This window comes from Actinomadura rubrobrunea NBRC 15275 (assembly GCF_001552235.1).
Classification (GTDB): Bacteria; Actinomycetota; Actinomycetes; order Streptosporangiales; family Streptosporangiaceae; genus Spirillospora; species Spirillospora viridilutea.
The window spans coordinates 1-86,681 of the sequence record NZ_BCQU01000016.1 but is presented as its reverse complement, the minus strand read 5'-3'; the positions used below and the strand labels follow the sequence as shown (position 1 = coordinate 86,681).

The 86,681-nt window shown below is 73.5% G+C and carries 86 protein-coding genes and 1 pseudogene; 52 read left to right on the top strand and 35 right to left on the bottom strand.

Annotated elements, in window-relative coordinates; all coding sequences use genetic code 11:
* Nucleotides 1-548: 548 nt before the first annotated feature.
* Both AR3_RS07415 and AR3_RS07410 read left to right on the top strand, forming a co-directional pair.
* A complete protein-coding gene (locus AR3_RS07415; protein ID WP_067910475.1) occupies nt 549-1,787 on the top strand; it encodes a MurT ligase domain-containing protein in 1,239 nt (412 codons plus the stop codon).
* On the top strand, nt 1,777-2,487 hold the full coding sequence (locus AR3_RS07410) for a type 1 glutamine amidotransferase (protein ID WP_067910472.1): 711 nt from the start codon (nt 1,777-1,779) through the stop codon (nt 2,485-2,487). Before AR3_RS07415 ends, AR3_RS07410 begins: the two co-directional genes overlap by 11 nt.
* A 229-nt stretch (nt 2,488-2,716) precedes the next feature.
* Here the strand turns inward: AR3_RS07410 and AR3_RS07405 are convergent, their stop codons facing one another.
* A complete protein-coding gene (locus AR3_RS07405; protein ID WP_067910469.1) occupies nt 2,717-3,079 on the bottom strand; it encodes a DsrE family protein in 363 nt (120 codons plus the stop codon).
* Nucleotides 3,080-3,321: 242 nt separating this feature from the next.
* On the opposite strand from AR3_RS07405, the gene AR3_RS07400 reads away from it, so the two are divergent.
* The 4 genes from AR3_RS07400 (at nt 3,322) to AR3_RS07385 (ending at nt 6,361) form a co-directional block, all read left to right on the top strand.
* Entirely contained in the window at nt 3,322-3,822 is a 501-nt protein-coding gene (locus tag AR3_RS07400; protein ID WP_067910467.1) for a heme-binding beta-barrel domain-containing protein, read from the top strand.
* A 435-nt stretch (nt 3,823-4,257) separates the two neighbouring features.
* Entirely contained in the window at nt 4,258-4,671 is a 414-nt protein-coding gene (locus tag AR3_RS07395; RefSeq protein ID WP_067910464.1) for a Fur family transcriptional regulator, read from the top strand.
* 131 nt (nt 4,672-4,802) lie between these two features.
* A complete protein-coding gene (gene ygfZ / locus AR3_RS07390; protein ID WP_067910461.1) occupies nt 4,803-5,795 on the top strand; it encodes a CAF17-like 4Fe-4S cluster assembly/insertion protein YgfZ in 993 nt (330 codons plus the stop codon).
* Between the two features lie 62 nt (nt 5,796-5,857).
* On the top strand, nt 5,858-6,361 hold the full coding sequence (locus AR3_RS07385; protein WP_067910457.1) for a hypothetical protein: 504 nt from the start codon (nt 5,858-5,860) through the stop codon (nt 6,359-6,361).
* Between the two features lie 105 nt (nt 6,362-6,466).
* On the opposite strand, the gene dtd is transcribed toward AR3_RS07385, so the two are convergent.
* Entirely contained in the window at nt 6,467-6,892 is a 426-nt protein-coding gene (dtd, locus tag AR3_RS07380) for a D-aminoacyl-tRNA deacylase (RefSeq protein WP_067910514.1), read from the bottom strand.
* Nucleotides 6,893-6,912: 20 nt separating this feature from the next.
* Between dtd and AR3_RS07375 the strand changes: the two genes are divergently transcribed.
* Both AR3_RS07375 and AR3_RS07370 read left to right on the top strand, forming a co-directional pair.
* Nucleotides 6,913-7,740: a beta-keto acid cleavage family enzyme gene (locus tag AR3_RS07375; RefSeq protein ID WP_067910454.1), complete on the top strand. Its 828-nt coding sequence runs from the start codon at nt 6,913-6,915 to the stop codon at nt 7,738-7,740.
* A 79-nt stretch (nt 7,741-7,819) separates the two neighbouring features.
* Nucleotides 7,820-8,803: an asparaginase gene (locus AR3_RS07370; protein ID WP_106258791.1), complete on the top strand. Its 984-nt coding sequence runs from the start codon at nt 7,820-7,822 to the stop codon at nt 8,801-8,803.
* 24 nt (nt 8,804-8,827) lie between these two features.
* Here AR3_RS07370 and AR3_RS07365 read toward each other — a convergent pair whose 3' ends face one another.
* From AR3_RS07365 to AR3_RS07345, 5 genes are all read right to left on the bottom strand, one after another.
* Nucleotides 8,828-9,214: a hypothetical protein gene (locus AR3_RS07365; RefSeq protein WP_067910448.1), complete on the bottom strand. Its 387-nt coding sequence runs from the start codon at nt 9,212-9,214 to the stop codon at nt 8,828-8,830.
* Nucleotides 9,215-9,300: 86 nt separating this feature from the next.
* Nucleotides 9,301-10,533 (bottom strand): MFS transporter, encoded by a 1,233-nt coding sequence (locus tag AR3_RS07360; protein ID WP_067910445.1) that lies wholly within the window; start codon nt 10,531-10,533, stop codon nt 9,301-9,303.
* The gene (locus tag AR3_RS07355; protein ID WP_217998478.1) at nt 10,530-11,255 is read right to left on the bottom strand and encodes a FadR/GntR family transcriptional regulator; all 726 of its coding nucleotides are present in this window, start codon (nt 11,253-11,255) and stop codon (nt 10,530-10,532) included. The genes AR3_RS07360 and AR3_RS07355 overlap by 4 nt, the downstream gene beginning before the upstream one ends.
* Before the next feature lie 229 nt (nt 11,256-11,484).
* A complete protein-coding gene (locus tag AR3_RS07350) occupies nt 11,485-11,730 on the bottom strand; it encodes a hypothetical protein (protein WP_067910437.1) in 246 nt (81 codons plus the stop codon).
* Nucleotides 11,731-11,804: 74 nt separating this feature from the next.
* Nucleotides 11,805-13,592 carry a DUF2207 domain-containing protein gene (locus AR3_RS07345; protein ID WP_067910435.1) on the bottom strand — a complete coding sequence of 596 codons (1,788 nt, stop codon included), beginning with the start codon at nt 13,590-13,592 and terminating at the stop codon, nt 11,805-11,807.
* Nucleotides 13,593-13,726: 134 nt separating this feature from the next.
* Between AR3_RS07345 and AR3_RS07340 the strand changes: the two genes are divergently transcribed.
* The 4 genes from AR3_RS07340 to AR3_RS07325 all read left to right on the top strand — a co-directional run bounded on the left by AR3_RS07340 (nt 13,727) and on the right by AR3_RS07325 (nt 16,240).
* A complete protein-coding gene (locus AR3_RS07340; RefSeq protein ID WP_083951042.1) occupies nt 13,727-14,692 on the top strand; it encodes a neutral zinc metallopeptidase in 966 nt (321 codons plus the stop codon).
* A 129-nt stretch (nt 14,693-14,821) separates the two neighbouring features.
* The gene (locus AR3_RS07335) at nt 14,822-15,217 is read left to right on the top strand and encodes a helix-turn-helix domain-containing protein (RefSeq protein ID WP_067910431.1); all 396 of its coding nucleotides are present in this window, start codon (nt 14,822-14,824) and stop codon (nt 15,215-15,217) included.
* Nucleotides 15,214-15,672 carry a hypothetical protein gene (locus AR3_RS07330; RefSeq protein ID WP_067910428.1) on the top strand — a complete coding sequence of 153 codons (459 nt, stop codon included), beginning with the start codon at nt 15,214-15,216 and terminating at the stop codon, nt 15,670-15,672. Before AR3_RS07335 ends, AR3_RS07330 begins: the two co-directional genes overlap by 4 nt.
* Before the next feature lie 208 nt (nt 15,673-15,880).
* Nucleotides 15,881-16,240 carry a DUF2516 family protein gene (locus AR3_RS07325; protein WP_227023194.1) on the top strand — a complete coding sequence of 120 codons (360 nt, stop codon included), beginning with the start codon at nt 15,881-15,883 and terminating at the stop codon, nt 16,238-16,240.
* Here the strand turns inward: AR3_RS07325 and AR3_RS07320 are convergent.
* Nucleotides 16,185-17,018, bottom strand: a complete 834-nt coding sequence (locus AR3_RS07320; protein WP_083951041.1) for an SGNH/GDSL hydrolase family protein — start codon at nt 17,016-17,018, stop codon at nt 16,185-16,187. The genes AR3_RS07325 and AR3_RS07320 overlap by 56 nt on opposite strands.
* A gap of 94 nt (nt 17,019-17,112) precedes the next feature.
* On the opposite strand from AR3_RS07320, the gene AR3_RS32885 reads away from it, so the two are divergent.
* The gene (locus AR3_RS32885; RefSeq protein WP_390098217.1) at nt 17,113-17,376 is read left to right on the top strand and encodes a putative leader peptide; all 264 of its coding nucleotides are present in this window, start codon (nt 17,113-17,115) and stop codon (nt 17,374-17,376) included.
* Between the two features lie 352 nt (nt 17,377-17,728).
* Complete coding sequence (locus AR3_RS07315) at nt 17,729-18,238, top strand: flavin reductase family protein (RefSeq protein WP_067910506.1); 510 nt, start codon at nt 17,729-17,731, stop codon at nt 18,236-18,238.
* 22 nt (nt 18,239-18,260) lie between these two features.
* Here AR3_RS07315 and AR3_RS07310 read toward each other — a convergent pair whose 3' ends face one another.
* A complete protein-coding gene (locus tag AR3_RS07310) occupies nt 18,261-18,893 on the bottom strand; it encodes a TetR family transcriptional regulator (RefSeq protein ID WP_067910425.1) in 633 nt (210 codons plus the stop codon).
* Nucleotides 18,894-18,967: 74 nt separating this feature from the next.
* Here AR3_RS07310 and AR3_RS07305 point away from each other — a divergent pair, with 74 nt between their 5' ends.
* Nucleotides 18,968-21,415, top strand: a complete 2,448-nt coding sequence (locus tag AR3_RS07305) for an MMPL family transporter (protein ID WP_083951040.1) — start codon at nt 18,968-18,970, stop codon at nt 21,413-21,415.
* Here the strand turns inward: AR3_RS07305 and AR3_RS07300 are convergent.
* Entirely contained in the window at nt 21,376-22,296 is a 921-nt protein-coding gene (locus tag AR3_RS07300; RefSeq protein WP_067910419.1) for a cytochrome d ubiquinol oxidase subunit II, read from the bottom strand. The genes AR3_RS07305 and AR3_RS07300 overlap by 40 nt on opposite strands.
* Complete coding sequence (locus AR3_RS07295; RefSeq protein ID WP_227023195.1) at nt 22,293-23,795, bottom strand: cytochrome ubiquinol oxidase subunit I; 1,503 nt, start codon at nt 23,793-23,795, stop codon at nt 22,293-22,295. The genes AR3_RS07300 and AR3_RS07295 overlap by 4 nt, the downstream gene beginning before the upstream one ends.
* A gap of 92 nt (nt 23,796-23,887) precedes the next feature.
* Here AR3_RS07295 and AR3_RS07290 point away from each other — a divergent pair, with 92 nt between their 5' ends.
* A complete protein-coding gene (locus AR3_RS07290; protein ID WP_083951039.1) occupies nt 23,888-24,361 on the top strand; it encodes a BlaI/MecI/CopY family transcriptional regulator in 474 nt (157 codons plus the stop codon).
* Entirely contained in the window at nt 24,358-25,266 is a 909-nt protein-coding gene (locus AR3_RS07285; RefSeq protein ID WP_067910415.1) for a M56 family metallopeptidase, read from the top strand. Before AR3_RS07290 ends, AR3_RS07285 begins: the two co-directional genes overlap by 4 nt.
* 120 nt (nt 25,267-25,386) lie before the next feature.
* Here AR3_RS07285 and AR3_RS07280 read toward each other — a convergent pair whose 3' ends face one another.
* The 3 genes from AR3_RS07280 to AR3_RS07270 form a co-directional block, all read right to left on the bottom strand.
* A complete protein-coding gene (locus AR3_RS07280) occupies nt 25,387-26,862 on the bottom strand; it encodes an MFS transporter (protein ID WP_083951038.1) in 1,476 nt (491 codons plus the stop codon).
* A 118-nt stretch (nt 26,863-26,980) separates the two neighbouring features.
* Nucleotides 26,981-27,457 carry a MarR family winged helix-turn-helix transcriptional regulator gene (locus AR3_RS07275; protein ID WP_067910412.1) on the bottom strand — a complete coding sequence of 159 codons (477 nt, stop codon included), beginning with the start codon at nt 27,455-27,457 and terminating at the stop codon, nt 26,981-26,983.
* A gap of 49 nt (nt 27,458-27,506) precedes the next feature.
* On the bottom strand, nt 27,507-28,103 hold the full coding sequence (locus AR3_RS07270) for a ClpP family protease (RefSeq protein WP_067910409.1): 597 nt from the start codon (nt 28,101-28,103) through the stop codon (nt 27,507-27,509).
* 85 nt (nt 28,104-28,188) lie between these two features.
* Between AR3_RS07270 and AR3_RS07265 the strand changes: the two genes are divergently transcribed.
* From AR3_RS07265 to AR3_RS07245, 5 genes are all read left to right on the top strand, one after another.
* A complete protein-coding gene (locus AR3_RS07265; RefSeq protein WP_067910406.1) occupies nt 28,189-29,121 on the top strand; it encodes a LysR family transcriptional regulator in 933 nt (310 codons plus the stop codon).
* Between the two features lie 419 nt (nt 29,122-29,540).
* The gene (locus tag AR3_RS07260; protein WP_227023196.1) at nt 29,541-31,508 is read left to right on the top strand and encodes an ABC transporter ATP-binding protein; all 1,968 of its coding nucleotides are present in this window, start codon (nt 29,541-29,543) and stop codon (nt 31,506-31,508) included.
* Between the two features lie 141 nt (nt 31,509-31,649).
* Complete coding sequence (locus AR3_RS07255; RefSeq protein WP_067910403.1) at nt 31,650-32,528, top strand: TIGR01777 family oxidoreductase; 879 nt, start codon at nt 31,650-31,652, stop codon at nt 32,526-32,528.
* A 123-nt stretch (nt 32,529-32,651) separates the two neighbouring features.
* The gene (locus tag AR3_RS07250; RefSeq protein WP_067910400.1) at nt 32,652-33,437 is read left to right on the top strand and encodes a tetratricopeptide repeat protein; all 786 of its coding nucleotides are present in this window, start codon (nt 32,652-32,654) and stop codon (nt 33,435-33,437) included.
* A gap of 124 nt (nt 33,438-33,561) precedes the next feature.
* Nucleotides 33,562-34,215, top strand: coding sequence for a lytic polysaccharide monooxygenase auxiliary activity family 9 protein (locus tag AR3_RS07245; protein WP_067910397.1), 654 nt, complete (start codon nt 33,562-33,564; stop codon nt 34,213-34,215).
* On the opposite strand, the gene AR3_RS07240 is transcribed toward AR3_RS07245, so the two are convergent.
* Entirely contained in the window at nt 34,185-35,492 is a 1,308-nt protein-coding gene (locus AR3_RS07240) for a sensor histidine kinase (protein ID WP_083951036.1), read from the bottom strand. The genes AR3_RS07245 and AR3_RS07240 overlap by 31 nt on opposite strands.
* 149 nt (nt 35,493-35,641) lie before the next feature.
* Here AR3_RS07240 and AR3_RS07235 point away from each other — a divergent pair.
* A pseudogene (locus AR3_RS07235) lies at nt 35,642-36,909 on the top strand (RNA-guided endonuclease InsQ/TnpB family protein).
* On the opposite strand, the gene AR3_RS07230 reads toward AR3_RS07235, so the two are convergent.
* On the bottom strand, nt 36,869-37,525 hold the full coding sequence (locus AR3_RS07230; RefSeq protein ID WP_083951035.1) for a response regulator transcription factor: 657 nt from the start codon (nt 37,523-37,525) through the stop codon (nt 36,869-36,871). The pseudogene AR3_RS07235 and the gene AR3_RS07230 overlap by 41 nt on opposite strands.
* Before the next feature lie 160 nt (nt 37,526-37,685).
* Between AR3_RS07230 and AR3_RS07225 the strand changes: the two genes are divergently transcribed.
* From AR3_RS07225 to AR3_RS07205, 5 genes are read left to right on the top strand one after another with little or no spacing between them, the layout of a single operon-like run.
* A complete protein-coding gene (locus tag AR3_RS07225; protein WP_174545429.1) occupies nt 37,686-38,243 on the top strand; it encodes a hypothetical protein in 558 nt (185 codons plus the stop codon).
* Nucleotides 38,240-39,292, top strand: a complete 1,053-nt coding sequence (locus tag AR3_RS07220) for a peptidoglycan-binding protein (protein WP_067910388.1) — start codon at nt 38,240-38,242, stop codon at nt 39,290-39,292. The genes AR3_RS07225 and AR3_RS07220 overlap by 4 nt, the downstream gene beginning before the upstream one ends.
* Nucleotides 39,289-39,984 carry an ABC transporter ATP-binding protein gene (locus AR3_RS07215; protein ID WP_067910385.1) on the top strand — a complete coding sequence of 232 codons (696 nt, stop codon included), beginning with the start codon at nt 39,289-39,291 and terminating at the stop codon, nt 39,982-39,984. Before AR3_RS07220 ends, AR3_RS07215 begins: the two co-directional genes overlap by 4 nt.
* Nucleotides 39,981-41,201: an ABC transporter permease gene (locus AR3_RS07210; RefSeq protein ID WP_067910382.1), complete on the top strand. Its 1,221-nt coding sequence runs from the start codon at nt 39,981-39,983 to the stop codon at nt 41,199-41,201. Before AR3_RS07215 ends, AR3_RS07210 begins: the two co-directional genes overlap by 4 nt.
* Before the next feature lie 49 nt (nt 41,202-41,250).
* Nucleotides 41,251-41,901: a TetR/AcrR family transcriptional regulator gene (locus AR3_RS07205; RefSeq protein WP_217998476.1), complete on the top strand. Its 651-nt coding sequence runs from the start codon at nt 41,251-41,253 to the stop codon at nt 41,899-41,901.
* Here AR3_RS07205 and AR3_RS07200 read toward each other — a convergent pair.
* Nucleotides 41,898-42,431 (bottom strand): MarR family winged helix-turn-helix transcriptional regulator, encoded by a 534-nt coding sequence (locus tag AR3_RS07200; protein ID WP_106258793.1) that lies wholly within the window; start codon nt 42,429-42,431, stop codon nt 41,898-41,900. The two genes, AR3_RS07205 and AR3_RS07200, sit on opposite strands and share 4 nt — an antisense overlap.
* Before the next feature lie 122 nt (nt 42,432-42,553).
* Here AR3_RS07200 and AR3_RS07195 point away from each other — a divergent pair, with 122 nt between their 5' ends.
* Complete coding sequence (locus AR3_RS07195; protein WP_067910380.1) at nt 42,554-43,324, top strand: dioxygenase family protein; 771 nt, start codon at nt 42,554-42,556, stop codon at nt 43,322-43,324.
* Nucleotides 43,325-43,343: 19 nt separating this feature from the next.
* Here AR3_RS07195 and AR3_RS07190 read toward each other — a convergent pair whose 3' ends face one another.
* Nucleotides 43,344-44,177 carry an NAD-dependent epimerase/dehydratase family protein gene (locus AR3_RS07190; protein ID WP_067910377.1) on the bottom strand — a complete coding sequence of 278 codons (834 nt, stop codon included), beginning with the start codon at nt 44,175-44,177 and terminating at the stop codon, nt 43,344-43,346.
* A gap of 295 nt (nt 44,178-44,472) precedes the next feature.
* Here AR3_RS07190 and AR3_RS07185 point away from each other — a divergent pair, with 295 nt between their 5' ends.
* Nucleotides 44,473-44,985 (top strand): O-acetyl-ADP-ribose deacetylase, encoded by a 513-nt coding sequence (locus AR3_RS07185; RefSeq protein WP_067910374.1) that lies wholly within the window; start codon nt 44,473-44,475, stop codon nt 44,983-44,985.
* Here AR3_RS07185 and AR3_RS07180 read toward each other — a convergent pair.
* Nucleotides 44,972-46,669, bottom strand: a complete 1,698-nt coding sequence (locus AR3_RS07180) for an AMP-binding protein (RefSeq protein WP_083951033.1) — start codon at nt 46,667-46,669, stop codon at nt 44,972-44,974. The two genes, AR3_RS07185 and AR3_RS07180, sit on opposite strands and share 14 nt — an antisense overlap.
* A gap of 77 nt (nt 46,670-46,746) precedes the next feature.
* Nucleotides 46,747-48,507 (bottom strand): alkaline phosphatase D family protein, encoded by a 1,761-nt coding sequence (locus AR3_RS07175; protein ID WP_169803794.1) that lies wholly within the window; start codon nt 48,505-48,507, stop codon nt 46,747-46,749.
* Between the two features lie 130 nt (nt 48,508-48,637).
* On the opposite strand from AR3_RS07175, the gene AR3_RS07170 reads away from it, so the two are divergent.
* Entirely contained in the window at nt 48,638-49,462 is an 825-nt protein-coding gene (locus AR3_RS07170) for a class I SAM-dependent methyltransferase (protein WP_067910368.1), read from the top strand.
* A gap of 103 nt (nt 49,463-49,565) precedes the next feature.
* Here AR3_RS07170 and AR3_RS07165 read toward each other — a convergent pair whose 3' ends face one another.
* Nucleotides 49,566-50,324 carry an SDR family NAD(P)-dependent oxidoreductase gene (locus AR3_RS07165; RefSeq protein WP_067910365.1) on the bottom strand — a complete coding sequence of 253 codons (759 nt, stop codon included), beginning with the start codon at nt 50,322-50,324 and terminating at the stop codon, nt 49,566-49,568.
* A 135-nt stretch (nt 50,325-50,459) separates the two neighbouring features.
* Between AR3_RS07165 and mshA the strand changes: the two genes are divergently transcribed.
* The 3 genes from mshA to AR3_RS07150 all read left to right on the top strand — a co-directional run bounded on the left by mshA (nt 50,460) and on the right by AR3_RS07150 (nt 53,136).
* Nucleotides 50,460-51,770 carry a D-inositol-3-phosphate glycosyltransferase gene (mshA, locus tag AR3_RS07160; protein ID WP_067910362.1) on the top strand — a complete coding sequence of 437 codons (1,311 nt, stop codon included), beginning with the start codon at nt 50,460-50,462 and terminating at the stop codon, nt 51,768-51,770.
* 76 nt (nt 51,771-51,846) lie between these two features.
* Nucleotides 51,847-52,356, top strand: a complete 510-nt coding sequence (locus AR3_RS07155; protein WP_067910359.1) for a type III secretion system chaperone family protein — start codon at nt 51,847-51,849, stop codon at nt 52,354-52,356.
* Nucleotides 52,357-52,392: 36 nt separating this feature from the next.
* Nucleotides 52,393-53,136 carry a phosphoglyceromutase gene (locus tag AR3_RS07150; RefSeq protein ID WP_067910356.1) on the top strand — a complete coding sequence of 248 codons (744 nt, stop codon included), beginning with the start codon at nt 52,393-52,395 and terminating at the stop codon, nt 53,134-53,136.
* Nucleotides 53,137-53,222: 86 nt separating this feature from the next.
* Here AR3_RS07150 and phoU read toward each other — a convergent pair whose 3' ends face one another.
* Complete coding sequence (phoU, locus tag AR3_RS07145; protein WP_067910351.1) at nt 53,223-53,882, bottom strand: phosphate signaling complex protein PhoU; 660 nt, start codon at nt 53,880-53,882, stop codon at nt 53,223-53,225.
* 198 nt (nt 53,883-54,080) lie between these two features.
* Between phoU and AR3_RS07140 the strand changes: the two genes are divergently transcribed.
* Nucleotides 54,081-55,379, top strand: coding sequence for a sensor histidine kinase (locus tag AR3_RS07140; RefSeq protein ID WP_083951030.1), 1,299 nt, complete (start codon nt 54,081-54,083; stop codon nt 55,377-55,379).
* A gap of 79 nt (nt 55,380-55,458) precedes the next feature.
* The gene (locus AR3_RS07135) at nt 55,459-56,139 is read left to right on the top strand and encodes a winged helix-turn-helix domain-containing protein (RefSeq protein WP_067910348.1); all 681 of its coding nucleotides are present in this window, start codon (nt 55,459-55,461) and stop codon (nt 56,137-56,139) included.
* A 118-nt stretch (nt 56,140-56,257) separates the two neighbouring features.
* Here the strand turns inward: AR3_RS07135 and AR3_RS07130 are convergent, their stop codons facing one another.
* The gene (locus AR3_RS07130) at nt 56,258-57,235 is read right to left on the bottom strand and encodes a hypothetical protein (RefSeq protein WP_067910345.1); all 978 of its coding nucleotides are present in this window, start codon (nt 57,233-57,235) and stop codon (nt 56,258-56,260) included.
* A gap of 227 nt (nt 57,236-57,462) precedes the next feature.
* Nucleotides 57,463-58,269 (bottom strand): hypothetical protein, encoded by an 807-nt coding sequence (locus AR3_RS07125; RefSeq protein WP_067910342.1) that lies wholly within the window; start codon nt 58,267-58,269, stop codon nt 57,463-57,465.
* A gap of 389 nt (nt 58,270-58,658) precedes the next feature.
* Here AR3_RS07125 and AR3_RS07120 point away from each other — a divergent pair, with 389 nt between their 5' ends.
* Nucleotides 58,659-59,141 carry a CarD family transcriptional regulator gene (locus tag AR3_RS07120; RefSeq protein WP_067910339.1) on the top strand — a complete coding sequence of 161 codons (483 nt, stop codon included), beginning with the start codon at nt 58,659-58,661 and terminating at the stop codon, nt 59,139-59,141.
* Nucleotides 59,142-59,158: 17 nt separating this feature from the next.
* A complete protein-coding gene (gene ispF / locus AR3_RS07115; protein ID WP_067910336.1) occupies nt 59,159-59,629 on the top strand; it encodes a 2-C-methyl-D-erythritol 2,4-cyclodiphosphate synthase in 471 nt (156 codons plus the stop codon).
* Nucleotides 59,630-60,221: 592 nt separating this feature from the next.
* Here ispF and AR3_RS07110 read toward each other — a convergent pair.
* Nucleotides 60,222-61,169 carry a DUF2637 domain-containing protein gene (locus AR3_RS07110; protein WP_067910333.1) on the bottom strand — a complete coding sequence of 316 codons (948 nt, stop codon included), beginning with the start codon at nt 61,167-61,169 and terminating at the stop codon, nt 60,222-60,224.
* 293 nt (nt 61,170-61,462) lie between these two features.
* Here AR3_RS07110 and AR3_RS07105 point away from each other — a divergent pair, with 293 nt between their 5' ends.
* On the top strand, nt 61,463-62,236 hold the full coding sequence (locus AR3_RS07105; RefSeq protein WP_106258798.1) for a DUF6585 family protein: 774 nt from the start codon (nt 61,463-61,465) through the stop codon (nt 62,234-62,236).
* A gap of 16 nt (nt 62,237-62,252) precedes the next feature.
* Here the strand turns inward: AR3_RS07105 and AR3_RS07100 are convergent, their stop codons facing one another.
* Complete coding sequence (locus tag AR3_RS07100) at nt 62,253-63,902, bottom strand: LCP family protein (RefSeq protein ID WP_067910325.1); 1,650 nt, start codon at nt 63,900-63,902, stop codon at nt 62,253-62,255.
* Nucleotides 63,903-64,182: 280 nt separating this feature from the next.
* Between AR3_RS07100 and AR3_RS07095 the strand changes: the two genes are divergently transcribed.
* Nucleotides 64,183-65,328 carry a glycosyltransferase family 2 protein gene (locus AR3_RS07095; protein ID WP_083951029.1) on the top strand — a complete coding sequence of 382 codons (1,146 nt, stop codon included), beginning with the start codon at nt 64,183-64,185 and terminating at the stop codon, nt 65,326-65,328.
* 97 nt (nt 65,329-65,425) lie between these two features.
* Entirely contained in the window at nt 65,426-66,349 is a 924-nt protein-coding gene (locus AR3_RS07090; protein WP_067910323.1) for a hypothetical protein, read from the top strand.
* Between the two features lie 8 nt (nt 66,350-66,357).
* Here the strand turns inward: AR3_RS07090 and AR3_RS07085 are convergent, their stop codons facing one another.
* Nucleotides 66,358-67,152 (bottom strand): glycerophosphodiester phosphodiesterase, encoded by a 795-nt coding sequence (locus AR3_RS07085; protein ID WP_067910320.1) that lies wholly within the window; start codon nt 67,150-67,152, stop codon nt 66,358-66,360.
* A complete protein-coding gene (ispD, locus tag AR3_RS07080; RefSeq protein ID WP_067910316.1) occupies nt 67,149-67,904 on the bottom strand; it encodes a 2-C-methyl-D-erythritol 4-phosphate cytidylyltransferase in 756 nt (251 codons plus the stop codon). Before ispD ends, AR3_RS07085 begins: the two co-directional genes overlap by 4 nt.
* An 85-nt stretch (nt 67,905-67,989) precedes the next feature.
* On the opposite strand from ispD, the gene AR3_RS32560 reads away from it, so the two are divergent.
* The 6 genes from AR3_RS32560 to AR3_RS07050 all read left to right on the top strand — a co-directional run bounded on the left by AR3_RS32560 (nt 67,990) and on the right by AR3_RS07050 (nt 73,829).
* Nucleotides 67,990-69,546 (top strand): CDP-alcohol phosphatidyltransferase family protein, encoded by a 1,557-nt coding sequence (locus tag AR3_RS32560; RefSeq protein ID WP_067910313.1) that lies wholly within the window; start codon nt 67,990-67,992, stop codon nt 69,544-69,546.
* Nucleotides 69,543-70,193, top strand: a complete 651-nt coding sequence (locus AR3_RS32555) for a DUF5941 domain-containing protein (RefSeq protein WP_281179235.1) — start codon at nt 69,543-69,545, stop codon at nt 70,191-70,193. Before AR3_RS32560 ends, AR3_RS32555 begins: the two co-directional genes overlap by 4 nt.
* Nucleotides 70,190-70,921, top strand: coding sequence for a phosphocholine cytidylyltransferase family protein (locus AR3_RS07065; protein WP_067910310.1), 732 nt, complete (start codon nt 70,190-70,192; stop codon nt 70,919-70,921). Before AR3_RS32555 ends, AR3_RS07065 begins: the two co-directional genes overlap by 4 nt.
* Nucleotides 70,922-71,015: 94 nt before the next feature.
* Nucleotides 71,016-72,071, top strand: a complete 1,056-nt coding sequence (locus AR3_RS07060) for an iron-containing alcohol dehydrogenase family protein (protein ID WP_067910485.1) — start codon at nt 71,016-71,018, stop codon at nt 72,069-72,071.
* Nucleotides 72,049-72,888, top strand: coding sequence for a CDP-alcohol phosphatidyltransferase family protein (locus tag AR3_RS07055; protein WP_067910308.1), 840 nt, complete (start codon nt 72,049-72,051; stop codon nt 72,886-72,888). The genes AR3_RS07060 and AR3_RS07055 overlap by 23 nt, the downstream gene beginning before the upstream one ends.
* Before the next feature lie 86 nt (nt 72,889-72,974).
* On the top strand, nt 72,975-73,829 hold the full coding sequence (locus tag AR3_RS07050; protein ID WP_067910488.1) for a glycosyltransferase family 2 protein: 855 nt from the start codon (nt 72,975-72,977) through the stop codon (nt 73,827-73,829).
* A gap of 10 nt (nt 73,830-73,839) precedes the next feature.
* Here AR3_RS07050 and AR3_RS07045 read toward each other — a convergent pair whose 3' ends face one another.
* The gene (locus AR3_RS07045; protein ID WP_067910305.1) at nt 73,840-75,264 is read right to left on the bottom strand and encodes a cyclic nucleotide-binding domain-containing protein; all 1,425 of its coding nucleotides are present in this window, start codon (nt 75,262-75,264) and stop codon (nt 73,840-73,842) included.
* Between the two features lie 544 nt (nt 75,265-75,808).
* Here AR3_RS07045 and AR3_RS07040 point away from each other — a divergent pair.
* On the top strand, nt 75,809-76,081 hold the full coding sequence (locus AR3_RS07040; protein WP_217998482.1) for a hypothetical protein: 273 nt from the start codon (nt 75,809-75,811) through the stop codon (nt 76,079-76,081).
* A gap of 49 nt (nt 76,082-76,130) precedes the next feature.
* Here AR3_RS07040 and AR3_RS29385 read toward each other — a convergent pair whose 3' ends face one another.
* From AR3_RS29385 to AR3_RS07025, 3 genes are all read right to left on the bottom strand, one after another.
* Nucleotides 76,131-76,796: a GNAT family N-acetyltransferase gene (locus tag AR3_RS29385; RefSeq protein WP_169803793.1), complete on the bottom strand. Its 666-nt coding sequence runs from the start codon at nt 76,794-76,796 to the stop codon at nt 76,131-76,133.
* Between the two features lie 364 nt (nt 76,797-77,160).
* The gene (locus AR3_RS07030) at nt 77,161-77,574 is read right to left on the bottom strand and encodes a DUF6292 family protein (protein WP_146150294.1); all 414 of its coding nucleotides are present in this window, start codon (nt 77,572-77,574) and stop codon (nt 77,161-77,163) included.
* Between the two features lie 226 nt (nt 77,575-77,800).
* Nucleotides 77,801-78,607, bottom strand: coding sequence for a GntR family transcriptional regulator (locus AR3_RS07025; RefSeq protein WP_067910297.1), 807 nt, complete (start codon nt 78,605-78,607; stop codon nt 77,801-77,803).
* 345 nt (nt 78,608-78,952) lie between these two features.
* Between AR3_RS07025 and AR3_RS07020 the strand changes: the two genes are divergently transcribed.
* The 3 genes from AR3_RS07020 (at nt 78,953) to AR3_RS07015 (ending at nt 81,366) form a co-directional block, all read left to right on the top strand.
* Entirely contained in the window at nt 78,953-79,165 is a 213-nt protein-coding gene (locus AR3_RS07020) for a hypothetical protein (RefSeq protein WP_067910294.1), read from the top strand.
* A 109-nt stretch (nt 79,166-79,274) separates the two neighbouring features.
* On the top strand, nt 79,275-79,439 hold the full coding sequence (locus tag AR3_RS30350) for a hypothetical protein (protein ID WP_157406634.1): 165 nt from the start codon (nt 79,275-79,277) through the stop codon (nt 79,437-79,439).
* A 1,135-nt stretch (nt 79,440-80,574) separates the two neighbouring features.
* Entirely contained in the window at nt 80,575-81,366 is a 792-nt protein-coding gene (locus tag AR3_RS07015; protein ID WP_067910291.1) for a GntR family transcriptional regulator, read from the top strand.
* 55 nt (nt 81,367-81,421) lie between these two features.
* On the opposite strand, the gene AR3_RS07010 is transcribed toward AR3_RS07015, so the two are convergent.
* The 3 genes from AR3_RS07010 to AR3_RS07000 all read right to left on the bottom strand — a co-directional run bounded on the left by AR3_RS07010 (nt 81,422) and on the right by AR3_RS07000 (nt 85,264).
* On the bottom strand, nt 81,422-83,983 hold the full coding sequence (locus AR3_RS07010; protein ID WP_227023197.1) for a HelD family protein: 2,562 nt from the start codon (nt 83,981-83,983) through the stop codon (nt 81,422-81,424).
* Between the two features lie 121 nt (nt 83,984-84,104).
* On the bottom strand, nt 84,105-84,602 hold the full coding sequence (locus tag AR3_RS07005; RefSeq protein WP_067910285.1) for an SRPBCC family protein: 498 nt from the start codon (nt 84,600-84,602) through the stop codon (nt 84,105-84,107).
* Between the two features lie 62 nt (nt 84,603-84,664).
* Nucleotides 84,665-85,264 (bottom strand): HD domain-containing protein, encoded by a 600-nt coding sequence (locus tag AR3_RS07000; protein ID WP_083951025.1) that lies wholly within the window; start codon nt 85,262-85,264, stop codon nt 84,665-84,667.
* Nucleotides 85,265-85,372: 108 nt separating this feature from the next.
* Between AR3_RS07000 and AR3_RS06995 the strand changes: the two genes are divergently transcribed.
* A partial coding sequence (locus AR3_RS06995) for a BamB-related PQQ repeat family beta-propellar protein (protein ID WP_157406632.1) occupies nt 85,373-86,681 on the top strand: 1,309 nt, incomplete at its 3' end.

Here is an 86,681-nt window from a genome sequence, read left to right as displayed (position 1 = left end):
CGGCGGGCCCCGAGGGGGCCGCGGACCGGGCCCAGGCGGGCGTCGGCGGGATGAGCATCGTCTTGTCGCCGAGCGACGCGGAGGGGTCGGCGGCCACCGGTGCGCTCAGCGGAGCCTCCGCCGGGCCGCCCATCGGCGCGTGGCAGTTCGGACACGTGCCCGGCGTGCCGGGCGTGTTCGTACCGCACGTCGGACACTGCATGGCTTCAGACCTCGCGTTGTTGCCGCTATCCCCGCAAAACAGCAGGGCCCCCGACAAAGTACTAGGTGAGGGCGCTCCGAGGCGCCGAGATGGCGAGCGCGGGCCACAATCGTCGCGCGTCGGGGCTCGCACCGAACCACGACATGTCGATGTGAGTCAACAAACTTAGGCAAGGTTTACCCGATGTCGTGTGACGCTCGTCGCATTCGCCGCTCCGTCCGGCCGCGCGCGGCGGCGACGCCGGTCCCCTTGATCGCCTCGACCTGGCGACGGGACCCCCGCCGGGGCGGCTAGGCTCGGAGCGGTTTCCAGGCGCCCGGATGCACAACCAGAGAAGACGGAGCCCATGAGCGATCTACCGCTGCGTTCGCAGCTGGCCGTCGCGCTCGGTCGTACGGCCGCGAAGATGTCCCGGCTGGCGGGCCGGGGTGACGGATCGGTGATCGGGGGACGGGTCGGGCTGGCCCTCGACCCCGAACTGCTCACCAGGCTCGCCCGGGACCGCAAGCTCGTCCTCGTCAGCGCGACCAACGGCAAGACGACGACGACCCGGCTCATCACCGCCGCCATGACCCCGCTGGGGGAGGTGGCCACCAACGCCTTCGGCGCCAATATGCCGACCGGGCACGTGTCCGCGCTGGCCGCCGCACCGGACGCGCGCTACGGCGTGCTCGAGTGCGACGAGAAGTACGTGCCGATGGTGCTCGCCGAGACCGGCGCCAACGTCGTCGCGCTGATGAACCTCAGCCGCGACCAGATGGACCGCGCCGCCGAGATCTGGCTGCTGGCGGGCAAGTGGCGCAAGGCCCTGGAGACCTCCCCGCAGAGCCACGTCGTCGCCAACTGCGACGACCCGCTGGTGACCTGGGGCGCGTCCGGGGCCAAGAGCGTCACCTGGGTGGCCGCCGGACAGCACTGGCGCGAGGACTCCTGGTGCTGCCCCGAGTGCGGCGGGCCTCTGGACCGCGACGACCAGGACTGGCGCTGCCGCCAGTGCACCTTCGCGCGCCCGCGCCCCGACTGGGTCCTGCACGGCGACGTGGTGACCGCGCCGGACGGGCGCTCCTTCCCGCTGACCGGGCTGTCGCTGCCCGGCCGCGCCAACCGGTCCAACGCCGCGATCGCGCTGGCCGTCGTCGCGCAGTTCGGCGTCCAGCCCGAGCAGGCGCTGCCGCTGCTGGCCCAGGTCAAGTCGGTCGCCGGACGCTACACCACGGTCGAGCACGAGGGCCGGCGGATCCGCCTGCTGCTGTCGAAGAACCCGGCGGGCTGGCTGGAGGCGTTCGACGTGCTTCAGCCCGCGCCCGGCCCGGTCGTGCTGTCCATCAACGCGCAGGGCCCCGACGGCCGGGACACCTCCTGGCTGTGGGACGTCGACTACCGCATCCTGCGCGGCCGCCCCGTGTGGGTGACCGGGGAGCGCCGCATCGACATGGCCGTCCGCCTGGAGGCCGCCGAGGTGCCGTTCACCGTCGTGGACGACATCGAGCAGGCCGTCATGGCGGTGCCGCCCGGCCACCTGGACGTGATCGCCAACTACACCGCCTTCCAGAACATCCGAGCGAGGTACGGCCGTGTCGTCTGACCGCCTGAAGATCGTCTGGATCTACCCCGACCTGCTGAGCACCTACGGCGACCAGGGCAACACGATCGTGCTGGAGCGCCGCGCCAAGCTGCGCGGCATCCCCTACGAGACCGTGCACGTGCGCTCGGACCAGCCGGTGCCCACCGACGGCCACGTCTACCTGCTCGGCGGCGGCGAGGACCGGCCGCAGATCCTCGCCGCCCAGCGGCTGCGCGCCGACGGCGGCCTGCACCGCGCCGCCGAGCGCGGCGCCGTCGTGTTCGCCGTCTGCGCCGGATACCAGCTGCTCGGCACCCAGTTCGGCGGCGAGGAGGGCCAGCCCGTCCAGGGGCTCGGCCTGCTCGACATCACCAGCGGGCGCGGCGAGCGGCGCGCGGTCGGCGAGATCGTCGGCGACGTCGCGCCCGAGCTGAACATGCCGCGCATCACCGGGTTCGAGAACCACCAGGGCGTCACCCGCCTGGGCCCCGGCGCCCGGCCGCTGGCGCGCGTCGTGCACGGCGTCGGCAACGGCGACGGCTACGAGGGCGCCTACGCCGGACGCATCATCGGCACCTACATGCACGGCCCGGCCCTGGTCCGCAACCCCGCCCTGGCCGACCTGCTGCTGCGCTGGGCCATCGGCCAGGACCTGCCGCCGATCGACGACACGTGGGCCAACCGCCTGCGCGAGGAACGCCTCAACGCCGTCCTGTCCTGAGCACGCCGAGCGGGACCCCGGCCGGACACGAGCGGCCCTTGGGCGGGTCCCGAAGGACGGCGCGAACGCGCCGCCGCGCCCCGCGTCGCGCAGCCCGGCGCGGCGGCGCGGCCCGTTCCGGCCCGCCCGAAGCGACCGGCCGGTCGCAACCGTCCGTTGGATCGTTCCATGTCCGGGCGGGTCCCCACCGCCGTGAGCGGGCGCCGGGTCGGCGTCCGCGCCGCCGCGGTCAGTAGACGAGCGCCTGGACGCCCTCCGCCGTGATCTCCTCCACGAACGTCGGGGCGCCCGCGATGCGCACCCCCCGGATCACGTCGTCGGGGCCGATGCCGCGGCGCGCCGCGCACTGCGTGCACAGCGTCACCCGGCCGCCCGCCAGCACCGCGTCCAGCAGGTCCTCCAGCGGCGTCGCGTGCGGCAGGGAGAACTCCTTGGCGCGGCCCGGCAGCGCGAACCACGAGGACTCGCCGGTCAGCCACAGCGAGACGGGCACGCCGCTCACCACCGCGGCCGCCGCGACGTTGAACGCCTGGTTGCAGCGCTCGGGCGCGTCGGCGCCCGCCGTGGCCTTGATCACCAGAGATCTCGCCATGTCCGCAGCCTAGCCCCGGGATCGCGCGTCGGGGCGCGCGCGGGGCCCCGCCGCGGCTAGGGTTCCTGCCGTGGGCGGCATGGTGAACGCGGTGGTGCTCGTCGCGGTGCTCGGCCTGGCGGCGGTGGCGGCGGTGCTGCTGGTGGTGCGGCTGTCGCGCCTGCGGTGAGCCGGCGCGGCGGCGGACGCCGGGCGGTCGGCGATGTCCCGAGCCCTCCGCGGCGCCGCTACGCTCGGTGGCCATGGAGCCAGAGCTGCACCCCGACCTCAAGCCGCTGGAGTTCCTGCTGGGCAGGTGGGAGGGCGCCGGAGTCGGCGACTATCCCACGATCGAGGCGTTCAACTTCGGGCAGGAGGTCTCGTTCACCCACAACGGCAACCCGTTCCTGATCTACTCCAGCCGCACCTGGCTGATCGAGGCCGACGGCTCCCTGGGACGGCCCCTCGCCGTGGAGACCGGCTACTGGCGCCCGCAGCCGGACAACCAGGTCGAGGTGACCCTGGCCCACCCCACCGGCATCGTCGAGATCTACGTCGGGAACGTCGCCTTCAACCGGGTGGAGCTGCAGACCGACGTCGTGGCGCGGACCAGTTCCGCCAAGGAGGTCACCGCGGGCCGGCGGCTGTACGGGCTGATGCCGCAGAAGGACGGCAAGCGCGACCTCGGCTGGGTGTACGAGATGGCGGCCATGGGGCAGCCCCTGCAGGCGCACATGTCCGCCCAGCTCAAGAAGGTGGACTGACGGCGGCGGACGCCGGAAGGGCGCGGGGCCGGCCGGCGGCGGGGCGGATCGGGTCCGGGCGCATGAGAAGACCCCCGGACCTTCCGCTTCACGCGGGTGATGGGTGGACGGCCCATCGGTCCGGGGGCCCGGTAACTGCCTGGTATTCACCGGTCGACCGTCGCGACCGGCCTACGTCTTCTGTGGACGGCTAGCTCGTCCGCGGAATCGGTAGTGCCAAGGCGTGACGGCGACTAGTGGACAGCCACCTCGCAAGTCCTACAGTCACTCATGCCTAGGACCACCTCCTTTCCTGCGTGAGACGCAGGCTATGCCAGGCCGCCGCGACCGGCAAGGGATTTTTCGGCGCAGGTCGCCGCGGGCGGCCCCGCGCCCGGAGCCCGTCCACGGGACCGCGGCCCGCACGGGCGAGGGTCCGGCACTTAGACTCTGAACATGGCGGACACGTGGCAGGAGGAGCTTCGGGCGAAGGGCTACCGGGTCACTCCGCAGCGCCAGCTCGTGCTGGAGGCGGTGACGAAGCTGGAGCACGGGACCCCGGAGCAGATCTGCGCCGAGGTGCAGCGCACCGCCCGCGGCGTGAACATCTCCACCGTGTACCGGACGCTCGAACTGCTGGAGGAGCTCGGGCTGGTCAAGCACGCCCACCTGGGGCACGGTCCGCCCAACTACCACCTGGCGGCCGAAGCCGAGCACATCCACCTGGTCTGCCGCAAGTGCGGCGCGGTCAACGACGTCGACCCGGAGGCCGCGGCCGGGTTGGCGGCGCGCTTGGAGGAGCAGTTCGGTTTCGAGACCGACGTCCACCACCTCACCGTCTACGGCCGCTGCTCCTCCTGCCGTTCCTGACCCTGCCGTTTCTGACGCTGCCGTTTCTAACGCTGCCGTTCCTGACCCTGCCGCTCCCGTCCTCCGCCGTGCCGCCCCCGAACGGGGGTTCCCAGGAGTTCATGGAATCCGGCGGGAAATAGGCTGGAGGCATGGAGAGCCCGCTGTTGAAGCTGCCCGGGGCCGTCGCCGCCGACGCGCCCGACGAGGGGATCGCCGCGCACTACGGCGAGCCGACGCAGGAGCAACGCGCCCTGGAGGCGGGCAGGGCGTTCGTCGACCGCGGCAACCGGGGCGTCGTGCGCGTGTCCGGGCCGGACCGGCTGAGCTGGCTGCACAGCCTGACCAGCCAGCACCTGCAGGACCTCAAGCCGTTCGAGCCGACCGAGGCGCTGCTGCTGAGCCCGCAGGGCCACATCGAGCACCACATGCAGCTGGTGGACGACGGCGAGGCGGTGTGGATGCACGTCGAGCCGGGCACGGCTCCCGCGCTGGCGGAGTTCCTCGACAAGATGCGCTTCATGCTGCGCGTCGAGGTGGCCGACGTCAGCGACGCCTACGCGGTGGTCACCACCGGGCGCGAGCCCGAACCGGGGGCGCTCGCCATGCCCGACGTCGTCGGCACCGCGCAGATCGTCCCGCGGGACGCCCTGGCGGCGTTCCCCGAGTCCGAACGCCCGGCGGGCATCTGGGCGTACGAGGCGCTGCGGATCGCCGCGCACCGCCCCCGCCTGGGGCTGGACACCGACCACCGCTCCATCCCCCATGAGATGGGCTGGATCGAGGCGGCCGTGCACCTCGACAAGGGCTGCTACCGCGGTCAGGAGACCGTGGCCCGCGTGCACAACCTGGGGCGTCCGCCGCGCCGCCTGGTGTTCCTGCACCTGGACGGCAGCGTCGACCGGCTGCCCGCGCACGGCGACCCGGTGGAGATCCCCGGCGGGCGCACGGTCGGCTTCGTCGGATCGGCGGCGCGGCACCACGAGCTCGGACCGATCGCGCTGGCGCTGGTCAAGCGGAACGTCCCGGTGGACGCCGAGCTGCTCGCCGGCGGGGTGGCCGCGAGCCAGGAGGTCGTCGTGTCGCCGGACACGGGCGCGAACGCGAAGATCGATTTTCCCCGGCACGCCGCACGCCGGGCATGATCTTCCGCGCCTCCGGGCAGATTCGTCTGTCGTAGACGATCTTGTCAGGGGGGTCCCGGCCGATGGTCGTGCACCGGAACGAGCAGGGAGCGCCGCGCGTCCGCAAGGGCGCGGCCGGACGGCGGCGCCGGCGCCGGCGCGAGTCCGCGCTGGTGTGGTGGGGCGTGTTCGCCGCCCTGGCGGCGGCCGCGGCGTGGTGGCGGTCCTGGCGGCTGGCGCTGCTGGCCCTGCTGCTGTGGTGCCTGTACGAGCTGGTGCTGGTGCCCACGGTCTGCCGGGTCGCGACGCGCAAGGGGCTGTCCTGCCGTGAGCCGGCGCGCGGCCGCCTGTTCGCCTGCACGCCCCGCCACCAGGAGGTCAAGAACGACGCGCTGTGGCGCCTGGTGGGCCTGCGCAACCCCGCGCGCCGCCCGTCCGCGCCGGACCCGAACCGGGAGACCGGCGTGCTGGTGGTGTCCCCGGCCGTGCGCGGACGGCTCGGCCAGGCCGACCGCGCGCTGATCCTGCTGGCCGCCGCGGGCACCCTGGTCACGATCGCCGGGATGGTCTACGGCTTCGACCTGTGACGCCCGGCAGACCCGTGACCCTCGGCAGACCTGTGACCCCCGGTAGATCTGTGACCCCCGGCAGACCTGTGACACCCGGCCTGCGACGCCGGGAGGACGGCGGGCTCAGACCTCCAGGATCAGGGTGACCGGGCCGTCGTTGACCAGCGCCACCTTCATGTCGGCGCCGAACACCCCGGTCTCGACCTTGGCGCCGAGCGCGCGCAGCTCGGCGACGACCGCGTCCACCAGCGGCTCGGCGACCGGGCCGGGCGCGGCCGCGCTCCACGACGGGCGCCGCCCCTTGCGCGCGTCCCCGTACAGCGTGAACTGGCTGACCACCAGCAGCGGCGCGCCCACGTCGGAGCAGGACTTCTCCTCGGGCAGGATGCGCAGCCCCCACAGCTTGGCGGCCAACTTGCGGGCCTGCTCCGGCGTGTCGTCGTGCGTCACCCCGACCAGCACCAGCAGCCCCGGCCCGTCGATCGCGCCGACCACGCGGCCGTCCACCGTCACGGAGGCCTGGCTCACCCTCTGGACTACAGCCCTCATGGCCATGCATTCTGCCTGGCATGGGAGCAAAGACGCTCATCACGGTGGCGCCGACCGGGGCCGAGTCCGCCAAGGCGGACGTCCCGGCGCTGCCGGTGACCCTCGACGAACTCGTCCAGACGGCCAAGGAGTGCCAGGCCGCCGGGGCGGCGGTGATCCACGTGCACATCCGGGACGACGACGCCCGGCCCACGCTCGACCTCGCCCGGCTGCGGGACACGGTGCGGGCCCTGCGGGAGAGCACGGACCTGGTCGTCCAGCTGTCCACGGGGGGCGCGGTCACCGACTCGTACGAGGACCGGCTGCGCGTCCTGGAGGCGGAGCCGGACGCCTGCTCGCTGACCTGCGGCACGGTCAACTTCGGCGACGAGGTGTTCATGAACCCGTGGCCGTTCATGGTCGAGCTGTACCGGCGCACCCAGGAGCTGGAGATCGTGCCGGAGTTCGAGCTGTTCGACCTCGGGCACATCGCCGCGCTGCACCGGCTGCTGGACAAGCACGGCGCCCCCTACGGCGGCCACGTCCACTGCGACCTGGTGATGGGCGTGCCGGGCGGCATGCCGGGCGACGCGCGGACGCTCGTCGCGGCCGTCGAGGCGTTGCCGGAAGGTGCGACCTGGTCGGCGACCGGCGTGGGCCGCACCACGCTGCCCGTGATGTACGCGGCGCTGTCGGCGGGCGGCCACCTGCGCGTCGGCATGGAGGACACGCTGACCTTCGCCAAGGGGCGTCCGGTCGCCTCCAACGCCCAGCTCGTGGAACGCGCCGCGACCCTGGCCGACATCGCCCAGCGTCCCGCCATGTCGGCCGCGGAGGCCCGCGCCTTCCTCGGCGTCAAGGCCCGCTGACCGGCCGCCGTCCGCGCCCCCCTATCCTTGGTCCGTTTGGTCTGTTTCGTCGGGATAGTTCTGGTGTGTGGGGGGCGCGGTGGAGACCCATCCGGTGCTGGTGGAAGTGGAACGTTCCGGGTTCGTGGAGTCGCGGCACCGCGGATCGGCGGTGGGGCTGGCCGCCGACGGGGCGGTGCGGGTGCGCGCGGGCGAACCCGACGTCCCGATCTTCCCCCGGTCGGCGAACAAGCCGATGCAGGCGGCAGCCATGCTGCGCGCCGGGCTGGACCTGGACGGCGAACTGCTGGCGCTGGCCGCGGGCAGCCACTCGGGTGAGGACTTCCATGTCGAGGGCGCCCGCGCGATCCTCGCCGGGGCGGGGCTCGACGAGGAGGCGCTGCGCTGCCCGGCCTCCTGGCCGATGGAGCAGCGCGTCGCCCTGGAGGTCGCGCGGTCCGGAGGCGACCGGTCGCGGCTGCGGATGAACTGCTCCGGCAAGCACGCGGCCATGCTCGCGACGTGCGTCGCGGCGGGCTGGCCCACCGAGTCCTACCTGGACCCCGCGCATCCGCTGCAGACCGCGGTGCGCGCCGCGCTCGAGGAGCTGACCGGGGAGAAGGCCGCCGCCGTCGGCGTCGACGGGTGCGGCGCCCCGCTGTTCGCCGTGTCCGCGACCGGGGTGGCGCGGGCGTTCCGCGCGCTGGTGCTGGCCGCGCCCGGCACCCCGGAGCGGCGCGTCGCCGACGCGATGCGGGCGCACCCGCAGTGGACCTCGGGGACGCGGCGCGAGGAGCGGCGCCTCATGGAAGCGGTCCCCGGGCTGCTGGTCAAGTGCGGCGCCGAGGGCGTGGACGCGTTCGCCGCCGCGGACGGACGGGCCGGCGCCGTCAAGATCGACGACGGGGCGATGCGGGCGCGCACCCCCGTCACCGTCGCGCTGCTGCGGGCGCTGGGCGTCGACGCGTCGCCCGGCGTGGACGCGGCCGTCCTGGACGAGCTGGCGGCGGCGCCGCTGGACGGCGGGGAACGGCGCGTGGGCGACGTCCGCCCCGCCGCGGACCTGTTCGCCGCGGCGCGCTGACCCGAACCCCGGCGGGCGGCGGCGTCAGCCGGACGGCTTGTCGCCGCCGTGCCGGACCGGCTCGGCTTTCTCGGCCGTGCCCTTCCAGGCCTTCGGCCGCTCGGCCGCGCCGCCCTCGCCGGGCGGGACGGGCCGCGTCTCGGGCTTCTCCGGCGCCGGATACAGGTCCAACGGGAACTTCATGTCCCGGAGATGATGCGCGTACATCCCCGGCCAGTAGTGATAGGCGCCGCCCTCGACCGGCCCCCAGTGCGGGGACTGGTCGTGCCTGCGGTCCGGGTGGATCTTCCTGGACGAGGCGAGGATCGTCATCGTCACCCACGCGAGGATGCCGATGACCAGGACCGCCGGGCCGATCCAGAGCGCGATCTCCGAGCCGATGCGGACGGCGGCCACGGGCAGGACCACCACGTCTCTCACCTCCCGAACGCAGAACGTCCGAGAATGGGCGATACCCGCCTGAGCAGCGGATACTCCCATCGTAGGTCGCCGGCGGGTCAGTGCGTCCGCGTCGGCGCCGCGCATTCCGGCTCGGGCGGCGTCGGCGCGCCCACGGTGCGGTCGCGGCCGGCGGCCCAGCCGGGCACCGCCAGCGCGGCGGTCACCGCCAGCACCGCGGTCATCGGGACGTCCCAGCCGCCGGTGGCGTCGTGCAGCGCGCCGAGCAGCAGCGGGCCCAGCGCCGCGATCACGTATCCGACGCCCTGGGCCATGCCCGACAGCTGCGCGGCCGCCTGGGCGTCGTGCGCCCGCAGGCCGAGCAGCGCCAGCGCGGTGGCGAACAGGGCGCCCTGCGCGAGGCCGAGCACGACCGCCCACAGCCACACCGTCGCGAGCGGCGCCCAGGCGATCCCGGCGAACCCGGCCAGGCACAGCGCGACGGACACCACGACGATCGGCCGCTGGTCGGCGAAGCGGCGGGCCAGCGCGGGCACCGCCAGCGCGCCGACCGCCTGGATCATGGCGGTGAGCCCCAGCGCGTATCCGGCGGACGTCTCGGGCATGCCCCGGTCCTGGCAGATGGTCGGCAGCCAGCCGAGCACGACGTACGCCAGCAGGGACTGCAGGCCCATGAACGCCGTGACCTGCCAGGCCAGCCCCGAGCGCCACACCCGGGCGGCCATCCGGCGCGACGACCCGCCCGCGGGGACGGGCCCGCCGGGCGCGCCGCGGCGGGCGCGCGGCAGCCAGCACAGCCCGGCCAGCGCCGCCGGGACCGCCAGCAGGGCGAGCGGCAGCCGCCACGTCGCGTCCAGCGCCCGCTGGACGGGCACCACGACCCCGGACGACAGCGACGCCCCGCCGCAGATCGCCACCGTGTAGATCGCGGTGACCAGGGGGATCCGGCCGGGATGGTCGCGCTTGATGATCGCGGGCACCGCGACGTTGCCGATGCTGATGGCGATCCCGGCGACCAGCGATCCGGCGAACAGCGCCGGCGTGACCGGCACCAGCCGCAGCAGCAGGCCCGCCACCAGCAGGCCCATGGCGGCCACGAGCAGCGTCTCGCCGCGCGGGGCGCGCCGCAGGAACGCCGCGAGCAGCCCGTAGGCGCCGAAGAACGCCAGCGGCAGCGTGGTCAGCGCGCCCGCCGCGGTGCCGGACAGGCCGAGGTCGTCGCGGATCTCGGTGAGCAGCGGCCCGACCGCGGCGACGGCGGGCCGCAGGTTGAGCGCGACCAGGACGATCAGCAGGACCTGGACGGCGGCCGTCCCGCGCCGCCCGCTCACGCCCCGGCCCCCGCGGCGCTCTCGGGCCGGCCCTCCGCGGCCTCGGCCGCCAGCAGGGCCGACACCGCGGCCAGCGTCGGTTCGATCACCGCGGCGGCGGCGCGGGCGGCGGCGTCCGGGTCCCCGGCGGCGACCGCGTCCAGGACGGCCCGGTGCCGGGCGGGCCCGGCCTCGGGGATGCGGTGGTCCAAGCGGATCGCGCTCAGCGACTCGCGCAGCCGCCCGATGAAGTACCGGCACGCCTCGACGAGCACCGGGTTCCCGGAGGCCTCGGCGACGCCGAGGTGGAAGCGGGAGTCGGCGGCGCCGAACTCGTCGGCGTCCTCGGCCGCGTCCCGGGCCGCCAGCAGCTCCTCCAGCCGCGCCAGGTCCGCCTCGGTGCGGCGGAGCGCGGCCAGCCGCGCCGCCTGCACGTCGTGGGCGAGCTGCACCTCGAACACGTCGCGCAGCGCGGCGGTCTGGACGCGGCGCAGCAGCGGGCGCGGGTCGGCGCAGCTGCGCACGTACGTGCCGTCGCCGCGCCGCACCTCCAGCACGCCGACGTGCGCCAGCGCCCGGATCGCCTCGCGCACCGCCGGGCGGCTCACGCCCAGCCGCGCCGCCAGGTCCAGCTCGCCGGGGATGCGCTCGCCCACCCGCCAGGCGCCGCCGCTGACCTCGGCCTGGATCCGGTCGACCACCGCCTCCACGGTCGACCCCCGGGCCACGGGACTCAGGGCCACGGAACGCTCCTTTCGCAAGATGTCAGACATCCTACGAAAGAAGATCGCCGTCCGCCCGGCGGTGTCAGCCGGTGATGTCAGCCGGTGATGTCGGCCGGTGATGTCGGCCGTTGATCTCGTGCGTTGACGTCGTGCGGCGGCGTCGGCGGGGTCAGCTCTTGCGCTCGGCCTCGTCCCCCGGCATGGGGAACAGCGTCCAGGGCTGGGCGCTGTCGCGGCGTCGGCGGGGTCAGCTCTTGCGCTCGGCCTCGTCCCGGCGCGTCCGCTGCGCGGGACTGCCCTCGATCATGCCGCCCGTCACCGCTCCGCGGTGCGGGGCGCCGCCGCGCATGCGGTCGATGCGGACCCGCTTGCGCTGCGCGTACCACAACAGCAGCAGCCACGCGACCAGGGCCATCGCGATGAGGATCGGCCCCAACAGCTGCCAGAAGTTGTCGCCCAGCGGATAATTCCCGGCCACCACCACGACGCTCATGCCTCCTCGCCGAGCCCCTACCCGACGGGAGGATTCCAACCGCGGCGTCGCGGGCGACCGGACGAGACGGCCGCTCAGCCGCCGGAGTCCGCCATCGCCCCGCGCAGCCCCCGGGACTGCGAGATCGCCCCGGACGTCGTCAGCGTGAACAGCCGCATCGACTCGGCGAACCCGGACAGGTCCCACTCGGCCGGGCCCTCGTACCAGGAGAGGTTGTCGGCGCCCTCCCCGCGTTCCCCCGCGTCCTCGACCGTCTTGGCCCACGGGCCGACCACGTCGAACACCACCGCGTACGGCAGGAACCGGGAGAACAGCGCGATGCGTTCGCGCGACCCGAGCCGCGCCCCGGTGTCCTCGGGCAGCTCCCCGCGTTCCAGGAAGGCGCGGAACCCGATCGTGTGCGCCAGCACCGTCGCGCCGCGCGCGGTCTTGGCGGGCATGTACTGCCCGCCGTAGGCCAGCGCCGCCCCCGCGATGATCACCGCGAGCCCGGCCAGCGCGAACTCGGTGAACAGCGCCAGCGCCACGGTGCCCGCCACGCCGAGCACCGTCAGCGCCATCCCCGCGATCGTCCAGCGCGACCGCACCGCGTCCGGGCGCCGCGCGAACCAGCCCTGCTCCACCACGTCGTCGTACATCGCGCTGCGCACCCGCGCCAGGTCCCGGGCGAACGTGCCGCCGAGCTCCGTCAGCCGGACGCTGTCGCGCGCGCTCCCGTCCGGGGCGGTGAACAGCGCCTCCAGCAGGATGCGCTCGTAGCGCAGCAGGTCGTCGGACGGGGCGTCCATGCGGCGCAGCGTCCAGTCCAGGCGGCCGGTGGCCGCCCGATCCTGCTCCTCGATCAGCAGGTGGCCGCGCACCGCCAGGTCCACGATCGTCGCGGTCACGTCGATCACGTCGGCCTGCTCGTCGATGAGCGTGCCGATCTGGCCGGGCCGCACCCCGTCCGGCGGCTCGAACCGGTTGCCCGCCACCGGCGCGTGGTCGCCCTCGGCGGCCTTCTTCCCGACGACCCGCGCGTCCCGGCCGCGCAGCAGGTACAGCACGACGACGCCGCCGAGCAGCAGCACCAGCAGGCCCGCCAGGGCCGACGCGGTCACCGTGTTGACCGAGAACGCGGTCGCCACGGTGTGCCGCCGCTCGTAGAACGGGCGGCCGCCGGTGCTGCCGGGCGGGTAGCCGACCACGACGGTCAGGAACTCGCCCGGCATCATCTGCTGCTGGCTGAACACGCCCTGCGTGTGCGCGTGGTTCGTGTAGAACTGCGTGCAGCCGATCGCGGCGCCGGGCGGCCCGGCGAAGCAGTTGATGTTGCGGATCATCGCGCCGCCGTCGACGGTGGTCCGCGCGTCGTCCAGCGGCACCCGCCAGCCGCCCGCCGCCGGCCAGCGCAGCTCCTCGGCGGCGCCGATCGACGCGATCGCGCCGCGCACGTCGTACTCCAGCACCACGGTGCGCCGCCCCGTCAGCGGCGCCGCGCCGGTCACCCGGACGTCGGTGCGCGTGCCGGACGTCGACACCGACACCTGGGCGGGCCCGCCGTCGGGGCTGGACGCCCGCACGTTCTCCAGCCGCCACACCCGGTCGCGGGTGAGGCTCTCGTGCTCGCGGGTCACGAACGACCGGGTGAAGCCGCGCCGTCCGGCGAACTCGTAGACGATCGTCTCCTTGGCGTGGAGCGTCCCGTCGTCGCCGACGCGCAACGCCACGTCGTCCTTGACTACCCGCTCCGACGCGGCGGCGCCGAGGGGGACGGTTCGGACGGGCGATTCCGCCGCCTGTGCGGGGCGCCCCGGAACGGCCAGGGCGACGACTGCGGCGAGGGTGAGGGAGGCGATCACCGACCGCGAGCAACCCGACATGGGCGCCCATCGTAGCCGCCCGCGCCCGTCCGGCACCGATCCGTCGGATGAGGCCATACAGACCTGTCTCGTCCGGATACGCGGCCCGTGTGATCGGTCCGCCGCGATTTCGGGGTGTGGGATGATTTTGGCCTATGGCAGGCCAGCACCCCCCGCCGGCGCCGGCGCCGGCCCCGCCGCGCGGCCTGTCCGATCAGCGGCGCGGCACGTACCGGTACACCCGGCCCCGGGGCGGCGGCCCCCGCCGCACCACCGGCGGCAACGTCGCCGGGATCGTCGGTCTGCTGGCCGCCTGCGCGGTGCTCGCGGTGCTCGGCTTCCGGCTGTTCGGGGACGGCGACGGCGCCGTCGGCGGTCCCGGCCTGGGCCGCCAGTCCGTCAGCCGCGCGGACGCCACCGACAACCGCCTCTACAAGACAGGGCCGCTCACGCCCGTCGCCTGCCGCCTCCCGCCGATCAGCGAGGCCCCCGAGTCGATGCGCCGGTTCATGAACATGCTGAGCGACTGCCTCGACGCGTCCTGGGGGAAGCAGTTCGGCAAGGCGCACATGGGGTTCAGCCCGCCCGACAGGGTGTTCTGGGTGCGTTCCGGCCGCAGTCCCTGCGGCAGCTACCCCAACCCCGGCGCCTCGGCGTTCTACTGCCCGGCCAACCACACGATGTACGTGGGGCTGCGGCACGTCGTGGAGACGTCCGGCGGCGAGCCCCTGTCCAACTTCGCGGTGTTCGCGCGGGTGATCGCGCACGAGTACGGCCACCACGTCCAGGAGCGCGCGGGGATCCTGCGGTACGGGCACCGGCGGATGGAGGACGCGTCGTCCGTCGCCGTCCGCATGGAGACCAGCCGCCGCATCGAGCTGCAGGCGCAGTGCCTGGCCGGCGCGTTCCTGCGGGCCGAGCGCCGCACCATGGGCATCACGCGCCGCCAGTACCTGGCGATGCTGGAGGACGTGCGGGGGCGGGGCGACGAGCGGCTGCCCGCCGACCAGCGCGACCACGGCTCGTCCCGCAACTACGCGGGCTGGGTGGCGATCGGCTTCCGCGGCGGCGACCTGGCCGTCTGCAACACCTGGACCGCGTCCGCCGACGAGGTCGACTGACGCCTCGCGCGGGCCCTTTCCTGTGGGCGTTCCTGTGGGCGCTCCCGTGGGCGCTCCTGTGAGCGTTGTCACCGGCAAGTGCTAGCAACCGTGCTTGCAATTGCAAGCACCCTGACGCAGGGTGGAACCATGGCAAGTTCGAAGGTCGGCTCCATCGGGGAGTACATCCGCGACCAGCGCACGCGCGCCAAGATCTCGCTGCGCCAGCTCGCCGATGTGTCGGGCATCTCCAACCCGTACCTGAGCCAGATCGAACGCGGGCTGCGCAAGCCCAGCGCCGAGATCCTCCAGCAGATCGCCAAGGGGCTGCGGATCTCGGCCGAGGCGCTGTACGTGCAGGCGGGGATCCTGGAGGACCGCCGGTCCGACACCGACGTGCACACCGCGATCAGGGCCGACCTGCTCCTCACGGAACGGCAGAAGCAGATTCTGCTGGACGTCTACGAGTCGTTCCGCAGGGAGAACGAGGCTGCCGGCGCCACATCCGAGCAACACCAGGACACAGGAAAGGACGAGGTGGGATGACTTTGGCCACCACCCTCCGTGAGAACAAGGCCGTCTACACGGTCGCCGGTGCCGGCGACCTGGCGGTCGAGAAGATCCGCGAGGTGCCCGAGCAGGTCACCAAGGCCCGCGCGACCGCCCTGAAGTACCAGGACGACCTGCGCGAGATCATGGAGCGCTACCGCGACCAGGTCCGCGAGATCGTCGAGCGCTACCGCGGCGAGGTCCGCCAGAACGTCGACCGGCTGCAGGAGCGCGTCGAGGTCAAGGACCTGCCCGGCGCGGCCGTCGCCTACATGACGCACGGCGCCAGCCGCGCCGTGGAGTTCATCGACGAGCTCGCCGAGCGCGGCAAGCGGGTCGTGCACCGGGAGGCCGCGACCGCCGCCGCGATCGCCGAGGCCGACGCCAAGCGGCGCACCACCGCCCAGCGGCGCGCCCGGTCCACGGCGGGCACGCGGAAGAGTGGCGCCTGAACCTGCATCGGCCTGGCGGAGCCAGGCGCGCGCACGTCCGGGGCCCGGCCGGGGGAACAACCCGGCCGGGCCCCGTCGTCTTGTATGTTGACGTGCCGAGGAGGCCGGCGCGTGCCCCACAGGGCGGTGTGCCCATAGGGTGAACCGAGGAGCCCGCGGGGCGCGGCGCGGGCGTCGCGGCAGACACAGGCAGGAGCGCTGATCGCCGGTGGCCACATTCGGAATACTGGACCTGTTCTTCTGGTCGCTGCTGGTCGTCGCGTTCGCGATGGAGGCGTGGGCGCTGGTCGACGCGTTGACGGTGCCCAAGGACGCCTACACGGCGGCCAGCAAGCAGAGCAAGAAGCTGTGGACGATCCTGCTGAGCGTGGCCGCGGTCCTGGGATTGGCCCACGCCGTCCTGCCCCTGCGGGGCGCCTCGCCGATCATGCTGCTCATCGGCATCCTCCCGGTCGCCGCCTTCCTGGCCGCCGCCGTCTACCTGGCCGACGTCCGTCCCGCGGTCAAGCCGTTCAAGAAGCGCGGCGGAGGCGGCCGTAGCACCATGGGCCCCTACGGCCCCTGGTGACCGGGCCCCTGCTAACGAGGAGCGGCGTCGGCGCTCCCGCCCCGGCGGTCGGCGCGGGGGAGGGCGGGCGTCCCCGCACGGGGCGGTCCAGGCCGAGGGTCCGCAGTTCGGCGATGAGGCGGCGGGCCATGTACCGGTTGCCCTCCACGTTGGGGTGGATGCCGTCGGCGCGGACGTAGCGCACCGCGTTGCCGGTGCCCTTCTTCCGATTGCCGGTGAACCAGCGCCCCCCGATCGGGTCGATGAACGGCACCCTCGCGTCCGCCGCGGCGGCGCGGATCGTGTCGCGGACGCGGAGGGCCTTCCTGCCCACGTCGCGTCCCCAGGTCGGGCCCATGAGCACCACATGGGTGCCCGGCCACCGCATCTGGATCCGGCCCATCAGCTCCACCGCCCGTCGCCGCACCTGCCGCATGGGGGACAGCACGTCGTTGTGCCCGCCGGACACCAGCATCATGTCGGGGGCGGGCCGCCAGGCGAACTGCTCGGTGAACAGGGCGTCGAAGCGCCGTCCGGAGGGCCCGGGCCAGGCGAACCCGGAGCCGGGCCGCCCGCCGATCACCACGCGCCATCCCAGCATCCGCGCGGCCTGCCCGGCGTACGCCTGCTGGGACGTGAGCCCGCGGATCCCCGTGGTGAAGCTGTCGCCCAGCACGTACACCACCGGCTGCCGCGGGGCGGGCGCCGGGTCGGGCCACCACAGGGAGGCCGCGGCCGTACCGGCCAGACCGAGCGCCACCACCGCGGCCAGGGCCGCATGGACACGTCGGGATGCCACGGCGCTGAGCCTTCCTGTGGAACGCGAAGAGAAGGAGGACCGGCGGGGCCGTGCCACGGGTGCGTGGCCGCGCCGCCGCCGCGGCGGCTCGGTGATGTCGGTCGAGCCGGCGCGCAACGTTCGACGTCGTTCGAACGGTCCGAATCCTATCCGTGCGCCGGGCCGGAACGCGGGACTGCCGCGCGGCGTCGCGGCGGGGTGTTTCCGGACCGATGCCTTATCTCTCCCTTTCCTACTTGTTTTGTTGACTTTTTGTCGGGCGTCTGCCTACCCTCGTGGCGTGCCGCTGATGACGTGCCTGACCAGCCGGGGTCACGTGGACCTGTGCCGCGTGGCCAGCGCCCTCTGTCCGCGGTGACGCCTCCCCGCGTCGAGCCGCGGTGACGCTCTGACGTTCTGATCGCGGGCCGCCCGCGCATGCCCCGAAGGCGCGGCTTTCCAGCGGGGCCCGTGTTCCGATGCCCCCGGTGCGGTGGTCGCCGGGTGCCCCCCCTTGTCGTGGTCGAGGTGACGCGCGCCGTCGGCGCGCGCCGGTTCTCTGGAGGCGGGCCGATCATGGCCTATCCGATCCGCCTGCATGTCATCACCGCGACACCGCCGAGGAGGCGTGGGCCCACGCCGGGCGGCCTCCGGCGGGCATCCCGCCGGAGGCCGTCGAGCAGGTGCAGGCGGGCTCCCGCGAACGCCACGCCGCGCGAAAGGAGTCGGTGATGACCGAGCTGCTGCCCGACCAGATGATCGACGAGGACCGGTTCCGCCGCACTCTGGCGTTGCACGCGGCCGGGGTCGTGGTGGTCACCGCGGCCTGCGAGGGCGTCCCGGTGGGGCTGACCGCGACGTCGTTCTCCTCGGTGAGCCTGTCCCCGCCGCTGGTGTCGTTCTACGTGGACCAGGGCTCCACCACGTGGCCGTCGCTGCGGCGCGCCGAGCGCTTCGCGGTCAACATCCTGGAGGCCGGGCAGGCCGACGTCGCGGCCCGGTTCGCCCGGCGCGGCGTCGACCGGTTCGCCGCGCCGCTGCGCTGGCGCCCGCACGACGACGGCACCCCGCTGCTGGACGGCGTGTGCGCCCACCTGCTGTGCGTCCCGCACACGACGATGGACATCGGCGACCACATCCTGGTCGTCGGCCTGGTGACGTCCGCCGGCATCCACGAGTCCGACCGGCCGCTGCTCTACCACCGGGGACGGTTCGGCCGCTTCCACGCGCTGGACGGGTGACCCGCCGCCGCGGCCCGGCGGCTCAGCGGTCGGCGGGGCGGCTGAGCGCCTCCACCGAGCGCAGGCCGTGCTCGACGACGTCGAGCGCGCGGTCCAGGGCGGCCCGGGTCGCGGCCGCGTCGAGGCCGGTGCGGCGGCAGTGCATGATGACCGCCTGCATCGCGCCGACCGCGGCGCCCGCCGCGGTCACGGCGTCGACCTCGTCCAGGTCCGGGCACAGCCCGGTCAGCAGCTCCGCCAGCTCCTGCTGGGTGTCGGTGAGGCGCTGCAGGGCGCGGGCCCGCAGCCCGGGGCGCTCGAGGATGAGCCGGACCTGCACCGCGCCGTAGTCGCCGTGCTCTGCGGCCAGCGCGTCGATCACGTCCGCCGTGGCGCGGCGGACCGTCTCCAGCGGCGTCTCGCCGGGGACGCGCCGCGCCAGCCGCTCGCGCACCTCGGCCAGCCGGTCGTCGACCTCGGCGAAGACCACGTCCTCCTTGGACGGGAAGTAGCCGAAGAACGTGCGCGGGGACACGTCCGCGGCGTCCGCGATGTCGGCGATCGTCGTCTCCTCGTACCCGCGCTCGGCGAACAGCCGCAGCGCGGCGGACGCGATCGCCCGGCGCGTGCGCCGCTTCTTGCGTTCGCGCAGGCCGGGCCGTTCGGCGTGATCCATGTCACGCAAAGTATCATGACTGCAAACTTGCAGTTATTGCACGCATATGCCGGAGCGTGCTTTTCTCCACAGTCATGACGGGCAGGGCGGGCATGACGGGCATGGCGGCGGGCCTGGACCGGCTCGGCCGCTGGTGCGTCCGGCACCGGCGCGCCGTCATCGTGCTGTGGATCGCGGCGATGCTCTCCACCGCCGCGCTCGGGTTCGCCCGCGGCGGGACGTTCGTCCAGCAGAGCAGTCTGCCAGGCACCGAGACCCAGCGCGCCATCGACTCCCTGCGCGAGGACTTCCCGGCCCTGACCGGACCCACCGCCACCGTCGTGTTCCGCGGCACCCGGCACGGCAGCCCGGCCGACTGGCGGGTCGCCCTGGCCATCGGCGAGGCCATCGACCGCATCTCGCGCCTGGACCGCGTCGCGTACGCCGAGAACCCCTACGTGGCGGGCATGGGCGGCCTGCGCAGCGACGACGCCGTCGTCGTCCGCGTCAGCTTCAAGGGCACGATGGGCGACCTTTCCCCCGCCGACCTCGACATCCTGGACCGCGCCGTCGAACCGGCCCGCAAGGCGGGCGTGGAGGTCGACTTCGGCGGCATCGCCGCCATGCTCCTCAACCAGCCCAAGGGCGGCCCGCAGGAGGCCGCCGGGATCGTCATGGCGCTCGTGGTGCTGCTGCTGGCGTTCGGGTCGTTCCTGGCCGCGGGCATCCCGATCGTGGTGTCGCTGTGCGGGATGGCGGTCGCCTACTCGCTGATCCACTTCGCCGCGTCGCAGGTCGAGGTGCATCCGACCGCGCCGATGGCGGCCGCGATGCTGGGCATCGGCGCGGGCATCGACTACGCCCTGTTCATCGTCACCCGCTACCGGCAGCAGCTGGCGGCCGGGGACGACGTGGAGACCGCGGTCGGCAAGGCCATGGCGCACTCGGGGCACGCGGTGGTGTTCGCGGGCGGCACCGTCGTGTTCGCGATCTGCGGGCTGTTCCTGGCGGGCATCGCGTTCGTCGGGCGGATCGGCCTCGCCTCGGCCCTGGCGGTCGGCGTGATGGTGCTGGCCGCCCTCACCCTGCTGCCCGCCGTCCTGGGCGTCCTCGGCACGCGGATCGACCGGTGGCGGCTGCCGCGGGTGCGGCCGGACCGCAGCGCCGACCGGTGGATGCGCTGGGGCCGCCACGTCGACCGGCACGCGTGGCCGTACGCGATCGGCGCCGCGCTGGTGCTGCTGGCGATGTCGATCCCCACGCTGAGCCTGCGGTTCGGGGTGATGGCCGACAGCACCGCGGCGCCGGGGTCGGACGCGCGGCAGGCCTACGACGTCGTCGCCCGCGAGTTCGGCCCCGGCCACTACAGCCCCTTCGTGATCGTCGCCAAGGTGCCGGGCCGCCCCGGGAAGGCCGACCGGCGCCGCGAGTCGTCCCCGCCCCGCCCGTCGGATCGGCCCGGCGCGGCGGATCGGCAGGGCACGGCGGATCGGCACGGCGGGGGACGCGCGTCCGCGCCGAAGCCCGAAGGGCTCGCCGGGCTGGGCGGGTTGACGGGGCCGCCGTCCCCCAAGCCGTCGTGGACGGACAAGCCGCCGCCGGCGTCGGCGAACGTGCTGGACGCGGCCGGCGAACCCGATCCGGACGCGCTGCGGGTCGGGCAGCGGCTGCGGCAGCGGGTCGCCGAGGTGCCGAGGGTCGCGTTCGCGGCCGAGCCCGTGGTGGCCGGCAGGACGGCGATCGTGCGGGTGATCCCCGCGACCGCCCCGCACGAGACGGCGACCACCGACCTGGTGCACCGGCTGCGCGCGGCGACGGCCCGCACGCCGGGCGCCGTCGTGCACGTCGGCGGCGAGAACCCGGCGATCATCGACATCGCCGACACGGTCGGGGCGCGCATGCCCGCGGTGGTCGTCGCGGTCGTCGGCGCCTCGCTGGCGCTGCTGATGATCGCCTTCCGCGCGGTCGTCGTCCCGGTGAAGGCGGCGCTGATGAACCTGCTGTCGATCGGGGCGTCGTTCGGCGTGGTGACGGCGGTGTTCCAGTGGGGCTGGGGGGTCGGGCTGCTCGGCCTCGACCAGCCGATCCCGGTGATGTCGTTCGTCCCGCTGTTCATGTTCGCCCTGGTGTTCGGGCTGTCCATGGACTACGAGGTGTTCCTGCTGGCCCGCATCCGGGAGGAGTACCTGCGCTCCGGCGATCCGCACGACAGCGTCGCCCGCGGCATCGGCGCCACCGCCCGGCTGATCACCTCGGCCGCCCTGATCATGATCTTCGTGTTCGCCGGGTTCGTCCCGCAGCCCGACCCGACGATCAAGATGATGGCGCTGGGCATGGCGGTCGCGGTGGCGGTGGACGCCACGCTCGTGCGGATGGTGCTCGTGCCCGCGCTGATGAGCCTGCTCGGCCACGCCAACTGGTGGTGGCCGGGACGCGGGCGCGGCGCGGGACGCGGCGCGCCGGGCGAGAGGCTGCCGACCGTGATCGCCCGGCGCGCCGCGGGTCAGGAGGCGCGGGACTCCTCCACGGCCGGGGCCGTCTGAGGCGTCCCGCGCTGGAACAGCGCGAACAGCCACGCCATCGACGGGACGAGGATCAGCGCCCCCGCCCCGAGGGCGATCAGCACGACGCGCAGGACGGCGTCGTGCGCGGCGGCCGCGTCCAGGTCCAGGTCGGCCATGGCGGCCGCGCCCCACAGCACGGCCGCGACGGCCAGCGCGCCGGTCGCCCGGACCGCCAGGTAGGACCGCCGCACCAGCAGCCCCAGCGAGACCAGCCCGGCGGCCGCCGACAGCAGGATCAGCGGCTCGTGCACGCCGAACGCGGCGGCGCCCGGCAGCGCCAGCAGCCCGATCGCCGCGCCGGACACCAGCGCGAAGCCGCGGAACCGCAGCGACGCCGACCGGTCGCCGAGCCGCCGCGCGTCCCAGATCAGGTAGACGGCCGCCAGGTAGGCGCACAGCGCGGTGGTCAGCAGCCCCCCGTACAGCCCGGCCGGGCTCAGCCAGCCGGACGAGCCCGTGGCGATCGCGGCGGCCGGCGCGCCCAGGCAGAACGGGGTCAGCACCGACGACGCCCCGAAGATCCACCGGTACCAGCCCTGGTCCGGCACGGCCTTGGCGAACACGAACGTGCTGCCGCGCGCCACGATGCCGAGGGCCGCCAGCGACAGCGGCACCCAGTGCGCCGCCATGACGTCGGCGAACACCGGGGGGAACGCCGTCCAGGTCAGCACCATCACGAAGATCAGCCAGACGTGGTTGGCCTCCCACAGCGGCCCCATCGCGTGCTCGATGACCCGCTGGTCGGCGCGGCGGCGCGACACCAGGTGCCACAGGCCGGCGCCGAAGTCCGCCCCGCCGAACAGCAGGTAGGCCGACAGGCCCGCCAGGATCAGGCCGAACGCGGCGTCCGCGTAGCTCATCGTCCGCTGCTCCTTTCACCCGCGCCGACAGTCTCCCGCCGGGCCGCTCCGTCCGACGGCGCGGCCGCTCCGCGATCGGCCGCGGACGTCCCGCCGGGACCCGCGGGCGGTCCGTCGGCCGCCGCGGGGACGGGACGGCGCCGCATGCGCCGCAGCACGCTGATCGTCGCGGCGGCCAGCACCGCGTACACGACCAGCACGATGTAGAGGCCGTAGCGCAGGCCCGGGTTCGGGTTGACGGCCTCCTCGGTGCGCATCACCCCGTAGACGATCCAGGGCTGGCGCCCCACCTCGGTGGTGGTCCACCCGGCGAGCATGGCGATCGAGGCGGCCGCGCCGGACGCCGCGGCCAGCCGCAGGAACCACGGCTTCCACGGCAGCTCCGCCCGCGCCCCGCCCGACCGGCGGCGCAGCCACCAGGCCGCGGCCCACCACGCCGACAGCGCCAGCAGCGCCACGCCGATCGCGACCATGAGCTCGAAGGAGGTCCGGACGACCTCGGCGGGCGGCCGCACGTCCTCGGGGAAGGAGTCCAGCCCGCGCAGGGTGGCGTGCGCGTCGAACTTCAGCATCAGCGACAGCGCGTTCGGGATCTCCAGCACGGCGAACCGGAACGGCACCCCCGCCTCGGTGTGCTCGATGCCCTCCATCGCGGCGAACTTCACCGGCTGGTTGTCGGCGACGAACCGCGCCGCCCAGTCGCCGACCAGCACCTGCAGCGGGGCGCACACCGCTCCCAAGGTGAACGGGATGGCGAAGCCGAGCCGGTGGTAGCGGTCGACGCGGCCCGCCCGGGCGTCCCGCAGCAGCGCCACCGCGTACACCGACGCGACGATGAAGCCGCAGACCATCAGCGACGCCAGCACCAGGTGCACCGCCTGCGTCGGCAGGGCGGGGTTGAACATCGCCGCCAGCGGGTCGACGTCGGTCACCTCCTGCATCCGGCCGGTCCCCGACCCGTCCGGGGCCTCGACCAGGCGGAAGCCGCGCGGCTGGTTCATCCACGCGTTGACCGACACCACGAAGGAGGCCGACAGCAGGCCGCCGATCACCACCGGGACGCCGGTGAGGAAGTGCGCGCGCGGCGACAGCCGGTCCCATCCGTACAGGTAGACGCCCATGAAGATGGCCTCGATGAAGAAGGCGATGCCCTCCAGGGCGAACGCGGCGCCGAACACCTGCCCGTAGGCGTCCATGAAACCGGGCCACAGGGTGCCCATCTCGAACGACAGCACGGTGCCGGACACGGCGCCGACCGCGAACAGCACGCCCGCGGCCTTCATCCAGCGCCGGGCGAGCTCGGCGTAGACGGGGTCGCCGGTGCGCAGCGAGCGCCACTCGGCCAGCAGGGTGATCGCGGGCAGTCCGATGCCGATGCTGGCCAGGATGATGTGGAAGCCGAGCGTGAACGCCATCTGCTGGCGCGCGGCCATGAAGTCCGCCGGGGTGGCCGCCCCGGCGCTCGTCGCGTTCTCCGCGAGCAGCGCGAGGGAACTCATGCCACCGACTGTAGTACTACAACGTGTAGTACTACACAGCATGGTACTACCGGCTGTGGTGATGTCCCTCTCAGTCGGATACCCTGGCGGGCGTGAAGGGTCTGGGAGAGCTTGAACGCACGGTCATGGAGGTCCTCTGGGAGCGGGACGGCGCCGGCCTGCCGGCCGCGACCGCCCGCGACGTCAGCCGAGCCCTGGCGAGCGAGCGCGACCTGGCGCACACCACCGTCATGACGGTGCTGGACCGCCTGGCCAAGAAGGGCTTCCTGCACCGCGAGCGCGACGGCCGCGCCTGGCGCTACCGCCCGGTCGCCACCCGCGAGCAGTACGTCACCGAGCTGATGCTCGGCGCTCTCAACCAGACCGGCGACCGCGACGCGGCCCTGGTGCGCTTTGTCCACTCGGTGTCGCAGACCGAGGTGGACGTGATCCGCCAGGCCCTGGCCGAGCTGACCGGCGACGGGTCCGCGGACGCCCCGGACGGCACTAAGCTGTCGGGCGACGAACGCCCGAACGCCAAGCTGTCCGACCGGGACCCGACCACCGGCAAGGAGCCACCGGCATGACCGGCGCCGCCCTGCTCGCACTGATCTCCATCGGTACCGTCGGCGGGGCGCACCTGCTGGCGCGGGCCCGGTGGACGTGGCGCACCCCGCGCGTCGCGATCGCCCTCTGGCAGGCCCTCGGGCTGGGGTGGGGCGTCGCCACGATCGGCGCCCTGCTGGGCTTCGCGCTGACCCCCTACGACCGCGGCATCGCCGCCGGCCTGCCGCTGCTGCTGGACGACCGGGCCGCCCGCCTGGACGCCTGGCACGCGGCCGCGCTGCTGGCCGCCGTCACCCTGACCGCGGTGCTGCTGCTGATGCTGGCGTACGCGGTGGTCCGCGTGGTGCGGGCCCGGCGGCGCCACCGGGCGCTGCTGGCGCTGATCTCGCGCAGCGACGCCGCCGTCCCCGGCACCCTCGTGCTCGACCACCCCACCGCGACCGCGTACTGCGTGCCGGGCGTGCGCTCGTCCAAGGTCGTGGTCAGCGCCGGGACGCTGGAGCTGCTCGACGAGGCCGAGCTGGCCGCGGTGCTCGCGCACGAGCGCGCCCACGCCCGCGAGCGGCACGACCTGGTGCTGCTGCCGTTCGCGTCGCTGCGCCAGGTCTTTCCGCAGATCCGGCTGGTCGGACGGTGCCTGGACGCGGTCGAGCTGCTCATCGAGATGGCCGCCGACGACCGCGCCCGGCGGCACCGCGCGCCCAAGGAGCTGGCCACCGCGCTGCTGCGGTTCGCCGCCGCCCGCCCGGCGGCCGCCCCGTCCGGCGCCCTCGGCGTCGCGTCCGCCGACGACATGCCGGTGATGGCCCGGGTGAACCGGCTGCTGCAGCCGGTGCCGGTGAGCCGCCCCACCCGGATCGCCGCGACGCTCGCCATCCCGCTGCTCGCGCTCGGACCGCTGGCGCTCTACACCCTGCCGCACTGACCCCCGAGCGGGCCGCACCTTCGATCGTCTCGAACGTGTGCTGCCCGGCCGATGATCTCGCGGGCCGCCGTGCGGTCGGCGGGGCCCTCGCGCACGGCGCCGCGCGCGAGGCGCCGACGGTCAGCTCCGCCCCTCGGCCGGGGCGCGGCGCAGGACGAGCAGCCCCAGCACGATGGCCGCGACCAGCAGGCCGGCGCCGACGCCGAAGGCCAGCCGGAAGCCGCCGGTCAACGCCAGCGCCTCGGGCACGCCGTCGTCGCGCAGATGCGCGGTCCGGGAGGCGGCGAACGCCGCCAGGACGGCGACGCCGAGCGCGGCGCCGATCTGCTGGGTGGTGTTGAACACGCCGGACGCCGCCCCCGCGTCGTCCTGCCCCGCGCTCGACATGCCCAGGGCGGTCAGCGCGGGCAGCGCCAGGCCGAAACCGCCCAGCAGCAGTGTCACGGGCAGCACGTGGGTGGCATAGGCGGTGTCCACGGACAGGCGCGTCAGCAGCGCGTAGCCGGCGACCATGATGATCAGGCCGGACACCAGGACGGCGCGCTCGCCGAACCGGGCGATCAGGCGCCCGGACACCGTCAGCGAGACGCCCCCGATGACGACCGCCGCGGGCATCAGGGCCAGGCCGGTCTCGGTGGCGTCGTAGCCCCGCACCTGCTGCAGGTAGAGCGCCATGTGGATCTGGAAGCCGAACATCGCCGCGACCAGCAGCATCTGCACCGCGTTGGCGCCCCACACGTTGCGGACGCGCAGGATCCGCAGCGGCATCAGGGGAGCGGCGGCGGTCGCCTGACGGGCGACGAACGCGGCCAGCAGCGCCAGCGATCCGGCGGCCAGGCCGAGCGTGCGCGCGGACGCCCAGCCGTGCGCCTCGATCTGGACGATCGTGTAGACGGTGAGCATCCCCCCGGCGGTGATGAGCGCGCCGCCGGACGCGTCGGCGCCGCGTCGCAGCCCGATCCCGGGGTCGTCGGCGAGCAGCCGGACCGTCCCGACGATCGCCAGCAGCCCGATCGGGACGTTGATGAAGAACACCCATCGCCAGCCGAACGCGTCGGTGAGCAGACCGCCGAGCGCCGCTCCGAGCGCGGCGCCGGTCGCGCCGGTGAAGGCGTAGGCGCCGATGGCCCGGCCCCGCTCGCCCGGGTCGGTGAACAGCGTCACGATGATGCCGAGGGAGACGGCGGAGGCCAGCGCGCCTCCGACGCCCTGCGCGAACCGGGCGGCGACCAGCATGGCGGGCGTGGCGGCCAGGGCGCACAGCACGGAGGCGGCGGTGAACACCGCCAGCCCGGTCAGCAGCACCCGGCGGCGCCCCGCCAGATCGCCCAGCCGGCCGGCGAGCAGCAGCAGGCCGCCGAACGTGATCATGTAGGCGTTGATCGTCCAGGTCAGGCCGGACGGGCTGAACCCCAGGTCGGACTGGATGGCGGGCAGCGCCACGGTGACGATCGACCCGTCCAGGACGATCATCAGGTACGCCGTGCACAGCACGGTCAGCGCGTACCAGCGGCGCCGGGACGTCGGCGGGGCGCCGTCGCGGGACCCGGCGGCGGAGCGCGCGGCGGCCGCCGCCTCGGGGGCGGTGTCGGACATGGTCCTCTCCTGTCGGTCGTCGACCTGTCGGTTGTCGACGCGGACGTGCGATGACAGGAGAGACGGTAGCAGATCGTCCGCTAGTAGACGATCTGCTACCGAACTATTTTCTCGGCGGTCAGGCCGTGCGCTCGCGCGGGCGCCGGCAGGCGGCGGCGTCCACCGGTTCGGCCAGATGGCCGTCGGCCAGACGCCGCATGGCCCGCAGGAACGCCTCGCGCTCGTCCTCGGGCAGCGCCTCCAGCAGCGCGCCGTGCACCCGGTCGACGATCTCCTGGCCGCGCGCGGCGATCTCGGCGCCCCGCTCGGTCACCGCCACGATCCGGGCGCGCCGGTCGCGGCGGGAGGGGCGGCGCTCGGCGTAGCCGGCCTTCTCCAGCGCGTCGATCGTGGCCACCATCGTGGTCTTGTCCATGTCGGTGAGCTCGGCCAGCTGGATCTGGGTGCGCTCCTCCTCCAAGGCGCGGACGAGCACGCATTGCATGCGCGGGGTCAGTCCGATCTCGGCGAGCGCCGCCGTCACCTGGGTCTTCAGCACATGGCTGTTGTGGCTGAACAAGTAGGACAGATCGGGGGTCGCTCGCCTGAGGGTCATGCGTCCAGGGTAGTTCGCGAGCAGACGATCCGGCCGACGACCTGTTCCGTCAGGCGGCGGCGGTCACCCTGGGCGCGGTGCGGACGACCTCGTCGATGAACCCGTACTCCTTGGCCTCCTCGGCGGTGAAGAACCGGTCGCGGTCCGAGTCGGCCTCGATGCGCTCGATCGGCTGGCCGGTGTGCTGGGCGATCAGGTCCAGGACGAGGCGCTTGGTGTAGCGCATGTTCTCCGCCTGAATGCGCACGTCCGACGCGGTGCCCGCGACGCCGCCGGACGGCTGGTGCATCAGGATCCGCGCGTGCGGCAGCGCGTAGCGCTTCCCGGGCGTCCCGGCGCTCAGCAGGAACTGGCCCATGGACGCGGCGAACCCCAGCGCGACCGTCGAGACGTCGTTCGGCACGTACTGCATGACGTCGTAGATCGCCATCCCGGCGGTGATCGACCCGCCGGGGGAGTTGATGTAGAGGGTGATGTCGCGGCGCCGGTCCTCCGCCGACAGCAGCAGCATCTCGGCGCAGATCCGGTTGGCGATGGCGTCGTCCACCTGCTGTCCGAGGAAGACGATGCGCTCGCGCAGGAGCCGCTGGAACACCGGGTCGGCGCCCGGCGGCGTCTCGTCCTTCGTCGCCATGGTCACGGTCATGCCCTTCAGCAAAGCCGCGCGCGGCCCGCGGCGTCCAACAGCTTGTGCCCGCCGATTGACAACCGCCGGTGGATAGTCTGGGCGTGTGGACGTGGACCTCCGGCTCGTGCGGGCCTTCGTCGCCGCCGCGGAGGAGATGCACTTCGGGCGCGCGGCCGCCCGGCTGTTCCTCACGCAGCAGGCCCTGTCCAAGCGCATCCGCAGGCTGGAGGAGGAGCTGGCGGTGCCGCTGTTCGAGCGCACCACGCGCCGGGTCGAGCTCACCCCGGAGGGCCGCCGCTTCCTGCCGCCGGCCAGGGACGCGCTCGCCGCCTTCGACGCGGCCGTCGCGTCGGTGCGCGAAACCGCCCAGCGGCTGCGCGTCGACGTCTTCGACGAGCGGTTCACGCCGATGAGGCTGCTGCGCGACCTGGTGGAGCGCGACCCGTCGCTGCGCATCGAACCCAGCATGCGCCAGGGCTTGGCGGTGGCGCTGCCCGCTCTGCGCGCCCGCGAGATCGACGCCGCGTTCGGGCAGATCATGGACCTTCCCGGGCCGCTGCCGCCGGAGCTGGCGCACCGCCTGGTGCACCTGGAGCCGATGCACGCGTTCGTCCCGCTCGACCATCCGCTGGCGTCCCGGGACGCGATGCGCCCGTCGGAGCTGCCGGGCATCGCCATGCCCGACCCGGGCGGCGCGAGCGAGGCGCGCGCCTACCTCACCGGCCTCGCCCGCCGCTTCGGCGTGCCGATCCGCTTCTGCGAACCGGCGGTCGGCCGCCGCCACTACGTCGAGCTGGTGCGCCGCGAGAAGCGCGACGTGGCGCTCGGCGAGGCCTCGATCGAGATCCCGCCCGACTCCGGCCTGCACCGCATCCGGCTCGTCGACCCGGTGCCGCTCGCGCCGTGGTCGGTGGTGTGGCACCGCGGCAACACCGGCCCGCTGCTGCGCCGGATGCTGCGGCTGCTGCCCGCGCCGGCCCCGCCGCCGCCCGACGACCCGGACCACTGGGTTCCCGACGCCTACCGGACCGCCTAGCTGTCCGCATTCGGCCATCGCCGGGTGATCCACCGACGTGCCGTCCCACGTGGACTCCATCTGGCTGTGCGGCGGCGTCGCCCGCGAGAACTAGGCGGCGCCCGCGAGAACTAGGCGGCGCCTGCGAGAACGGCGCGGCGCCGGGCGCGACCGCCGTACCGGCCTTACCCGCGCGGAACAGGACTGTGCCGTCCGGACGGCGGCCACAGTCCGCCAACGGTCTTCCCGCTCCGCGGCCGACCATCGAAGGTGGTCAACGGGTGTCGGGACTGCGGGGAGGCCACGTCCATGGTCAAGGCCGGTGTCGGCGTTGCGCGCACATCCGGGGAGCACGCGTCCGCGGGCGGTGAGGCGGGCCGGTGAGGCGGCGGCTGCGGAGGCGGACGCGGACCGCCGGACGGAGGCGCCGCGCCGAGCCGGTGACGGACGACCTGGGCCCCAAGCTCGCCGAGCACGCCTGGTACGGCAAGACCACCGAGCTTTCGGAAACGGGCCTGGTCACCATGGCGCGGCGGCTGCCCGCGCTGATCGGCCAGGTGATGGCCCTGGCGTGGCAAGCGGCTCGGCGCGACCTGATCGCCACGGTGGCGCTCAACGTCCTCGTCGGAGTGTTCACGGCGTTCGGCCTGCTGGCGACGACGGGCGTGCTGACGGCGCTGTTCGCCGCGGGCCCCACCCCCGAGCGGGTGCGCGCGGCGGCCCCGGCGCTGCTGCTGGTCGGGGCGGCCGTCGCGGTGCGCGGGGCGTTCGCGGCGGCGGCGCAGTGGGCGCAGGCGCGGCTGCGGCCCCAGGTGGAGCAGATCGTCGAGCGGCGCCTGTACGAGGCGACGACCGCCGTCGAGCTGGCGTCCTTCGACGACGCCGACTTCCAGGACCACCTCCACCGCGCGCGGATGCGCGGCGTCGACTCGGCCCCGTCGATGGTGGACAACGCCGTCGACCTGTTCACCGCCGCGGTGGGCGTCGCGGCGGCGGCCGGCGCGCTCGGCGTGCTGCACCCGGTGCTCCTGCCGATGCTGCTGTCGACCGCCCTGCCCGAAGGATGGGCCGCGGTGCGCGCGGCCCGGCTCGGATACCTCACGCAGCTCGGCGTGGTGGAGGTCCGCCGCCGCGGCTGGATCATGACGGAGCTGATGACCGAGCGCGTCCACGCCGCGGAGGTGCGGTCGTTCACCGTCCGGGACTTCCTGCTGCGTCAGCACGGCGTCCTCGCCGACCGCCTCCGCCGCGTGATGCTGGGGCTGGCCCGCCGGCAGACCATGGCCCGCGTGTGGGGCGACGTGCTCAAGGGCGTGGCGACGGCGCTGATGTACACCGCCCTCGGCCTGCTGCTGTGGCGGGGCGTCATGCCTCTCGCGGTCGCCGGGACGGCGGTGCTGGCCATCCGCACCGGCCAGCAGTCCCTGATCAACCTGATCCACGCCCTGAACCGCTGCTACGAGGACGGCCTGTACTTCAGCGATTACGTGAGCTTCTGCCGGACGGCCGAAGCCCGCATGCGGCGTCCGCGGACCGTCCCCGACCCGCGCCGAGAGCACGGCACCGTGGAGGCGCTGCGGCGGTTCCGGGAGATCGTCGTGGAGGGGGTCACGTTCTTCTACCCGGGCAGCGACACCCCCTCCCTGCGCGACGTGTCGGTGCGGCTGCGCCGCGGCGAGATCGTCGCGCTGGTCGGGGAGAACGGCTCGGGCAAGACCACGCTCGCCAAGATCCTCGCGGGCCTGTACGAGCCGCAGCGGGGCCAGGTGCGCTGGGACGGTCTGCGGGTCGCCGACCTGGACCCCGAGGACCTGCGCCGCGCCATCGCCGTCGTCGCCCAGGACCACACCCACTGGCCGATGACCGCCGCCGACAACATCGCGATGGGCGACGACCTGACCGCCGACGGCGTCCGGGCCGCGGTGGAGCGGGCGGCCGCCGCGTCCGGCGCCGACCGGGTGATCGCGACGTTGCCGCACGGGCTCGGCACCCTGCTCGACAAGCGGTTCGCCGACGGGCGGGAGCTGTCGGGCGGGCAGTGGCAGCGGCTCGCGGCGGCGCGCGGCTTCTACCGGGACGCGCCGCTGCTGATCTGCGACGAGCCCACCGCCGCGCTGGACGCCCGCGCCGAGCACCGCCTGTTCGAGGAGATCCGCCGGCACGCCGCCGCCCGCGACCGCACCGTCCTGCTGATCACCCACCGGCTGGCCAGCGTCCGGCTCGCCGACCGCATCTACGTCCTGGCCGGCGGCCGCGTCATCGAACACGGCGACCACCGGAGCCTGATGGCCCTCGGCGGCGTGTACGCCGAGCTCTACGAGCTGCAGGCCGCCGCCTACCGCTCGCCGGACGGGGACGTCGCCCGCCCGAACGCCGGCGGCGCCCGCCGTCCCCGTGCCGAGGCATGAGAGGCAGGCCGGCGATCATGAGTTCGGCCGTGCCCACCCCTCCCGCCGCGTAGGGCGGGCCACCGGCCTCGAGACACGCGCTCCGCGCCTGCGGCTCGGTCGTGGCATCGGTGCCGCTCCCTGCTTGTTTATGGTGAATTCATGCGGGTTGCGGTCACGGGGGCGTCCGGGTTGATCGGGGCGGCGCTGACCCGGAGCCTGGAGGCCGACGGCCACGAGGTGCTGCGGCTGGTGCGCCGGGAGCCCGCGACGCCGCGGGAGGTCCGGTGGGATCCGGGCGGGGCGGTCGACGCCGAGGCGCTGGCCGGCGCGGACGCGGTCGTCCACCTGGCCGGGGCCGGGATCGGCGACCGCCGGTGGAACGCCGCCTACAAGCGGGAGATCCGCGACAGCCGGGTGCGCGGGACGCGGACGATCGCCCAGGCCGTGGCGCGGACGCGTCCGCGGGTGCTGGTGTGCGCGTCGGCGATCGGCTTCTACGGGGACACCGGCGACCGCGAGGTCGACGAGGACGCGCCCGTGGGCGGCGGGTTCCTGGCCGCCCTGGTCCGCGACTGGGAGGCCGCCGCGGCGCCGGCCCGGGAGGCGGGCGTGCGGGTCGCCCTCGCGCGCACCGGGATCGTCCTGGGCAAGGGCGGGCTGCTCGGCCGGACGCTGCCGCTGTTCCGGCTCGGACTGGGCGGCAGGCTCGGCAGCGGGCGGCAGTGGATGAGTTGGATCTCGCTCGACGACGAGGTGGCGGCGCTGCGGTTCCTCCTGGACGGCGACCTGGAGGGGCCGGTCAACCTGACGGGGCCGCGGCCGGTGACCAACGCCGAGTTCACCCGGGCGCTGGCGCGGGCGGTGCGGCGGCCCGCGGCGCTGGCGGTGCCCCGGACGGCGCTGCGCCTCGCGCTCGGCGAGTTCGCCGACGAAGGAGCGCTGATCAGCCAACGGGTGCTGCCCCGGAGGCTGCGCGAGGCGGGGTTCGCCTTCGCCCACGAGGACGTGGACGCGGCCCTCGCGGCCGCCCTCGCATAGCGGGCGCCCGGAACGCGGCGAAGGCCGCAGCGGGGGATGACGGGAACGCTTTGGAGGGAGTTGGCTCTCATCGGGACGATCTCGGGCGAGGGTCTCGGCGTCCCATTCCCCGGAGGGAAGCGCATGGTGTCGATCGTCGAGGCCGCGGTCAAGGCTCTCAAGAACGCGCAGCGGGGCCACCGGGAGGGCAGGGCGCGCCTGAAGGAATTGCGGGGTCCGCTGACCGAACTGGCCGATGAAGGGGATGTCCGGGCGCAGTACGCGCTGGGCGCCGTCGCCCTGGAACTGGACGACGCGCACACCGCGCTGCGCTACTGGACGCTGGCGGCCGAACAGGGCGACCCGGCGGCGCTGCGGGCGATCGGGCATCTGTACGCAGCCGGCCGGGGTGTTCCGCGCGACGTGGAGAAGGCGGCCGAACACTTCCGGTCCGCCGCCGCCGCGGGGGAGCACGGCGCCATGTACGACCTGGCGCTGCTCCATCTCAAGGAGGACGGGCTCGCCGGGCGCATGAGCCGGGACGAAGCGGCGTCCCTGCTGGAGACCGCCGCCGGGCACGGGCTGGCGGAGGCGGCCGTGGAGCTGGGCAATCTGCTCGCCGAGGACGGCCGGGACGACGAGGCGCTGCGGTGGTATCTGCGGGCCGCCCACGCCGGGCACGCGCGCGCCATGTTCGTGGCCGGGTGCTGGTACCGCGACGGGCACGGCACCGACCCCGATCCGGTGCAGGCCGTGCGGTGGTTCCTGGCGATGCTCGGCGCGGGGTGCGGGGACGGCGTGCACGAGGCGATCCAGCTCGCCGACTCCATGACCGACGAGGAGATCCGCCGGGCCGCCGAGCTCGCCGGGGATCCGATCTGCGGCGACGCCCTCGTCTCCACGGTGCGGGGACGCGCCCCGCTCGACTAGCGCTTTCGGCGCCGTCGTGAAAGCTTTCACGGACGGATGACGAGTCGTCGACCCCGGGTTAGCATCCGCATGGGAGCGCTCCCAATCCGGCATTCCCCCCCGCCACCGGAACGGAGAACGCGCCATGCGCTTCAAGCGAATGCTCCGCCGTGCCCTGACCGTCGCGTCCGCCGCGGCCCTCGTGCCGGTCCTGTGGGTCGACACCGCGTCCGCCCACGGCTCCGTCATCGACCCGGCGTCCCGCAACTACGGCTGCTGGCTGCGCTGGGGCAACGACCACCTGAACCCCGCGATGCGGGAGCAGGACCCGATGTGCTGGCAGGCGTTCCAGGACAACCCCAACGCCATGTGGAACTGGAACGGCCTGTACAAGAACAACGTCGGCGGCAACCACCAGGCCGCGGTGCCCGACGGCCAGCTGTGCAGCGGCGGCCTGGCCGAGGGCGGCCGGTACCGCTCGCTGGACACCCCCGGTCCGTGGACGATGACGGACGTCGGCACCACCTTCACGATCAACCTGTACGACCAGGCCAGCCACGGCGCCGACTACATCCGCGTCTACGTGACCCGCCAGGGCTACGACGCCCTGACCCAGCCGCTGCGCTGGAGCGACCTGGAGCTGGTCCGTGAGACCGGCCGGTACGCGCCCAGCAACAACTACGTGGTGCCCAACGTGAGCGCGCCCGGCCGCAGCGGCCGCCACGTCGTGTTCACCATCTGGCAGGCGTCGCACATGGACCAGACGTACTACATCTGCAGCGACGTCAACTTCCGCTGATCCGCCGAGGCGCCGTCCGGCGCCGCCCGCGTCCCGCCGGAAGCCGCGCCGCAGCCGGCGGGACGCGCCTGTTCCCGGGCAGGCAGGCGCACGGTGACGACGAGCCCGCCGCCCGCTCGGGGCTCGGCGGTGACCGTCCCTCCGTGGGCTCTGGCCGTGGCGCGGACGATCGACAGGCCCAGGCCCGAACCCCGGTCGGAGCGCACCCGGTCGGTGCCGAGGCGGCGGAACGGCTCGAAGATGGTCTCCGCCTCGTAGGGCGGGACGACCGGCCCGGTGTTGACGACCACGAGTTCGGCCCAGCCGGCGCGGCGGCGCGTGGCGACCGACAGCGACCCGTCCCGATGGTTGTGCCTGATCGCGTTCTCCACCAGGTTCTGCACGAGCCGCTCGATCAGCACGGGGTCGCCCGCCGTCGGCGCCGGCTCCAGCGCGCGGGACGCGCTGACGCCGCGGGACGACGCCTCCGCCGCGGCCTGGTCGAGGACGTGCCCGGCCACGTCGGCCAGGTCGAGGGGACTGGTGTCGGTCACCGCGTTCTCGCTGTCGGCCAGCGTGAGCAGCCCGTCGATGAGCCGTTCGTGCCGGCCGTTGACCACCAGCAGCGACTCGCCGAGCCGCTTGACGTCGTCGGAGGCGTCGGGACGGCGCAGCGCCACGTCGATGAGCGTGCGGTTGATGGCCAGCGGCGTGCGCAGCTCGTGCGAGGCGTTGGCGACGAAGCGGCGCTGCCCGTCGAACGCGCGGGCCAGCCGCTCCAGCATGGTGTCGAACGTGTCGGCCAGCTCCTTGACGTCGTCGCGCGGCCCCCGGTAGGCGATCCGCTCGGTGAGGTTGTGGCTGCGCGCCACCCGCCGCGCCGTCTCGGTGATCGCGTGCAGCGGGCGCAGCGCCCGGTCCGTGAACAGCCAGCCCAGCCCGAACGCGGCCGCGGTCACCACGCTCAGCGCGATGGCGCCCTGCGTGAGCACGGAGTCGAGGATCTCCTGCTGGGAGTCGTCCTTGACCCGAACGATGATGTGCTGCGCCTCCCGGGCGGAGATGAGGGTGTCCGGCGGCAGTTCGGTGAAGACCCCCTTCTTCACCACCAGCGACGTCCCCGAGGGGGGCGTCCCCGGGGTGCCCTGCCCCACCGGCCCCGACGGGGACAGGCTGTTCCTGACCAGGAAGTACGTCAGCGCCAGCAGCACCACCCCGCCGATGAGGAACAGACCGCCGTACAGCAGCGTGAGCCGGACCCGGATCGTGGGCCGGAGCCTGTGCAGCAGCGCTTTCATCGGAAACCTCCGAGGAGACCGCCGCCTTGAGGCGGCGGAGGAATCGAACGCCTGCGGTGCAGGACAGGGGCAGGCGATTCACCGTCGGGTGAATCGCCGTATCGAACAAACGACCGAAAATGAACTGATCTTGCCGTACCGTGTGCGCTGTGGCGCGGATCGTGAAGCGGGCGTACAAGTACCGCTTCTACCCGACTGGCGAGCAGGCCGAAGAACTGCTCAGGACGTTCGGCTGCGTCCGCCTGGTCTACAACAAGGCCCTTGAGGAGCGAACCCGCGCATACACCATGCAAGGGCGCCGCGTCTCCTACGCGGAGACCTCCGCGATGCTCACCGCATGGAAGCGCACCCAGGAGCTGGCGTTCTTGGGCGAGGTGTCCTCGGTCCCGTTGCAGCAGGCGCTGCGGCACCTGCAGGCGGCGTTTGTGCACTTCTTCGCCAAGCGGGCCGAATACCCCACGTTCAAGAGCAGGAAGAAGTCCCGTGCGTCGGCCGAGTACACCCGCTCGGCATTCCGCTGGCGGAACGGGCGCTTGTACCTGGCGAAGATGGACGGCCCGCTGAACATCGTGTGGTCTCGTCCCCTCCCAGAAGGTGCGGAGCCGTCCACGGTGACGGTGTCGCGCGACAACGCGGGACGCTGGTTCGTGTCCATCCTGGTCGAGGAGAAGATCCGCCCGCTGCCCCCGGTCGAGCCGGCTGTGGGGGTGGATGCGGGGGTCACGGCGCTGGTGACGCTGTCCACCGGGGAGAAGATCGTCAACCCTCAGTATGAGCGTCGGGAGCGGCGCAGGCTCGCCAAGGCGCAGCGTGCCCTGTCCCGCAAGGCCCCCGGGTCGAAGAACCGGGAGAAGGCCCGGCGACGAGTCGCCCGCATCCACGCCCGCATCGCCGACCGGCGCCGCGACTTTCTGCACAAGCTGTCGACTCGGCTCGTCCGTGAGAACCAAACGGTCGTGATCGAGGATTTGACCGTCCGCACCATGGTCCGCAACCGCTCGCTGGCCCGCAGCATCTCCGACGCGGCCTGGCGTGGGCTGCGGTCGATGCTGGAGTACAAGTGCGACTGGTACGGGCGGAACCTGCTGGTCGTGGACCGCTGGTTCCCTTCCTCCAAGCTGTGCTCGGCATGCGGCGCCTTGCGGGACACGATGCCGCTGAACGTCCGGAGGTGGGAATGCGCATGCGGCGCGGTCCACGACCGCGACGTCAACGCGGCCAGGAACATCCTCGCCGCCGGGCTGGCGGAGAGGCGAAACGCCTGTGGAGCCGGTGTAAGACCTCAAGAGAGTCCTCTCGGACGAGGCGACTGGCTGTGAAGCAGGAAGGCCAACCGGCGACGGTTGGAAGCCCCCGCCTTCAGGCGGGGGAGGAAGTCAAGGGATGCGGTACCCCACTCCCGGGACGGTCTCGATGAGCGGCGGGTCGCCCAGCTTGCGGCGCAGCTTCATGATCGTGACGCGGACGGTGTTGGTGAACGGGTCGGTGTGCTCGTCCCACACCTTCTCCAGGAGCCGCTCGGCCGACACCACGGCGCCGTCCGCGCGCAGCAGCTCGGCGAGCACGCCGAACTCCTTGCGCGCCAGGTGGACGTAGCGGCCGTCGCGGTAGACCTCCCGGCGGGCCGGGTCGAGCCGCACGCCCGCGCGTTCCAGCAGCGGCGGGTCGGCCGGGCGGGCGCGGCGGCCGAGCGCGTGCACGCGCGCCAGCAGCTCCTCGAACGCGAACGGCTTGACCAGGTAGTCGTCGGCGCCCAGGCGCAGCCCGGCGACGCGGGCCGGGACGTCGGAGGCGGCGGTGAGCATCAGCACCCGTACGTGCGCGCCGGAGTCCACCACCGCGCGGCACACGTCGTCGCCGTGCACGACCGGCAGGTCCCGGTCCAGGATGAGCACGTCGTAGTCGTTGACGCCCAGGCGTTCCAGCGCCGCGTCACCGTCGTACGCAACGTCCACCGCCAGGGCCTCGGCGCGCAGGCCCTCGGCGATCGAGTCGGCGAGCATCCGCTCGTCCTCTGCGATCAGTACCCGCACCGTGTTCCGTCCTCCGTCTCGGACCGTCTGGCGGAACAGCTTCGGACATGGCGCGTAACGCCGGCATAACGCGAATCGGTTACGGCCGGGTTATGCGCGCGGCGCTGGACTTCCGGGACGAGATTCGGCGCACAGGGCGCCGACGACGAGGAGTTCGACGATGCGACGACGGATGCTCGTGCCTTTGGCGCTGCTGCCGGCGCTCGCGCTGGGCCCCGCGGCCTGCCGCGGTGACGGCGGAAGCGATCCCGTGGGCAGCGCCCGGAAGGCGGCGGCCAGCGACCAGGACAAGATGCGCAAGTACGCCCAGTGCATGCGCGAGAACGGCGTCGACATGGACGACCCGGACCCGAACGGCGGCGGCATCAGGTTCCGCGTGCGTGGGAAGCCCGGCACCGCGAAGGGCGAGGAGACGATGAAGGCCGCCGAGGAGAAGTGCCGCCACCTGCGACCGGACGGCGGCAAACCGAAGAAGCCGTCGCCCGAAGAGCTGGCCAAGATGCGCGCGATGGCCAAGTGCATGCGCGAGCACGGGATCAACATGCCCGACCCCGATCCCGACGGCAGGGTCAGGCTCATCCGCAAGAAGGGCGAGCCCGGCCCCGAGCCGAGCAGCCCCGAGTGGCAGAAGGCGCAGAAGGAGTGCCAGAAGTACGCGCCGAGCCCCAAGGGCGGAGGCGGCGGCGCCGGCATGGTCGGCGGGAAGGCGCCGAAGTGAGCAGGACACGCAACGTGCTGGCGGGCGTCGTCGGGGCGGCGGTGATCGGCGGCGGCGGGCTGGCCGCGCTCGGGCTGGGCGGCGGCGAGCCCGACCCGGCCGCCGCGCGCGACGCGCTGCCGCCCGCCACCGCGCCCATCGAACGCACCACGCTGGTGGAGACGCAGACCGTGGAGGGGACGCTCGGCTACGGCGACACCCGGACCGTGACGGGCGCGAGCGGACGCGGCACGGTCACGTGGATCGCCTCGCCCGGAACCGTGGTGTCCCGCGGCCGGTCGGCGTACAAGGTCGACAACCGTCCCGTGCCGCTGCTGTACGGGAAGCTGCCGGTCTACCGCACGCTCGGCGAGGGCGCCGAGGGCTCCGACGTCAAGCAGCTCGAAAGCAATCTGCGGGCCCTCGGCTACACCGGCTTCACCGTGGACGACGAGTTCAGCTCCGCCACGGCCGCCGCGGTCCGGCGCTGGCAGGAGGACCTCGGCCTCCCCGAGACCGGCACGGTGACGCCCGGGTCGGTGCTGGTGGCGTCCGGCGCGATCCGCGTGGCCGAACGCAAGGCCGAGGTCGGCGACCGGGCGACCGGGCCGATCCTCACCTACACCGGCACCACCCGGGAGGTCACCATCGACCTGGACGTCAAATACCAGCGGCTGGCCCGCAAGGGCGCCCAGGTCACCGTCGAGCTGCCCGACGGCGACACCACCAAGGGCACGATCAGCGAGGTCGGCAAGGTCGCCGAGGAGGGACGGGGCGAAGACGACCCGACCACCGTCGAGGTCACCGTGGCCCTGCGCGGGCAGCGCGGGCTCGGCTCGTACGACAAGGCGCCGGTGGAGGTGCGGCTGACCGCCGATCGGCACGAGAACGTGCTGGCCGTGCCGGTCGCCGCGCTGCTCGCCCAGCCCGGCGGCGGCTACGCCGTGCAGGTGGTGGAGGGGACGCGGGTGCGCACCGTGCCCGTGGAGACCGGCGTGTTCAGCGACGGCAAGGTGGAGATCTCCGGGACCGGGCTGGCCGAGGGCATGAAGGTGGGGGTGCCCGCATGACCCCCGTCGCGGAGCTGCGCGAGGTCACCAAGACCTACCCGGGCGCGGTCACCGCGCTGCACGGGGTGTCGGTGGCGATCGCGGCGGGCGAGCTGGTCGCGGTGACCGGGCCGTCCGGGTCGGGCAAGTCGACGCTGCTGCACATGCTGGGCACGCTCGACCGGCCGAGCTCGGGATCGGTGCTCATCGACGGCCGCGAGGTGTCGCGCATGTCGGACCGGCGGCTGTCGGCGCTGCGCGCCCGGCGGATCGGGTTCGTCTTCCAGCAGTTCCACCTGGCCGCCGGGGTGAGCGCGCTCGACAACGTGGCCGACGGACTGCTGTACGCCGGCGTGCCGCTCCCGCAGCGGCGGCGCCGCGCCCGCGCCGCGCTGGAACGCGTGGGGCTCGGCCACCGGCTCGGGCACCGCCCGCACGAGCTGTCCGGCGGCGAACGGCAGCGCGTCGCGATCGCCCGGGCGACGGTCGGGGAACCGGCGATGCTGCTGGCCGACGAGCCGACCGGCGCGCTGGACTCGGCGTCCGGCGCGGGCGTGCTGGAGCTGCTGCGCGAGCTGGCCGCGTCCGGCACGGCCGTCGTGGTCATCACGCACGACCGCGACATCGCCGCGTCGCTGCCCCGGCAGGTGCGCATGCGCGACGGACGCATCGTCCACGACACCGCGGCCGCCAGGGCGGAGGCCGTGCGGTGACGCGGGCGGAGCGCGCACGGCGCGAGCAGGGCGAACGGGTCGCCCGGCTGGGGCCGCGGGACGTGCTGCGGGTGGGCGCGGCCGGGCTGCGGGCGCGTCCGCTGCGAGTGGTCCTGTCGGCGCTGGGCATCGCGATCGGCATCGCCGCGATGATCGGCGTGGTCGGCATCTCCGCGTCCAGCCGGGCGCAGCTGCAGGCCGCCCTCGACCGGCTCGGCACCAACCTGCTGACGGTCGCGCCCGGCAAGGACTTCTTCGGCGCGGACGCCGAGCTGCCCGAGACCGCCCCCGGCATGATCGGCCGGATCCCGGACGTGCTGTCGGCGTCCGCCACCGGCAAGGTCCAGGGCGCCCGGGTCTACCGCAACGACCACATCCCCAAGGGCGAGACCGGCGGCATCAGCGTGCTGGCGACGCGGCTGGACCTGCCCCGCACCGTCGGGCTGACGGTGGCCGAGGGCGCCTGGCTGAACGCGGGCACCGGCCGCTACCCGGCGGTCGTGCTGGGGTCGGAGGCGGCCCGGCGGCTCGGCATCGCCGAGCCGGGCGCGCAGGTCTGGCTCGGCGAGCAGTGGTTCACCGTCGTCGGGATCCTCGCCCCCGCCGACCTGGCCCCCGAGCTCGACTCGGCGGCCCTGGTCGGCTGGGACGCGGCGGCCGCGCGGCTGGGCTTCGACGGTCATCCCACCACCGTCTACGCCCGCGCCGCCAAGGACAGGGTCGAGGAGGTGCGCGACCTGCTGGCCGCCACCGCCAACCCCGAGGCGCCCAACGAGATCGAGGTGAGCCGTCCCTCGGACGCGCTGGCCGCCCAGTACGCCACCGACCAGGCGTTCACCGGGCTGCTGCTCGGCCTGGGCGGGGTGGCGCTGCTCGTCGGCGGCGTGGGCGTGGCCAACACCATGGTCATCTCGGTGCTGGAGCGCCGCGCCGAGATCGGCCTGCGCCGCTCCCTCGGCGCCACGCGCGGGCAGATCAGGCTGCAGTTCCTCACCGAGTCGCAGCTGCTGGCCGGGCTCGGCGGGGTCGGCGGCGTGGCCCTGGGGACCGTCGTCACGGCGGTGTTCGCGGTGCTCCAGGGGTGGCCGACGGTCGTCCCGGCGTGGGCGATGGCCGGGGGCGTCGCCGCCACCCTGGTGATCGGGGCGGTCGCCGGCCTGTACCCGGCGATCCGCGCGGCCCGGCTCGCCCCCACCGAGGCGCTCGCCGCCCCCTGAGCCGCTCGCCTGGCGCGCGCGGAAGCGCTCGTTTCCTACCATGACCTGCATGGAGTCGACGCGGGGGGTCATGAACGGGGGAGGAGCGCGGCCCGAGGACGGGCGCCGCGCCCTGGCCGAGCGCAACGACCGGCGCATCCGGGAGGCGGCGCGGGCGGTGTTCACCGCCGATCCCGAGGCGCCCGTCTCGGCGGTCGCCCGGCACGCGGGGGTCGGCATCAGCGCGCTCTACCGCCGGTACCGCAGCAAGGAGGATCTGCTTCAGCGGCTCGCCGACGAGGGCATGGACCGCTATCTCGCCGAGGTGGAGCGGGCGCTCGCCGACGACCGCGACCCCTGGACGGCGTTCGCCGACTTCATGCGCCGTTGCCTGGACATGGGCGCCGGGACGCTCGCCCTGCGGCTCGCGGGCGGCGTCCCGGCGACCGAGGAGATGACCGCCAAGGAGAGCCGGATGCGGGAGGCCACCGAGCGGCTCCTGGACCGGCTCAAGGAGGCGGGCGCGGTGCGCCGCGACATCGGGGCGGGCGACGTCGCCGTGGTCCTGGAGCACGTGCACGCCATCCGCGTCGGCGAGGACGAGCGCCTGCGGCGGCTGCGCCACCGCTACCTGACGTTCGTGCTGGCGGGGCTGCGGATGCCCGAGGACGTCGAGCTGCCCGGCCCCGCCCCCACCTGGCAGGAGGTGCGGGCCCGCTAGTCGGCGGCGGGCCCCGCGCCGTGTCCGCCGGGGCCCGCGGGGCCGAAGATGTCGGGGCTGTCGGCGCCCTCGGGGTCCAGGCGGGCCAGCAGCGTGCGCAGGATCTCGCGCAGCCGCAGCACGTCCTCGCGGCTGAGCGGGTCGAACAGCAGGCGCCGCACCTCCTCGACGTGCCCGGGCGCGGCCGCCTCCAGGACGGCGAAGCCCTCGTCGGTGAGCTGGGCGATCGTGGTGCGGCGGTCCTCGGGACGCTTGGTGCGCCGCACCCAGCCCGCCTCCTCCAGCCGGTTCACCGCGTGCGACAGGCGGCTCGGCGAGGAGCGGACGACCCCGGCCAGCTCCGTCATGGTCAGCGCGCGGCCCGGCGCCTCGGAGAGCATGGCCAGGATCACGTAGTAGGCGTGCGGCAGGCCCGAGTCGCGCTGCAGCTGGCGTTCCAGCGCCTCGTGCAGCAGCCGGGTCGTCCACAGGAAGGCCCGCCAGGTCTGCTGCTCTTCGGCGTCCAGCCAGCGCGTCCCGTCCTCGGCCATGGTCCCCCACCCTACCGCAATATTTGAAGGCTCAAGACTTGAAGCTTCAACTAATCGCGCCTATGCTCGCGCCAAGGCCCATCACAGTGTGAACGACGAGGGCATCGCCGGAAGGGGAGACCATGACCGCCCGGATGCCCGTGCTCTACCTCAGTCACGGCGCCCCGCCGCTGGCCGACGACGCGGTGTGGAGCGCCCAGCTCGCCCGCTGGGCCGCCGACCTGCCGCGGCCCCGCGCCGTCCTCATGGTGTCCGCCCACTGGGAGGAGGCCCCGCTCACGATCGGCGCCACCCGGACGGTGCCGCTGGTGTACGACTTCTGGGGCTTCCCCCGCCGCTACTACGAGGTGACCTACGCCGCGCCGGGCGCGCCCGACCTCGCCGACGACGTGCGCCGTCTGCTGCCCGGAGTGCACCACGATCCGGAACGGGGGCTCGACCACGGCGCCTACGTGCCGCTGAAGGAGATGTACCCGGACGCAGACATCCCCGTGCTGCAGATGTCCCTGCCCACCCTGGAGCCCGCGCGGCTGTTCGAGATCGGCCGCAGGCTGGCCCCGCTGCGCGACCAGGGGGTGCTGATCGTCGGCAGCGGCTTCACCACCCACAACCTGCGCGCGATGAGCCCCGAGCCCGACGCCGCGCCGCCCGCCTTCAGCGCCGAGTTCGACGACTGGGCCGAGCGGTCGGTCGCCGCCGGGGACATCGACGCCCTGCTCGACTTCCAGGCCAAGGCGCCCGCCGCGCACCTGGCCCACCCCCGCACCGAGCACTTCGCGCCCCTGTTCGTGGCGCTCGGCGCCGACGCCGACGCCGCGGACGGCGCGCGCGGGCGCTCGGTCATCGACGGCTACTGGTACGGGATGGCCAAGCGCTCCTTCCAGTTCGGCTGAGCGCCGGGCCCGGGGGCGGTCACCCCATGTCGGCGAAGCCGTCCCGCCAGCTGGCGATGCTCGGCTTCCACCCGAGCTCCTTGGCCTTGGCGTTGGACACCGGACGGCCGGTCGCGGCGGCGTGCCGCGCCGTCCCCGGCGTCGGGGCGCCCAGCGCCGCGCTGTAGACCGGCAGCCACTCGGCCGTCGTGGCGGGCTCGTCGTCGACGATGTTCACCGGGCCCGCGGGCCAGTCCAGCGCCGCCAGCGTGGCCGAGGCGGCGTCGTCGACGTGCACGAACGAGGTCCACGCCGGGGTCAGCCTCAGGCTGCCCGCCCGCACCCGCTCGGCGATCGCGCCGTCCGGCGCGTACCAGGTGCCCGGACCGTAGAACGCGCCGTAGCGCAGCACCACGCCGCGCGGCATGCGCGCGACCTCCCGCTCCAGCGCGGCGACGCCCTCGTACGGCCGCGCGGACGGGTCCAGCGGGTCGGTCTCCACGGCCGGACGCGTCCCCGGCACGTACAGCCAGGCGATGCTCTGCGCGATCATCACCTCCACGTCCGCGGCCAGCGCCGCGTCCACCAGGTTGCGGGTGCCCTCCATGCGCAGCCGGGAGTTGGCGTCGAAGTCCTCGTCGGCCAGGTCGGTGAGCTGGTGGATGACCACGTCCGGCCGGGCGTCCCGCACGGCCTCGCGCAGCGCGTCGGCGTCGTAGACGTCGACGACCACGGGGGTGGCGTGCTGGTCGGCGAGGGTCCGGGCGCGCTCCGGTTTCCGGGTGGTCCCGACGACCTCGTGGCCCGCCTGCACGAGCAACGGCACCAGCCGGCGACCGATGGCCCCGGTGGCGCCGGCGACAAAGATCTTCAAGGGGGGTACCTCCACGACAGTCACGCCGTTGTGGTCGTCACCACGGCAGGATAGTGCGGCATCGTCCGACGTCCCGTCCTCGCCGGTCGGACCGGTGGCCCCCGTGTCCGCCCGGCCGTCGGTTCGGTGGCTCTCCCACGTCGATGATGCGTCGTATGTCAGAGCGGCCGCGTGCACGGCACGCGGATCGATCCCAGCTTTCCAGGTATCGGCCGTTCCGGGAAGCGGGCGCGTCGACACGGGAGGAGGCGCCGCCGGAAAGGGAATGAGAGGGTGGGCGGGGAGGTGACGGCCGATGCGGATCACGCTGGTGCACGGAGACATCACCGAACAGCAGGTGGACGCCGTGGTGAACGCGGCCAACTCGTCGCTGCTCGGCGGGGGAGGGGTCGACGGGGCCATCCACCGCAAAGGCGGCCCGGAGATCCTCGAGGAATGCCGCAGGCTGCGCTCCGCCGAGTACGCCGGCGGCCTGCCGACCGGGCGGGCGGTGGCGACGACGGCCGGGCGGCTGCCCGCCCGCTGGGTGATCCACACGGTGGGGCCCGTCTACTCGGCCGCCGAGGACCGCTCGCATCTGCTGGCGTCCTGCTACCGGGAGTCGCTGCGCGTCGCCGACCGGCTGGGCGTGCGCTCGATCGCCTTCCCGGCGGTGTCGGCCGGGATCTACGGCTGGCCGGTGGAGGACGCGGCGCGCGTCGCGGTCGGGGCCGTCCGGAACACGACCACCGTGGTGGAGGACGTGCGCTTCGTGCTCTTCACCCCGGACGTCTACGCGGCGTTCGAGAAGGCCCTCAACGGCGCCTGAGCGCGGGCCGTGCCGCGTCGCCGCCCGTCTCGTCGCCCGTCTCGCCGCCCGTCCCGTCGCCGGTTCCGCCGGCGTCGGCGACCAGGGCGCGGGCGGCGGCGTAGTCGGCCTTGCCGTTGGGCAGGCGCAGGCCGCGCCGGGTGCGCACGAACGCCTTGGGGATCTTGTACCGGGCCAGGCGGCCGGCGCATCCGGCGCGCAGCTCGGCGTCGTCCGGGCCGTCGCCGTCCACCCGCAGGACGGCGACGATCTCGGTGCCCCACCGTTCGCTGGGCCGCCCGACGACCAGCGCGTCCCGCACGCCCGGCAGGGTGCGCAGCACCCCCTCCACCTCCTCGGCGAACACCTTCTCCCCGCCGGTGTTGATGGTGGTGGCCTCGCGTCCGTGCACCTCGACCCGGCCGTCGGCCAGCAGGCGGGCCCGGTCGCCGGGGATGACGACGCGTTCGCCCTCCACGACGCGGAAGGTCGCCGCGGTGCGCTCCGGGTCGTTGAGGTAGCCGAGCGGGAGCGCGCCGGTCTTGGCCAGCCAGCCCAGCTCGTCCTCGCCGGGGGACAGGCGGCGGGTGCGGTCGGCGCTCAGCACCCGCGCGTCCGGCCGCGGGACGAACGGGCCGTCCGACGCGCCCCGCCGGGTGACCTGGAAGCCGGACTCGGACGAGCCGAGCACGTCCACGATCCGCACGTGCGGCAGCCGCTCCTGCAGCCGCCGCGCGACGTCGGGGCTGATCGCGGCGGCCGAGTTCAGCAGCGTGCGCAGCTCGGGCAGGTCGACGCCGCCGCGCTCCAGCTCCTCCAGGATGGGGCGGGCGAACGCGTCGCCGACCACCGGCATCCGGGTGACGCGCTCGCGCGCCGCGGTGGCCACCAGGTCGGCGGCGTCCAGCCCGTCGACCCGGCCGGGGAACACCACGCAGCCGCCGGCGATCCAGGCGCCCAGCGCCGTCCACGTCCCGCCGCCGTGCATGAGCGGCGGCCCGACCAGCACCCGGTCGCGGGAGCGCGTCGCCCGCTCCACGGCCTCGTCCAGGTCGGTGATGGGCGTGCCGTCGCGGCGGGCCAGGCCGAGCGGGCCGGTCATCAGGTCGCCGATCCGCCACAGCACGCCCTTGGGCAGCCCGGTCGTCCCGCCGGTGTAGAGGATGTGCAGGTCGCCGGGGTCGGGGCGGACGCCTTCGAGCGGGCCGGCGGGCGCCTCGGCCAGCGCCGTCTCGTAGTCGAGCGCGCCGGGCAGCAGGCGTTCGCCGGACGCGTCGGGCACCTGGATGAGCAGCGCGGGGCGTTCGATCCGTTCGAGCACGCGCGCGATGACGTCGGCGAAGCACGCGTGGTACATGACGGCGCGCGGCCGGGCGTCGCCGAACAGCTGCGCCAGCTCGTCGTCGACGTACCGGTAGTTGACGTTGAACGGCGCCACGCGGGCCTTGTGCGCGGCCAGCAGCCCCTCCAGGTACGCGGGCCCGTTGTGCAGGTAGAGCGCCAGATGGTCGTGCGGCGACTCCCACGGCCGGGTCGCCGTCCCGTGGACGCCGAGGCCGTGGGCGTGCAGGACGTGCGCCAGGCGGCGGGTCCGCTCGGCCACCTCGGCCCAGGTCCGCCTCCCGCCCCGCCACACCACGCACTCCCGGTCGGGCACCGCGGCGGCGATGGCCTCGTGGAGGGTCGCAAGGTCCAGCTGCGGCATCGGCACTCCTTCGCGTCGCGCTCACGGAGTACCGTAACCGAATACTTACCGAATTCGGTTCGGCGGAGCGGGGGCGCTCAGCGGCCCGCGCCGCTCGCCGCCCGCGCGCCCCGGTCGACGGTCTCCAACCGCGTCGTACCCTCGCCGATCCGGAAGGTGCGCAGCGTCAGCAGCTCCGGCGTCTCCGCCGAGCGGATCGACCGCACCGCCTTCATCGTGGCCGTGATCCCCGACGGGGTGACGTCCATGACCACGTAGCCGTGCGCCGCCGAGTTGAAGTACTCCAGGTGCGGGTTGCTGCCGCGCAGCGCCCACGTCAGGTCCGCCTCCGGCGGCACCAGCCACCCGCCCTGCCCGAACGTCGCCATCTCCGTCAGGTTGGACGAGGTGACCGAGCCGCCCAGCAGGCTGACCCCGACCGGCGGCTGCGCCGGGTCGTCGAAGTCCGGCCGCAGGTACCCGGCGCCGAACGAGTGCAGGTCACCGGTGATGGTGACGAAGTTCGCCACGTCCCGGAACGCCGACAGGATCCGCTCGCGCTCGACCGGGAACCCGTCCCACTGGTCCATGTTCAGGAACACCTCCAGGCGCCCGCCGAGCGCCGAGCGGCCCTGGTAGCGCGCCTTGACCTGCGGGAACAGCCGCCCGATGTACAGGTCGAGCAGCTTGAGCTGCATGCACATCACCTGGTTGCCCCACACCTTCCAGGTGGCGGTGGACGAGGTGACCTGGTCGATGAACCAGTCGCGCTGCCGGGCGCCGAGCATCGTGCGCGACGGGTCCAGCCGCTCGGCGCAGCCCGGCGTCAGGTAGCGGTCGAAGAACTCGCGCAGGCCGCACGGCGGCCCGCTGCGGTAGGTGCGCTCGTCCGTCAGCACCAGGTCCATCAGGTCGCCGAACCGCAGCGTCCGGTAGATCGTGAGGGCGTCCAGCGGGCCGCCGGACGGGTCGAACCGGGCGCCCGCCGTGGAGTACTCCGACCACGCCCGCACCGCCGCCAGCTTCCGGTCCGGGGCGTAGTTGGCCTGCTCGTCCTCGGTGTCGGTGTCGTACGCCCCGTAGCAGTCGTTGGCGAACTCGTGGTCGTCCCAGATCTGGATCATCGTGAAGCGCTCGTGCAGGCGCTGCAGGTCGGGGTCCGACCGGTACACCTTGTAGAGCGCGCGGTAGTCGTCCAGGGTCTCGGCGCGGGTGCGGCCGCTGGGCAGCTCGATGGTGCGCACCTGGGCGTTCTGGAAGCTGGGATCGCCCGTGGTCTCGTAGATGTAGTCGCCGAGGTGGACGATGAAGTCGACGTCCTCCTCGGCCAGGTGCCGCAGCGCCGTGTAGTAGCCGTTGGTGTAGTCCTGGCACGAGATGTAGCCGAAGCGCAGGCCGCTCAGGGACGCGCCGGGCGCGGGCAGCGTGCGGAATCGGCCCGTCCGGCTCGCGGTGCCGCCGACGATGAACCGGTAGTGGTACGTCCGCCACGGTTTCAGCGCCTGGGCGGCGACCCGCACCTTGACCGTGAAGTCGCGGCTCTCCTCCGCCGTGGCCACGCCCCGCACCAGCGGGCTCGCGAACGCCGGGTCGGCCGCGATCTCGTACGCCACGGTCGGCGTCGCCCGCGCCACGTCCGGCGCGACCCGCGTCCACAGCACCGCCCCGTCCGGCGCCGGGTCGCCCGACGCCACGCTCTGCGGGAACACCTCCTCGGCCCGCCGCCCGCCGCGGATCTGGAACAGCCGCGCCACCGCGTCGGGGCCGCCGGCCTCGGCGGGCACCGCCTCGCCCACCGACCACGTCACGGCCGCGGCGAACGACAGACCGAGGAACGAACGGCGGGACACCCGAGTCACGGCGACCTCCGCGGGGATCGAGGACCTTGATCGACGCAACCCTGACGGTGACGGACGAGCACCCGGTAATCAACAACCCTCGGCCAGGCGGCGTGGCCGGAACCGGCAACCGACACGGCACAATCACTGGGTGACCCCCCGCACGACCAAGCCCCGGGGCGAGGTCACCCGGGGCACCACCGCCCCCAACCGGCTCCGCCGCGTGGACCGCTGGATCGCCGCCACCCAGACCGGCCCGCTGCGCACCGGCGCGCGTCCTCTCGTCGTCGACCTCGGGTACGGCGCGTCCCCCGTCACGACGGTCGAGCTCTACACGCGCCTCCGGCGGGTCTCCCCGCATGTGGACGTCACCGGCATCGAGATCGAACCGGCCCGCGTCGCCGCCGGGCTGGCCTTCCTCGAGGCCGCGCCCGGCCGCTACGACGGCCTGTCCTTCCTGCACGGCGGCTTCGAACTGCCCGTCGACCGGCCGCCCGTGCTCGTCCGCGCCTTCAACGTGCTGCGGCAGTACGACGAGGCCGCGGCCTGGCGGGCGTGGGACGAGCTGGGCGCGCGCCTGGCCCCCGGCGGCGTGCTGGTCGAGGGCACCTGCGACGAGATCGGCCGCCGCGCCGTCTGGGTGGCCCTGCGCGAGGGCCGCCCCCGCACGATCACCTTCGCCGCCCACGTGCCGTCGCTGGAACGCCCCTCCGACCTCGCCGAACGCCTCCCCAAGACCCTGATCCACCGCAACGTGCCCGGGGAGCGCGTGCACGCGCTGCTCACCGACTTCGACCGCTGCTGGGCGACGGCCGCGCCGTACTCGGTGTTCGGCCCCCGCGTCCGGTGGATCGAGGCCGTCCGCCTCCTCGCCCGCACCCACCCCGTCCTCACCAGCCCGCCCTACGGCGGCCGGGCGCGCTGGCGCCTCGGCGAGGTCACCCTCCCCTGGCACACCGTCGCCCCCGCCGCCTGACGCCGCGCGGCGATCCGCGCGCCGACGTCGGCCTTGCGCGCGGCGCCGGCGTGCGTCCACCCGCGTGCGCGGACGACCGGGGGGCGGGGCGTGCGCCGAGGCGTCAGACGCGGTGCACCTTGTGGGCGGTGGCCTGGACGCGGGGCTGGACGTCGATGCGGTCGATGTTGACGTGCGACGGGCGGGTCACCACCCAGGCCACACAGTCGGCCACGTCCTCGGCGACCAAGGGCTCCGGCACGCCCTCGTACGGCTGCTTCGCCCGCTCCGCGTCGCCGCGGAAGCGCACCAGGGAGAACTCCTCCGTCTTCACCAGGCCCGGCGCGATCTCCGTCACCCGCACCGGCTCGGCCACCAGCTCCAGCCGCATGACCTCGTTGACGGCGTACGCGGCGGACTTGGCGGCGTTGTAGCCGGCGCCGCCCTCGTACGGCTGGTGCGCGGCCAGCGAGGTGATGTTCACCACGTGCCCGTCGCCGCTGGCGATCAGCTTGGGCAGCAGCGCCTTGGTGACCCGCAGCAGCCCCAGCACGTTGACGTCGTACATGCGGGCCCAGTCGGCGGGGTCGGCCTCGGCCACCGGCTCCAGCCCGATCGCGCCTCCGGCGTTGTTGACCAGCACGTGGCACTCGTCGACCGCCGCGGCCAGGGCGTCCACCGACTCCTGCGAGGTCACGTCCAGGGTGACCGCGGCCGCCCGCCCGGCGCCCGGCACGTTCTCGGCGATCTCCTTGGCCAGGGCGTCCAGCCGGTCGCGCCGCCGGGCCGCGAGCACCACGTGGAACCCTTCGGCGGCCAGCCGCCTGGCCGTGGCCGCCCCGATACCGCTGCTTGCTCCGGTCACTACCGCCGTCTTGCGCATGCCCCCAGCTTTCCAGGCGCGTCCCCGGCGCGTCATCGTGGAGTGAGACCGATCACGCACGGGGGCGCCGCCGCGGGGCGGGCGGCGGGAACACCGGAAGCGGTGATTAGGTTGCACTACCGGAGGTGGTGTCCGGTGCCGCGTCGAATCAACCGGGTTGCGACGATCTGTGTTCACACGTCCCCGCTCGACCAGCCCGGGACCGGAGACGCGGGCGGCATGAACGTCTACGTCGTGGAGGTCGCCAAACGGCTCGCGGCCCGCGGCGTCGAGGTCGACGTCTTCACCCGCGCCACCTCCCGCGCCCTCCCGCCCGTCGTCGAACTGGCCCCCGGCGTGCTCGTGCGCAACGTCGTCGCCGGGCCGTTCGAAGAGCTGGAGAAGACCGAGCTGCCCCGCTACCTGTGCGGCTTCACCAGCGAGGTGCTGCGCGCCGAGGCCGACCACGATCCCGGCCACTACGACCTCCTGCACACCCACTACTGGCTGTCCGGGCAGGCCGGCTGGGCCGCCAAACGCCGGTGGGGCGTGCCGCTGGTGCACTCGATGCACACCATGGCCAAGGTCAAGAACGCCGCGCTGGCCGACGGCGACACGCCCGAGCCGCGCGAACGCGTCCTCGGCGAGGAGCAGGTCGTGCAGACCGCCGACCGGCTCGTCGCCAACACCGCCAAGGAGGCCAGGGAGCTCACCGGCCTGTACGGCGCGTCGCCGTCCCGCGTCGAGGTCGTGACGCCCGGCGTGGACCTGTCGGTGTTCCGGCCCGGCGCCGCGCTGACCCGCGGCCTGCCGCCGCATCGCAGCGCGGCGGCCCGGCGCCGCCTCGGACTGCCGCGCGACGCGTACGTGCTGCTGTTCGTCGGCCGGATCCAGCCGCTCAAGGCGCCGGACGTGCTGCTGCGCGCCGCCGCGCGGATGCTCGAGGACGATCCGCGGCTGCGCGGCCGGCTGGTCGTCGCGGTGGTCGGCGGGCCCAGCGGCAGCGCCCGGTGCCGCCCCGAAGGCCTGCACGCCCTGGCCGCCGAGCTGGGGCTCACCGACGTGGTGCGCTTCGAGCCGCCCCGCCCGCAACCGGAGCTGGCCGACTGGTACCGGGCCGCGGACGTCACCGTCGTCCCCTCGCACAACGAGTCGTTCGGCCTGGTGGCGGTCGAGTCGCAGGCGTGCGGCACGCCCGTGGTCGCCGCCGCCGTCGGCGGGCTGTGCACGGCCGTGCGGGACGGGGAGTCCGGCGTCCTCGTCTCCGGGCACGACCCCGCCGACTACGCCGCCGTCCTGCGCCGCCTGTACGACGAGCCCCGCCTGCACGCCCGCCTGGCCCGCGGCGCCGTCCGGCACGCCCAGCGCTTCGGCTGGGACGCCACCGTGGACCGCCTGCTGGAGGTGTATACCGGTGCACTGTCCACGTTCTCCACGTCCCGGGTCCCCGCCGGGGTGACGGTGTGAGGGAGCCGCGGCGACGCGGGAGCGAGGAGCGAGGCGGCGCCGGGACGGGGCCGCGCAGGCGAGTGGGAGGCAGAGCATGACCGGCGGTTCCGATCCGGTTTCGGTGATCGAGGAGACGCTGCGGGCGGCGGAGCTCGAGTACGAGGTGCCGCGCGAGGGCGCGTTCTTCGTCAAGCTGCCCGGCCGGCACAAGCTCGCCACCATGACGTGGCTCATCGTGGGCGACCACAGCCTGCACGTCGAGGCGTTCTTCTGCCGCCGCCCCGACGAGAACCACGCCGAGTTCTACCGCTTCCTGCTGGAGCGCAACGGCCGCATGTACGGGGTGAGCTTCGCCCTGGACCAGATCGGCGACGTCTACCTGGTGGGCCGCGTCCCGCTGGGCTCGGTCACCCCCGAGGAGATCGACCGGCTGCTCGGCTGCGTGCTGACCTACTCCGACGACAACTTCGACAAGGCGCTGGAGCTCGGCTTCAAGACCTCCATCCAGCGCGAGTGGGACTGGCGGGTCAAGCGCGGCGAGAGCCTGGCCAACCTGCGCGCCTTCGCCTCCTTCGCCGACCCGGCGAACCGCGACCCGAGCTGACGCCCCGTTCACACGGGGTGGATAAGCTTCGGTGCCATGGCGACCCTGGTACTGCTGCGGCACGGCGAAAGCGTCTGGAACGCGGAGGGGCTGTTCACCGGCTGGGTGGACGTCGACCTGTCCGCCAAGGGCGAGAGCGAGGCCACCAAGGGCGGCGACCTGCTGCTCGACGCCGACATCACCCCTGACGTCGTGCACACCTCGCTGCTCAAGCGGGCGATCCGCACCGCCAACATCGCGCTGGACGTGGCCGACCTGCTGTGGATCCCGGTGCGCCGGTCCTGGCGGCTCAACGAGCGGCACTACGGCGCCCTGCAGGGCAAGAACAAGGCGCAGACGCGCGAGAAGTACGGCGAGAAGCAGTTCATGATCTGGCGACGCTCCTACGACACCCCGCCGCCGCCGATCAAGGACGACGACCCGCTGTCGCAGGTGAACGACCTGCGCTACGCGCACCTGCCGTCCGAGCTGATCCCGCGCACCGAGTGCCTGGCCGACGTGGTGGACCGGCTGCTGCCGTACTGGTACGACGCGATCGTCCCGGACCTGGCCGCGGGCCGCACCGTCCTGGTCGCCGCGCACGGCAACTCGCTGCGCGCCCTGGTCAAGCACCTGGACAACATCTCCGACGAGGACATCGTCGGGCTCAACATCCCGACCGGCATCCCGCTGGTGTACGAGCTCGACGACGACTTCGCCCCGCTCAAGCGCGGCGGCGAGTACCTCGACCCGGAGGCGGCCAAGGCCGCCATCGAGGCCGTCAAGAACCAGGGCAAGTGACCGCCCGCCCGGCGGCGGGCCCGACAGGAGAAGGCCCTCTCCCCGCCCGGGCGGGAAGAGGGCCGCACACCCCCGGGTGACGTCCGTCAGACGTCGACGATCTCTTCGGCCCGCTGACCGGTCACCATGTAGACGACGTTCTCGGCCACGTGCACGGCGTGGTCGGCGAAGCGCTCGAAGTACCGGCCCGCCAGGGTGATGTCCACGGCGGGCTCGACGCCGTGCGTCCACTTGGGCGACAGCAGCACGTCGAACAGCCTGCGGTGGAGCCGGTCCATGGCGTTGTCGTCCTCGTCCAGCTCCAGGCCCATCCGCACGTCCCGCGCCGCGATCACGCTGCCGGTCTTGGCGATCATGCGTTCGGCGATCTGGCCCATCTCCAGCACGGTGGCCTGCAGCTCCGGCGGCACCGCGGACTCGGGGTGGCGGCGCCGCGCCGTCTTGGCGATGTGCACCGCCAGGTCGCCCATCCGCTCCAGGTCCCCGCTCATCCGCAGCGCGGTGATCAGCGTGCGCAGGTCCCCGGCCACCGGCTGCTGCCGGGCCATCAGGTCGAACACCGTCTCCTCGATCTCCGCGTCGATCTTGTTGACCTGCTCGTCGGCGCCGATGACCTCCTCCGCCAGCCGCAGATCGGCGTCCAGCAGGGCGGTCACCGCGCGGGCCATCGCGGAACGGACCAGCCGGGTCATCTCCACCAGCTTGTCCGAAAGGCCGTCGAGCTCCTCGTGGTAGAGGTCGCGCACTGGGCAGTTCCTCGCGTTTCAGGCGTGATCACGGCGGGGACGGGAAAGCGGGCGGCCGAGAACGGATCCGCCCACGCAAGCAGCCTGGCCCACGGGCATGAACGTTCCCGAATGCCCAGGTGAACATTGGGAGAACGCCGCCGCGTCGGGTACCCCCGCACTGTCTGACAGGCGTCAATGACACTTACGATCCGGAGTGTGGAGGTGGAGATTGTCGCTGGTCTGGCCGCGCTCGCGGGCCTGGCGATCGGGCTCGCGACGGGATTGGCGGTGCGCGTGAGCGAACGGGCCCAGCACGTTCCCCCGCCGGCGGCCCCGCAGAGCGCGCTGCCGCCGGGCGCGGCCTCGGTCCTCAGCGTCCTGCGCTCCTCGGCCGTGGTCGTGGACGCCGAGGACCGCGTGGTGCGGGCCAGCTCGGCCGCTCGGGCGTTCGGCCTGGTCAGCGGAGACCGCCTCATGGTCGACGAGGTCCTGGCGATGGCCCGCCTGGTGCGCCGCGACGGCGAGATCCGCGAGACCGAGATCCAGATCGGCCCGTCCCGGGGACGCGGCCGCGGCGACGGCCGCTGGTTCGCCGTGCGGGTGGCCCCGCTCGGCTCGCAGGGCCTGGTGCTGGTGCTCGCCGAGGACCTGACCGAGATGCGCCGCGTCGAGGCGATCCGGCGCGACTTCGTCGCCAACGTCAGCCACGAGCTCAAGACGCCGGTCGGCGCGCTGTCGCTGCTGGCCGAGACGGTGGAGAGCGCCGCCGACGACCCCGAGGCCGTGCGCCGCTTCGCCGGGCGCATGCAGCAGGAGTCGGTGCGGCTGACCAACCTCGTCCACGACCTGATGACGCTGTCGCGCATCCAGGGCGACGAGCCGCTGCCCGAACTGCGCCCGGTCTCCCTGGACAAGGTGATCGCCGAGGCGATGGACCGCAGCCAGATCAAGGCCGGCGCCAGGAACATCGAGCTGACCGGCGGCGGAGAGCGCGGCCTCACCGTGCGCGGCGACGAGGAGCTGCTGGTCACCGCGCTGCGCAACCTCATCGACAACGCCATCGTCTACAGCCCCGACAACACCCGCGTCGCGGTGGCCACCCGCCGCTGCGACGACCGGCGGCACGTGGAGATCACCGTCACCGACCAGGGCATCGGCATCCCCGAGAGCGACCTGGAACGGATCTTCGAGCGGTTCTACCGGGTCGACCCGGCCCGCTCCCGCCAGACCGGCGGCACCGGCCTCGGGCTGGCCATCGTCAAGCACGTCACCACCAAGCACGGCGGCGAGGTGACCGTCTGGAGCAAGGAGGGCTCCGGGTCGACCTTCACCATCCGGCTGCCGCTGCTGGACGGGGCGCCCGCCGCGCAGGGCGGCGCCGGCGCGGGCGGCGGCGTCCACGGCGGCCCGCTCCGGGGCGGCCCCCGCGTGAGCGCGCGCCGGCCGACGCCCGCCGACGACGGCTCCATCGTGTACCCGACCCCACCGAACCCGGAGGGCCCGGCATGGACGTGACGGCGACCGCCCTCTCCGCCGTACCGGACCGCCCGCCCGCCCACGGACCCGCCCAAGACAACGCCCGGGAGGCAACACCGTGACCCGCGTGCTCGTCGTGGAAGACGAGGAGTCGTTCAGCGACGCACTCTCCTACAACCTGCGCAAGGAGGGCTTCGAGGTCGCCGTGGCGGCCACCGGCCCCGACGCGCTGGACCTCTTCGAACGCAACGGCGCCGACCTGGTGCTGCTCGACCTGATGCTGCCCGGACTGCCCGGCACCGAGGTCTGCCGCGAGCTGCGCGCCAAGTCCAACGTCCCCGTGATCATGCTGACCGCCAAGGACAGCGAGGTCGACAAGGTCGTGGGGCTGGAGCTGGGCGCCGACGACTACGTGACCAAGCCGTTCTCCACCCGGGAGCTGATCGCCCGCATGCGGGCGGTGCTGCGCCGCCAGGGCGACGTCGAGGACACGGCTCCCGCGGTGCTGGAGGCCGGGCCGGTGCGCATGGACGTGGAACGCCACGTCGTCACCGTCAACGGGGCGCCGGTCCAGCTGCCGCTCAAGGAGTTCGAGCTGCTGGAGGTGCTGCTGCGCAACGCGGGCCGGGTGCTGACCCGCATGCAGCTCATCGACCGCGTGTGGGGCGCCGACTACGTGGGCGACACCAAGACCTTGGACGTCCACATCAAGCGGCTGCGCGCCAAGATCGAGGAGACGCCGTCGCAGCCCCGCCACATCGTCACCGTCCGCGGTCTCGGCTACAAGTTCGAGCCCTGATCCCCGCGATCGCTCGGGCGTCCGCCGACACGACGGGAACGGCCCGTACGGTGATCACCGTACGGGCCGTCGCGCGTTCCGTGCGCCCCGGAGACGTCTTCTCAGGGCCGGGCGGCGATCAGTGGCCGCCGTCCGCCGCCGGGCTCTCCGGAGCCTTCGTGGAGGTCTCCCGCTCGGCGCCGGCGGGCGTCGCCTCGCCGCTCGGGGCGGCGTCGGCGTGCTCGCCCGCGGTCGGAGTGGCGCCGGCGCCCTCGCCCGCGGTCGGGGTGGCGGTGGCGCCGGGAGCCGGGGAGCCGCCCGACACCGGGGCGTAGGTGCTGAACTCGCCCTGCTGCGCCACGACCGGCACGTTGAGGCGGATGCTGCCCGCGTGCTTGAACCGCAGCGTCACCTGCAGCACCTCGCCGCCGATCAGCCGCCGGTTCAGACCGGTCAGCACCACGAGGGGGCCGCGACCGCCCGGCGCGGGCGTCGCGTCGGCCGCGCCGGGCGCGGTGGTCTGCGCGGCGCCCGTCTGCTGACCGGCGGACGGCGTCGGCGAGGGCGACTTCTCGCCCTGCGGGGTCACGGTGGCGCGGGGCGTGGCCGTCGGCGACGCGGCGTCGCCCTCCTTCGTCGTCGTCGGGCTCGCGCTCGGACTCGCCTCGCCGCCCTCCTTGCGCTCGCCGGACGACCCCGGCTCGGCGGTGCCGGTCGGGCGGGCGGGGGAGCCCTCCTGCGCGCCGCTCAGCGTCACGGCCGTGGTCGTGCCGTCCTCCTGCGCGGCGGGCAGCACGACGGCGTCGCCCGCGATGCGCGCCTGCGCGAACGCCGGGGAGGAGACCTCGATCAGGCTGTCCTCCCGGCCCCGGACCTGGTTGATGATCGTGGCGTACAGCGGCACCGAGCTGCCCGGGTCGAACTGCATGTTGGGCCGGGGGCCCAGCAGGAACATGTTGCGGATGTCGACCTGCGGGGACGCCGCCCCCTTGGGCACCGAGGCGTTGACGCCTTCGGTCAGCTGGGTGGGCGCGGCGGTCTGGGGCTCCCTGCCTGCGCCGCAGCCGGAAAGCACCGGCGCGATGGCGACGGCACCCGCGATGGCGAGTGCGACCATTCGACGGCTGTCTCGGATCACGGCGTCGTTACTCCTCGCGAAAGGGCGTCTGGAAGACGTGGCGGTGTTGCGCGCAGGGGACGGCCCCGCACCCCCGGGGGTACGGGCGGCGCGGCAGTGCCAGGGGAAGCGTAGCGAGGTCTCGCAGGTGACTGCGTTCTGGGGGTGCATTCCGCGCGGATCGGCCACGTGAACGCCAGGTCGCCGCGCGTCCGCCGCGGCGCCGGCTAGGCCAGGGACTTGATCTTCTCGGTCAGCTCCGGACCGGGCCGCGGCTCGTGCAGCACGTCGGTGACCACGCCGTCCGGCGCGACGAGGATGGCGGTGGGCACGGCGCGCGGCGCGGCCTGCGTCCCGTGGGGGCTCGCCGTGGGGCTCGCGCCCGGACTCGTGGACGGCACGGGCGGCGCGTAGGTGTCCGCCAGGACGTTGTCCGGATCGTCCACCAGCAGCGCCGTGCCGTGGTGGGCGGCCCCGGCCAGCGCGCGCAGCCGCCGGATCGCCTCCTCGGGATCGGTCTTGTCGCCGCGGCGGTCGGTGACGAGCCAGAAGCGCAGCTCGAACTCCTGGGTGCGGGCCGCCAGCTCGGCCACCAGCCGCTCGCAGCCGCAGTTCGGCGGCACCACGGCGATCACCCCGGGGCGCAGGTCCCGCAGCGGGACGGAGACGCGCTCACGGCCGATCAGGGACACCCGGGCGTCCGGAAGGAACCCGCCGATCCGGCCCGGGGACGCCGTCGGGTGCGGCGCCAGCATGGGGATGCTGGGGCGCGGCGCCGGACGAGGACCGAACGCCGTCATGAGCACCCCGCTCACCAGGGCGATCAGCAGCGCCAGCGCGATGATCGGGATCGCCGGGCCGTAGCGGGTGAAGGGCCGGGCCAGCCGCCGCATCCGCTCGCGGCGCCGCCGCTGGCGCTCCTCGCGCCGGTAGGCGATGACGTCGCGGTCGAGTTCGCGGGCGTCGTCGGGCACCACGACGTCGACGGGGGGCAGTCCGTAGTCGTCGGGCTCGGGGTCGCCGTCTGGCCTCACGCCGCACCTCACATCCTCGGTCGCCGCGTCCCGGACGCACGCCCGTGCGGAGCGCCCGCCCTGGTGCCCCATTTCTTCCGTGTCGGGCGCTTCGTACCCGCGCAGCCCGGCATGCTCACCTCCCAGTATGAGCCGCCCGGGTCGAGACGTCAGAGGGCGCCCGGCGCCGTCCGCGCCCGGCGCTCTCCGAAGCGCTGGTCGGGTGCGCGGACTCGGTCGCGGGGAGGCCGCTTCTGTGTTTCGCTCGGGGTATGGACCCCGTCATGCACCTTTCACGGTCTTTGTCAAGACCCCAATTAAGGGCTTGACCTGCGCATTTGTCCTTAAGGTCGGTGCGGCCACCGACGGGTCCGTGCTACCCTTGTTCTAGCGGAAGGGGTACTTGTCACATGACTTTCCAGGTCGGCGACACCGTCGTCTACCCCCACCATGGGGCTGCTCGGATCGAGGCCATCGAGACTCGCACCATCAAGGGTGAGGAAAAGACCTATCTGGTCTTGAAGGTCGACAAGGGCGACCTGACAGTGCAGGTTCCAGTGGAGAACGTCGAGGAGGTCGGCGTTCGCGACGTCGTGGGCCAGGAAGGCCTGGAGAAGGTGTTCGAAGTCCTGCGGGCACCTTACACCGAAGAGCCGACCAACTGGTCGCGGCGTTACAAGGCGAACCTCGAGAAGCTCGCCTCCGGCGACGTCAACAAGGTCGCGGAGGTCGTCCGCGATCTCTGGCGCCGCGACAAGGAGCGCGGTCTGTCGGCCGGTGAGAAGCGCATGCTGGCCAAGGCTCGGCAGATCCTGGTCAGCGAACTGGCGCTGGCCGAAAAGACCAACGAGGACAAGGCTGAAGCCCTGCTGGACGAGGTGCTGGCCAGCTGACCGCGAAGATTCCACGGGTGGGCGTCGGAACCGACGTCCACCCGTTCGCTTCAACGGATCGGCCGATGCGGCTCGCCGGGCTGGAATGGCCCGGCGAGGGGCCGGGCCTCGCCGGTCACTCCGACGGCGACGTGGCCGCGCACGCCGCGTGCGACGCGCTGCTGTCGGCCTGCGCCCTGGGGGACCTCGGCGCCGTGTTCGGCACCGACGACCCCCGCTGGTCCGGCGCGTCCGGCGTGGACCTGCTGCGCGAGGTGGCGCGCCGCGTCGACGAGGCCGGCTACGCGATCGGCAACGTCGCCGTCCAGGTGATCGGCAACCGCCCCAAGGTCGGCCGCCGCCGCGCCGAGGCCGAGAAGACCCTCTCCGAGGCGCTCGGCGGCGCCCCGGTCAGCCTGTCGGCCACCACCACCGACGGCCTCGGGCTCACCGGCCGCGGCGAAGGCCTGGCCGCCATCGCCACCGCCCTCGTCCTCCCTCAGCCCTGACGTCGGCCCGGGCCCGCCCCGACGCCGAGGCCGACGCGGACGCCGCCGTCGGCGCCGAGCGCCGACGGCAGCCGTCGTGTGCAGCAACGCGCCCGCGTGAGCAAGTCGCCTGCGCGTCCCGTCACGCTCGCAGCCAATCAATAACGCCGAAGACGGCCAGCCGCCCCCGGGCCGTCGCCGGCAGGCGTCGTAGACGACGAGCGCGCCTCGCAGGTGACCGCCGACAGGATCGGCCCGGCGCCGATGAGGTCCGCACGTCCAGGATTGCCGTCGGCTGACCCGTTCACGCCGCAGGCATGAGCCGCCCTGTGCCCCGAGAGGGCGGGCTCCATGTGCCGTGGGGCGTGCCGCGGCGGGGAGACGTCGGCACGGTCACCCCTGGCACGGCAAGGTGCCCTGCATCCTGGTACTGCTCGCGCCCGACCCGGCTCAAGCCGATGGCGGTGGGGCGCCCCCCGGGCCGTCGGCGGCGGGCGTGGAGCGACGAGGCGCACCACAAGGAAGCGAATGACGCCCCACGGCGCCGAACATGTCCGGGTGCTCGAGCACCAATCGGGCCCGGCTGAGCGGGGCGGTGTGATGCTCGATCGCCTCAGTCGTTCCGTTCGCTGTCGCCGGGCGGGGTGGGGGAGCTGCGGAGCGAGCCGGACGGCGGGTTCCAGTCCCAGATGGGCATGTCGTCGGCGCGGTCCGCGTCGTCGTCCGGCCCGGCGTCCCCGGCGGGCGCGGGCGTGTGCGCGGGGATGAGGGGCTCGTCTCCGGCGTCGGGGTCTTCGGCGCGGTCGACGGGAACGAGCTCGGTGTCCTCGTCCACGGGCAGCGGGATGTCCGGACGCGTCGTCTTCGTCCCCGACTCGTCGCGGCCGCGGACGGGCTCGTCCTCAACGGGCGCCGTCGCGGGTTCGTCCCGAGGCACGAGCGCGGGTTCTGCGGGCACAGACTCGAGCGGCTCGGTCGCAGGAGGCTCGTCGTCGGCGGGCGCTGCGGGCTCGGGCAGGGCGGGAGCCGGAACGACTGCGGGAGCGGGTTCGGGAGCGGGTTCGGGTTCGGGGGCGGGAGCGCCTGTGCCGGCGACCTTGGGACGGTGCTCGGCGGTGCGGAGGCGGCGGACCATGGTGAGCCACAGCCACACGCCCACGATCAGCATGACGTGGGGTGCGACGGCGACGCCCGCGCGCAGCTGGTCGTCCGGCAGCGACGCCAGGCCCCACACGGCGCGCTGCACGCCGACCGCGGCCATGCCCGCCAGCAGGGCCGCCAGCAGCGCCCACCGGACCAGCCGCGACCACCAGCGCGCGTGCCGCGCGACGACCAGGGACAGGATGACCACGACCACCAGCACGTCGGTCATGACCGGGTACGCCCACGCCCAGCGGCGCGGCACGCGCCCGGCGACGGCGAGGTCGCGCAGCACGTCGTAGGTGAGGACGAAGGCGCACGCGGCGAGCGCGGCGACGGCCAGGCCGGCGGTCGCGGCGAGCAGCCTTCGCGGCGCCGCGCCGCGGGGGGCGTCCGGCGGGCCGGGGTGATCAGTGGGCATGTGGGCTCGTCTCGGGGGCGTCTCGGGCGTTCCGGGGTACACGTACAGACCGGTCCGGCAGGAGCCGGTCGCCTTCTATCTTCGCGACCATCAGCGCGAACTGGGTGTGTCACACGCGGGGAGGGCCGTTATGGGCGACACGTACCTCAGCGATATGGGGGCATCCGTTTAAAAGAGTCGCCGCGCGCGCCGCAGGTTCGCGGCCACCACTGGCCGCGTGGGACGGCTCCGTACGGCGAATCGTTTCCGACATGGCGGGGTAGGCGGGATTTGTGCCCTTCCCCTCGTCCGTCATGGAGCAGGCGGCCCAGCGGCGGCTCGGCGAACCGATCCGCGCGTTCGACACCCGCGGCGCCCGGCGTCGCGCGCTGGTGCGGCCGGCCCTCCTGGCGCTGGGCGTCGTCGCGTTCGCCGCGCTGGCCGTCGCGGGGTTCGCGAGCGGGCGGCCGTGGCCGGGGGCGCTGGCCGCGTCGTCGGCCGTCGTCTGCCTGGGCGGCGCCGTCTCGACCTTCCGCGCGCACGCCGGGCTCCTGGGCCGCACCGGCGTCCCCGGAGCCGTCTACCTGTTCGTCCACGGGCTCGCGGTGGACGACGGGAAGGCCCTGGGGATCCACCGCTGGGACGAGGTGACCGCCGTGACCGTGTCCGGGGTGCGGGCGGCGCCGGGGGCGCGCACCCGGTGGCGGGTGACGGTCACGGTGGCCGGGGAACGCGACCTCGTCCTCGGCGACGGCACACCGGACGCGGGCGTGCTCGGCGAGATCGTGTCGGCGGAGGTGACCGCGCGCGCCGTGCCCCGCCTCATGGCCGCCGTGGAGTCACGGGAGCGCGTGCGGCTCGGACCGTTCGTGCTCGGCCCGGACGGGATCGAAAAGGACGGCGACACGCTGGCCTGGCAGGCCCTCGACGAGGCGGGCATCGACGACGGCGTGGTGTACGCGCGCGCCGCCGACGGCGTCGTGCAGCTGACCGCGCTGGCGGCGCGCGTGCCGAACGCGGTGGCGTTCGTCGAGGTGTGCCGCCGCCTCCAGGCCCGCTACCGCGACGAGGGCGACCGCGTCCACTGAACCGGGCCGGACGGGGTCACTTGCAGAGCTTCTGCGTCGCCGTGTCGACCTCGATCTCGGGCTTGTCGGGAGACGCGCTCGGCGACGGAGAGGAGATCTTCACGCGTTCGACGCCGTCCCAGTCGGCGCCCACCATGATCTGGACGCGCGAGCCCAGCCCGGGCACCTTGCGCAGCTTGGCGCCGGGGATGGCGGCGGCCACGGTCTTGGCCGCGTCCGCGGCGTCCGGGCCGTACTGGATCTGCGTGGTCTGCAGCCCGCGCCGCGCCACGCCCGGGACGACCGTCACCGGGAACCCGACGCGCCGCAGCTCGCCGCCCGCCTTGGTGGCCAGCCCGGGCGTGCCGATCGCGTTGTGCACGCGCAGCGGGATGTCGCCGGGCGGGACGGTCGGCCCGTCGCTCGGCGTGACGCTGGGCGTCGCGGTCGACGGCGCGGCCGACGGGGTGGACAGCGGCTGGTCGCGGTTGATGCGCTGGAACAGCTCGCGGGTGCGGCGCTGGTCCCACAGCACGGTCGACTGCGGCTGCGGCGAGTTCCACAGGATCGCGTTGTGGTCCGGGTCGGCCAGCGGCACCTTGGCGAAGGTGACGTTGTCGGTGGACAGGTCCTTCATCTGGTCGGCGAGCTTGGGCAGGTTCTCGGCCAGGTCCTCGTCCACCCGCAGCGACTTGAGCGCCGCGTTCAGAAAGCGCGTCGACTTGACCGGGTCGCTCAACGTGCGGCTGCTGAGCGCCTGCTTCACCATCGACGCCATGAACCGCTGCTGCCGGTCGATGCGGCCGAGGTCGCTGCCGTCGGTCAGGGTGTAGCGGGCGCGGGCGTAGCTGAGCGCCTTCAGCCCGTCCAGGTGCGACTTGCCGGCCGGCAGCACCAGACCGCTCTTGGGGTCGTTGATGGGCTTCTCGGTGCACACGTCCACGCCGCCGAGCGCGTCCACCATGCGGACGAACCCGTAGAAGTTCACCTCGACGTAGTGGTCGATGGACACGCCGGTGGACCGCTTGACCGTCTCGACGGTCAGGTCCGGCCCGCCGAACTGGTACGCCCAGGTCAGCTTGCCGGGCCGGGACGGGACGAAGGCGCCCTTGGCGCCCTCCGAGCCGTTGGAGCGGTGCGCGGGGATCGTCACGTACGAGTCGCGCGGCAGGTTCACCACGGTGATGCGGTCGTGGTCGCGCGACATGTGCACCAGCATCATCGTGTCGGAGCGCTCGCCGGGCTCGCGGCCCAGCCGCGCCGCCTTCTGCTGCGCCCGGGTGAGGCCCTCGCGCCGGTCGACGCCCGCCACCAGCACGGTCAAGGCGCCCTTGGGGCCGCCCTTGTCGAGCCCGCCGACCCGCACCCGGTCGATGGCGTCGCTGACGTAGTTCTGGAACGCCCACGCGCCGCCCGAGGTGAGCAGCACGAACGCGGACATCGTCCCGGTCACCATCAGGAAGCGGCGCTGCCGCCGGGCGCTGACGGCCGCGCGCGGGCTCAGCGCCGGGCCGGGGCGGCGGGGACCGCGCGGCGTCTCCACCGTCACGCGGGGAGCGGGCAGGCCCTCGACGGTGACGCCTTCGATCTCCTCGTCGTCGGGGTCCGCCGCGCCGCCGGACGGGTCGTCCGAGGGCCGCGGCCGGAAATACCGTTCGAGCGGATCGCTGTCGTGCCCGTCCCTCATCTCGGCTCTGCCATCCTGCCGCCGCCTCCTGAAGCCTCACCGGCGCCTGGTCGCTCGTCGTGCCGCAGGTGCCGCGAACACTCCCCACTTTAAAGTGGCGAACACGTGTCCGTTCGCTACCTGAGGTTCGTGTCCTTGGAGTAACGTGGCGCCGTCTTGACCTCCTCCCCGGCGGCCGCACTCGCCCAAGGGTGTCGTGAGCTGCGTTATGAACGAGCGAGCAAGAGAGGAAGGGGGGCTCTCCCCGGCCGACGGCCGGGGCTCGGCCCACGAGCCCAGCATGAAATCGTCTCCCCACGCGCACAGCACCGACGAGCAGCACACCGTGCACGCGATCGAGCCGGACGCCGGCCATGGCGCCGACGGCGGTTCCGGCGGCTCCGGCCATCCCGGCGCGGACCCGCGCCCCGGAGCGGCGGCGTCGTCCGCGGCGTCCGACCGCACCTGGCCCGCGGTATCGGTGATCATGCCGGTGCTCAACGAAGAGCGGCATCTGGCCGAAGCCGTCCAGCGCATCCTGTCCCAGGACTACCCCGGCGAGCTGGAGCTGGTGCTGGCCGTCGGACCGTCCCGGGACCGCACGGAGGAGATCGCGCAGCGGCTCGCCGCCGAGGACCCGCGCGTCGTGGTGGTGCCCAACCCCACGGGCCGCACCCCGCAGGGCCTCAACATCGCCATCAAGGCGTCGCAGTACTCCATCATCGTCCGCGTGGACGGGCATTCGCTGCTGCCGCCCGACTACGTGCGGGTGGCGGTGGAGACCATGGAGGAGACCGGCGCCGACAACGTGGGCGGGATCATGGCGGCCGAGGGCGTCACCCCGTTCGAGAAGGCGGTGGCCCGGGCCATGACGTCCAAGATCGGCGTGGGCAACGCCCGGTTCCACACCGGCGGGGAGCCCGGCGACGTGGAGACCGTCTACCTCGGCACGTTCCGGCGCAGCGCGCTGGAGCGGGTCGGCGGGTACGACGAGACGTTCGTGCGGGCCCAGGACTGGGAGATGAACCACCGCATCCGGCAGACCGGCGGCCGGATCTACTTCACGCCGCGCATGCGCGTCACCTACCGGCCGCGGCCGAACCTGCGCGCGCTGGCCAAGCAGTACTACCACACCGGGCGCTGGCGCCGCGTGGTCGGCCGCGAGCACCAGGGCACGCTGAACCTGCGCTACCTGGCGCCGCCGATGGCGGTGCTGGCGATGACGGCGGGCGCGATCGCCGGGGCGCTCGGCTTCTGGCCGGGCTGGCTGGTGCCGGGCGCGTACGCCGCGGGCATCCTGGTCGGTTCGATCGTCGAAGGGCGCGGCCTGCCGCCGTCGGCCTGGGTGCGGCTGCCGCTGGTGCTCGCCACCATGCACATCTGCTGGGGGGTCGGTTTCCTGACCAGCCCGCCCGGCCTCGGACAGCCGAGCCCGGCCAAGTCGTAGAAAGCCGCCCGGATTCCGCTGGTCAGGGCCGCCTCCGCACGGCTAGGTTGGTGATCGCTCGCGTGGGCGCTCGGCCCACCGCCGAGGGAGGTGGCCCATGACCGGCGGCGCCCGTCACGCAATCGGCGCCCTGATCGGAATCGTCGCCACACCGCTGATGCTGGTCCTGCTGGTCTTCGGCGGTGAACGGTTGATGACGCATTTGCGGTACTTCATCCCGATCTACTATCGGGGCGGCGGACTCCCGGGCGGGTCCGGACTGCTGGGCGGGGTGTTGTTCCTGCTGCTCGCCGTGGGCGTGGCGGTGCTCCTGGCCAACCGGGTGCCGCCGACGGCGTCGCTGATCCCCGGCGTGGTGTTCACGCTGTTGGGGCTGATCTGGCTGGGCTCCCCGAGCATCGCCGCCCACCTCAGGGACCTGCCCTTCCTGGGCGTGGAGTTCGAGATCACTTTCATGCAGTTCGCCAGCCTCGGCTTCCCGCTGTTCATGGGCGTCGTGCTGCTGGCCGGCTCGGCCTTCCCCTCGCGCTGGCGGAGCGCCCCGACCGCGGCGGCCGGACCTGCGGCGCAGCCGCACGCACTCGGAGGCGCGATGCCGGGGCAGCCCGTGCCCTACGGCGCCCAGCCGGCCCCTTACGGCGGCCAGCCCTCGCCTCACGGCGGTCGGCCCGGCCAGTGGGGGCAGCAACAGCCCGCATGGCAGCCGCAGTACGGTCAGCCCCAGCCTCCATACGGGCAACCCCAGCCTTCGTATGGGCAGCCGCAATACGGGCAGCAGCAGCCTGGTGCCGCCGCGCCGCCACAAGGCCCGTCCGGGCAGCCCGAGGGTCAGGAGAAAGGGCAGGAGAAAAGGACCGAGGAGGGCGGCGCGCGCCCAGACGCCCCCGCCTCTCCCGCCTCCGAGCAGGACGACAAGCCGTCGCCCCGCTCTGGCTCGGGCGGCGGCGACACCGACGAACCGGGCGACTGGACGCGCATGTACGGCGGCGGTGGCGGTGACCGCCCGTCGCCGCCCGCTTAAGAGACCTCTTAGGAGGCCTTGCGGGCGTTCAGCGCGGCGACGACCCCGGGGACGTCGTTGACGACCATCGCGTCCACCCCCGCCTCCGCGTAGACGGGGGCGGTCTCGGCCGTCGGGCACCACGCCAGCACTTCGAGACCCGCCTTGTGCGCGACGTCCACGTTGTGCTCCAGGGGACGCAGCCGCGTGTCGGGATGCTCGAAGCCGCACGACCCCGTGTGCAGGCCCACCGCCTGCACCCCCAGCCCGGCGGCCGCGGGGACCGCGTGCCACAGCGGGAAGCGCAGCCAGGTCAGCAGACCCAGCGGCAGCTCCGGCAGGTTCTCCCGCAGGTACAGCAGCAGCGACGGGTCGAACGAGGTCACCAGCAGGGGACGGCGGCGCGCCTCCCGGCGCAGCACCGGCACCAGCAGCGCGCCGGTGCGGCGGGACGGCGGGTCGACCGCGTCCTCCAGGATCGTCTTGACGTCCACGTCCACCGGCACGTCCGGCGGCAGCGCGTCGAACACCTCGGTCAGCAGCGGCAGGCCGCACTGGGCCGCCGCCGTGTCGACGAGGAACGCGCCGTCGGGGCCGGTGGGGTCGTGCCGCAGCACCAGCTCGTCGTCGGCGGTGCGCGTCACGTCGATCTCGATCCAGGCCGCGCCCGCGTCGAGGGCGGCCAGCAGCGACTCCAAGGTGTTCTCGGCGACCGTGCGGGGGACCGGGCCGTCCCCGTCCGCAGCGGGCGATCCGGGCAGCGGGACGCGCCCCGAGCCCAGACCGCGGTGGCCGATGACGGTGGGCGGGTTGTCGAAGATCACGCGCTCTCCGAGGGGTCGGCGGCGGTCTGCTCGGCGGTCTGCTGGGCGGTCTGCTGGGCGAGGTGCTCGGCCAGGACGAGGTCGAGCGGGTGGGTGACCTTGAGGTTGCGCTCGCTGCCCTCCACCACCCGGATCGGCACGTCGGGCAGGTAGCGGTGCACCACGCCGCAGTCGTCGGTGGCGACCAGGTCCGGGTCGGCCAGCGCCAGCTCGTAGGCCTTGCGGATGGTGCCGAGCCGGAAGCCCTGCGGCGTCTGGAAGCGCACCAGCGACGACCGCGGCGGCATGTCGGCGACCCGGCCGTCGCGCACCGCCACGACCGTGTCGGAGCAGGGCACGCCGACCGCGACCGCGTCGTGGTCGGCCAGGGCCGCCAGCGTCCGGTCGATCACCGCGCGGTCCACGAACGGGCGGGCCGCGTCGTGGAAGAGCACCGGGGTGTCGTCGGGGCGGTCGGCCAGGGCGGCCAGCGCGGCGGCGGTCGACGCGGTGCGCGTGGCGCCGCCCTCGATCACGCCGGTCGCCTTGCGGAACGGGGCGGCCAGCGCGGCGGCCTCGCGCACGTGCCCGGCCGCCATCACCACCAGCACCTCCGCCACGTCCGGGTGCCCGTCGAACGCCGCGATCGCGTGGGCCAGGATCGGCCGCCCGCCGACCTCCAGCAGCTGCTTGGGCCGTCCGGCGCCCAGCCGGGCGCCGACCCCGCCGGCGAGCACCACGGCGACGGCCCGTGTCGCGGTGTCCCCTGTCATGTGACCTCTCAGTCCGTGGTCGTGCCGCTACGCTGGGCAACCATTCGTTTCCCCTGCCCCGCTGAGACGCGATCCGGAGGCGCCGATGACCATGGTGGTGATCATGGCGACCGGGTGGGACGGCGGCGGCCCGGATGCGGGTCCGACGGCCGTCCTGCCCTGCGGGGGCGGGCCGTCCCGGGCCGGTGGGGCCGCGGACGAGCCGCCCACGCTCCTGACGCGCCTGTGCGAGCAGCTGGCAAGGCTCAACGTACCGGATCCCGTCATCGTCACCCGCCCCGAAATGGCGCCCGCGCTGCACAAGGACGGCCACTTCCTCGTGGAGTCCCCGGACCCGGCCGCCGACCTTCGGGAGATCGCCCGGGTCGCCCGGCGCGCCGACGCGCCGGTGCTGGTGCTGCCCGGCGACGTGGTGATCGGCCGGGAGCTGCTGCGCCGGCTGCTCGTGGACGGCGGCGGCACGCCCGTCACGGCGGTCACCGTGCCGCTGGGCGGCGGGTACGGCACCGTGCCCGTGCGCAGGTCCGGCGGCCGGATCGTGGCGGCCGGCTCGCCGTACCACCGGGTGACCGCGCCCGACGCCGCGTCGCCCGGGGTGCTGCGCGTGGCCGCCGACCGGACGGACGCGCTCGCCCGGATCGCCGAGGAACTGGCCGGACTGCTGGACGCCCCCGGCCTCCTCCCCGCCGCGCAGGTCGCGCCGGACGCGGCGCACCTGCTGCTCGTCGGCCTGGTGCGGTCGGGCCTGCCCGTGCTGGACTGCGGCGACCCCCGGCTGCCCTGCCCGCGCGCCGACTCCGCGGACGCCGCCGTCGCCGCGTGCGCCGCCGTGGAGGGGGCGGACGAGGAGGGCGTCCGGCTCGCCGCCGCCGTCAAACCGGACGACGGGCCCGTGGCCGCCTTCACGGTCGCCCCGTACAGCCCGCACCTCGTGCGGTGGGCGGCGCGCCGCGGCCTGACGCCGACCACGGTGACGTGGATCTCGCTGGGCGTGGCGGCGCTGGCGGCGGTCTGGTTCTCGGCGGGCACCCGCGCCGGGCTGGTCGCGGGCGCCGTGCTGCTGTACGCGGCGTTCGTGCTCGACTGCGTCGACGGGCAGCTGGCGCGCTTCACCCGCCGCCGCAGCGCCCTCGGCGCCTGGCTGGACCCGCTCTCCGACCGGATCAAGGAGTTCGGCGTGTACGCGGGGCTGGCGGTGGGCGCCACGATCGCCGGACACGGTTCCGGCGCCGCATGGGGACCGGCGGTCGGCGCGCTGGCGTTGCAGACCGTGCGGCACACGCTCGACTTCTCTTACGCGTCGCGGCCCCGCCGGCCCGGTGAGCGGCCCCCGGCCCAGCGCACCACCTCACTGACCGCGCCCGACGACGCCTCCCTCGACCGCCGGACGGCAGCCTCTCGTCGTCTGCCGCGTTGGGTCGGGAAGGCCGCCGTGCTGCCGATCGGCGAGCGGTTCGCGCTGATCGCGTTGACCGCCGCCCTGTTCGACGCGCGGGTGACGTTCGCGGCGCTGCTGGCCTGGGGCGGCGCGGCCGTCCTCGGCAAGGTCGCGACGCGCGCGTTCGCCGGTCGGACGGGCAAGGCCGCCACGAGGGCCAAGGCGTGCGGGGCGGGCACCGCGAGGAAGGCGGTCGCCCGATGACGGGCCTGGCGACCCGCGGTCCGGCCGTGCACGTGCCGGACGCCCGCGTCCCCGTCCCGCCGCACCTGCTGCGCGGCGACGGCCCGGTCTGCCTGGCCCTGGCGCGGCTGGCGCGCGGGCAGCTGCCGCCGCTGCCCGGCGCCCTGACGGCCGCCGCGGTCGCCGCCGTGCTCACGACCGCCGGGCTCGGGCACGAGCGCGGCCCCGCGCTGTTCGTCCCGGTGGCGGTGCTGCTTCTGACCGGACCGGCGGCGACACATCCGCATAACGGAAGGTTCGACTGGCTTGTCCCGCCCCTCATCCGTGCGATCGAGTATGGTTACCTGGCCGGACTGGGGTTCGCGAAGGGTGTGCCGGCGCCGCTGGTGTACGCGCTGCTCGCGGTCCTGGCCTACCACCACCACGACACCGTGTACCGCACCCGCCAAGGGCTGCGGCCGGACGCCCGGCTGTTTCGGGCCGGTCTCGGCTGGGAGGGACGCGCGCTGGTCGTGGCGGCGGCGGGCCTGGTCGGGCCGCTCCCGTTCGCGTACGCCGCGCTGGCCGCCTACCTTGGCGTGTTGTTCGCTGGCGAAAGCGTCACGACCTGGCTGCGGACCGGGCGCGGCAGCGGCGTGATCGTCGACCTGGAGGAAGAGGAATCATGATCGGCATGGTGCTGGCGGCGGGCGCCGGGCGCAGGCTGCGGCCGTACACCGACACGCTGCCCAAGGCCCTGGTTCCCGTGGACGGTGACACCACCATCCTGGACATCGCCCTGGGCAACCTGAGCGCGGTCGGGCTGACCGAGGTGGTCATCGTCGTCGGCTACTGCGCCGAGGCGGTCGAGAAGCGCAAGGCCGACCTCGAGCGGCGGTACGGCGTGTCGATCACCCTCGTCCACAACGACAAGGCCGAGGAGTGGAACAACGCCTACTCCATGTGGCTGGCGCGCGAGCACTTCTCCAAGGGCGTCCTCATGGTCAACGGCGACACCGTGCACCCGGTGAGCGTGGAGAAGACGCTACTGGCCGGACGGGGACCGGACATCCTGCTCGCGGTGGACGACGTGAAAACTCTGGCCGACGAGGAGATGAAGGTCACCCTCGACGCGGACCGCAACCTGGCCCGCATCACCAAGCAGATGGACCCCGCCGAGGCGTACGGCGAGTACATCGGCGCCACCCTGATCGAGCCCGCGGCCGCCGGTCCGCTGGCCGAGGCCCTGGAGGCCACCTGGCGGCGCGACCCGAACCTGTACTACGAGGACGGCTACCAGGAGCTGGTGAACCGCGGCGGCCGCATCGCCGTCGCGCCGATCGGCGCCGTGGAGTGGGTCGAGGTCGACAACCACGACGACCTGGCCAAGGCCCGCCGGATCGCCGCGAACTACTGATCCCGGACGCCCGCCGCGTCGCGGCATCCCTGCCCCTGCCCCTCCGCCGTACGGGACGACCGAGCGAGGAACGCACATGCCCCTCCTGACGCGGATGCTCACCGCGCCGCTGTCCATCGACGTCCGCCGCGGGGCCGTGGCGGCCCTCGGCGACCTGCTGGCCGACCGCCGCATCGCCACCGAGGGCCGGGTCGCCATCGCCGTCGGCCCCGGCCAGGGCGACCAGATCGCCGAGCAGGTGCGGCCCTCCCTGGAGGACTGCGAGGTGTTCCGGGTGGACGGCGGCACCGTCGACGCCGCGGTCACCCTCGGGTCCCAGCTGCGCGGCGGCTCCTACGAGGCGGTGGTCGGCATCGGCGGCGGCCGCACCATCGACGCCACCAAGTACGCCGCCACGCTGGCCGGCATCCCGATGGTGTCGGTGGCCACCAACCTGTCGCACGACGGCATCTGCTCGCCGGTCGCCTCGCTGGAGCACGACAAGGGCAAGGGCTCGTTCGGCGTGGTGATGCCGCTGGCGATGGTCGTCGACCTGGACTACGTGCGGGCCGCGCCGCCGCGGCTGGTGCGCGCGGGCATCGGCGACGTGATCAGCAACCTGTCGGCGGTGGACGACTGGCTGCTCGCGGCCGAGGCGTGCGGCGAGCCGGTGGACCGACTGGCCCTCACCCTGGCCCGCACCGCCGCCGAGGCGCTGCTCAACCAGCCCGGCTCGATCGAGTCCGACCGGTTCCTGACCGTGCTGGCCGAGGGGCTCGTCCTGTCCGGCATGGCGATGTCGTTCGCCGGGTCGTCGCGGCCGTCCAGCGGCGGCGACCACGAGATCCTGCACGCCATCGACCAGCTGTTCCCCGGCACCGCCAACCACGGCGAGCTGGCCGGGATCGGCGCGGCGTTCTGCTACCACCTGCGCGTCACGCACACCGGGACGGGCGGCGAGCGGCTCGAAGAGATCATGGCGTGCCTGCGGCGGCACGGTCTGCCGCTGCTGCCCGGCGACGTGGGCCTGACCGTCGAGCAGTTCGCCGAGGCCGTCGCGTACGCCCCGCGCACCCGCCCCGGCCGCTATACGATCTTGGAGCATCTCGGCCTCGACAAGGGCGCGATCCTCAAGGCGGTTGAAGAGTATGTCCAAGCCCACGGAGGCTGAGGCGGCCGCCGCGGCTCCCCGCCCGTCCCGCCGCCGGGCGACGGTCGCGGACGTGCGGCGCCACGGCCAGCCGCCCGGCCTCAAGGAACGGCGCAACGAGGAGCACTGGGCCGGGCGCCTGTACATGCGGGCGCTGTCGCCGTACTTCGCCTGGCTGTTCCTGCGGTTGGGGTTCTCTCCCAACCAGCTGACCTACCTGATGATGATCTGCGGCGTCGCCGCCGGGGTCGTGGTGTCGCTGCCCGCGGACCCGCTGTGGACCGCGCTGGGCGGCGCACTGCTCATCCAGGCGTACCTGCTGCTGGACTGCGTGGACGGCGAGGTCGCCCGCTACCTGCGGCAGACGTCCGTGGCCGGGGTGTTCCTGGACCGCATCGGCCACTACCTGTCGGAGGTGGCGCTGCTGATCGGCCTCGGCTACGCCGCGCAGGGCGGCTGGCGCACCGGCGGGTACGTCGAGCTCGGGCTGCTGGCCGCGGTCGGCGCCGCGCTGATCAAGGCGGAGACCGACAACGTGGTGGTGGCGCGGGCCAAGTCGGGCCTGCCCGCCGCCCCGCCCGGCGGCGACCGGGCTCTGCGGCCCCGCTCCACCGGGATCGCGCTGGCCCGGCAGGCCGCGTCCATGCTGCGCTTCCACCGCATCATCGGCGCGGTGGAGCTGTCCCTGCTGATCCTGGCCGCCACCGTGCTGGACGTGCTGCTGGGCACCCAGACGCCGGCCGCGGTGCGGGTGCTGACCGTCGCCGTGGCGGTCGTGGCGGTCGTGCAGACGGTGCTGCATCTGGTGAGCATCCTGGCTTCGCGGAGGCTGCGGTGAGCGACGGGGGCGCTGTGACTCAGGACGACCGTGCGGCGGCGCCGCGCGCGGGCGAGGACCTCGCGCTGAGCGTCGTCGTGCTCACCATGGGCAATCGGCCCGCGGAACTCGCCCGCGCGGTGCGCAGCGCCCTCGAGCAGGAGCACGTGGACGTCGAGGTCGTCCTCGTCGGGAACGGGGTGCCGGGGGACTGGCGGCCCGGGGACGACGAGATCTTCGACGACAAGCGCGTGGTGATCCTGCGGCTGCCCACCAACGTGGGCATCCCGGCGGGGCGCAACCGCGGCGTCGAGGCGGCGAGCGGCGACGTGATCCTCTTCCTGGACGACGACGGCTGGTACCGTTCGCCGCGCCTCGGCGCGCACGTGCGGGACCGCTTCGCCGCCGAGCCCGACCTCGGCATCATCTCGTTCCGGGTGCGCGACCCCGAGGGCGGCCGCGGCGAGCGGCGCCACGTGCCCCGGCTGCGCGCGGGCGACCCGGAGCGGTCCTCGGAGGTCACCACGTTCCTGGGCGGCGCCTGCGCGATCCGCCGCGCCGCGTTCGACGCCGGGGGCGGGCTGCCGGAGGACTTCTTCTACGCCCACGAGGAGACCGACCTGGCCTGGCAGGTCCTCAACGCCGGCTACCGCATCGTCTACGACGCGTCGGCGGTGATGTACCACCCGGCGGTGCTGCCGACCCGGCACGCCATGTTCTACCGGTACAACGCCCGCAACCGCGTCTGGCTGGCCCGCCGCAACCTGCCGTGGCCGCTGGCCCTGACGTACCTGGCCGTGTGGGTCGGTCTGACGGTGCTGCGCGAGCGCAAGCCGAGCGCGCTCAAGCCGTGGTTCAAGGGGTTCGCGGAGGGCTGGCGCAAGCCCGCGGGGCCGCGCCGTCCCATCTCCTGGCGCACCGCGTGGCGCATGACCCTCAAGGGCCGCCCGCCGATCATCTGACCCGGCCCCGCTACCGGAGCGTGGCCCAGGCGTTGAGCCGGGTCTCCTTCACCTCGACGCCGACGCGCTCGTAGCCGTCCGGACCGGAGCGGCCGCGCATGTGCCGAATGACGCTGTCATACACGTACGACGACACGATCAGCCCGAGGTCGGCGGTCGGGGAGGCGGCCATCCGCTTCTTGAAGGCGGGCGCGTCCAGCAGCCGCGCGGCCCGGATGATGCAGCTGCCCGACACCCCGTGGGGGTCGCTGGTCACGGGCCCGATGTCGCACGCCACCCGCAGGCGGATCGTCAGCGCGGCGCCCGCCGCCCGGTTGTGGCGGCGCAGGCCCGCGCGCAGCCGGTCCGGCAACGGGTCGATGAGGAGCCGCGGCGCCACGTGCGGCGGCACGACGATCAGCGCGCCGTCGCCGCGGTCCTCGCGGTGGCAGGCCGCCCAGGGGATGCCCGACCTGTCGAACGCCTCGGCGAGGATCGCGTAGAGCGCGCGGCGCACCTCCAGCCGGTCCTCGTCGGTGCGCCGGGGATCGCTGAACCCCACGACGTCGGCGAAGACGATCGAGCAGGTCTGCCCCGACCATGAGGGCTCCGGTGGGGACGGGCCGATGGGGCGGCGCCACGTCGGCCCGCCGGGGACATGGGTGAGCCGGTCGTAGACCTGGTGCTCCAGCACGGCGACCACGCGCGGATGCCGCTGCAGGAAGGCGTTGAACGCCGCGGCGGGGGCGACCAGCGCGCGCACCTCGGTCAGCGCGGTCACCGTGGCCGACCGCTGGCGGACGAGGAAGATGGCGCGCTCGCCGATGATGTCGCCGGGCCCGCGCAGGGCGATCTCCTCGTCGTCGCCGTCCCCCCGGGTCACCTTGGTCAGCCCTTCCCGGATCACCAGCACCCGGTCGGCGGGCTGGTTCTTGCGGAACAGGACGCTGCCCTTGGGGAAGGTCTCCAGGCTCATCAGCTCGGTGAGGGCGTCCTGTTCCTCGCGGGTGAGCGCATTCCAGAACGTGTGGTGCGGGACGAGATTGAGCGGGGACCGCCGCGGCTGCCGCCCCTCGCCCGGACGGGCCGTGGCGGACGTCTCCGTCTTCTCACCGGTCAAAGCTTGGCGCCGCGGACGGTCCTCGATCGCGTCCGCGCCGACGTCCTGTGCCGCGGTCACCTGGCCCGTCATCGATGCCGCCGGCTGCCGGGGCGCGCCCCGCCGCAGCGTCAGCGGCAGGAAGAACGCGGCGGCGCACGCCTCGATCAGCGCCCGCACCTCGTCGACCGTCTCGGCCGTCTCGATGCCTCGGCGGACCAAGTTGACCAGCATGATCGTGAACCCGGTGACGGGGACGCCGAGCACGACCACCACGAGGAGGGACAACACCCGCGCCTGCGCAAGGGCCGCGGTCTCGCCGGCGGCGCCGCTGATCAGCAGGGCCAAGGCGGCCACCGGCGTGACGGCCGCGTTCAGCCGTGCGAACAGGCCGCGCCGATTCCGCGTGTCGGGCTCCCTGTCATCGGGACGCCCGGTCCCCCGTCCTTCGACCCGTCGCCGTGAGGGCGTCGATCGGCGACCCATACACCCATCCCTCCTTGCGTTCCGGTGAGCCGGCTCCCCCGGGGCCGGTCACCTGTCCGTGGTCGTCGCGGGATGCCGCGGCGGGGTCCGTCCTCTCTGAGAGTAGAACGATGCGCATACGATGTACATAAATGTGATGCACATCGTACGCGTTTGGTTCGAGAACGATATGAGTAGATGAGGCGTCTTGTGGGTATGCTCTGGGTTGCGACGTTGACCGGTATGCGGCAGAGGCTCATACTTGCCGCATATGCCGCCTCGGTGGCACGCGACGTCAGGGAGGGTCGATGGCGGAACGGCGGGTGCCGGCACGCGGGACGTCGCCGGGCAAGCGATCCGACGAGCGCCGTCGGCCGTGGTCGTCGGTTCACGACACTCAGAGGCGGACAGGCGCCTCGGCTAAGGGAGACCCTCGATGAGCAAGGCGGACGCGGCCGTGACCGGCCGCTCTCACGACGGCGCCGCGTACGGCGACGCGCCCGGCACCAAGGAGCGCGTCACCGTCAACCTGACCGGCAAGGGGGCGGCGGCGCTCGCCGAGTTGGGCCGGACGGGGGACTCGAAGACCGACATCATCAACCGGGCGCTGAGCATCTACGAGTACTTCGAGCGCATCATCCGCGAAGGGGGCGCGGTGTACGTGCGCGAACGCGGCTCCGAGGAGTTCATACGCGTTCAGTTCCTATGACCCGGCGCGCGCGAGCGGGAACGGCCGCGGCGCGGGAAGGCGAGGCGGATCAGGATGCGCTGGAGGCCGAAGGCCGGTCGAAGCCGATCCAGTTCGTGCACCCGTTGGTCGCTCTGCGTCGGCGCGGGGCGGGGGCCGCCGGTTCCCCCTCCAACCGCACCGATGGACGCGGAAGTTCCCGCGGAGGAGACAGGCGGGTGTCGCGTTGGAACAGTTCGCCCGCCGGGTAGCCGGGGATGGCGGTGGAGTGCCGCAGCCGGCGAAAGCCCTGTCGGAGGTAGTAGCGGTGCAGGGCGTAGTTGTCGGCCCACACGTCGATCCGGATCCAGCGGGCGCCGTACTCGGTTCGGGCCCGCCACCCGGCCCAGTCCAGCAGCCACGCGCCCAGCCCCAGTCCCGCGTACCGGCGGTCGACCACGAGTCGATGCAGGTAGACGGCCGGCTCCGCGCGTTCGTCCGGTGTCCACAGCGCCTCGTCCGGAGTGGTGGTGACCGTCACGGTGGCGGCGGGAACCGTTCCGTGCCACAGAATCCATGTCTCGCCGCGTGCCAGGGCGGTGCGGATGCGGCGGTCGCGGTCGCGACGGGTGGGCCATGGTCGGTTCCACTGGGTGGTGCCCTTGGTGCGCAGCCATGCAGCTGCGCTTTCGATCAGTTCGATGATGGTGTGAAGGTCGTCGGGGGAGGCTGGACGAAGTCGGAAACTGTGTCCCACGTTCGGTCCTGTTCGCGACGCCGAGGCGAGTGGGCTCATCGACCACTCTGTTGACTTGCCCTTTTTGCCCGATGTAACCAAAGTCGGTCATTACCGTAACTCACGGACAGGGCGTGAACGAAGGGCTGGGCGTCGCCATGCCCGGTGGACGGCACGTGCCCGGCTGCGATCTGCGGCATCGTCCCAGGCGAACCGGCCGAAAGAGGTCAGAAGGACTGAAAGTTTCCGCGCCACATTCGATATATCAAATATGAAATGCGACACCGCCGTGCCCCTCATCGGGGAAGGACACGGCGGTGTCAGGCGTGCATGCCGTTTCCCCGTCGGCGCGGTGGACGGGAAACGGGTGAAGCGCAGTGCCGGCTCAACAGTAGGCCGCGCGCACCCGAGCGTCGAAGCCCTCGGGGTCCTCGAAGTGGTCGCGGAACTTGCGGCGCGGGCCGGTGGCGTCGGCGGCCACACGGCGCGCCAGCTCCTGGGGGTCCAGCAGCACATCGACCCCCACGTAGCGCGGGTCGGCCAACTGGGTGCGCACCCCCTGGCGTCCGCTCACGAACCGGCCCACGCGCCAGCCGGTCTCCTCGTCCCACACCAGGCCGAACGTCTCGTCCCGCAGGCGGCACACGATCGTGGCGTCGCGCGGGCCGGACGGGTCGAGCCAGGCCGCAACCGGCTCGATGCCCTGCTCGGGCAGTTCCAGCACCGCGCGGGAGATATACGGCCTGAACAGGTCGAGTCGTGGGTCCTCGTGGCGAAGTGGTAGGGCCTTCTCGGACATCGGCTCTCCATCTAGTCGGAGGCGGCCCGTCGCGGGCCGCCTGTCGGTTGTGAAACACGGAAGACGCGCAACGGCTGCCTCCCTTTTCCCGCGGAGCCGCGCCCGAACGCAACGAGGACGGCAGGTGCGGGTGTGCGGGATCGCCGCTCACCGTCAAACGACGACCGAGAACGTCCTCGACCGGGATCGTTCGTTTCGTGGCCCCCCAGGACGTTGATTTGTTCGTTCATCCCCGCCGTCCGTCGTCGACAAGCGGAAGTTTCGCTTCAATGACGAACTCATTCCGATCCGTGGGGTAAACGGTGATCGTGTAACGACATGGACGGCCGTCGACGTCATAGGCCGTCCGTCGGTGTTCGACGATCTGAACGCTGCCTTCCGGGGGCAGGTCGAAGAACTTGGTCTCGTTCTCGTCCGGTGGCCGAACGCGCAGCACGTCCTTGTAGGCGGCCTGCCGGATGCCCAGCTTTTCCTCCAGGTAGGACATCGCCCCCTCTTCGATGTCCTTGGGCCTCATCAGCTCGGTGGCGCCGCGCTCGACGAACTCGAACGGGTAGTAGGAGGTCTGCATGGACCAGGGGATGCTGTTGCCGTCTTTGTCGGAGATGTAGCGTCGCTGGTGGCGGCCGACCAGATCCCCGCCTTCGGGGATGTCCAGGGCCTCGCCCTTGAGCTTGTCCGCCTGCTGGATCTCCACGACCGGTGGCGAAGTGGCCGCCTTGCGTTCCTGCTTCCTGGCCTCGCGGACCCACGCCTTGCCCTCGCCGCCGCTGAAGCCGGTGTCCTCCTCGGGGGTGAGGGTGATCCGGAAGATCTCCGGCGGCTGCACCACGAACGTGCCCCGCCCCGGCCTGGTCTCCAGCAGGCGCAAGGCCTTCAGCCTGGTGATCGCATCCCGGATGGTGTTGCGGGCCGCGCCGTACTCCGCCGCCAGCTCCTTTTCGGTCTTGAGCTGCTGCCCGGGACGGAGGTGCCCCTCCCGGATCTTCTCGCGCAGGTCGGCAGCGATCTCCTCATACCGGGGAGTCGGCACAGCACCCTCCCTCCTAGGTCATCCCCATCATCCCAATGTCTGGGGTGAAAGGGATGAGCCCTTCCATGCTAACAAGGGGGCTCATCCAGACGCAGCCCCCATGATCAAACGTTTATGTCCAGAGTGTCCCGGTTATACCAAAGGTTGGGATGACTGGTATGAGTCCCTCAGGTGGTCTAAGCCCCCTCAATGGGGTGCGTCACCTGACCTAATCCATCCCATCGTTCGATGGTCACGTGAGACCGCTCGGGAGGTGTCCACAGGTTTCCGGATCGTCTCGCCGTCACCGGCTCATCGCCCTGGAGCCGCTCGGAGGGACGTCAACGATGAGAGGAAGACCACCGCATGATCGGCACCTGGATCGCCTGCTCGTCACTCGCCGCCTTCGGGCTGTATCTCGCCCTGTGTGCGGCGTTCGGACTGCACAGCCGTCGCGCCAACTTCGACCGCCCGGTTCCGCCCGGCCGGGCAGACACCCCGCCCGCCGTCCGTCCCGGAATGGAGTCCCTCCTCCGGCAGGTGGCGGGTCTCTACGTGTATCGCTCCTCCGGACGGTGACCTCCGTGCGTCAAACCATCGTGAGGCATGGCCGCACCGCCGACCCGGCCGCCGCCCCGCCGCCGGCGGCGTCGGCAGGCGGACGCGGCGTGAGAGCAAAGGAAGTCACGTGAAGCCCCCGGTGATCACTCACACCGATCTGAGCGCGGAAGAGCCGACCGGGCGCGCCGACCCGGTGATAACCGCCGAGCGCGAGTCCGGTGCCGCCTCCGCGCCGGACCAGGACCGACCGCACAAGGACATGGGGGACGACGGCTCGTCCCCCGACGTCTGAGAGACCGACGGCGATGAGGGACGCACCCCCTCCCGTCAACCGACCGACCACCCCACCGCACATGCCATGGCCGCGTCGCAGGCGGGACATCCGGTGCCCGCCGCGACCGGCCTATTCGCGTCGGTCGAACGCGCCCCAGGCCGTCACAGCATGAGGCCGGGGAGCACGCGGACGCGGTAGCGGCTGACCGCTTTGTCGAAACGGGTGGTGCCGACTCGGAACTACTTGCCGGTGGAAGCAGCATTTGACCACTATGCGGCGTTTGCAACGTTTCGCGTCTAGGAAGGCAGAGCCTGCCGCGGCTGTCCTGGGAGGCTCGGGTGACGTGCAGGTCAGGAGCGGAGATCACCTCGTGGCGCCGACGCGGCTGGCTCCGGAAACGGCGGGCGGCGTAGCCCTCGCCCCGCCGGCGGGGACATCCTGACGGGTGCGTGAACGCCTGCCGCCTGGATTGCGGTCTTGATATTGATCACGAACCTCGACCGCACGCTGAACATTGGGCATCTCTATTTGGCGCCGGCTTGCCAGGAAGTCGGCGTATCCAACGCCATGCCGAGTCACCGGCGAGGCTGTCAGGCAAGCAGGCGGCAACTTCACCAGGTCGCCAAGTGTGACGCCCAGCGTGGCAGTAGACCACCGGCACAAGGTGCTGCCTGACACGCAGAATGGTCCACGGTCCAGTCGGACCGTCTCCACTTCCATGCGGTGCGGCCCCTTCATCCGTGACACGCACACAGGTCATGACAAGCCCGCCCCACGGAATCAGTTCGTCGTGTGGCACCGCTATCAGGCCGATCCAGCGGCGCGCATGCCGGGTGCGCGCATGTACCCCCTGCTCCTCGGAAGTGCGGCGCAGGTCGCCGAAGCCGTTGATGTCGACGGCGATGAGCATGCAGTGGAACCAGTCCTCGCCATGTGACCAGAGGGTGAGGTGGACGTCGGTCCCTTCGCGCAGAGCAGCCTGAAACGTACCGGTATACCCATATCGATATCAACTCATGCACATATCAACCTTTCTGAGTTAGTAAGTTCGGGGTGTTTGAACCATCCCCAATGGGGATTGTTAAGACGGTAAGCTTCTATCACAAGATGGGTCAGTGTGACGTTTGGGAAGGCTGTAGTGATTGATCCACCGATGTACCAGCGGATCGCGCAGGACCTTCGGCGGCGTATCGCTGCGGGAGAACTGCCCCCCGGCTCCCAGCTGCCGACCGAACCGGAGCTGCGCCAGAAGTACAGCGCCTCGCGCAACACCGTCCGCGACGCGATCAAGGTGCTGATCCGGGACGGGCTGGTGATCGCTCAGGCCGGCCGCGGCACCTTCGTGTCGAACGAGATCGACCCCTTTGTCACCACGCTCACCAACGAACCCAGGACGGACTTCGGCGGCGGTGAGGGCGTGGCGTACATGTCCGAAGTCCGCATGCGCAAGCGCGAACCCAGCTACTCCCAGCCCCAGGTCGAGATTCAGAACGCCACCGCGCTGATCGCTGAGCGGCTGCGTGTAGAAGAGGGAACGAAGGTCGTCAGCCGCCACCAGAGGCGGTTCATCGACGACAAGCCCTACTCGCTCCAGACCTCCTGGTACCCGTTCCGCCTCGTGGAACGGGGTGCGGTCAAGCTGCTGCAGGCCATCGACGTGCAGCCGGGGGTTGTCGCCTACCTTGAGGAGACGCTGGGCATCGTGCAGGTCGGCTACCAGGACCTCATTTGGGTGCGGCCGCCCGACGACTTCGAGAGCGCCTTCTTTGAGCTCACGCGGGGCAGCGGCGTCGCGATGTGCGAGATCGCTCGGACCGCCTTCGACGCCGAGGGGCAGCCGTTCCGGCTCACCATCACCGTCTATCCCACCGACCGCAATCGCTTCCTGATCAACGTCGGGGACGTGCCGAAGGACGCGATGACCTTGACCGACGACACCGACTGAGCCCCAAGGGCTTGCCAACGCGAGGGACCCTGTTTGAGAAGCCCACGGCCGGTGATCATTCTTGGCGTCGCACTGTCGCGGAGACGCCGTGATCCATCACGGTGGCTTCGTCCTTTGTGAGGGCGTCGCGCCAGTCGGGGCTGGTGGTGAGGACCGTCAGGCGCTGGGTGGCGCGGGAGACGGCGACATAGAGGACGCGCAGGCCGCGGGGCGACTGGGCGGCGACCGTCTCCGGGGCGACGATCACGGCGGCGTCGAACTCCAGGCCCTTGGCCTCCAGCACGTCGAGCACCTGGACGCGTTCGGGGAACCCGGCGGCCAGGCGGTCGCGGTCGGCGGCGTTCCACGACGCGGCGCCGTCGGACGGAACGTCGTCGGGCAGGGCGGCGAGCGGGAGGGCGGTCTGGCCGCCCGGGTCGCTGTCGGCCGGGGCGAGCTCGCGCGGGACGATCACGCCGATCGTGCCTTCCACCTGGGTGAGCAGCTCCTCCGTGGCGGCGCGGGCGGACGGCAGCAGGTCCGGGCCGGGGACGACGCGGATGACCGGTTCGATGCCGGAGGTGCGGACAGCCCGGGCCGGGCGGGCCTCGGGCAGCGCCATCGCCAGCACCCGGGACGCCACCGCGGCGATCTCGGTGGAGTTGCGGTAGTTGGTGGTCAGCTCGTACTCGTAAAGGGCGCGGACGGCGGGCTTGCGCGGGCGGCGGGAGCGGGACGGGCGGGCGGCGCGCCGGGACGCGGGCTTGTTGAGGCCCAGCGCGGCGTCCATCGCCTTGCGGGCGGCGTCCAGGTCCTCCCAGGCGCTCTGCGCCGGGTCCTCGACGATCGTCCAGCTCGCGTGGCGGCCGCGGCGGCCGAGCATGCGCCACTGCATGGGCGACAGGTCCTGCGCCTCGTCCACCACGATGTGGGCGTATTCGGGGCGCTCCTCGACGACCTCGTCGTCGACCCGGCGGGCCCGCTCCAGCCGTTCGATGGACGTGGTGAGCTCCCGGATCTCCGGCTCCCAGTGCTCGTCGGCCGCCTCCTCGCCGGTGAGGATGTCGACGCCGTCGACGATGAACGGGTCGTCCTCGGCGGCGCGGCGCCGCGGCGACGGGCGGGGCGGGGAGCCGAGCAGCGCGTCGATCTCGTCCAGCAGCGCGATGTCCTGGTAGGTCAGCACGGGCTCGGCGTCGTCGCGCAGCGACGCCGCCCAGGACGCGGCCAGCCGGGCGACGGCGTCGCGGTCCAGGTCGCGGCCGGCGGCGCGGCGCAGCCGTTCCGGGTCGGCGAGGGAGCGCAGCACGTCCAGCGGGCGCCGCAGCGGCCACCAGGCGACCAGGAACCGGGTGAACTCCGGCTGCTCGCGGACGCGGGCGTCGAACTCCTCCCGGCGGGCGTCGCCCCCGCGCGAGCGGGCGCGGGGCCGGGGCCGGGCGTCGTCCTCGTCCAGCGGGGCGAGGCCGTCGGCCGCCAGCAGCGCGTTCCACAGGCCGGCGTCGGCCTGGTCGGCCTGGGCGGCGGCCTCGGGGCCGCCGACGTCGGTGAAGCGTTCCCACAGCGCGTCCAGCAGCGCCTCGGCGGCGCGGGCGCGGGCACCGTTGATCGAGCCGCGGCTGCGCCGGTGCAGGTCGGCGCGCAGCCGGTCGAGCCGGGCCCGGTCCAGGCGGACGACCACGCCCTTGTACGCGACGCGCAGCTCGTCCGGCGCGCCGGGCGGGTGGTCGGTGACGGCGCGGCGCAGCACCCGCGCCATGACCTCCGAGCCCTTGATCCGGGCCAGGTCCGGGGTGTCGTGGGTGCGGGCCGACACCCCGTCCACCAGGTCGCCCAGGGACCGCAGCGCCGCCGACTCCTCCCCGAGGGACGGCAGGACGCGTTCGATGTAGGAGGTGAAGCGCCGGTTGGGGCCCACCACCAGCACGCCGCGCGACCCGAACCGCCGCCGGTGCCGGAACAGCAGGTAGGCCACGCGGTGCAGGGCGACGGCGGTCTTGCCGGTGCCGGGGGCGCCGCGCACCAGCACGATGCCGTCGGCGGGCGCGCGGATCACCTCGTCCTGCTCACGCTGGATGGTGGCCACGATGTCGCGCATGGCGCCCTCGCGGGTGCGCGCGAGGGAGGCCAGGAAGGCGCCGTCGCCGACCACCGCCATGTCGCCCGCGGCGGACGGGTCGAGCAGGTCGTCCTCCAGGTCGACCACCGTGTGGCCGCGCGAGTGCAGGACGCGGCGGCGCACCACGCCGCGCGGGTCCTCGGGGGTGGCGCGGTAGAAGTCCTCGGCGGCGGGCGCCCGCCAGTCGATGACCAGCGGGTCATGGTCGCGGGTGCGGACGCCGATGCGGCCGATGTAGCGGACCTCCCCGCCGGCCAGGTCGAGGCGCCCGAACACCAGGCCGTCGTCGGCGACGTCGAGGGCCTGGGCGCGCAGCGCCGCCTGATGCACCATCGCGTCCCGGTCGACCAGCGCCCCCTGGGTGCCCACCAGCGCCTGCCGGTAGCCCTCGCGCAATAGCGCCTTGGCGTCCTCGCGCATCTCCTCGAGCCGCGCGTAGGCCACGTCCACGAACCGCTGCTCGGCGGCGATCTCCTGGTCCTTGACCGTCTCCGTGGTCTCGGCGGACCCATCCGTCACCGGGGACGACATTCGGGCTGCTCCCTCGCGACCTGCGCTGACCTGCTGTTCCTCAGTGGTGGTGTCCGTCCCCTGAAGGGGGCGAAAGAGACAGCTTATGCGGTCGCCGGGCGGCGTCGCCCTAGCCCGCCGACACCCTGCCGGTCTCCACCGCGGCCTTGACGCCCTCCAGGGTCCGCCGCATGCCCCGCCGGTTCACCTCGGCGCGCCGCTCGGCGGGGACGCCGGTGAACACCCTGCCCAGCAGGGACACCAACGCGGCCCCCCGTGTGTCGCGGCGCAGATCATGCCAGTACTCGGTGAGGCGCGTGGTGTTCGGACCCACCCCCTCGATCCGGTAGCCCCACACCGCGACCGGCATCCCGAAGCTCGACACCCGGAACGCGAACACCTCGCCCGGGACGGCCGCGGTGACCTCGCAGGTGGTGAACCACACCCGGGCGCCGATCCGGTTGAAGCCGACGAACCGGGTCCCCACGTCGACGGGCCCGCGCACCCACACCGAGAACAGCTCCGGGCTCCAGTCGGTCATCCGCCGCAGGTCGGTCACCGCCGCGTACACCGCGGCGGGAGCGGCGTCGATCAGCACGCTCTCCTCGGCCACCCACTCGCGTTCCATGCCCCGATGATCCCGCACCCGGTGACCCGCCGGTCAGGGCGGGGGCGGCGGCCCGGGGCCGGTCAGCGCAGGTGGGCGAAGTGCGCCCGCCAGGCGGCGTACCATTCGGCGAACCAGGGGTCGCCTTCGGCCAGCGGGATGATGTAGGTGCAGGTCTCGGCGTAGTAGCGGCGCTGGAAGTCGGGCGGCATCCGGTCCAGGGTCTGCGCGTTGCTGATCCGGTCGGCCAGCTTCACCATGATCGCCTCGGGCGGGGCGTCGCGCAGGCGGCGCAGGTAGGCGGTCTTGGCGGCGCGTTTGGCCTTGCGGTTCGCCGTCGGGGAGGACGGCTTGGTCAGCCACTCCACCAGCTCGGCCACCCACGGGCCGAACGCCGACTCCACGTCGCGGACGGTGGCGGCGGTGTCCTCCACCACGTCGTGCAGCAGCGCGGCGGTCAGGACGGGGACGTCGGTCACGCCGCGGCCGCGGGCCAGGACCTCGACGGCCTCCAGCAGGTGCTCCAGGTAGGGGGCGCCGGTGGGACGGGTCTGGTCGCCGTGCCAGCGGCGGGCGGCGTCCGCGGCCTCGTCCAGGGCGGCCAGGTCCGAGGGGCCGATGCCGGACGCGGCCAGGGCCGTGCGAGCCTGGTCCCACGTCCGCCATGTGGTGAACAGTTCCACCGGAACCTCCGATCTGGGCTCTCCCTGTCGCGCGCAGGGCTCGGTACACGGCATGGTGGGAAGACGGTCCCCAGCACAGTACGTGACGACGAAGGGAGGCGGCACGGCGTGGGCGGCAGGCGGTTGGGCGGACGCCGGCGGGCCGCTGCCGGCGTCGTCTCCGCCGTGCTGGCCGTGACCGTCTCGGGGGTGCTGGTCGTCCGGGCCGTCACGCGCGCCGAGTGGTGGCAGGTGCGGCACACCGTCACCACCGTGCCCGTCGCGCCGCAGGCGGACGTCGGCCCTCCGCCCGGGCCGCTGGTGACGAGCTGGCAGCGCTCGGCGCCGGTGCACCGGGGGGCGCTGGCCGGATACAACAGCGTGGCGTTCGACGTGGCGCAAGGGCAGGCGGTGGTGGCCTCGGGAAGCGGCCTGGAGGTGCGCGACGCCCGCACCGGCGGCCGCCGCTGGAGCTACCACCGCACGGGCTGGACGATGCTCGGCTGGGCCGCCACCCGATCCCGGCTGATCGGCTACTTCGAACGCGACGGCGACCGCGGCGAGCGGATGATGGTCGGCTTCGACGCGCTGTCGGGCGCCGAGCTGTGGCGGCGGACCGACGAGCTGCCCGCCGCCGTCGCCCGCACCACACTGCGGTGGCCCGCGGGCTCGGACGCGGTGCTCACCACCGGCGGCGACCGCCGCGTGCTGTACGGGCGGTCGGCGGCCGACGGCGCCCGGCTGTGGACGCTGCGCCTGCCGGCGGGCTGCCGGCTGTTCGACGGCGCCGCGCACGCCTCCGGCGCGGTGGAGACGACGGCGGTGTTCGCGCTGGACTGCGCGGGCGGCCCGAGCCGCCTGCTGGCGGTCCGACCGGACACCGGGGCCGTGCGCTGGTCGCACCGCCTGGGCTCGGCCGAGGCCCCGGAGGTGACCGTGCTGGACGGCGTCACGCTCGCCGAGGACGGCACGGCCCTGCGCGCCTACCGCGACAACGGCGAACCGCTGGCCGAATGGGCCGGCGAGAACGTGTGCGGCGACGCGATCTGCCCGGCCGTGGTCGCCGAGGGGCGTCTGGTCGTCGTGTACCGCCCGAACGGCGCGCGCGGCGGCGACCGGCGGCTGGAGGCGGTCGACGCGTCGACCGGGCGGGTGGCCTGGCGGCGCGACGCCCCCGCGTACGCGGCGATGACCGCGGCGGGCGGCCGGATCTACGCCCTGCGGCCCCGGCTGTCGGCGGCGCTGCTGCCCGCCGGGGTGGACGTCTTCGCCCCCGACGACGGCGCCGCCCGCACGGTCGCGGCGCCGTTCGCCATGGACCCGGAACTGGACGGGGCGCGGCCCTGGCTGGCGGCGGCGGGCGGGCTGCTGTACGCGGCGGTGCCGACCGCGGCGCCGCGGCCCGGCGGGGCGGCCCGGCTGGTGGCGCTGTGCGGCG

Coding starts and splice junctions, on each gene's coding strand:
- AR3_RS07415 (WP_067910475.1), top strand. CDS start 549: ATGAGCGATCTACCGCTGCGTTCGCAGCTGGCCGTCGCGCTCGGTCGT.
- AR3_RS07405 (WP_067910469.1), bottom strand. CDS start 3,079: ATGGCGAGATCTCTGGTGATCAAGGCCACGGCGGGCGCCGACGCGCCC.
- AR3_RS07400 (WP_067910467.1), top strand. CDS start 3,322: ATGGAGCCAGAGCTGCACCCCGACCTCAAGCCGCTGGAGTTCCTGCTG.
- AR3_RS07395 (WP_067910464.1), top strand. CDS start 4,258: ATGGCGGACACGTGGCAGGAGGAGCTTCGGGCGAAGGGCTACCGGGTC.
- ygfZ (WP_067910461.1), top strand. CDS start 4,803: ATGGAGAGCCCGCTGTTGAAGCTGCCCGGGGCCGTCGCCGCCGACGCG.
- AR3_RS07385 (WP_067910457.1), top strand. CDS start 5,858: ATGGTCGTGCACCGGAACGAGCAGGGAGCGCCGCGCGTCCGCAAGGGC.
- dtd (WP_067910514.1), bottom strand. CDS start 6,892: ATGAGGGCTGTAGTCCAGAGGGTGAGCCAGGCCTCCGTGACGGTGGAC.
- AR3_RS07375 (WP_067910454.1), top strand. CDS start 6,913: ATGGGAGCAAAGACGCTCATCACGGTGGCGCCGACCGGGGCCGAGTCC.
- AR3_RS07350 (WP_067910437.1), bottom strand. CDS start 11,730: ATGAGCGTCGTGGTGGTGGCCGGGAATTATCCGCTGGGCGACAACTTC.
- AR3_RS07345 (WP_067910435.1), bottom strand. CDS start 13,592: ATGTCGGGTTGCTCGCGGTCGGTGATCGCCTCCCTCACCCTCGCCGCA.
- AR3_RS07340 (WP_083951042.1), top strand. CDS start 13,727: ATGGCAGGCCAGCACCCCCCGCCGGCGCCGGCGCCGGCCCCGCCGCGC.
- AR3_RS07335 (WP_067910431.1), top strand. CDS start 14,822: ATGGCAAGTTCGAAGGTCGGCTCCATCGGGGAGTACATCCGCGACCAG.
- AR3_RS07330 (WP_067910428.1), top strand. CDS start 15,214: ATGACTTTGGCCACCACCCTCCGTGAGAACAAGGCCGTCTACACGGTC.
- AR3_RS32885 (WP_390098217.1), top strand. CDS start 17,113: ATGTCGGTCGAGCCGGCGCGCAACGTTCGACGTCGTTCGAACGGTCCG.
- AR3_RS07315 (WP_067910506.1), top strand. CDS start 17,729: ATGACCGAGCTGCTGCCCGACCAGATGATCGACGAGGACCGGTTCCGC.
- AR3_RS07310 (WP_067910425.1), bottom strand. CDS start 18,893: ATGGATCACGCCGAACGGCCCGGCCTGCGCGAACGCAAGAAGCGGCGC.
- AR3_RS07305 (WP_083951040.1), top strand. CDS start 18,968: ATGACGGGCAGGGCGGGCATGACGGGCATGGCGGCGGGCCTGGACCGG.
- AR3_RS07300 (WP_067910419.1), bottom strand. CDS start 22,296: ATGAGCTACGCGGACGCCGCGTTCGGCCTGATCCTGGCGGGCCTGTCG.
- AR3_RS07295 (WP_227023195.1), bottom strand. CDS start 23,795: ATGAGTTCCCTCGCGCTGCTCGCGGAGAACGCGACGAGCGCCGGGGCG.
- AR3_RS07285 (WP_067910415.1), top strand. CDS start 24,358: ATGACCGGCGCCGCCCTGCTCGCACTGATCTCCATCGGTACCGTCGGC.
- AR3_RS07280 (WP_083951038.1), bottom strand. CDS start 26,862: ATGTCCGACACCGCCCCCGAGGCGGCGGCCGCCGCGCGCTCCGCCGCC.
- AR3_RS07275 (WP_067910412.1), bottom strand. CDS start 27,457: ATGACCCTCAGGCGAGCGACCCCCGATCTGTCCTACTTGTTCAGCCAC.
- AR3_RS07270 (WP_067910409.1), bottom strand. CDS start 28,103: ATGACCGTGACCATGGCGACGAAGGACGAGACGCCGCCGGGCGCCGAC.
- AR3_RS07255 (WP_067910403.1), top strand. CDS start 31,650: ATGCGGGTTGCGGTCACGGGGGCGTCCGGGTTGATCGGGGCGGCGCTG.
- AR3_RS07250 (WP_067910400.1), top strand. CDS start 32,652: ATGGTGTCGATCGTCGAGGCCGCGGTCAAGGCTCTCAAGAACGCGCAG.
- AR3_RS07245 (WP_067910397.1), top strand. CDS start 33,562: ATGCGCTTCAAGCGAATGCTCCGCCGTGCCCTGACCGTCGCGTCCGCC.
- AR3_RS07240 (WP_083951036.1), bottom strand. CDS start 35,492: ATGAAAGCGCTGCTGCACAGGCTCCGGCCCACGATCCGGGTCCGGCTC.
- AR3_RS07225 (WP_174545429.1), top strand. CDS start 37,686: ATGCGACGACGGATGCTCGTGCCTTTGGCGCTGCTGCCGGCGCTCGCG.
- AR3_RS07215 (WP_067910385.1), top strand. CDS start 39,289: ATGACCCCCGTCGCGGAGCTGCGCGAGGTCACCAAGACCTACCCGGGC.
- AR3_RS07205 (WP_217998476.1), top strand. CDS start 41,251: ATGGAGTCGACGCGGGGGGTCATGAACGGGGGAGGAGCGCGGCCCGAG.
- AR3_RS07200 (WP_106258793.1), bottom strand. CDS start 42,431: ATGGCCGAGGACGGGACGCGCTGGCTGGACGCCGAAGAGCAGCAGACC.
- AR3_RS07195 (WP_067910380.1), top strand. CDS start 42,554: ATGACCGCCCGGATGCCCGTGCTCTACCTCAGTCACGGCGCCCCGCCG.
- AR3_RS07185 (WP_067910374.1), top strand. CDS start 44,473: ATGCGGATCACGCTGGTGCACGGAGACATCACCGAACAGCAGGTGGAC.
- AR3_RS07180 (WP_083951033.1), bottom strand. CDS start 46,669: ATGCCGCAGCTGGACCTTGCGACCCTCCACGAGGCCATCGCCGCCGCG.
- AR3_RS07165 (WP_067910365.1), bottom strand. CDS start 50,324: ATGCGCAAGACGGCGGTAGTGACCGGAGCAAGCAGCGGTATCGGGGCG.
- AR3_RS07155 (WP_067910359.1), top strand. CDS start 51,847: ATGACCGGCGGTTCCGATCCGGTTTCGGTGATCGAGGAGACGCTGCGG.
- AR3_RS07150 (WP_067910356.1), top strand. CDS start 52,393: ATGGCGACCCTGGTACTGCTGCGGCACGGCGAAAGCGTCTGGAACGCG.
- AR3_RS07130 (WP_067910345.1), bottom strand. CDS start 57,235: ATGGTCGCACTCGCCATCGCGGGTGCCGTCGCCATCGCGCCGGTGCTT.
- AR3_RS07120 (WP_067910339.1), top strand. CDS start 58,659: ATGACTTTCCAGGTCGGCGACACCGTCGTCTACCCCCACCATGGGGCT.
- AR3_RS07110 (WP_067910333.1), bottom strand. CDS start 61,169: ATGCCCACTGATCACCCCGGCCCGCCGGACGCCCCCCGCGGCGCGGCG.
- AR3_RS07105 (WP_106258798.1), top strand. CDS start 61,463: ATGGAGCAGGCGGCCCAGCGGCGGCTCGGCGAACCGATCCGCGCGTTC.
- AR3_RS07100 (WP_067910325.1), bottom strand. CDS start 63,902: ATGAGGGACGGGCACGACAGCGATCCGCTCGAACGGTATTTCCGGCCG.
- AR3_RS07095 (WP_083951029.1), top strand. CDS start 64,183: ATGAAATCGTCTCCCCACGCGCACAGCACCGACGAGCAGCACACCGTG.
- AR3_RS07090 (WP_067910323.1), top strand. CDS start 65,426: ATGACCGGCGGCGCCCGTCACGCAATCGGCGCCCTGATCGGAATCGTC.
- ispD (WP_067910316.1), bottom strand. CDS start 67,904: ATGACAGGGGACACCGCGACACGGGCCGTCGCCGTGGTGCTCGCCGGC.
- AR3_RS32560 (WP_067910313.1), top strand. CDS start 67,990: ATGACCATGGTGGTGATCATGGCGACCGGGTGGGACGGCGGCGGCCCG.
- AR3_RS32555 (WP_281179235.1), top strand. CDS start 69,543: ATGACGGGCCTGGCGACCCGCGGTCCGGCCGTGCACGTGCCGGACGCC.
- AR3_RS07065 (WP_067910310.1), top strand. CDS start 70,190: ATGATCGGCATGGTGCTGGCGGCGGGCGCCGGGCGCAGGCTGCGGCCG.
- AR3_RS07060 (WP_067910485.1), top strand. CDS start 71,016: ATGCTCACCGCGCCGCTGTCCATCGACGTCCGCCGCGGGGCCGTGGCG.
- AR3_RS07055 (WP_067910308.1), top strand. CDS start 72,049: ATGTCCAAGCCCACGGAGGCTGAGGCGGCCGCCGCGGCTCCCCGCCCG.
- AR3_RS07050 (WP_067910488.1), top strand. CDS start 72,975: ATGGGCAATCGGCCCGCGGAACTCGCCCGCGCGGTGCGCAGCGCCCTC.
- AR3_RS07040 (WP_217998482.1), top strand. CDS start 75,809: ATGAGCAAGGCGGACGCGGCCGTGACCGGCCGCTCTCACGACGGCGCC.
- AR3_RS07030 (WP_146150294.1), bottom strand. CDS start 77,574: ATGTCCGAGAAGGCCCTACCACTTCGCCACGAGGACCCACGACTCGAC.
- AR3_RS07020 (WP_067910294.1), top strand. CDS start 78,953: ATGATCGGCACCTGGATCGCCTGCTCGTCACTCGCCGCCTTCGGGCTG.
- AR3_RS07015 (WP_067910291.1), top strand. CDS start 80,575: ATGTACCAGCGGATCGCGCAGGACCTTCGGCGGCGTATCGCTGCGGGA.
- AR3_RS07005 (WP_067910285.1), bottom strand. CDS start 84,602: ATGGAACGCGAGTGGGTGGCCGAGGAGAGCGTGCTGATCGACGCCGCT.